This window comes from Paenibacillus cellulosilyticus (assembly GCF_003182255.1).
Lineage (GTDB): Bacteria > Bacillota > Bacilli > Paenibacillales > Paenibacillaceae > Paenibacillus_T > Paenibacillus_T cellulosilyticus.
Genome location: NZ_QGTQ01000002.1, coordinates 1 through 115,343 on the forward strand (window position 1 = coordinate 1; position 115,343 = coordinate 115,343).

Consider the following 115,343-nt stretch of genomic DNA (forward strand, 5'->3'; position numbering starts at 1 on the left):
GTTGCAAACGGAGGGCTTCTTTCGTTCATGATAACTAAATCCTCCCTGCTAGGGAGGACCCCATGGGACTCCCGTCCCCTGGACCCCGGAAGGGGATGGTGGCCAGACTGAGGCGCTGGTGAGATGCTCCGTGCTGTGGGGCCGCGTGCCCCTTTGGGGCATAGCTTCTGTTCGTGCTGGTTAGTGTGTTGGGGACTCAAACAGAAATAAGCGCTGCTGAGCAATGCTGAGCAGCGCTTATTTCTGTTTGAGTTTATTTTCAGAACGATTAAGTGTAGTAAATTCCCTCTTAATTGCATTATGACTATTGATTTTCGTACTAGATTTAGAATTAGGTGTGGTTTTGCATTACTTATTGGTTAACGAAGACAAGATTATAAGGAATAAGTATAGATTTACCACCCTTATTCCTCACATAAGCGCTGATCTTGTCTCGATGTTCTATTTGGAGTCTCCCAGTAGAGGCACCGCGATCTGAATCGAGCTCAGCACGATGGCGGATCGGTCGTCCAGTTCAACGAGCTGTCGGTTTAGTTGTTCCCGATCTTCCGATAGCAGGCTTTCTTGCATCTGTTCGGCCAATGCAGCAAGATCTACGGCACCGATGTTGGACGCTACGCCTTTGAGTGTGTGCACGAGCAATTCTGCCTGCTTGTAATCCGCAGCAGCGATTGATTCTCGAATCTCTTTTACCGTATTCGCGTGGCCTTCGGAGAATCGCAGCAGGATGCCGCGATAGAATGCCCGGTTGTCGCGCAGCCGCTTAATCGCATCTGCAACATGCAGGCCTGGCAGTTGGTCTGGCAGCGACACAATCTCAGCAGCAGCTGCCGCCACCTCAGTCGCTGCTCGGCGATTGTCTTCCTTTATGAATCGTTGGAGCACGGCGTAAAGCTTCGCGGGTTCGAACGGCTTGGTGATGTACGCATTCATCCCCTGCTCCAATACTTTCTCCTTCACGCCTTTCATCGCATCCGCTGTTATCGCGACTATAGGCACATTAGCCAACTCGCTGCGCTCGCGCATCAAGCGCGTTGCCTCGAAGCCATCCATGACAGGCATTTGCAAGTCCATCAGTATAATATCGTATTGACTACGATCAACCATCTCCAGCGCCTCTACACCATTGTAGGCAATATCGACAATTGCACCTAGACTGCTCAGCATCTCTTGACCGATCTGCTGGTTAATATCATTGTCTTCAACGAGCAGAATACGTGCGCCCTGCAGCGATGAAAACTTATCCTGCATCTGTTGCCCACTTGAGCTTGGCTGCTTGTCCAGCACATGCTTGTGGAAGAGACCCAACATTTCATTGTACAGCTGCGACTGACTCATCGGATAATACAGTACCTTCTCGATCGGTGTATATCGAATACGATTAGATATTTGCGGATCATGATAAGCCGTAATAAGGACAATGATTTGCATCGGTGCGGAGCTGTACTGATTAATTCGTTCCGCTAGACGAATCGAGTCATCATGCTGCAGCTTCCAATCTACAATGACGAGATCGAAACTTCCCCCGTAGAACAGCTTCTCTATAACCTCTTGTTCCGTCTCAACCGTCGTCACTTGAAACCGGAACTGCTCCAGCTGGCTGCGCAGCACCCGCTTCATCTCCGGCTCATCGCAGACGAGCAGCACATTTTTGAACCGGAACGAATTATCGCTGGGCAGATTGACGATCAAACGAGACGATCGCTTAAGCTTCATCGTGAACGAGAAGCAGCTGCCGACGCCTGGCTCGCTCTCGACTTGCATCCTGCCGCCCATAAGCTGCACCAGCTCCTTGCTAATGACGAGCCCAAGCCCCGTACCACCGTACTTGCGAGTCGTCGACATGTCCGCCTGCGAGAAATGACGGAACAGCTTCGACTGCTGCTCCTTCGTCATCCCGATGCCGGTATCGCGAATTAAGCAGCGGAGTGTTACCTCCGAATGATGATCCGCATCCGCAAGCCGCTCAATCTCGATAGAAACTTCGCCCTTCTCTGTAAATTTGACGGCATTGTTCAATAGATTGATAAGCACTTGACCCAGACGATGCGGGTCGCCGACTAGCATCTGCGGCACCTCATGATGAATATCGAAATGGATATTAAGCCCCTTCTCGAACGCCTTCACATTGACGACGCTCGATACGTTATGCAGCACCTCGAACAAATCAAAGTCGGTTTGCTCCAGCACGATTTTGTTCGCCTCAATCTTGGAATAGTCCAAAATATCGTTAATGATCATAATGAGATTGTTCGCAGACAGCATCATTTTGTTCGAATAATCCTGCTGCCGCTCGGTTAGTTCCGTCTGTCTGAGCAGATGTCCGAGACCGATGATCGCATTCATCGGCGTCCTTATCTCATGGCTCATATTCGCAAGAAACTCACTCTTCGCCAGATTGGCCGCTTCCGCGGAGTGCTTCGCTTCCTCAAGCAGCGCATTGTTCGCCTCCAGCTCTTGCGTCCGTTCCTCAACAAGCTGCTCCAGATGCTCCTTGTAATGCATAAGCGTCTGCTCCGTCTCATAACGTCTAATTTCATAGGCCATGATCGAGTAAAACAACGGAACGGCAATCGTGTGGAAAATAACGAAGGTTACCGCGTATTCGCCTAGGAACAAGCTCTTCGTAGCCGCTGGCGCTGTGAAGATCGCCCACAGCACCGTCTGGATGCCGATGGCGAAGCCAAGTCCCCATGCAAACCACGTATGCCCATGGCTAATCCGCTCCCTCACCCGATGGGCGATAATACCTAATAAAGTGGTTACTAGAAGCGCTCCAGTCGCGAACATGATCGCTCCGCCAAGCGTCATTCGATAGATGCCAATAACAGCCGTCGTAATTGCGATCGCCCATGGCCCTCCGAATATGCCGGACATGACAACACTAACGAGCCGGACATCCATATGCAAGCCATCTTTGATCTCTAGCGGCATTTGCATAATGAGCAGTCCCATAATACTAAACAGCAGCCCGAAGCTAATATTCTTCCAAGCCATTACGGCGTTCGATAAATACGGATAAATCCATCTGGTCACAACGATCATGACGATAAGAAGCATACTGTATTGACCGAAAAAAAATAACAGATCCGTATTCATGCTCACCAACCCCTACAATGCGACATTTTATGTTTTTAACAACATGTTTCGACAACATTCACACTATTCCTCCTCCGTTGCAAAATAAAAACCTCTGTACGCAAATTCGCGAAACAGAGGCTTTCTCGTCCTTATGTTACTTATATTTAAACATTTCGATCGATTCGTTCAGACGCTCTGCCAGCTGTGACAATTCTTGTGATGCTGCTGCCGTCTCTTCGGCTGCCGCTGCCGCTTCTTCGCTTACGGAAGCTACCGATTCAATCGTCATCAGCACATCCGATGCTTTGGAAGCCTGTACTACGCTCGATTCGGCGATCGCATTCACTTTATCAGACATCTCATTCACCTTCTCGACGATTCCGTCGAACGATTGACGCGTTTCCGCGAACTGAAGCACACCATCGCTGACCGCCTTCACACATTCCGTCGTATTGCTCTGCATGCCATGAATGATCGAAGCAATCTGCTTCGTAGCGCTGCTGCTACGCTCAGCCAGCTTGCGAACCTCGTCCGCTACGACAGCGAAGCCGCGTCCTTGCTCACCGGCTCTCGCTGCCTCGATTGCTGCGTTTAGTGCAAGCAGATTCGTCTGCTCGGCAATTTCATTGATGACTTGAATAATATCGCCAATCTGGTTCGAATCCTTCTCGAGGTTCTCCATCTGCTGATTGACCTGCTGCATCGTTTCGATCGAATCGGTAATCTTGCTCGTACCTTGCTCCGCGATAAGAACAGCTTCGTTGGAATAATCGCGGGCTTGATTCGCATTGAAAGCCACACGTTTGATTGCTTGCTCCAGCTCCTCGAACAGATCAGCCATCGTCCGCGCTTGATCCGCCTGATCAACGCTCCCTCTGGCTACTTCATCCGTGCTCGCGGTAATCTGCTCTGCCGAAGCCGCCACACTGATTGCTGCAGAATTAACTTGACCAATCGTACGAGACAGTGAATCAAGCATCTCGTTCATATGCGATGCGAGTACGCCAAGCTCGTCCTTCGATTTGACATGCAGACGCGGACGGAAGTCACCCTTCGATAGCTGCTGCACAACGTCCGTGATATAAACGATCGGCTTCGCCAGACGCGTTGTGATCAAATAAGTAATCCCAATCGCAGCAAGTGTAACGACTACCGCCGCAAGCAACGTCGTCCACATCATGTTCCGGATCGGCACGGTCAGTTCATTCTTCGGTACGGCCATCTGAATAACGTATCCGTTTTTTGTTGCACGGGAATGACCGATCTTCTCAATACCGCCAAACGTATAGCTGTAGCCGATGTCCTTCTTCCCTTGCTGGATAGCTTTGAATGCATCATACACGGCTGGTACGCCTAGCTCCTCAATATGTTTGCCAACAAGCTCTTGGTTCGGATGAACTTGAACGATACCTTGGTTATCGACCAGTACCGCATAACCCGTATCGCCAATCTTCGCGTCGATGACACTCTTGGCAGCTCTCGAAATCGTGTAGCTCGTTGCATAGAAGCCATACGGCTTGCCATCCTGTATCAACGGAATAACAAATGAAACTACAAGCTTCGATGCGTCATTGACAGCCGGTTTTGGATCAGAGATATACGACTGGCCATCAGCAATGGCAGCCAAAAACGGACGATTCGATAAATCAATCGTTTGGCCATCACTGCCGCGGCTAAACTTGCCAGTAAGATCGAGGGAATAACCGCTCGTTTCAAATTCTGGATTACTCTTCGCAAAGGCCGAAATCAGCGCTTGATGTTTCTCAGCATCCATGCCATAGGATTGTCCAACATTCGCTATGGCTTCAAGCTTCGAAAATTTGGACTGCATCTCTTCATCAACCTGCTCAACAATGAGTGATGTCTGCATGCCTAGTTCCTTCTCGATCTCTTTCTCAAAGTTTTTAGAGTTCGGAATAAACAAGGATAACGACATCGCTACCACAATTGCGATAGCGATGACGAACGTGCTGAGCATCAGCCGTGTCGACAGTTTACGAATATGGATCAACCGGGACCAGCGAGCTTTCCATTTATTTGAATTATTCACGGTACACGCTGCCTTTCACTTTAAATTGAGCTACGGAATCACTTAGATGCTGTGCAAGCTTCGCCAGCGTCTGTGAGGTGGATGCCGTCTCTTCTGTTGAAGCGGCTGTTTCTTCACTTGCCGCAGCAATCGATTCAATCGCACGGAACACTTCATCGGTCTGTGCTGCCTGCTCCTCGCTGGAAGCCGCAATCTCACCGACACGATCGGCCGTGTCGCCGACCATCTCGACGATTTGCTCGAATGTTTCACCGACCCGCTTCGTCTGTGCCACAGCGCGTGTCACCGACTCGACGCTCGCAGCAGTGTTGCTCTGCATACCTTTAATAATCGACGTAATCCGTTTCGTTGCTTCCCCACTCCGCTCTGCAAGCTTGCGCACCTCATCCGCGACAACTGCGAAACCACGTCCTTGCTCACCAGCTCTTGCAGCTTCGATGGCAGCATTCAGCGCGATGAGATTCGTCTGATCCGCGATCTCATCGATCACTTCCGTAATGGCGCCAATCTGCTTCGAGTCATCCTCCAGCTTCTTCATCTGATCGGTTACAGCGGAGATGCCTTGAATGGACGCATTCACAATCTGTCCTCCGCTTCTAGCAATCTTCGCGGACTGCGTGGACATTTCGGCAGCGCCTTCCGCACTGCTGGCCACGGACTGAACAGCGATATTCAGCTCTCTGAACAACTCGGTAATATGCTGCGCGGTCTGTGCCTGCGCATCACTTGTACTCGATACCTCTTCAGTTGACGCCGAAATTTGCTGCGCTGCCGCCGCAACACTATGCGAGGAATGCAAGGCGGACTCGATTAGAGCATTCAAATTCACCAGCATTGTATTCGTAGCAACAGCGAGCTCTGCAGTTTCATCGTTACCTTTGACGATGAGCGGTTCAACGGTCAGATCGCCGTGCGATACTCGTTCAATAGCCCGCGTTACCGCAGTAAGCGGCCTGCTGATCATCAGAACGAGCGAAAAGGCGACAGCGATGCCAGCTACCAGGCTAACAATCGAGAGCCCTGCTATCCACAGGAAGGCTGAATGATACGTATCGTTTGATTGCACGGCTACCTCATCTGCACTGTTATTATTCAAATCCAGCAGGAAGTCGAGGTTTTCTTGCATTTTGTCATAGGAGGCATCTGAGAGCTGAAGCAAATCGCCTGCTCCCGCAGCATTGTGAAAATCGCTAAGCGCCAGCACCTTCTCATTGGCGGACAGAAACTGCTGCCAATGAGTTGTCAACGAGTTAAATGCTTCCTGTTCTTCATCGGATACGATTGTTTCGCTGTATCTATGAAAATCATTTTGCAGCTCGGCTTCAGCCTCGGCAATTTGCTGCTTGTACTGCTGTTTAGCCGGAGCCTCGTCCTCCAGTGCATACATAGCGGTCAAACTTAGCACGTGCTCCGTCAAATAATTAATGTGCTGAATCGTTTGGACACCTGGCAGCCAGATGTCATTTACATTGTCAACCTTGTTCTTAAGCGACTTTAATTGCACGGCAGACAGTGCACTAATCACGACCATCAACGCCAGCAGCATTAAAAATCCAGCCATCATTTTTTTGCCGACTGTCACACGCATTATGTTAGCCCCCGTTAATCAATATCTAGAATTTCATTTAATTGCTCATCCAACTTGCAGCGTGTTTCGCTCAGCAGCCGTTCTGCCTCATCAGCAGCGACCGGATGGCTGAATAGATACCCCTGTGCAAACGGACAACCGCTCTGTCGCAGCGCAGCCAGCTCTTCCAACCGCTCTACACCCTCTGCGACAACATCCAGCCCGATCTGCTTGGACATAGCAAGCACGGACTGTACGATTGCGGTATGTACAGCATTCGTATCGATATGTTTAATGAACGATTGGTCAATCTTGAGCTTGCCGACAGGCAGCTCCTTCAGATACTTGAGCGAGCTGTAGCCCGTGCCAAAATCGTCAATCGACAGATTGACGCCAAGTGATTGCAAATCCATCAGAATCGGAAGCGCAGTATGTATATCCATCATGACGCCCTCGGTTATTTCCAGTTCCAGCCATTGCGGCGCAAGTCCTGTTCGGTGCAGCAGACTGACGAGCGATTCGGTGAACAAGGGGTCATAAAATTGACGCGACGAAATATTCACGCTGATCACGATTGGCGTGAATCCACTGTCCTGCCACTGTTTGTTTTGTCGGCAAGCTTCCTCCAGCACCCATCTGCCAATTGGAACAATCAAGCCTGTCTCTTCGGCTATTGGGATAAACTCGCCAGGCGATACGGTGCCAAGCACCGGATGGAACCATCGGATCAGACTCTCCATTCCGACCAGACGTGCATTCTCAGTTACAACAATCGGCTGATAATAAAGCTTCAGCTGTCCAAATTCCACTGCTTTGCGCAGATGAAGTTCAATCTCCATTCGTCGATGCAGCTGCTCGTTCAAGGTTGGGTTATAGATCTGCGTCTGACGGCCTTGCTGCTTCGCCTCGAACATAGCCATTTCCGATGCTTGCAGCAAATGCTCTGCACGATCCGAATGACTCGGGTATAAGCTGACACCAACGCTGCAGCCGATATAGATGTCTTGCGCATCGAATTGAAACGGCCGATGAAACTGTGCGTGCAGATGGTCGATCGTCTCCTTCATTTCGGAATGCTCCCGATACGAGAACAAATAGACGAAGGTGTCGCCGCCCATTCGAACGGCATGACCATGTTCCGCTCCCAGCTTCTGCAGCCGTCTTGCAATATTCATCAACAGCTGGTCGCCAATATCGTCACCAAGCGACTCATTGACCAGCTTGAAATGATTAAGGCCTATGAACAGCATCGCTGCCGTTCTGCCATTGCTGCCGGCAATCTCAAGTGCCTGCTGGATATATTCCTGAGCATACTCACGATTGGGCAGTCCAGTCAGACCATCATAATGAATAAGACGATTAATTCGCTCTTCCGCTCGACGCTGATTCGTAATATCTACGCTAAGCGCTACCGCCTCAACGACATCGTCATCCTCCCAGAGCGGCTGAATCGTCGTCCGATACACACGTCCATTCCAGCTCGTATCGAACCAATCAATTTCCTCGCCAGCCCACGCTCGTCTATACCGATCTTCATGGCGACGCGCCACATGTGCGGGCATGAAATCAACAAGCTCACGACCAACTACCTGTTCTGCCTTAATGCCGAACAGCTCGCCGACGCAGCTTGTATGTACGAAACCATTCTGTTCTTGCTTGAACTTCAACACCAGTCCGTTATATCGGACGAGCGTCTTCTTGAGCGTATGCTGTGCAGCCTTCAGATCCTTCTCCATCTTCATGCAGGTCAGCATGGCTTCCAACAGTACACGCATAGACGGTTCTTGCGGTCGATTCATAACAATAAGCTTGCATCGCTGCATGAAATCGTTAATGACCCTAGTATCCGCTGTATTCGAGAACAGCAGATCTTTATGAAAATAATCGGCAGCTCCCCATTTCAATGCTTGGAAGGTTAATGCCGAGCCTTCCGTCGCGTAGCTGCTCAGCATCATGACCGGTACAGGGCAGCAGTCCATCAAGTGACGCAGCGCCGTAATCCCATCCATCTGAGGCATTTCCACATCCAGGATGACAAGATCCGGGCGAAGCTCTAGGGCGCGTTCCACACCCTCACGCCCGTTGTTCGCCGTCCCTACTACTTCAAAGTACGGACTTTCTTGGAAAAGATTAACGACCATTCGCCTCATTAAGCTGGAATCGTCCACAATCAATACACGATATGACATCGCAGCATGTTCACCTCAACCGACAATTTCCTTCATTCTGGATTCCGTTCCTGAGAAATCGATCAACTGAGAAATCTCACTCCGTGCTTTGAATAGAAATCTTCCTACCGAGCTGTTCATCTGATGATGAGCCACCGAATAGGTCATCAGCATTTGTTCATCATCATATTGGCAGGTCACGCCACCAGCAGCGATACCGACGCCTGGTCCCTGCTCGATGATACGCCCTGTTCGAACATACGCAAGCGGAATAATAACCGAATATTCGAGACATAACTGCTGATCTTCGTCCATAATTCGAAACAACTCGAGAAATTTTTCCTTCTCCCGCTGCCATAAACTAACGTTGTTATTTAAGAGCACTTCCGTCCAACTTGTTTCATTATTTAAACAGGAAGCGATGAATTCGCTTCTGTAATAGGGAAGTAACTGCACGCCCCTCACCTCCGTACGCATGAATTGAAGTATAAGAGGAAATTGTTAGAAAAGTTCTTATGAATGTATTTGATCTTTATTAATGTGTCATATGGCGTCATATTCCGGTTTAGATATTTAAACAACAAAAAGCCGTCTGCTGCCACATCGATTGCGGCAGCGGAACGGCTATTTACGATTCATCTCTAATAAGGATGGATCCGGTAAGGATTGGATAATCACAGCAATTTCGGCAGAGGCTGTCTCCAGCGCACCGAAATAGGCGGTCGGATTATCAATGACAACAGCTTCAAGCTGGATCGCAGCAACGGCTAGCCGATGGGCGGACATATTCTTAGCCACTCCAATCAACGTATGCACTTCCCTTGCTGCATCCCGATACTCGCCGTTACCGAGCAGATGTGTTAGCCGCTCGGCGAAGTCGGTGTACTCTTTCTTGAACAGATGAAGAATGTGCAGCGCAATCGACACTTTGCCTTCAAGCCGCTTCAGCATTTGGTCGAGATCGACGCCAACGATTGTCTCACGGATCGCCTCATACAATGCCCGCTCTTCTGGACGGCGGCTCACATGACGAATATGCGGAGAGGGCATCCAGTGATTCACACATTTTCTTAACATTTCCGCATCGAGCGGTTTCAGCATAATATCGTTAATGCCAATTTCGTAATAAGACTTATGATCACTCTGCATCGCATTGGCCGTAAGAGCAATGATCGGGATATCTGAATGCTCTGCACTTGCTCTAATTCGTTTCGTTGTCTCATAGCCATTCAGAATCGGCATGTACATATCCATCAGAATGAGATCGAAGCGCTGCTCATTCAATCGTTCGAGCGCCTCAAGACCATGGTTCGCAACCGTTACCTCATAGCCAAACAATCGGAGCAGCTCCACCGCAACCTGCTGATTGATTTCATTATCCTCGACCAACAGGATGCTCGGCTGTGATGCAGCATGATCCTGCTCAGTCGAAACAGCAGCTTCTCTGCTACTACTTTGCAAGGCAATCGTAGATGCGTGTCCGTTGTGAACAACAATGCGCTTCAGCGTCTGATAAAGCTCTAAACGGCTAGTCGGTTTGCTTAGCAGCGCATTTGGCAGTTGACCGCCCATCATCTGCATAATTTCTTCACGTGCATAAGCGGAAGCAAGCGCGATGACGGCGATCCCTTTGCGGTTGCACAACTCCATTAAACGGGTCCATGTATGTTCGCCATACATATCATCCATTTCCATGTCTACAACGATGCAGTCCATATATTCAGACACGCGAGAAGCACGGTCTACAAATTGGTATAGATGATCCCACGTCTGCGAAGTTGTCACCCGACAGCCGAATGACTCCAACGTCCGTGCGATAACATCCCGATGCAATCGATCATCCTCTACGATGTGAACGCGAAAGCGGCCATCAGGAGCTTCCAGCTCCCACGTACGATCCTCGGACTCCGGTATAGGCATATCGATCTCGAACTGGAATCGGCTTCCGATACCAATCTGGCTGCTTGCCCGCAGCTCTCCACCCAGCAGCGAAACAAGCTCCTTCACAATAGGCAGACCTAACCCAGTGCCAGACTGTTTGCCTCCACTATCATACTCTGCTTGCCAGAACGGTTCATACAGCATGCGGAGCTGTTCGCCTGTCATCCCTATGCCGGTATCTTCCACCGTAAAACGGATGCTGATCATCTGCCGTGTCTGCTGAAGCTGCTGGACATACAGATGCACATAGCCTTGTTCGGTAAACTTGATCGCGTTGCTGCATAGATTCATAAGAATTTGCTTCAATCGCAATGGATCACCCAATAACCGAGCGGGAAGGTGCGTATCCGTCTCAACAACAACCTCTACCTGCTTAAAGCCTTTCAGCACAGAAAGAGTGTTCGTCAAATCGTAGACAAGCTCGTCTATGTCAAATTCAACCTGCTCCATGTTCAGCTTGCCGGCCTCGATTTTGGACAAATCGAGAATATCATTGATAATACCAAGCAGCAGATGCGAGGATGACGTGATTTTGTGCATATAATCCTGCTGAATATCGGATAGCTCCGTATGCTTCATAAGCTGGGCCAAGCCAATAATACCGTTAAGCGGCGTACGAATCTCGTGGCTTACCCTTGCGAGGAAGCGGCTCTTCGCCCGACTCTCTTGGTCGGCCTGCTTCAGGTCAGTAATCTCGTGCATGCTGCATATCATATAGCCTTCGACTTCGGAGGTCCCTTGAATATCCGAGAGAATGACATAGTATTCCCGCGTTACCCCGTCTGCCATGATGATGGTCGTCTCGAAGCCTGTCTTACGTCCCGTTGCAGCAATTTCTATCCAGTTCTTGCGCCACTGCGATTCGTTCATCTTCATGCCCAGTTCGAACAATGGACGGCCAACGACTTCTCGCTGATCCTTACGAGCCATGTTGCAAAAATAGCTGTTCGCGAATAAGATACTGCCGCTGCGATCAAGCTCCAGAATAAAATCCTGCGGATTCTCCGCCAGCGACAAATAGCGTTCTTCGCTCTCATGAATTCGCCGCTCGGCTGCCTTCTGCTCTGAGATATCAATAATGGTGCCGATAATGGATGTGACAGCTTCATCCTCTAATATCGGTTGAAGCGTGACCCATAAATCGAATTTTCCAACTCGTGTTTCATAGCCGGTGGACATCCCGCCATTCCAGACGGAATCAATATGACCTCTAAATTTAGCGCCCGATGCGCTTGGAAGAAGCGAGAATACCTTCAATCCCGGTTCATAGTCAGAAATTTCTCCGCCGCCTAATGTTTCAACAAGCCGCGACAGCAGCTTCCCGCTGATCATTTTGTACACGTAATGCGTGTCCTGCTTTATGATTTTAAATGTAATGCCGTTGTGCAGCCGCATCGTATTCGTCAGCTCGTCCCTCGTCTCCTTGAGCTGCTCCTGCACTTCTGTTGCGCGATGCAAGTAACGAATCAAGAAACCGATGAACAGGACACCAAGCCACGCTGTAATCAGGTAAGGAATCGAAGTGTTGAAATTGACCATCTCATCTGTTCGATCAAGCCCCCCAGAAAGAATAAAGATGGCAAGCGTTGATCCCGACATCCACAGCCAACGCCGTTTGAAGCAGCTATACTTGCGTGTGATGATGTAACCGGACGCCCCTATTGTACCTAGCACCAATACAGCTCGCAGCCACGTACTTAAACTCCACATATCAGGAATGGACATCGTAATCAACGAAATAACCCCCGCCGACGCCCCGCCAAAATGAATGGCGACGAGTATCGCGATGGATCGCAGGCTCAGGATAGAACCCTCACTTGTCGTTATTCCGAGCTTATATAGAATAATCCCAGATATTCCCATGTACAAACCAATTAAAATCGCGCTTGCTTTTGACGATATATTTTTAACATAAGGATGAATAAGGAGCTGAATACCAACGAATGTGAATATCGCTAGCAAAGACAGATTCAACAGAAAATGCTCATACATGGCTGATCACCCTTCCTGATACTTACAACAGAAACCTGTACCTTAGTATAAACTTTATACGAAATTGGCGATAGACGGGCATATTTCGACATTATATAATGAATTACATATTAAATTATTAGCAAAGTATTAGCACCCTTAACATTCGTTTCACTAAGGCGGGAGCAACAACCATGACGAAAGTACTTATAATTGAAGATGATAATATCTTCGGTGACATGTTAAGCCTATATTTGACAGAGGAACAGTATGATGTCGTACGTGTAGCAAGTGCGGGAGAAGGCTTGCGGACATTGAAGGACTATACACCTCATGTCATTCTACTAGACCTTATGCTGCCAGACACCGAAGGGATTAACGCCTGCGCTTTGCTAAGAGAGTTTACGACTATTCCAATTATCGTTATCTCTGCCGAGACGAAAGTGTCCGAGCGTATTCAGTCCCTCAGTGAGGGTGCGGATGACTACATGGTCAAGCCATTCAGCATGCAAGAACTGAAAGCTCGTATTGAAGCCGTCCTGCGACGCACAACGGCAATCCAGTCTCAGATCGTTTCACCAACCCCTGCATCTCCAGCCGCAGATGATCGCGTGCTTACGCTCGATTTGGCGCGGAGACTGCTCATTTGCAACGGTACCGAGATTGAGACGACTTACTCCGAATTCGAAATTATGAAGCTTCTTTACAACAATCCGAGCAAAGTGTTCAGTCGCGAAGAGCTAATTAACGCGATCCGCGGAATCGATTCCTACATTAACGAACGTGCCATCGATGTTCATATTACGAACCTTCGCAAGAAGATTGAGAGTAACCCGAAGGAACCGCAATATATTAAAACCGTCTGGGGCGTCGGATATAAGTTCATGAAAAAATAGAGGGGTGCGAGCACCCCTCTATTGTCTTTCATTCACCATCTGCTTCATAACGTCCATACTCAGCTGGTAGACAAGATGCTCATCCATTCGATAAACTCCGTTAATTGCACGCTGCTTCCGGCGAATTTCTTCCGGCGCCTGCTCTATGCGCTGCTCCGTTACAGATACAACCTCTAAGACCTCATCGACCAGTAGTCCTGCAAGACGATCTCCTAGATCGACAACGAGTACTCGTGCTTGTTCATCGGCTGCACCTGCGGTAGAAACGCCGCCACCGGTTAGATAGGCACTCAATTGATACAACGGCATTAGTTGATCACGCAGTTGGATAAGCCCAAGCATATAACGGTCGGATTGCGCTGACCGCTTAATGTCTGGCACACGTACAATTTCATGAATGGATTGTATATCGATGCCATAATGAATTCCGCTGAGCAGGAATGTGATACGCTTCACTTCGTTAATGACGCGAGCCTCTGTACTCCGCGATCGATGGGACGAAGCGTGATGCGATTGAGCCGCCTGGCGGACGATAGCGGCAATATCCAGGATAAGCGCAATGCTGCCGTCGCCCATGATCGTCGAACCCGATAGACATGGTACTTGCCCGATGTATGAGCCCAGTGATTTTACGACGATCTCCTGATTCGCAATGGATCGGTCGAACAGCAGGCAGACACGCTGCTCGCCAATACCGACCGTCACGACGAACAACCGCTTCCCGCTTCCAGATGCTGTCGACGAAACACCCAGCAGCCGATCCATTCGAACGAATGGCAGAAGCTCTCCTCGCACCATACACATTTCGCGTGAATGAATCGTCTTGATGTCGTGCTCGCTCATATGAGAAATTTCAATGACATTCACGATCGGCAGCGCGAACACGAAATCGCCAAGTCCAACGAGCAACGAGCGGATGATTGCCAGCGTAAGCGGAAGCTTGACCGTAAACGTCGTACCAACGCCTTCTGTCGTATCTATATCAATAATTCCGTTCAACTTCTCAATTCTCGTCTTCACGATGTCCATTCCGACACCTCTGCCGGACACATCGGTTACCTGCTCAGCTGTCGACATGCCGGAGTGGAAAATCAGACCGATCGCTTCCTTATCCGTCATTCGCTCCGCTTCGTCTTCCGTGACGAACCGTTTCTGAACCGCGTTGCTGCGAATCGCATTCGCATGAATGCCGCGGCCATTATCGCTTACCCGAATCGTTATTGTGTTTTCTTCATGGCTTGCCCGAATAACGACACGCCCTTTGCGCGGCTTGCCGCTTGCGATTCGGTCCTCAGGAAGCTCCAAGCCGTGATCAACTGCGTTGCGAAGAATATGGATAAGCGGGTCGCTAATTTCCTCGATCAGCGTACGATCGAGTTCCGTTTCCTTGCCTTCGATGACAAGATCAACTTCCTTGCCAACCTGCTGCGCTAAATCCCGTACGAGACGCGGAAACCGGTTGAATAGCTGCTCGATCGGCAGCATACGCGTCTTCATCACACCGTCCTGCAGTTCAGCGACAACCCGGCTAATATGCCCGGTCACATCCTCAAGCAGCGCAAGCTCTCCGTTATCCTGCTGTTCCAATGCACGGAATCGGCTGTTCACATCAATCAGTCGCGTTTGGCCAATGACAAGCTCCCCGACAAGGTTCAGCAGATGCTCTAGACGATTCACATCAACTCGTACCGTCTGTGTGGCTTGGAACTTGCCGTTGTCTCCGCGAGGCCGCTCTGCAGGCTGCTGCGACGTTTCTTCGAATACAGGCAGCGATGACTTGTCGAGCAGCCAATTCAACGTCAACTCGCTGGCTTGAACAGCCTCTACGTCCGCCAACTGTCGTGCGAATTGCGCAAGCGCATCAATCGAATCGCATTCGGATACCATGCATCCGATGAGAAGTGTGCCCTGCTCGATTGAAGGAAGACTCGCCTCATCCGGCGATACAGCCAGCACCTTCGCCGCTTCTCGTAATTGCCCAATCGTAAGCAGCGCCCGCGCAAAAGGCAGCTCCGTATCGTCCTTCAGCTTAATCTCGACCAGATGCACTTTAGCTCCGCTTGCCAGCTCCGAACGGACATCTTCGAGCTGTTCGTCTTGAAAGGCTGTTGGCTGCAATGTTGTGCCAGCTAATAATGTATGCGCAATCGTCTTGCTGTCCTCGTTCGCTAGCGCTGGGACGGCGTTGACGCTGTTCGGCATCTCTGCTTCGAGACTGCTTGGACGGCTGTCGGGCGCATCGTCATCAACAACATCCCCGCATACAAACGCATCCAGCAGCACAACCAAATCTCCGATCGGTTCCTCCTCGTGCACCCCTTGCAAGAAACGCTCGCGTTGACGCTTCAAATAATCGACGCAGCGGAACAATGTATTCATCAATCGTGTATTCGTGTGCAACCGATTGGACCGAAGGCCGTCGAATACCGTCTCGACCTTATGCGTCATGTTCTTTATCTGATTGAAGCCCATAACGGCTGAAGAACCCTTCAGCGTATGGGCAGCTCGGAAGATCGTTTGGAGCGTGACTTGCTGACTGCCATGCTGCTCCATCTCCAGCAGCTGCTCGTCCATGATTTGTACTTGCTCGTCCAGCTCATCGAGGTACACGTTCAGATACGTCGATAACAGCTGATCATTGTGCAGCATAAGCATCCTCCTGCAGCAGCGTTACGACATTGAGCATATTAACCCATTCATTATCTGCCTCATTCAATCCGATGCCCGTAATAAACTCATCCGTACGCTTCGCTTCTTCATAGTGATGAATCTGATTGTAGGTCGTCACGCGGTGGACACGGTCCACGACGAATGCGACAACATCGCTGTCCAGCTGGACGATCACCATCCGCGACAGCTCCGAGTCTTCCGCTCGGAAGCGGCTGCCCGGAGTTACGACAGGTACGATGCTTCCACGCAAATTAATGACACCCAGGATGCTTCGTCTCGCATTCGGAATCGGCAGGCATGGCTGCATCCGAATGATTTCCTGTACGTCTTGAATCGGAATCGCATACCGCTCATCTGCGATTCCAACCTCTATGTATTGCTGCTGCGCACTCATCGTTTCTTCGCTCCTCTAAAGTCCGCTACGAAAATCGTTTCGCTTTCTTGCCAAGCACCGTCGCCAGTTGTTCCCGCTTCATCTCCGCGCAATCACAGCAATAGCCACCTTCGGTCAGCATACTGCTCATACAGACCGACATCAGCTTGCGGACGCTCGAGATATTCATCTTTTTTAAAATATTCGCGACGTGGTTTTTGACCGTTTTCTCGCTTATAAACAATATGTCGGCCAGCTCCCGGTTCGAGTACCCATGAAAAACAATTAAGGAGACGACCTCGATTTCCCGGCTCGTCAGCTGGTACTGCTCATCGAGTTGATCATAATCCTTCACCTTATATCTTCCCCTACACAATTTGTCGACTTTAAATGTAAGGCAATACTATTAATTAAAAATCACAAAAAGTATTAACTGATCATTTTGTTTCCTCACAAATGCTTAAAACAATTGGTACAAGGTGGAGCGTCCGCCGCAACAAACAAAAAACTCGGTCCCCTTCTCACTTGAAGGTACCGAGTTTTTTGGGCAGCACCAGCTTATAGCCGACACCACGGATGGATTCAATTTGAACGGATTGCTGACCAAGCTCCAGCTTCTTGCGAAGCGAGCTGACGTGCACATCGACCGTACGCTGGCCGCCGATATAATCGAAGCCCCATACGATATTCATCAGGTCATCACGCGTGATGACCATGCCTGGGCGTTGAACGAGATAGAGCAGCACTTCGAACTCCTTCGGACGCAGCGGCACCGTCTCTCCATTGAGCACAACCTCGTACTTCTCTGGGTAAATCGACAGGTCGCCAGCTGTAATGACCTTCTCATTCGTTTCCACCGTTGCCTTGCCCTCATCCTGCTGTGTCCGCCGCAGAACAGCAGATACACGTGCAAGCAACTCGGCGACGCCAAACGGCTTCGTAATGTAGTCGTCCGCTCCATGCTTCAGTCCCTGCACGACTTCTTCCTCGGCATTACGCGCCGTCAGAATAATAATCGGCGTCCGAATGCCATGCTGCCTCAGACGCGTCAGAATCTCGAAGCCATTCATTCCCGGAAGCATAATATCAAGAATAATGAGATCAAAGCTGCGCTGCAGTGCAGCCTGCAGCCCTTCGCCACCATGATCGATGACCGTTGTCTCATAGCCTTCCTGCGTCAAGTTATACGACAACAAACGCGCCAACGTCGGTTCATCTTCTATGACCAGCACCTTATGAGACATGGAATCCTCCAACTCGCGTATTATCGACAATGACTTTACGCGAAAGTTACAATTTTACAACTATTTTATCATGGTTTCGTCAATAATGGTCAATACTTTTCTTCCCATCCTTACGGATGAATGACAGGAATTTCGATCATAAACTTCGTTCCGACTCCGACTTCACTGTCTACCGCGATTGTCCCATTATGCAATTCGACGAGATGCTTCACTATCGACAACCCAAGTCCCGTTCCCCCTGAGCTGCGCGAGCGAGCCTTGTCCACCCGATAGAATCGTTCGAATATGCGCGGAAGATCCTTCTTCGGAATGCCGATGCCTGTATCTTTAATAGTAATGCGTATACGTTCATAATCATCGCGCGTTTCATCTGTCAGTGCATACGGCGTAACCGATGCTGGCCATACTGGCTCAACGATGACGGTAACCTTCCCGCCCTCCGGCGTATAGTTGATCCCATTGGACAACAGGTTCATAACAATCTGGCGTAGACGATCCTCGTCCGCTTCCACATAGATGTCGCCTTCTGCAATGAGCTCCAGACGGATCGACTTGCGGGCAGCTTCTGCTTCCAGCAGCTGAACGGTCTTCGCTGCGAACGATTGCAGCTCCACCGGCGAGAACATGAGCGGCACACGCCGCGATTCGATTTTGGATAGTTCTAGTATATCACCAATGAGACGATTCAGCCTCTCACTCTCATCATAGATAATTTGAAGGAACGAACGCGTTGTTTCTTCATCCTTAACCGCACCACCAAGCAGTGTCTCTGCAAAGCCCTTCACCGCTGCTACTGGCGTCTTCAGCTCATGGGATACGTTCGCGACGAACTCGCTGCGCATCCGCTCAAGACGACGGATTGCCGAGACGTCCTGAAGCACGAGCAGTATACCGACGAATTCGTTATCCTGCATAACCGGCACGAGATTCAGCTCCAGAAGTCTTTCTTCCGGGTAGTAGAATGTCATCTCCTCGTGAATGTACGATTGTTTCTCGAACGCCTCTCGAATGAGTGAAGTCAGCTCGTGCTGCTGCCTAGCGTCCGAATAGTGGCGTCCGACAAGCTCGCGCGAGGTGAAGCCGAGGATATCTTCCGCACGGCGGCTGAGCAATACGATATGCCCCGTCACGTCGATCATCACGATTCCGTTGATCATGTTGTCGAGTACACTTTCCAGCTGGCTTTCATTCTGACGGATGCGCTCCATTTGAACCTGAAGGCTCTCGGCCATCGCATTAATCGCATAGCCCAATTCGCCGATCTCGTCCTGCTTCTTAACGGGGACGCGAGCTTTATAATCGAGACGCTGAATGCGCTTCGCAACCTTCGTAATTTGCTCTAACGGCCGCGTCATACCGCTCGCCACGCGATAGCTAATTAAGGCCGCGGCAAGGAAAAGTACCAGCAGCCAGACAATAAGCGCTGTCCAAAGATTGCGGATACTCTGTTCGACATCCTCCAAGCTCATGGATAGACGAATAATGTACGGTCCCTCATCAGCCTGCACTTCCAACGCGACATACAGCATATTCTGATTGGTCGTGTCGCTCATCCGAATGCTGCTGCCAATCTCGCCATTCAGCGCTTCCGCTACTTCCTTGCGTGACTTATGATTGTCCATCGTATGCGGATCATGGTCCGAATCGCCAAGCACGACGCCATCTGTTTGAATGAAGGTGACGCGTGAATCAGCGTTTTTCTTCATATCCGTTGCGATTTGCGTATAGTACTTGAATTTGGGGGACAACTCCACGTCCGCTGTATCCCACTCCATCCCTGCTGCAATAATGCGAATCTCCCGCACCATGCTGTCTTCTAAAGCTTGTATATGATTGCGCTTGAACATCTGAGCCATTAACAGTCCTGAAGCAAGAACGGATAGCCCGATAACCCCAATCATAATAAGTGTTAATCGTGAACGAAAGCTGTTCATCATTGTCAACTCCTGTCGCCTCAAGGCAGCATACGAATTCTATCGTACATGGATGGGCGACCGTTCGCCAGCATCAGGTTTGTTAAGTTTCTGTAAAACGTAGTGATGCAGCGTCGCCATCGGCTGTTGGATGAGAATCGACAGGACGACCGGAACAGCAGACAACGGGTCGAAATACCCCATCGCCAGCACGATTCCTAGCGAGATGTTACGCATGCCGGAAGCATACGACACCGTAACAAGCGTTTCACGATTGCGGAATGGCAGCGCGCCGAAGTAGCCCAGCGCGTAGCAGATTGCGACAAGCAGAATGCTGACAGGCACAAGCCGGATCATGTCATCCTTCAACTGCTCTACATAAGGCTCGATCGCCGCTGCATTGAGCGCGACTACCGCAACGAAACACAGCTTCGAGATTGGAGAAGCAATATGCTGCACCTTGCTCTGAATGCGGCCCTTCGACAGCTCGTACAGCGTAACACCGATAACCGTGGGCGCCACGATAATGAGCACCAGATCACGAATCATACCGCCCGTATCAATATCAACGACTGCACCAAACATCAGCTTAATGCCGGAAGGTACGACGATCGGGCTGATCGCTGAATCAATAACGACGAGCGCGAGCATAAGTGCGACGCTTCCGCCTGACATGCCGACCCACAGCACAGAAGAAACGCCTAACGGAATAATCGCGAATAAGACAAATCCAACGACATAGGGTGAATGTGCACCAAACAGAGCAGCACCGATCCCATATGCGATAAGTGGCGCAGCGATATGCGTTAATACGAACGTCCATCCGATAATGCCGGGACGGCGCAGCACTTGACGAAGCTGGCCTAAGCCGCAGCCGATTGCCATCGTAAGTGTGACATACGCGAATAAGTAAGGCACCGCATCAACCATCGGACGCAGCACCGAGGAGCATAGAAACCCGATAACAAGCGATCCGGGAATCAGCAGGAACATCCATTTCTCAAACCAACGACTAAAAGCCAACCCATTTCATCCCTCTCGCAGCAATTACGTTTCAGTATACTACGATTGGTAGGATGGAAAAAGCCCCGTACAGCCTTGTCAGGCATGCAACGGAGCTTGCTGGATAGGCTCACATTAAGGGGTAATGGCAGGCAACCTCCCTTCCTCCATCGGCAGTCCGCAGCTCCGGCTCCTCCTGCTTGCAGCGCGGCTGGGCAATCGGGCAGCGCGTGTGGAATCGGCAGCCTGACGGCGGATGAGCAGGCGAAGGCACATCGCCCTGCAGCACGATCCGCTCGCGCTTATCCCGTGGATCCGGCTTCGGCACTGCGGATAACAGCGCAGCCGTATACGGATGCAGCGGCTGCTTGAACAGCTCGTCAGCAGGTGATACCTCCACTAACCTGCCTAAATACATAACGCCTACCCGATCCGAAATATGGCGGACCACATGGAGGCCATGTGCGATGAACAGATACGTCAATCCCAGCTCTCGCTGCAATTCCATAAGCAAATTAACGATTTGGGACTGCACCGATACATCTAGTGCAGATACCGCTTCGTCTGCTACGACGAACGACGGTCCCAGCGCAATCGCCCTTGCTATACCGATCCGCTGCCGCTGTCCGCCCGAGAACTCATGCGGATACCGACCTCTTAAGGAAGGATCGAGCCCCACCTTCTCCATTAAGTTAACGACTCGCGCATCGATGTCGCGAGATGATAACTTCGTATGAACACGGAATGGCTCCCCGATAATGTCACGGACGAGAAACCTTGGATTGAGCGATCCGAATGGGTCTTGGAAAATAAGCTGCATCCGTCCCCGCAGCTCACGAAGCTCGCGCGGACGACGCTCGGTGAGGCTGCTTCCTTCGAACCACACCTCTCCTGCTGTCGCTGCTTGCAGCTGCAACATCACTCGGCCAAGCGTTGACTTGCCGCAGCCAGACTCGCCGACCAATCCGAACGTCTCGCCGCGCGCAATGGCCAGCGACACCCGATCTACAGCACGTACGGAGCCGACCACCCGACTGAGCAGACCTTGTTTTATCGGAAAATGCTTCGTCACGCCTCTTGCTTCGATCAATGGGCTTGCTGCACCTGCTGTTCCGCTGCTCATCGAATCCCACCTTCCCCATTGCCCGAATCAAGCACACGGCTGTTATCTTGCATGGCGTACGCCCTGCTCTCCTGGTCGGGACGATTACTGCTGTGCGCGTCTTCGTCATACAACCAGCACGCCGCTTGCTGCTGCGGTCCAACGGCTAACATTGACGGTGCCTCCGCGCTGCATCTCGGCATCGCAAGGGGACAGCGAGGGTGGAATCGGCAGCCCGCAGGAAGGGCATGCAGCGATGGCACATGTCCTCGAATGGTTCGAAGCTCGCTCAGCCGCTCCCCCTCCATGCTTGGAACAGATTGCATGAGCCCCACCGTGTAAGGATGTGCAGGATGATCGAACAATGCTTCAGCTGTTCCGATCTCCACAACAGCTCCGGCATACATGACAGCGATCTGATCCGCCATCCTGGCTGCAACGCCCATATCATGCGTAATGAGCAGCATCGTCATGCCAAGCTCTCGCTGAAGCTGCTGCAGCAGATCGAGCAGCTGCGCTTGCACCGTAACATCGAGCGCCGTCGTCGGCTCGTCCGCAATGAGCAGCTCTGGCTTGCACGCCAGCGCGATCGCTATGACAACACGCTGGCACATGCCGCCAGACAGCTCATGCGGATACTGCTCTGCCCGCGTCTCGGGATCCGGAATGCCTACAAGCCTGAGCATTTCAACCGCCATCTGCTTCGCTTCCGACTTGCGCTTCCGCTGGTGCAGCCGAATACTCTCTGCGATCTGCTCACCAACGGTAAACACCGGATTAAGCGCCGACATCGGCTCTTGGAAGATCATCGCCATCCGATTGCCACGAATGCGAATCATCTGCCGCTGAGATTGATTCGTTAATTCATCGCCAGATAATCGAACGCTTCCTTCGAGAATACGCCCGCCTGCAAATTCAAGCAGCCGCATTATCGCAAGCGAGGTTACGCTCTTACCGCTGCCCGATTCTCCAACGAGGCAAAGCGTCTGCCCTTTGCTAATCGCTAGCGATATTCGATCGATTGCCTTCACAATACCGTGATCCGCTGCGAAGCCGGCGGTAAGCTCTTTTATTTGGAGTAGCGGCTCCATGCTCTCCACCTCCTTCGTGCACCGGCTGCCTGCTTCCTAGGATCAAGCGCATCGCGAATGCCATCCCCAACGAAATTAACGGCAAGCACAACGATTAGAATACACATGCCTGGATAGAGGGCCTGCAGCGGATCAAGGAGCATGAACTCCTGCGCATTGCTGAGCATAAGTCCCCAACTCGTATCCGGCGATTGAATGCCAAGACCGAGATAGGATAGAGCAGACTCACTTAGAATCGCACCGCCAACCATTAAGGTAGCCGTTACGATGATCGGCACCGTCGCATTGCGCAATAAGTGGCGAACGATAATGCCCGTATTCGACACGCCGATTGCCCTTGCCGCTTCCACATACTGCATCTCTCGAAGCTGAAGAAACGTGCCGCGAACTAGCCGAGCAACCCCCATCCAGCTTGTAAAAGCAAGAATAAGAATCATATAGCTAAACTTTGAGCCAAAGATTGCAAGGATAAGAATGTTAAGAAACAGCAGCGGCACCGCGTTCATCACATCGACAAGACGCATAAGGCATGCATCGATCCAGCCGCCGAAATAGCCGGATACAGCCCCTACAAGTGTACCGATCAGAACAGAAACGAAAGCAACAGCAAATCCGACCGTTAACGACACCTGACCGCTGACGAGCAGCCTTGACCATATATCGCGGCCCAACTCATCTGTACCGAGCAGATGGTTGCCAGTTCCCGGCGGTGCATCCGCATTCAGCAAATCAATTCTCGCCGGATCATAAGGTGCAATTGCCCTCGCGAATACGGCTAAACCGATGAAGATGAGCAGCACGACAAGACCGGTCATCGCATACGGATTGCGTCGGAACTTGTTCATCCCCGTCCGCCATAATCCAGGTGGACGCTTCATACGATTGCCGGCGGGCTTCGCACCCGCGTTCGGCGATGAGGCTGTTCCCGTGCCGTGTCTGCTCCAGCCAGGCTCCGCTGCTGCAGCGGTCTGGCTCTCATGCCTTGTTGCTTCACTCATGCGGCCGTCCCTCCTTTGCGTCCTAACTGCACGCGAGGATCGACGAGCGCATAGAGCAAATCGGCGATAAAGTTGCCGATGATGACAAGGACGGCGGTCACAATCGTAATCGCCATAAGCACGGAGTACTCGCGAGCCAGCGCCATCTCGACGAACAGTCGGCCCATGCCCGGCCAGTTGAACACATTTTCCGTAAGAGCCGCACCGCTCACCAAGATGGGCAGATCCAGTCCGATAATTGTAATGATCGGAATAAGCGCATTACGCAATGCATGACGATAAATGACACGACTCTCGCGAACGCCTTTTGCACGAGCGGTACGAATATAATCCTGCTCCAATACCTCCAGCATGCTTGTACGCGCATATTTGACATACCCCGCCAGAAAGCCGAGCGTCAATACGGAAACCGGCAGCACGAGATGGAGCAGCAGATCGCCAATTTGCCCCTCCTTCTCGATGGTCCACATATCCGACAGCGGCAGCCAATCCAGCTTCAATGCGAACAGCTCCTGCAGCAGAATGCCGAACCAGAACGTCGGCATCGCGAATCCGATGTAAGAAATGAAGGAGGCCGACTGGTCAGACCAGCCGTACTCCTTCGTACTGTTATAGATGCCCCACGGAATCGCAATCAGCATCGACAAAAACCAAGCCGTCCCCATTAGCACTATCGTATGTCCGACCGTTGGCCATAAAATGTCGGCGACAGGCAAATGATTTTTGAACGTATAGCCAAGGTCGCCCTGAATCAAATTGCCGAGCCACTTTACATACTGCTCAGGGAGAGGGCGATCCAAGCCGAGATTATGCGCCTGCACCTTCGCTGCTTCCTGCGACAAGCCGGGGGATAAGAAGATCTTGGTCGGTCCTCCCGGTGCCGCATGAATAAGTGCGAAAGTTACGATCGAGATGAGGAACATGACGAACAGGGATTGAATGAAGCGCCTAATCAAATACTCGGTCATATCGCCGCCCTCCCAGCTGTTTGATAAAGCCGACTCACGATCTCTTTACTTCGAGTCAATCCACCAGTTGTTAATATGGAAGAAATATCCGTACGGAAGCGTCGGCTCCGGACGATCGCCCTCCTCGTATTTGACCTTCGGCCCGATCCCTTCCGGCAGGCCATATTGATACATGAACACATAAGGCAGATCGGTTGAAATCTCTTTGCCGACTTCGGCATAAATCTGCTTGCGCTCATTCTGATCAACCGTCGAGTACCCATCTACCCACAGCTGGTCTAGCTTCTCATTCTTATACCAGCCCGAGTTCTGGCCGTTCGGCGGAAAATATTTGGATGAGAAGATCGATTCGCCATCCGGATCGGGGTTGTTAAGCGACCATGACAGCAGGACGGCTTCATATTTGCCAGGCGTCAGATTCTGCTCCACCCATGCGGAGAAATCAATGGCCTTCGGCGTCATTTCAATCCCAACATCCTTCAGGTTCTGTTGCATGACGGCCGCTACCTGCTCGCGTCTGCTGTTGCCGGCGTTGTATTGCAGCTCGAATGCAAACCGGTGACCATCCTTCACGAGAATGCCGTCGCTGCCTGCGACCCAACCGTCTTCTGCAAGCAGCTTCTTCGCCTGTTCAGCATCGTAGCCGTAGTTGACAACTGCATCGCCCGGATCCGCCCATGAGCCCGGCAGGAAAGGCGCATTCATCAGCTTGCCGGTTCCCTTCAGTACGTTGTCGACCATCCCTTGGCGATTGAGCGCGTAGGCGATCGCCTGCCTCGACTTCGGTGTCGAGAATGGAATGAACTTATCCTTGAAGTTATCTGCATTGAAGTTAAAGCCAACGTATTCATACAATGGCCCCGGCTCCAGCACGACATTGATTTCACTCTTCTGCTTAACCGCCTCCACTTGCGTTACTGGAATCGCCTGTGTCAGATCGACATCGCCCTTCAAGAGAGCCTGTACTTCGGTGTTCTGATCGGCGTAGATTTTGAAAATCACCTTCTGGATATGCGGCTTCGGTCCCCAATAACTCGGATCCGCTTCGAATGTGAGGTTCTGATTCTGCTTCCATTCTGTCCACTTCCATGGTCCGTTTGTGACCGTCTTCGTCGGATCCGTGCCATACGCATGCTTGAGCAGCTCCTCTGGCTTCACATCCTTCAGTACATGCGCAGGGACAATCGCGCTTGCGATCACATATTGAAACGGTGCATACACCTGCTTCAGCGTTACGCGAACCGTGTAATCATCGACCTTCTCGATTTTGTCTACTTTGTCGAACTGGCTGATGCCCGGCGATGCGACCTTCGGGTCCCGAATAGCATCGAATGTGAAAACGACATCGTCAGCTGTTACCGGCTGTCCGTCGCTCCACTTTGCCGTTGTTTTCAGCTTGATCGTATAGGTCTTGCCGTCCTCCGAAATTTCCGGCTTCTCGGACGCAAGCGACCACGGCTCTGCCGCTACATTGCCCTCCCGATCTAAGTCATACAAGTTGGCGAACATGAAAAAAGCCGCATCACCTGAAGACGTATCCTGAATAAATAAAGGATTCGCAGAGACGATGTCCGAGAATGAACTGATTGTAAGAGTACCGCCGTCGGTTGGCGTATCTTCTGCAACGGCCGTCCCTGGATCTGTAGATTTGTCGCCTACAGGCTCCGTCTGGGTTGGCGTATCCGTCTTCTCGCCTTCCTTATCGGTTGAATTCGACTTGCTGCAGCCAGCTACCATCACTGCAATCAGCAACACGGACAACGATAACATCCACCACTTTTTCACCGTATCATCCATCCTTCCGATTGGACGACGTCCCCTCGCCGTCTTATTTTTGGGTCCGTTATGTAAATTGGGTTATCTTGTTAAGCCGTATTGTATCATCGAATTTTTCGTTTGAGAACGAATGTATTCTTAATTTTCTGAATATTGAATCTTTTAAACTAGATCGGCTTTTTGAATACGTTACCATTATCCCAACCCCCATATACTTCCATATTCACTTGTAAATCCGCCGATGTTTCGGTAACGTAGAAATTAAATATAAGATCTGTGAGAGGAGCAGTATGGATATGAGCAATAAGCCGCAAACGAATGAATACGCAGCACCCTTCGCCAAATACATCGATTTGGTACCAGCGGGCGACCTCGTGTCGATTCTAGCCGAACAATCAGAGCAGCTTGTCCAGCTGCTGAGTGGCGTTAGCGAAGAACAGTCCCATTTCCGCTATGATGAGGGCAAATGGAGCATTCGCGAGGTCCTCGGTCACGTCATCGACAACGAGCGCGTCTGGACCTATCGTCTCCTGCGCATCGCGCGTGGCGACCAAATGTCCTTCCCAAGCTACAATGAGAATCAATTCATTCAGCATGCCCGCTTCGATGAAATTCCACTGAGCGACTTATTGGACGAGTTCGTCTCCTTGCGCAAATCGGCTATCTATTTGCTCAAAGGACTGCCTGCAGAAGCCTGGGATCGCGCCGGTACGCTGTACGACCACCCGCTCACGACCCGCGCCGCCGCTGCCGTCGTCGCCGGGCACGAGAAGCACCACTGCAATATTATTCGGGAACGTTATTTGCCAAAATTGGGGTAACGCAGCTGTTGACACATTCCCAGCGACAGGAATATAATTGCATCTATCTTCCATATCGCATTATGCCGATGACGAGCATCCAACTCCGAGGCGTTTTCGTCAAGAAGGCTGCGCTGACTGCGCATTCTGTCCTAAGCTAACCGGGCCCGCCCGTTATCGCGGATCAAAGATGGAGAACGATTGCCGTTCTCCGAATTTGGGTGGCACCGCGAGCAAGCGCTCCTCGTCCCAATCATGGGATAAGGAGCGCTTTTTTATTTTCCAAATAATGGGAGGAATGCGCAAATGACGACAAGACTGTACAATTTTAATCCGGGGCCAGCAGCACTGCCGCTAGAGGTTCTCGAGGAAGCGAAGGAATCAACGGTTCAGTATGGCGGGAGAGGCATCTCCATCATGGAAATGTCGCATCGGAGCAAGCCGGTCGAACAGTTAGCTGCGGCATCGGAGCAATTGCTTCTAGAGCTTACTGGGCTGCAGCAAAAGGATTATCGCGTGCTGTTCATGGGCGGCGGAGCGAGTACGCAATTCGCCATGCTGCCATCGAATTTTCTGTCGGAAGGCGCTGTTGCCGACTATATTTTATCCGGCAGCTTCTCGGAGAAAGCACTGCAGGAAGCGCAGTATATCGGTGAAACACGAATTGCTGCAAGCTCTAAGGCAGAGCACTGGCAGCGCACGCCTGATGTGAGAGGCTTGAAGGTTCAAGCGAATACTGCCTATGTGCATATGACGACGAACAATACAATCGAAGGCTCGCGATTCAATGCATTCCCTGAGACAGGTGAAACTCCACTTATCGTAGATATGACGAGCGACCTGCTCAGCCGGGATATCGATTACAACCAGTTCTCGATGATCTATGCTGGAGCGCAGAAAAATATCGGCCCTGCCGGCATCACCGCTGTTATCATTCGCAACGAGATGCTCGATCGCTGCTCCAAGCAAATCCCGCTCATCTGGCGGTACGCCACTTATGCAAGCAACGACTCGCTGTACAATACACCTCCGGTGCATGCTTTGTACCTGACGAATCTTGTCCTTCAGTGGACCAAGCGGCAAGGCGGCGTTCAGCAGCTAGAGGCGATCAACCGCGATAAGGCGGCGCTCATCTATGAAGCGATCGACCGAAGCGGCGGATTCTACGAAGGCATTATCGCAACAACCGACCGTTCGGACATGAACATCACGTGGCGGTTGGCGAGCAAGGAACTCGAGCAGCTGTTCGTGCAGGAATCGGAGCAGCAAGGCTTCGAAGGACTGGCCGGCCACCGCAGCGTCGGCGGCATCCGCGCATCGGCGTACAACGCTGTTCCGCGCACAGCGTGCCAAGCGCTTGTGGAATTTATGGTTGACTTTCAGCGGAGAAAGGGGTAACCCCCTTGTCGATCCCCTCTATAGGTAATGTCCCTGCGGGACGAGCGGCTACAACCCCACCCAAACCCTCCCCTTCAAAGGGGAGGGCCCCAGAGGGCATCTGCCCTCTGGACTCCCTGAAGGACTGGTCTAGATACGACTGGAGTGGGGATGTTATTCTGAACTCGTCTAGATACGTCCGCACGTATGCCTACTGTTCGATGCACCCGAGCTGCTGCGTGCTAGCGCTCGCTCTCGTCCCTGCGGGACACGCTTTACGTTAAGCTCGCTTGCCGGGTCATCCCTTCGGGATTTAAGAACTCTATTGCAACACCATGAAAGTAAATACTCAAAGTAAAATCAGCGGTGCCTCAGGCGCGCTATTGATGCCTATATGCATACAACGTATGCAGACCTGCAATAATGCAGGAATCGCACTGCACACGCGCACATATTGGAATAAGCCTACAAAAGTGCAGGCATTCAGACGAAAATAACTCGACAGCAGCTCTTCAAGACTTAAAACCTGTATCTTTGCAGGTAAAGGCGTTGCAACTTCATCTCGATAAATTAATCATGTATTTTCGCAGCAATTCCCACTATGACCTACTGCGATAAAATGTGGGAATGAATGAACCTAACGGATGCTACAGAGTCTATTATGCTATATAGAGCGAATTTAAATATTTTATGGTTCCCACAGAGGCTAATTCGGCATATCTGCCTTCTTATATTTGAATACCAAACAAGTAAGCTCAACGACAACCGTTACAATTCGGAAACTCGATTATTAAAGCCATTAAGCCCTTTCGCATCCGTAAGCGTTCTGGCCAGCAGTCGCTGTTATCTGTATGACAGAGGCAGCACACTAGATCGCCTCAAGTCGAGCGATTTAGTCGATTGCGCTGCCAAGCGCACAAAAAGCAGGGCAGAAGAAGTTTCTTCTGCCCTGCTGCATTTTAAAAAAGTCCATATAATTGCTTACTTAAACACCGGCGCCTTGAATTGCTCCAGCTTCTCACGCGAGCTTTGCTCAACCTCTGCGTGCAGGCTGTTGCCGTGCGAGTCCATCGTTACGATGGCTGCGAAGCCTTCCGTTTGCAGATGCCACATCGCCTCTGGAATGCCGAACTCCTTGAGGAAGTGAACGTCGTTGACCTTCTTGAAGCATTCTGCATAGTACTGCGCTGCGCCGCCGATTGCGTTCAAGTATACGCCGCCGTGCTCTTGGAGCGCTTTGAGCGTTTTTGCACCCATGCCGCCTTTACCGATCACTGCGCGAATACCGAACTTCTTCATAACGTCGCCTTGATAAGGCTCCTCACGAATACTTGTCGTTGGTCCAGCTGCCTTCACATGCCAGCCGTTGTCGTCCTTCAGCATAACCGGTCCGCAGTGGTAAATAACGCCGCCGTTCAGATCAATCGGCGAATCATTGTCGATCAAGTAGCTGTGCAGGGCGTCGCGTCCGGTATGCATCTCGCCATCGAGGATAACAATATCGCCTACGCGCAGCTCACGAACTTGCTCCTCTGTCAGCGGCATCGTCATACGGAATTCTCTGCGCTCGCTTGCATCAGTTGCTGCAACCTCTTCTACCTCGCCCGCTTCCGAGCCTGCATTCATCGGCAGCTCAGAGCCTTGCGGGTAGATCCATTCCTTCAGCTCGCCAGTTGCCGCATCGAGCAATACGCCTTGACGGCGGAATGCCCAGCAGTTGTACGCAACGGAGACGAAGAAGCTTGCCGGCAGACGGTTCGCTACGCCAACTTTACAGCCAAGCAGCGTAACCGCGCCGCCGAAGCCCATCGTACCGATACCCAGCTTGTTTGCGTTATCCATCACGTATTCTTCGAGTTTGCGCAGATCTTCGTTCGTGTTCGTGTCATCGACACGACGGAACAGCTGCTGCTTCGCCAACTCATAGCCAGTCGTCCGGTCGCCGCCGATGCCAACGCCGATGAAGCCAGCGCTGCAGCCTTGACCTTGCGCTTGATAGATCGCATGCATGATGCACTTACGGATTCCGTCGAGATCGCGGCCCGCTTTGCCGAGTCCTTCAATCTCCATCGGGAGGCTGTACTGAATGTTCTTGTTCTCGCAGCCGCCGCCCTTCAGAATGAGGCGAACATCAACGTCTTCTTTTTCCCATTGTTCAAAATGGATGACCGGCGTACCTGGTCCAAGGTTATCGCCCGTATTCGAGCCCGTGAGCGAATCAACGGAGTTTGTACGAAGCTTGCCGTCTTTCGTTGCGCGAGCAATCGCATTGCGGATCGCCGCTTTCATGACGATCTGGTTCGCACCTACTGGCGTATGCACAACAAACGTCGGCATGCCTGTATCTTGGCAGATCGGGGATACGTTACATTCCGCCATTTCGATATTGGTCGCAATCGTCGATAAGGACAAGCCGGCGCGCGTTGCGCGGTCCTCTGCCTCCTGCGCTGCTTTGATCGCGACGCGAACGTCGGCTGGTAGATTCGTAGACGTCTCGACAATTAGTTTGTACACACTATCTTCAAAATGCTGCATAATCGTATGATTGCTCCTCTCTAGTCGCTTAAACCACTAAGCTTTATAATAGCATAGATGGACAACGACGGGTACGAGCGGATCAGCGAGAAAATTGAAGAAATGAAGGGACTGAGCCAGCATGGAGAGCGATTTTTTTGCGTATATGTACCGATTGAAATATATTGAGCGCTGGAGCCTGATGCGCAACACGACGAAGGAAAGTGTAGCAGAGCATTCGTTCCATGTTGGTCTGCTTGCCCATATGCTATGCGAGATCGGCAACGCCATCTTCGGCAGGTCGCTGAACGCCGACCGTGCAGCAGCTATGGCGCTCTTCCACGATGCAACAGAAGTGTTCACTGGCGACATTCCGACACCGGTCAAACATCATAATCCGAAGATGCTCGCAAGCTTCCGAGAGATCGAGGCGATGGCTGCGGAGCGGCTTCACAGCATGGTGCCGCAGCCGCTGCGCGGCGCTTATGCCTCCCTGCTAGGCATTCATGATGCGGGCAGCCCGCCGTCTGAAGCCGAGCAAGAGCTGCGTGCGATGCTCAAAGCAGCCGACCTGCTGGATGCTTATCTCAAATGTGTATCCGAGGTCGCATCAGGCAACCGGGAGTTCGCCGTCGCTAAGACGGAAATCGAGCAGAAGCTCGCCCAGCTTGCGATGCCGGAGGTCGATTGGTTCCTTGACCGACTGGCGCCAGGGCTTGGCCGAACGCTGGACGAGCTAAGTCGAGATGACGGATAGCGTCCTTTTTTCAAAATATTAAGTTACAAAGACCTTCAACGTTCAAGGCTCCACCAGCCATGCCAGTGGTTTAAACACCGCCAGCAGCAGCTGCGTTGGACCGGGCGTATGCTTTAGGTTTAGAGCGGACATTCCCCATCCAAGCAGCAGGAGACAGATGAAAGCTGCCCGATCTTGAGGTGGCTTTCTCCGCATCTTCGGCCATTCCATGAGCCATATCGCGATAACCGCAATTGTAACGCCGATCCAGAATCCGTATCTCATTACTCCATTACCTCCTCCTTGGGCATTCCGCCAGGCGCAAGAATCAGACCGGAACGAGCGATGTGTGCCGTTATCTCTGTCTCCACTTCCACTTGCGGGAATCGCTGATCCCAATTCTGCTTCTCGCGCTCCCACAGCTTCGGAAATTTGCGATGATAGACGCCAGCGAAATCAAAAATATCAGCGTTGAATTGATGCTGCGCTTGATTCAGACATAACTCGATCCTTTTTCTTACAGCCTCTTCGAAAGCTTTATCCATTTCGACTAGAACGGTTGGCTGAGCAGGGTTATAGGCTGTCTCATTTTGCACCATATCGCCTTCAACATGAGCCTTTACCTTCATCTTCCACTTATCGCCGCTAATCGAGGGCACCAGCTTTATTTTGGCCGTAATCGGCTTAAGGGAGATAAGCCCGTCCGAACTACCCTTCATTCCGAAGGATACCGTATATTCTCCAACTTCATTGTTAATCCACATCATTCCGCGCATGACCTTCTCCGACATTGCTCCGATCATGCGATCGCCCTTCATAATCGCAGTACCGTATATATAAGGAATGGTCTGCTGCGGTTCTGCCGATTTGCTCTTCTGCAAAATGTGAATATACGGGATCGCAAAAGCTTTAGAATCGCTAATGAGCTTGATGCTCAGCTGTTCGAGCGTTAGCTTGAAGCCGATATTCATATCCGATAACTCGCGAAGCACCTCAGCGGAGGATCGTTCAAGCGGCGGAAACAACTCGAGCGTATCCGCTGCCCTGCCATCGCTTACGAAAACATAAGACCGTTCACGCGGCTGCGGATGGCGTGTAAGGAAGTCGACAGATTCTTGCACTCCTTTCTTTGCAACCCCTTGGCCGAATATGAAGATTTTGCACTGGCCCCAGAATAGCTTCCTAGGCAGCCTTCTCTGCAGCTTGGACAGCGCATCTGCGATATTAGAGCCTTGCGCATGCCGTACAGCAGTATCACGACTCGTGCCGCTCCCGCCGCCTCCCCCACCAGTTCCGCCAACACCGCTCTGACTGCGCGGCAGCAGAAACTGGATTGTTGTATCGATCTGGTTATCTTCGCCTACATCGAGTGCCAAAGCCGTCACCAGCGCCAAGTCGTTCAATTCGTTTCGATCCCAGCAACCCGTCAACATGACAATCAATGGAACAAGCAAGGAAGCCCGAATGAGACGTCTGACCATCAACCGTTAACGCCTCCTTGGTTCGTGCCCCTTCGGCCGGTCATCCATGCAATAAGGAGCAGCAGCAATGGAATAACAATCGTAAATAAGGGGGTTTCAAAAACACTGACCTTCTGGATCAAGGTATGGAGAGCTGCGATGTTAGGCAAATCCCATAATCCGAATACGGCTGCCAGAATGGCGATTGGGAATGCAAAAGAACGAAAATCGGATACGCCAAAACATTGGCTGAAGGTAATGACAGTCGCATACAAACAGACGCTTTGCTTCACAAGATTGCCCAAAACCCACATCGCAAGCAGCAGAGCCTCCAGATTTTCAAAAAAACCGCCAACGCTCATGTAGCGAAATGCAACCAGAACGGGGTACATTTTATTACTCGTGTCGGGTCCCAGCAGCATTAAAACCACGAGGTTAATGAGCATCATGCTGATCCCAATCACGCCTAACGCAGCATAACTCGATTGTTTGGCTTTCTTCTGATCCTTCACATAGGGAAGAAAAAAAGTCATAAGAAATAATTCGCTGACCCAGCCTTGAGGAACGGCCGCGGCCTTCAAGACAGGCACCACTCCTTGACTGAGCATCGGCAGCATATACGTCCAATTCAGATCCGGTATCAGCAGCAGCAGGAACAGAAGCGGCAAACTGGAGAGGATCGCGAAAATGACAGCACTCTTCGACAAAACGTTGACACCGCCCCGTACGGCACAAGCCGCCAGTACGAGCAGCGAGCAGCTGACAAACAGCATAGGCGTATCAAATAGAAAGCTGCTCTTGACGAATTCGGCATACTCCCTTGAAATAACGCCCGTAAAATGAAGAAAATAAAAAAAGTACAGCAATCCGACCAGCTTCCCGAATACTTTGCCGACGATCCGTTGACCACTCTCGATAATCGTCAAGCCCGGGAATCGCGCGTGGAGGCTTGTCGCAAGGACGATGGTGATTGCGCCTGGAATCATCGTAAGGATGCTCGACATCCAGAAGTCATAAGGGGCATATAAGGATCCCAGCGCCGGAAGCACTAAGAATCCGGTTGCCATCACAGTAGGATAAAGCATGAAGGATAGCTGTATCGGTAAAATCGTATCTTTGTCCTGCACAAATATCCCCCGCTGTTCATGAATGATCAGCTTTCGCCTTCCTGCCCGGAGCCCGTTGCTTGTTTCACGGGCTGCCGATGTGAGACGGGCTGATCATCGTATAATTGAGGCCGAGTATCAAGGGCCCACCAAGGCGCTCGGATGAGTATATCCTTCATCTCCCTGAACTTAGGCGTTGCAATCGTATGGAGAAACGGCATGCCAAACGATTTAAGCGCGCACAGGTGCAGAACTATGGCGATAATTCCCATCATGATGCCTAGCAGCCCGAACGTACCTGCAAGAATAATAAGAGGAAACCGCAGCATCCGTATGGCAATTCCCGTAATATAGCGAGGAATCATGAACGAAGCTATCCCTGTGATTGCGACGACGATAACCATCGGCGCCGATACAAGTCCAGCTTGGACAGCAGCCTGTCCAATGACGAGCGCACCAACGATGCTGACGGCGGCACCAACCTGCTTCGGCAGTCTCAAGCCTGCTTCCCGCAGCGCCTCGAATGTCACTTCCATCATGAGTGCCTCGATAAGCGCCGGGAACGGAACAGGCTCACGTGCAGTTGCCATGCTGCTCAGCAATGATCCCGGCACCATCTCTTGATGGTAGGTGAGCACGGCTACATAGAGGGATGGCAGGAGAAGCGACATGATCGCAAAGAAGTAACGGAGCCAACGTATGACCGTGCTTACCCAGAATCGTTGATAATAATCTTCTGGCGATTGCAAAAGCGTAAATAAGGAGATCGGAGCGATCAAAGCATAAGGGCTGCCCTCCGTAAGAATCGCCGCCCTTCCTTCCAACAGAGAGGCGCATACGACATCCGGCCTTTCCGTACTGAGCAGTTGAGGAAACGGCGAACGTGGTGTATCCTCGATCATTTCTTCAATGTAGCCGCTCTCGAGAATGCCGTCGATCTCAATTCGGCCCAGTCTGGACCGAACCTCCTGCAGCAGAGAAGCGCTTGCGAGTCCTTCGATATAAGCGATCGTCACCTTGGTCTGCGTATACTCGCCCAGCGTAATCGTTTCTAATTTCATGAGCGGGCTTTTAATGATTCGTCGAAGCAGAGAAGTATTAACGCGAAGCGTTTCAGTGAACCCCTCTCTAGGTCCACGAATCGCCGACTCTGCCGCCGGCTCCTCGATTGAGCGCTGCTCCCATTTGATCAGACCGCAGGCTAATCCAATCGCTTCTTGATCGCGCAGAAGCACGGGCAGCCCGTTCGAAATCGCGCCTATACAATCCCCCAGCGTACTTACGATTCTTTTATCCGATACACCTATTCGTTTCTCCGCCAACTGGGACAGATTAGCTCCTTCCGCATCCTCTGCGTTCATGAGAGGGGCAATCACATATTTGTCGATCCCGTTCGTATCGGACATACCGTCAATATAGATGACCGCAGCCTCCATTTGGCCGCCGATCGCAAACTTGCGTACAATGAAATCCGAACAACTGGTATAGACCGTCTGAAGCCGCTCAAGGTTGACGGTCAACGCAAGATCCAGCGGTTGCTTCTCTTGTTCCGACATTTCTCGGCGGGTCCGCGGAGAGCGAGATGCAGAGACCTTTGAGTAGTAACGCGTTCGCATGCTCCACGCTCCCTTCCCACGTAGGTTTAAGACACAGTCGTTTCCATATCTTAGAATGTTCCGCAGCGCTCTTATTATGCAAAATTTACAAAACCTATCTGCCGCAGCACAAAAAGGCTGAGCCGACGATCTCTCGTCTGCCCAGCCTTGGTTCCCTATAATTTATAACGCAGCATCAAGCGGGAGGTTATTCGGTGTCCGGCTCCACCGGTTCACGCAGCTTCCGCATCGAATCCCGGACTGCCGCGTAGAACGGCCGCCATGCAGGCAGCGCATCTGCTGGCCCAGGCGCATCTTCGAATGTTGTATCCGCAGATGATGGTTCTTCTGATTGAATCGTCGTTAACTTCTGTTCCTGTTCTTGCTCCAGCTGCTTATCCTCTGAACGTTCGATAGGTTTCGCCTCCTGCCTGCAGAGCTTGTATCCGTATCACGACTGACAATTACCGTCCGAACCGATCTTTCCGAAGCGCAAACAGCTCTCGCAGCTCATCGGTTGACATCTCCGTCACCCACTGCTCGCTCTGGCTAACGATCTGATCATTCAGTGTCTGCTTGCGGTCGATCATCTGATCGATTCGCTCTTCAAGCGTACCGAGCGTCACGAACTTGTGCACCTGCACCTTCTTCGTCTGACCGATCCGGAATGCGCGGTCTGTCGCCTGATTCTCAACCGCCGGATTCCACCACCGGTCGAAGTGGAACACATGATTCGCGGCTGTCAGGTTAAGTCCTGTACCGCCCGCCTTCAGCGACAGCACGAATGCGCAGCCCGGCTCCGATGGATCCTTGAACCGTTCGATCATCGCATCACGCTGAGCCTTCGGCACGCCGCCATGCAGGTACGGTACCGGCAGCCCGGTACGCTCCTCCAACAGCCGCTTGAGCATCATCCCCATATCGACGAACTGGGTGAAAATAAGGCAGCGTTCGCCTTCTGCTGCTATCTCCTCGACCATCTCCAGCAGACGAGCTGTCTTGTTCGAACGCTCAGAGTCCCACTCCGAGCCGGTCACACCGTCGTTTAGGAACAGCTGCGGGTGATCGCAAAGCTGCTTCAGCTTCGTCAATGCCGAGAGGATGCGGCCGCGTCGACGCATCGGACCTTCCTTATCCAAATTGTCGAGCAGATCCGAAACGATGTTCTCGTACAGCGCGCCTTGCTCCGCCGTAAGCGAGACGAACATTTTGGCCTCATTCTTATCCGGCAGGGAATCAACGATCATTGGGTCGCTCTTCACCCGCCGCAGCATGAACGGCCGCGTCCAGCGCTGCAACCCGGCGATCGCTTCCGCATCACGCGTTCGTTCGATTGGCGCAATAACATGCTGGCGGAATTCACCCAATCTGCCTAGGTAGCCCGGACTTATGAAATCGAAGATCGACCACAGCTCCGTCAATCGATTCTCCATCGGTGTACCCGTCATCGCAATGCGATGATAGGCATCGAGGCGCCGGATCGAAGCGGACTGCTTCGTGTTTACGTTCTTAATGTTTTGCGCTTCATCCAGACAGAGGACGTTCCAGTCGACCCGACCCAATTCCTCTTCATCAAGCGGCACGAGAGAATACGACGTGATGACCAAATCGGCTCCATTCGCCGCTGCCTCGAAGGCTGCTCCCTTATCTCGCTTCGGACCGTAATGCAGCATCACCTTAAGATCCGGCGCGAACCGTTCAAGCTCCTTCTCCCAGTTGCCGATAACCGATGTTGGACAGACAAGCAGCGAAGGTCCTCCGCGTCCCGTGCCTGCCTCGAACATCTGCTTCACATACAACAGATAGGCGGTGAATTGCACCGTCTTCCCGAGTCCCATATCATCTGCGAGAATAGCGCCAAGCCCGAATCGCCGTAAAAAAGCAAGCCATGACACGCCTTGATGCTGGTAAGGACGGAGCTCGCCATGGAACGATTGCGGAATGTCTACATTCGGCACACCATTCGTCTGCTGCAGCTGCTCCAGCCACTTGGACAGATGGTTATTCAGCTCTACTTCAGCTGCCAGCGAGATGCCGTCATCCTCATCGCCGTCTGTGAGCGGCGACGTTCCACGTAGATGCATCTCCAGCACATCGCGGAGCGTCAGCCCTTTGCGTTTGCCGACCTGCTTCATCCATTTCTTAATCCGATCAACGTCGGCAGGCTCCAGATGCACCCATTCGCCGCCGATGCGCATCAGCCGCCGATTGTCCTCTGCCAGCTTCAGAAACTCCGCTTCGGACAAATCGAGATTGCCAACGGCCAGCTTCCAATCGAACTGAACGAGCTCGTTCAAGCCAAACATCGGCTGTTCCGCAGAACCAACAGACGATTTCATCTTCGCCTTCAAGCGGAACTTGCGGGAACGCACGGTCTCCCACCACGATGGGAGAAGCACCGGACAGCCCGCTTGCAGCAGCTTCAAGCTTGTCGACTCCAAGAAGGTGTATGCTTCATTATCCGATAGCTCGGAACGAAGACTTCCATCCTCCGAATCGATCAGCTCCGGCGCTGTCGTCTGCCACTTGCGGCGCTCGCGATCAAGCCGTTCCTCCAAGAGTGGCAGCCACTCTTCCGGCAGCTGTTCCTCGCCGCTGATCAGCATATAGCCGCCAGCTCCCAAATCCTTGAGCGGAATCCATACGCCGCCGTCTCGATGTTGAATAGCCGGGCGCAGCCGCCAGCCGTGATTCTCGTCAGGTTCGGTCAACTGCAGCGCCGTCCGAAACGGAAACAGATCTTTGCGGATGCCTGCGGCAACAAGCCAATCTTCTTCATCTGCCGCTCCACCAAGCAGCACTGCCGACCCAATGCCGGACAACGTCGAATGCCAAGCTGATGAAACGGCCGAATCCGTTTCAATGACACTGTTGACAGCAGTCGTCAGCCAATCGTCCATTGCACCAGGCTGACCCGCTTCGTCCCATCGCTTCTGCAGCTCATGCAGACGCCCTGCCGCTTCCGGTTCAGAAGCCGGTGCATCCGGCCGCCAAGCTGGACGTTCAGGCGTCCAACGCACACCGTCTGGCACGAACCAGCCATTTTGCAGCGCATCCCACAGCCAGTCAGCCGTATCCTTCAAACGTTGACCATCAGGCGTCCAGCCCAAGTTCAACATGCGAACCGGCTTCGGCAGCGACAAATATTCAACGGCAAGCAGCGGCGGCAGCAAGATCATCGTGCGGCCGAACGCTTCCTTCTTCTCGATCTCTGAGCCATACCAGGAAGGCGCATGCCAAGCGAATAGGAGCCGTTTCAGCCTAACCCCATATCCGTTCGTTTGGCGCTCCTCCATGACATATACGCCCTCACCAGAAGCCCAGCGAGCATCCAGCACGAGCGGTCCTGTCGTATCTAATCCTCTCATGGGCGTATATTTCCTTTCGCCATTTCTTCCTGTAACGCACGCAGCCGATGATACTTATCGTTAAGTGAATCTACATAACGGGCCCATTGCTGGTTCTGCTTCAGCGACTTATACAGCTTCTCCAGCTTCTTCATCAGCTTGACTGCCTGCTTGTAGCCCTGCCGGTTGCGGCCCTGAATGGCATCATCGATTGCCTGGTGAAAAATCGGCAGCAGCGACTGCGGAGCAGACTTCGCGGCCTCGCGCAAATCTTTCGCATCCAGCTCATCAGGAGACATCCCCATCAGCAGCTGCAAATCCGCCCATTCCTCATATCGCCCTTGCTCCATCCAATGATCCGCCAGCGAGCTATAGGAGAATGGCAGCAATGCCATCATCCAATTCGACCATTTCGGATTGCCTGGCTGCGCAAGGTCTGCTTCGCGGCATAGGAACAAGAACGGCACAAGCGCCCGGGAATTGGCCCCCTTCGATCGGCGATCGAAGAAGAACGTCATCCAGATGTCGAAGCTGTCCCAATTCCGTTCCGCGAGACGTGTCTGTGCGTACATTTGCACAAGCGGCTCGATCGGTTCAATCGGAGCAGATGCCAAGCGGGCAACTGCTTCTTCATCCCGTCCCTCGAACATATCCAATGCAGCTAGTGCAACCGCTACAAAATGACTTCCACGCTTCGTTCCATCCTCTGGAGCAGCTTCGGAAGCTTGCTCCTCCAGTCGCAGTCGCTCGTCAGCCCGCCAATTGTCATCGTCAAGCCGTCCCGAAGTTAGGCTCAAATACAGGAAGTCCCAGCGGAACAGCTCATTGTCGGTATCGCTGCCTTGCTTTCGCGCAAAATCAACAACCGTTTCGAACCAATCGAACTGCCGCGGCGTCCATTCCCGCCACTGCTGCTGTTCGGCAGCAAGCGATTCGAATTGTTCAATCCATGGCTCCGCCATCCGCGTGAAGCTCATCTGCTGATAATATTTGCTGAATGGATCAACTAACGAGAACGCCTTCTCCGCTTGCTTAAGCGTGAATAAAATGGCAAGCATCCACTCATAACGCTGAATCGACTTGTTCCAGTCACGCGCAATCCCTTTAAGCCCCTGCAAGACCGACTGCAGCGGATGAAGCGAGTAACGGCATTGCTTCCACGCTTCGCCGTACTGATCTTCCATCTGAGCCGTAATCCGGCGGTAATCTTCCGCGGGCAGATCTGTCCTGCCGGTTGACGCCTGCTTCTCGGGAGCAGCTGCCAGCCCCATCAGACGGCGCCTTGCGTCCTCGGGCGATCGCGTACCCGACTTATCGCACGCAGCAAAATAAACAGCGGCCATATGCTTGCAGTGCTCCGTGTTCGGACAAGTACAGGTGCTGTAGCTAAAATCGCTCACGTCCAGCATGACACTATACATATCCGAGCCGCGAACGGCACCAATCAGCGTATCGCCATCCATCAGCTTAATATGCTGGACACGATCCTTTATATAATAATCCCAGCCTCGCTCTACGACGGCCGGGGGCAGTTGTTCTGCAAGCTCAGACTCCAATGCGAGCAGCAGCAATTGTTCGGTTTGGAATAAGGAGTCCATACACCCACTCCGTTCATCTCACATTCGTTTTATTATATCATATTTGCTGCTTGTTTCGCGTCAAGGATTCAGCCCACCTGGTTAAACCTCCCTCAAGGGAGGATTCAGAGGGGGAACCCCCCTGAGCCCCCCTTCTTTAAAAACTAAAATCCCTAATTCTACCCCCACCTAAAACCACTGACTCTACCCACCTAAATCCTCCCTGCTAGGGAGGACCCCATGGGACTCCCGTCCCCTGGACCCCGGAAGGATAGACGTGGGATGGACAGAAGCGTGAATGTGTTGCTATGTGCTTGGACTCGCGTGACCCTTTGGGTCAAGCTTACTTTGGTGCGTGGCGCGTGGCGCGTGAGGGATAGAGACAGAAATGAAACAAGCGTTGCTGCGCAACGCTTGTTTCTGTTTCGATTACTTATTAATAATGCGGCAGTCGTACGGCGAATACGATAAATCCGTCTTCGTCTGATTTGACCTGGAGTGTACCTTTGTAGGAGGTTACGATCTCTTTGACGATCGGTAAGCCCAGCCCCTGATGGGCACCTTGCTTCGTCGAGAACCCTTGGTCGAACAGCTTTCCTTCCTCCACTATGCGAGCGGCGTTGTCGCATGTATTGCGGATGACGAATTCCAATGTGTTGTCGGCCAGTACGCCTTCCAATCGGATGAAACGGCGTTCCTCCGGATACTTCATCACTTCATCGAATGCGTTATCGATCAGGTTGCCGATGACACGCGTCAGATCAAGCGACTTCATGCCGAAGTCAAGCTTGTCGAGTCCGTGGAAATTGTTCTCGAAGCGCACCTTGCGCTCCTGTGCTTGTGCAAGCTTCGATCGAATGAGTGCCGCAATCGCCGGATTGCCGATGTTGATCATCTCATTGGTGAGCTGAATTTCGCCCGTCAGCTCTTTCATGAAATCTTTCAGCTCCGTCACCTTACCCAGATCGACAAGAGACTGAATGGTTTGTACGTAGTTAAGAAAATCATGCCGCTGCGCCTTCACGGACACGAGCAGCTGGTTGATTTCCTCGACGTAAGTAACCTGCGTTTCCTTAACAACCTCATTGCGCGAACGCCGGAAGTAATGACGCACCAGCAGTACAAGAAGCGCACTCAAAACCGTAATAATTGTAATAATGAAACCAATGTTCAGAAACTGCGAATCCAGCGAGTCCTGTACGAACTTGTAGTCCGATACAATGGTCAGAATATAGCGGTCAAGTGAATTCCCTTCCAAATCAAGTACGCTGGAGCCTTTCGGAATTTGGACAGGAATGTATGTTTTGATCACATGGGTATCGTTCGCAATCGTGTTCACTGTCACAATCCGATTGGATTTGTAAGCCTTCTCTATGTTGCGTACATCGTCCTTCAGTTTATACGTGTATTCACCATAAATAATCGGCGCCTGCGTGATGTGTTCAACCCACTCACCGGCACTGTTCTTCGTTAGAATCGGCTTACCGACCGAGAAAGTATCCGGATTAACGGCCGTAATCTCAAGCAGCGAAGCATTGTCCTCAATCGCTCGTTTGATCAGCCGATTAACGCCTGTCGCATCCTCGTACTGCTTCATCATCTCGTTGCTAATGTACGGGTCAAGCATATAGTTCGTAGAGCCATCATAGTAATAGCCCCACTTATATATTTTGTCCACGTCCGTAGTGGCACTCTCGTATGGTCCAGTCCAGAAGTGGTTGAGCACCTGCCCCCATTTGACCGATACTGGCTTCAGGGCAAACAGCTGCTGAAAAGCCTGGTACCATGGGTCCCATGTTTTCGAACCGGCACCTAGCTCCTTAGGATCCGACGATTTATCAATGACGATGTCGTCTCTTGCCTCATCGGGGCGGAATAGCGAGATGTGGTTGACGTCCAGCTTCGTCGCAAGCTCCGTCAGCTGCTCGTTTGTTACTTTATCGATGTCAGGATCGAGCGCATATTGAGCTGCAATCGAAACCGCGCGCAGCTCGCGTCCAATTTGATTTTGGAATACTTCGCCGCCAAGCCGCGATTGTTCAATCGACAACTGAATCTGCTTCGCAACCGCAAGCATTTCATGCCTCATGCTGTTCTCGAGCGACCGTTTCGCCGTGAAATAGTAGATCGTGTTGTTAACCCCAATTAGGAGTAGTAGTCCAAGGATTGCAAGTAACCATTTCCTGCGCCGCATCATTCGTCCGTTGCCCCTCTTTATGAAGAAATTAGCCGATCAAGCGGCTCAAATAACTGAGCAACGCCCAACGCCGCTCCTCTCTTCTTTTGTAACGCGGAAGCATCCGGTACAGCTTAGTCGATTCCTCGAGAGCGCGCTTCGCTTCAGCTTTCCGGCCCATCAGGTTGTTCAGCTTTGCCAAACGGTAATATCCTTCACAAGAAGAGGTATGAATTTGTTGGAAAGCCTCGATATCCTCAAGCGCTTTCGATGTATCCCGCGTGCTGTTCATCGCAGCAAGACGCAAGTACGGTTGACCGTATTTGACCCGCGGGTTGATCGCGAGCGCTCGGCGGATGGCCGCCTCTCCTGCTTCAAGTTCATCCGTTCGGAGAAGACAAGTACCCAGACCGTCCCAATATTCTGCCGATTGCTCGACCGACTCTCTGTCCTGCAGCGGCTCCAATAGCTCTTTTGCCGGCCTAAAGCTCTTCTTCTCGATCAACAGCTTCGCAAGCTCAAGCTTAGAGGACAGGTCGTTCGGATTTAGGTCAAGCTGATGGCGCAGCTTGCGAATTCGTCCCATACGTCGCAGCGGCTTCAACAGGCTGGGTGACAAGCCAATGAAACGGCGATCGATAATGTACAGGATGACGACAAGCGCGATAAACGCCAAGAAGGGATTACCGAATATCGACCACAATAGTCCGAACAGTAAAAACTTCCCGAACATGTTACGCCTCCCGATTAGTTCTAACTGCTGCTTTTTCTCTCATCATACCACAGGAGAAGACGCTTACGGGAGATAAACAATAAATAAGAGGAATCCTGTCGAAGGATTCCTCTTCCAATAAGGGCTATTCGAATTGCACCATCGCTTTCACGACGCCAGCTTCCGGCGGCAGCCACGATTCGAAACGATCAACTAATTCATCGAATCGGCAGCGATGTGTAATATATCCGGTCGGCTCTACTGCACCACTTCTAACCGCATCAACGACAGCCGCAAAATCTTCCATCGTCGCATTTCGGCTGCCAAGCAGCGTTAACTCCTTCTTGTGGAAGTCCGGATCGTGGAACGAAATGTCTGCTTTCACCAATCCTACGTATACGACGGAACCGCCATGCGATGCATACTGGAACGCGCCCTCCATCGAGCGTACGCTGCCCGTAGCATCGAAGACGACATCAGCCAGATCGCCATTCGTTAACGACTCAAGCTTCTCTAGCGGCGCATTAAGCGCATTAATCGTTTCATCTACTCCGGCCCAGCTGCTGCAGAACGCAAGCTTCTCGTCTTGAATATCCATCGCAATGACGCGTGCACCACGAGACTTCGCGAACGCCATAACGCCAAGGCCAATGGGTCCCCCGCCAATGACAACCGCCGTATCCCCCTGCTGGAGACCAGAACGACGTACGGCATGCGCACCAATCGCAAGCGGTTCGAGTGCCGCCGCTTGATCGAGCGACAGGTCGTTGACGACGAGCAGCTGCTTCGCCGGAACTACGAACCACTCCCGCATGCCGCCATCCGCATGCACGCCAAGCACGGAGATCGACGTACAGCAATTCGACTTGCCTTTACGGCACGCTGCACATTCCCCGCAAGCGACATAAGGAATGAGTGCCGCCTGATCACCAACCTCGATCCCGTCAACTCCTGCTCCCAGCGCCTCGACAATACCGGACAGTTCATGTCCGAGAATACGAGGATAGACGAAGAACGGCTGGTTGCCGCGATAGGCGTGCATATCCGTCCCACAAATCCCGACCCGCGCAACGCGCAGCAGTACTTCACCGGCCCCCGGCACCGGTTTCGTCGTTTCTGTCTGAATGAGCCGATTGGGCTCTTGGCATACAATTGTTTTCATCGCACTAATCACCTTTCCAGCTACATGCATCAGTTGCATCGTTCCTATTTATACAATAACGCCGTCTACATTCGGACTCAGCGCTATGCTGTCACTTATCGCTGCTCGTCTTCCCACTGTTCCAAAATAGCTGTTACGGCGGATGCTACATCCATACCCGCAATCGTGCGAATATCTTGTCCCCACCAATCCGTACGTGACAGCGCTTGTTCAACTGCTGCGCTGCTTGCTCCACTGTTCCATGCCGCAGCCATTGCTTCCAGTACCGCTGCATCATCACGTACAGTCAATGACTGGCCATCAAATGCTGTGCTCGTATAACTGCCGTCCTCCTGCCGTTCAACACGATAGAGCCGGATCAATGCCGCCAAGCCGCGAATGAGCCCCTCAGGGAGTGCATCGTTATTGTCAATATACGCGATCAACGTTGGAAGCAGACGAGCCTTAAACTTGCTCACGCTGTTCATGGCGATATCGAGCAGCCGATGGCGGATGAACGGATTCAAGTACCGATCATACACGTCATTGGCGTAAGCGGTCAGTGATTCCTTTTCAATAGGTACCGACGGAATGATTTCACTCGCAACCGTTGAACGTACCCACTGGCCAAGTGATGGATGTTCCATCAACCCACGCACATGCTCAGCGCCTGACAACAGGCCGATCGGCGTCATCAACGTATGTGCACCATTCAGAATGCGCACCTTGCGCAGCTGGTATGGCTTCAGATCATCCGTCCAGACGACGTTAAGTCCTGCCTGCACGAATGGAAGCACACGCTCAAGCTCCGGCTCCGCTTCGATCGCCCAGAAGTGGTAAGGCTCAGCAGCATTCAGCATCGCATCGCGATATTGCAGCTTCTCGAATATCGCTTCCGCATCATCCGCCGGGTAACCTGTTACAATGCGGTCCACGAGCGAATTCAAAAAACGGTTATGCGCAGTAACCCATTGCTGGAACGAATCGGACAAGCCCCAATCTTGCGCATGTTTCAGCACACATTCCAGCAGCGTATCGCCATTGCGTTCCAGCAATTCGCAAGGAAGCATAATCAGGCCGCGGCTAGCCTCTCCGCCAAACGTCTCGAATCGGCGGTACAGCAGCATCGTCAGCTTCGCTGGGAATGACTCGACTGGTTGCTGCGGCGTCCAAGGCACCTCGATATAACGCAATCCCGCCTCAGTTGTGTTCGATATAACGACCTGCAGTTCCGGTTCATCAGCGAGCGCCATAAAGCGATCCCATTGTGCATACGGATCGATAATCGCATTGAATACGGCGATAACTTCGGTCTCTTCAACCGGCTCTCCGTTCTTCAGCCCCCGGATCAGCTGCGTATATAAGCCATCCTGCTCCTTCAGCTCTGCCAGCTTCTTCGCACCCGATGGTCTTGGCTGCGTTACAGCAACTCCACCTTGGAACAAGCCCTGCGTCCGGCATTGCTGAATCATCCAATCTGCGAACCCTCTCAAGAAGTTGCCTTCCCCGATTTGCAGCACGCGGACAGGCTCGGCTTTTACAGCCGTAAGCCGCTGCTGTGATGCGTCATCTGCGGTCAAGCGGGACAAGCGGTCCAACGTTTCACGCACATTCCGTCTCCCCTTCATTTCTTTTTTGTTATTTCTATTGTATCATCATGATCAGACGTAAAAGTATGGTTTCGGTGCGAAAACATGCTCAATTTTGATCATTGAATCTACTAGAAGGAGCGACCAGCCTATGAAGCCGTTGCGCAAATCGTTCGACGCGACCGGCCTATTCCCGTTCGCCCTCAACTACCGCGATACGAAGACACCGCAATTCGAGCTGCCTGATCATGTGCATGATTGGCATGAGCTTGTCTACGTACACAGCGGCAGAGGAACCTTTTTTATTCAGCATACCGTTTATGAAATGAAGGCCGGCGACTTGTTCGTCATCCCTTCGAACACGATTCATCGTGCCATGCCGGACAGCGAAGAGCCCGTCACCTCGACAGCCATCTTCTTCAGCTCGACCTTCATCAAATCACCAGCATTCGATGAGCATTGGCAGCCGGATCAGCTGTTCCAATCGGACAACTACCTGTACGAACTTGCCGAAGATGACCGTGCACAATTCGAGCATTCCCTTAGCAGCATGAAGCAGGAGCTTGAACGCCAACAAGACGGATTCCGCACTGCGATCTGGCTGAAGCTGCTGTCGGTGCTGCACCATACGTGCCGCTCGCAAGCCATTAACCGCAGCAAGGCACTTCGATCATCGGGCGGGCCGGATTGGCTTGATACGATACTGGCTTATGTAGAAGCCGAGCAAAGCAAGAATGGCGGCGATAAGCTGTCCTTATCCACGCTGGCGAAGATTGCGAATGTGAGCGCCGCGCATTTCAGCCGCGTTTTCCGCCAGAAGACCGGGATGAACGTCACGGATTATTTGACCACGAGACGGATCATCAAAGCGAAGCAGCTGCTTGCCACTACCGATGACAAAGTCAGCTGGATCGCGACCGTATGCGGGTTTGACAGCTTAACCTATTTCCACAGGAGCTTCAAGAAATATGTAGGGATGTCGCCAGCGAAATATCGCTCGTCGCACACCGCAGGATAAGCGTTTCTAAACGTATAAAAAACTGATAATCGTCCACGAAATTTGCTTCGTATATATGTGAAGTTATTAATGAATATGTTATGATGAAATTATCGTTTGCCGCTCGCGCATCACGCAATTTAGGTCCATTATTGAGAGCGCTTCATATTGTGTCATTGCTAGTATTTGGTTTATATTGTAACTGTAGTGTTCTTCCAATTGTAATCCAAAAGCGTTTCCCCTAATTGACGATTTTATTCAAAATAGGAGAGTCCTACTCATGAAAATCGATACAACCCCGCACTCGCTGCCGATATATGAAGCTCTTGCAAGCAATGTTCGATTGCAAGTCATTAACCTGCTCGCACAGCAGGATATGAACATTAAAGAGCTTGCGCAAGCACTCGGTCTCAGCAGTGCCATTATGACGATGCACGTGAAGAAGCTGGAGAAAGCCGGCATCATCCAAGCGACGATGATCCCGAGCAAAGGCGGCATTAAGAAAGTATGCTCGCTTGTTGCAGAAGCGATCACGATCGACTTCCCGCGCAAGGGCGAATGGTCGCCAAGCCGCTCCTACCATCAGACGATCGTATCGGTCGGCCATTACACCGACTTCCAGATCGAACCGACTTGCGGCCTTGCAACGACGGAGAAAGTTATTGGCGAATTCGACGAACCTCGCTGCTTCCTCGATGCCGAGCGCTTCAATGCGAAGATTCTGTGGTTTGGCTGCGGATTCATCGAGTACAAGGTACCGAACTATTTGCTGAAGAACGAGACGCCGGAGGAGCTCGAAATTTCGATGGAGATCTCGTCCGAAGCGCCGTTCACGAACCAGAACTGGCCTTCCGATATTACGTTCCACCTCAATGGCGTAGAAGTCGGCACTTGGACAAGCCCCGGCGATTTCGGCGGCAAACGAGGGAAGTATACACCTGACTGGTGGTGGGATGAAGTTAACCAGTACGGTCTGCTCAAGGTGATTAAAGTAACCGAACAAGGCACGTTCATCGACGGCAACCAGATCTCGAACGTTACGATCAAGTCGCTTAACATTCGCGAGAAGCAGTGGAACTTCCGTATCAGCGTCAAAGAAGACTCCCCGCATGTCGGTGGCGTCACGCTGTTCGGCTCCGGCTTCGGTAACTACAATCAGGATCTCGTCTTCAAGCTGTATTATCAGCAGCAGGAAGAGCCGCAGACAGCGGAATAAGAAACGATCGCAATTCTACACCCCTATCGAACAGAAAAGCCTCGTCGTCTACAGCCGTAGACGATGAGGCTTTTTGACATTAGCAAGAATCAGGATTAAAAAACGGCAGCCTAGGACATCATGATTTCGTCCAAGACTGCCGCTCTATCATTCACTGCTATGACGAGTTTCTTCCATTATAATGTAATCAAAAATCCAAATGATGGCATTGCCTTGCCTTGTTTCTCGATCGCTATCGCCTATTCCTTCGTCCGTTTGCCCCATATGGCAATCCCTCGATCATCAAGTCCTGTGAACACGACGGTTGGAACCGACCGTTCCCAATCCCAGGCCGTCAGTACACGAGCGACTGCCGTGCGTGACTCACCGTTCTTATCCTGCCAATTAATCGACAGTGTCGCTGACTGTTCGTCCAGCTGCCATTGACCATTGTCAAACGCAGAGCCGCTGATTGTCCCGTTCGGTTGTATGCTTATCTTCTCTGACTCTACTGCCGTATCAGCCTCTGGCAGATGAACGATCGTTTCCCACTCACCAACCATAAGCTCAGCAGGGATCGGCTGTTCCTTCTCACCCGCATAACGCTCCGGCGATACGACTGGCCAGCCATCAGGCGTCCAAGTTATACGGCGAACATGCAAGTACGGCCAATGCGGATTCGACTTCCCTCTCGCATGGTGAACCATGTACCAGTCTTCACCTTCACGCAGCACAGAGTTATGACCTGGCATGACCCAGCCTTCGCCTTCGCTGAATTCGTATCCGCCCATCAGCTTCGTGCCAACGTCGGATTGTGGCATATAATGAATGTCGTCCAGTCTTCTGCCGTTGAAATCAACGTAAGGTCCGTCGATGAAATCCGAACGGCCAACGCGTACGTTATAGTTGCGGAACAACGAGTCATAAGAAACGAACAAATAATATTGGCGGAACCCTTCGTGATACATGATGTACGGACCTTCTACTGCCCCTTCTCTCGTTGCCTTATCACGTGCAGCAATTCGCTTGCCGAACCCCGGCTCAGCCGGCAAACCCGTCTCTGCATGAAGCCGCGTAATATGGATGCCATCAAAGAATGAACCATAGAGCAGCCACTGGCTGCCCATCGCATCAACCGTAATTTGTGCATCAATCGCATTTGGACCCGGTTCACCAGACTTCGTTCGGATCGCAACACCATGATCCTCCCATGGTCCTTCAGGCGATTTAGCCGTCATTAAACCGATGAGCGAGCCATTCGTACCAAAGCTCGAAGCAGAGTAATACATCCGATACGTGTCACCGTGCTTGAATACGTCAGGAGCCCATAAGTTCGTTGCACCGGTCTCTTCCTTCGCATGCTCTGGAATGCCAGGAAGTGCCCGTCCAACCCATTCCCAGGCGATCAGATCCTTCGACTTTCGTACCATAACGCCCGGCGTCAACTTCGCCTTCGTCTGCACATCCGTGGAATATACATAATAAGTGCCATCATCATCTCGGAAAATACCGGGATCATGCACGTTCATCGTCTGCCACGCTTGTTCATTGTGGATGGCAGCCTCATCATACATCGGATACGTCACTGGTGCTGCAGGGAATACAGGTGTCGGTACGTCTTTCTTATGTGCCTGTTCCGTCATCGTCAGTTACAACTCCTCGCTATTGATAGATGTGCATGCTCTATGCAAAAAGCCATCCCTCGCACACTGCATACAGGTGGAGGGATGGACAGATTGCTTACAATTAACCTTTGACTGCCGAAATCGCAACCGATTCGATAATTTGCTTCTGGAATACGAGGAACACAATCAGCATCGGCAGAAGCGAGATGACGGAAGCCGCCATGATAAGCGGGTAGTCCGTCTGAATCGCATACATGGCATTGAAGTTGCCGATTACGAGCTGCAACGTGTAATTCTCTTCCGATGTCAAGTAGATCGTTGGTGCAAGGTAGTCATTCCATACGCCCATGAACCAAAGGATCAATTGCGCTGCTACAGCCGGTTTGATGAGCGGGAATACGATTTTGGCATAAATGCCGAAGTACGAGGAACCATCGATCTTAGCTGCCTCGATAATCGCATTCGGTACACTCGTCAGGTATTGACGGAGGAAGAAGATCATGAATACGTTGCCGAACAGACCAGGTACAATCAGCGGAAGGAGCGTGTCGTTCCAGCCGATATTCGAGAACATAATAAACTGCGGAATCATAACTGCCGGGTAAGGAATCATGATCGATGAGAGCAGCATCAAGAAAATTTTATTCTTATGCGGAACTTGCAGCTTCGCCAAGGCGAATGCCGCCAAGCTCGACGTGAACGTACCGATCAACGTAACCGAAACAGCTACGATAACGCTGTTCTTAATACCGCTAAGCAGCGGGCCAGCCGTCCAAATTTCAGAATATTTAGCGGTCAGCCACTCTTCCGGAATCCATACAGGTGGAAGTGCGAATACTTCCATCTTCGTCTTGAATGATGTCGTGACCATCCACAGCAAGGGGGCGATCATGAACACTGCGCCGATGCAGAGCAGAATGAATATGATTATATTTGCAGTACTCCATTTTTTAGAAGACAAAACCATTCTTCGCCACTCCTTCCTTAGTCGAGGTCACCCGACGACTTTTCATTAAACTTAAATTGTACAAGCGTTACAATGAAGATAAACAGCGCGAGCAATACAGCCATTGCGGACGAGTAACCCAATTGGAAGTTACCGAACGCCTTCTGCCACATGTAGAATACGGCGGAAGCGGATGAGTACTCTGGACCGCCTGTCGACGTCATAATGTTGATCTCCGTAAAGATCTGCGAACCACCGATAATGCTCGTAACAACGATGAAGAACGTTACTGGTTTCACCATTGGCCATGTAATCGCGCGGAACGTTTGGAAACCGTTTGCACCGTCCAGTTCAGCCGCTTCATAGTAGCTGCGGGAGACGCTTTGCAGCGCTGCCAAGTACAGAAGCATCGAATAGCCGAGGCCTTTCCAGATTGCCATAATCATAATAGCTGGCTTAACTGTATGTTTATTAGCCAACCAGTTTGGACCTTTAATGCCGAACAGATCGAGGAACTGGTTTACTAAACCATAGTCACCGTTGTAGGCCCACTGCCACAGAATTGAAATGGCCGCCAAAGAAGAGATAACTGGAACATAATAAATGACACGGAATGCTGTCGTACCTGGAATACCTCTGTTCAAACCCATCGCCAGCAGAAGCGCCAGCACAAGACCAATCGGAATACCAATCATCATGAAGAACGTATTGAACATTGCTTTGTGGAACAATTCATCCGTGAATAAGTCCTTGTAGTTATCCAAGCCTATGAAATTCATTTGGCCGAGTCCGTCCCAGTCTGTAAAAGAGCCGTAGATCGAGTACAGCATCGGATACATGGTAAACAACAACATCCCGATAACCGGTGGCGCTAAAAACAAGTAACCGTAAATCATTTCTTTGCGATATAGTTTCGATTTGGTTGGCATGGCTCTCACCCCTGGATATCCGGAATCAAAATGATGCTAACTGCAGCATCGTAACAGCAGCTAGCATCATTTCTCCCGGCATTAATCTTTGCTGTTGACAGACTTACTTATTACTTTTTCGATTTTTGCTCTTGTTCGATTGCTTTATCAAGCAGTTTTTGCATCTTAGGTTGTTCGGATTTCACGTAGTCTGCAGCTGTAACTTTGCCGTCAAGAACGGGTTGGATATCCGTGAAGAACAGGTTGTACCATTCAGCGTTGTACGTTTGCGTACCTGGGATTGGACGACCGTATTCGTTAACAACTTGCAGGAACTCTTCTTTGTTAGCTGGCTTCGTGGAAGTGTCTGCTGCCCACGTTTGAGCCATGTCGATCAAGTTCGGAATTTGAACTTTTGCACTTACGAGCTGCTCCATGCCTTCTTTGGAAGCCGTCAGGTACATAACGAGCTCAGCTGCTTCGGATTGGTTCTTGGAATCAGCGGATACACCGATACCGAGGGAACCAAGCCACGTAGCTGGTTCGCCTGTCGAACCTGCTGGCATAGGAATCAGGTCATATTCGAATGGAAGGCTTTCGTACGTGCTCATATCCCAAGGACCTACTGGGAAGAACGCCATTTCGCCTTTCATCCAGCGTTGGTACGTATCAAGCGTTTGCGCTTCTTGAACCGAAGGCGTGATTTTGTATACGTTCTGCATGTCAGCAAAGTACTGAAGCGCTTCTGCGAATTTCGGATCGTCGATCGTAACTTTCGTTTTCGTCGAGTCGAGCCAGTCAGCACCGTTACTCCATACGAACGATTGCAGCATCCAGTTAACGTTGAAGCCCGTACCGAATTGGTCAACTTTTCCGTCGCCATCCGTGTCCTTCGTCAGCTGTTGGTTAACTTTGATGAACTCGTCCCATGTGTAAGGCTTGTCTTTATCAGGAAGCGCGATGCCTTCTTTTTCGAACATCGTTTTATTGTAGCCGAGTGCGAAAGGACCAACGTCTTTAGGAAGACCGTAGATGTCGCCTTGACCCGTTACACTGCCGTCATAACGATAGAAGTTAACGCCGTATGGCCAGATATTATTAATATCAATCGAGGAGTTCTCAACGTATTGCGTGATATTAGCCAGAACGCCGCTGTTAACGTAAGCGCGGAGATCGCCTGGATCATAGTAGAATACGTCTGGTACGGAGTGACCAGCGATTGCTGCTTTCAGCTTCGTCGCATATTGGTCAGCCGTCGTCGTTATGATTTTGACCTTCACACCTGGATGGTCAGTTTCGAATTGTTTAATGACTGCCGTATAAGCTTTTTGCTCGTCTGGACCGCCGCGGAACATAAACGTCAGGTTTTTCGTTTCGCCGGAACTCGTGCTTGCGTTCGTGCCGCTGTCTGCCGAGTCGGATTTCGTTTCTTCTTTGCTGCTGCTGCCGCAGCCCGCGAGGACACCAGCAAATACGATGATCAGGGCCAAGATGGAAATAAGATACTTATTCTTTGCCATAGGATATTCCCTCCTGATGATGTTATAATGCTACTACACATCTGAAACCGCATTCATTTCTCTGCTAAAACAATTTCTAGATCCCCTTGCAATTACCCTCAGCGACGCTTACTTGAGAGTCCTGACGCCACCCCCGATTAATGATGGACAAGTTCCCAATCGACTGACCGTGCTTACGACGATCGAGCGATCAGCAAATCCATTAATCATTAATAAATTTGTTACAGCAATCATAATTCAAAGCGTTTTCAAAGTCAATATACCTTGGCTAAACTTTTTTGTTAATAACAAAATTATTAATACTACTCACCAATTGTTCATTTTTCATAGGGCGAATTCGTGTTTATAATAACCATATCTGGTTTGGAATATGCCCATCTGTTAGGAGTGAGATTTGGTTGAACGATCAATGGCGTTTCATCGCTTCAAGCATGCCGCAGTGGCTGGAAGACTGCAGACCCTACGCCCATAATGGCTCACCTGCAGCCTACATCCCGGAGCTTGCCAAAGCGCCCAAAGAGGCGCTGGGCATTACGCTCCTCGCCGCGGATGGCAGTATGATCAATGGCGGCGACAGCAGCTTTATGTTTACGATGCAAAGTATTTCTAAAGTATTCACTCTACTATTAGCCTTGATCGACAACGGCGAAGAAGCCGTATTCGCCAAGGTCGGCATGGAGCCGACCGGCGACGACTTCAATTCCATGTTGAAGCTGGAGCTCGTTGAACCTGGCATCCCATTCAATCCTCTTATTAATGCCGGCGCAATTGCAGTCACGTCCCTCATTCGTGGCAGCAGTCCGGCAGAAACGACCGAGCGTATCCTTGCTTTCATGCGCCTCATGGCGGGCGATGACAGCATCGGCTATAACGAGACGGTCAGCAGCTCTGAAGCAGCTACCGCTTACCGCAATCGCTCTCTCGCCTACTTCTTAAAGGATAACAATGTACTCGAGGCTCATACGGACGTCGAGCAAGTGCTCAGCGTTTATTTCAATCATTGTGCGATCGAGGTCAACTGCCGCCATCTCGCTAGGATGGGACTTATACTTGCCAACGGCGGATTCGACCCGCTCGCCAATCGTCAATTGCTGCCGCGCCGCTATGTACAGATTGCCAAGACGTTCATGCTCACCTGCGGGATGTACAATGCATCTGGCGAATTCGCGATTAAGGCAGGCATACCGGCGAAGAGCGGCGTAGCTGGCGGTATACTAGCTGTTGTCCCTGGCCAATACGGCATTGGCGTTGTTGGCCCGGCCTTAGATCAACGCGGTAACAGCATTGCAGGCGTAAGACTGCTCGAGACCATGTCGGTCGAGTGTGACTGGAGCATTTTCTAAATTATTGTAGAAAGACACAAAAACACGCCTATCTACCATCAAATGGTTAATAGGCGTGTTATTTATGGTTTGGTTATCTTTTTAATATTATCATTAACGTTAAATGCGATGAAAAATCCACTATCGATGCCTCTCGACGATGCCCGACTTCCCTACAGCTGATAGAACCTCGCCGCATTTCCCCCGAATAACGCCTCTCGCTCATCTGTTCCATACGCTTCAGGCAAGGCTGACTCCAGCACTTCCATACATTGATCGTACGTTGCAGCGAGCAGACAAACCGGCCAATCACTGCCGAACATAATCCGTTTCGAGCCAAAGCATTCGATCGCATGCTGAACATAAGGTGCAAACTGCTTTTGCTCCCACTGGCTGTGATCCGCCTCCGTCACCATGCCAGACAGCTTGCAATAAACATTCGGGTAGCTCGCAATGATTCTTAGCTGCTCCTTCCAAGGCTCCAGCTCACCTGCTGCAATCTGCGGTTTACCGATATGATCGATTACCGCATGCAGATGAGGCACCTTCTCCAGCAGTCGGACAACGGCGTCCAACTGAGAAGCGCGCATAAGAAGGTCAAGCGGCTGCTTTTGCTCAGCGAAGTACGTCAGCGCCTCGATATACGAAGGAGTCAGCACTTCATTCGGATCCGCCATTTCTTGAATCATCACTCGGAAGCCAACAAACTTAGGATTACGCTTGAACCGTTCGTAGACGTCTTTGTAATTCGGTGATTTCAAATCAAGCCATCCAACAACCCCAGCGATGCTCAGGTTTGCCTCTGCCAATGACAGCAGGAAATCCGTCTCCTCATGCTTCGGCTCTGCTTGTACAACGATAGAAGCCTCGATTCCATGCTTATTAAGACTAAGTTTCAAGTCATTCGGCAGGTAGCTTCGATACAGAATTGTCCCTTCCTCCAGCCAACCTAAGTTTCCACGCTCAATATTCCAATAATGCTGATGAGCATCAATCCTCAACGCTTACACGCATCCTTCCACAGAGAGAGGTATGATTTCATTCGACAAAAAAAGCCGGGCGGCACAAAGCCGTCCAGCCTTTTTTTGCCTTGTTACGCTATTGTAGCAAATGGTACACTTTCGACAAAGTGCTGATTAGATGCGTTACATACCCAATTGTGACATTTACCGTTTGTTGCGCTTGCGGAATTCCTGTGGTGTATACCCTTCCTGCTTCTTGAACAGCTTGGAGAAGTAGGAGAAGTTACGATAACCGGTAATCTCCGCTACGTCGCTTACTTTCAAGTCCGATTCGCTGAGCAGCCGCTTCGCCTGCGTCATCCGTTGATCCATGATGTAGTCCGACAAGGACAGACCTGTCTCCTTCTTAAACAATCTCGATAAATAGGCCGGATTAAAATGAAGGAATGCCGCAATGTCTTCTCTAGTCAGGTCTTGTGACATATGGGACTGTACATACTGCTCGATCAACTCAACGACGGAAGGCTCACGGTTGCGATGCTTCTCATGCGCGCTCATCGAAGCATCGATCATTCGTTTCGTCCATGCTCTAAGCTGCGATAACGATTTCGTAGCTTGCAGCATGTCGTCATGACGATTCAACGACTCCAGGGCATGATCTACCGAAATCCCGTTCTTGTGGAAAGTCTGATAAATCATGGAAACAAAATGGTAGTAAAACGCTTTCAGGTTTTCTTTCGAAAACGATTTTTGATTTTCGTATAAGCGGAATAGCTCGTCGAGTCGACGCTGCAGTTCCTCTTTTTTGCCTGATTCAAACAAAACCGCAAGCTCGGACGGCCAAATCACCGTCAGCATGCTCGCTTGATCCTCATAATTGCCGCCTTCTACGAAGATCGAATCGGACCTCGACACGTTCCGCCGCTCCATATCAAGCAGCTCCGCACAGCTGGCCGCAATACCCGTTATCGGACCTGGCGAGCCGATGTAGCAGGACACATGCGAGTAGAAGTACTGGTTGCAATCCGCAATAAAACGCCGGCATCGCCACTCCAGTTCCTTCATGTCGTTCGCGATTCGCTTGGCGGCATAAATAATGATGAAGATCGCGCCGCTGCGACATTTGACGACCGTGCCCATCCAATCGCGAAGCACCGTCTCCCGCGCCGAATTCATCATTGCATACTCCAGAATGTTCTCGTCACGGCTGCCGAAGCTCTGCTTCCAGCGGTCCACACTAACTAATAACGGAATAAAGACGTCATTGGCTGAAAATTCTGGATGTATCATCGACAGGTAGCTCGTGTGCAGTTCTGACACGGACACATTCGCTGTCTCGCCTGCCGGCTCAATCAGGTCGGTCCAGAATCGATCCACCAGCACATGCTTTTGGGATTTGAGCAAATTCTCGTACCGTTCCGCCTTCGAATGGAGGGACAGCTTCCTACGCGTATCCTCCAGCTTACGCAGCGCCTTCATGACCGTTTCCTTCAGCCTATCATGTGCAATTGGCTTCAGCAGGTAGTCGAAGCAGCCAATCTGCAGCGCCGTCTGCGCATAATCGAATTTGTCATGGCCGGTTAGAAAAATCGTCTCTGTCGTTATCCCCCGCTTCTTCATCCAATCTAACAGCTCTAGTCCGTTCTCTCCTGGCATCTCGATGTCGCAAATCATCACGTCTACGGCGTGTTCTCCCAGCCGCTCTCTTGCCTCCTCTGCGTCAGACGCAGAAAAAACTTCTGTGATTTGTAATGAACGCCAATCAATGGTATCCACAACACTCTTCAGTGCGAACGCTTCATCATCGACGACCAGAAGCCGATACACCATCGATACCCCCTTCCCATCAAGGATGCGAATAAGGAGACTTCTGTCAGATCTAACATTGCAGGCACAATCTCAGTCTATCAAATTTACATGATGCCTACAATATAGTAGCTGGCCAGTTTTGGAAGCGCTCGCATCCTGATTGGCCGGATGTCTGCTGCGAAACACGAGCAGCAGACATCCGGCTCGATTCTCGGTGTGAATTACGGCTCAATTCCCCATACGAGCGTTCCATTTTGATAGAGTGTTACTTTGTTCCAATCTGCATAGGCCGACTTCGTACCATCGAAGGAATAGTCATTGCTTTCATCAAAATTCGTCCAGTCGGACTTCGCGATACGAACTTGGATATCACCTGTTTGACCGCCTGCTGCGATCGATCCAGCTGCTGAGCTAAACGACAATTCAAAGTACGTATCCGCCGTCGTCTTCGCTGGGCTGATCGTGCCAAACACACCGCTTACTGCGCTCGTACCCACTTGCGCATAGTCCACCCAGTAGCTAAGCGATGCGCTCGATGAATCCTTCGTTAGGTAATAACGCAGCTTCAGGTTGCTCAGGCTCACTGCCGTTGTACCTGTGTTCTTAATGTTAAACGATGCGTAGATTTGGTTATCACTCGCATTGGCGTTGGTCAGCTTGTATTGAACAACGAGGCTGTTAGTCGTTGTCGTGCTGCCAGCTGGCGTTGCGCTTGCAGCCGACGAGTTCGCCGATTCGCCTGCGCTGTTCACTGCGCTGACAACATAGTAGTACGTCGTGCCGTTTGTCAGCCCCGTATTCGTGTATGTCGTTCCCGTTACGCCTGCAGCGATCGTCGTGAATGTACCGCCGCTCACTGTCGAACGCTTCACGTTGTAGCTCGTCGCGCCTGTTGATGCTGTCCAAGACAGCGTCACTTGCGCATTGCTTGCCGCTGCCGTCAGACCTGTTGGCGCAGACGGTACGGTCACTGTCGCTGCCGGCGTTGCACTTACTTGCGAGGAGTTCGCTGATTCGCCTGCGCTATTAACAGCTGTTACAACATAATAGTAGGAGGTTCCGTTGGTTAAGCCTGTATTCGTATAGGTCGTGCCTGTAACACCTGTTGCTATAGTCGTGTACGTACCGCCGCTCGTTGCAGCGCGCTTCACATTGTAGCTCGATGCCCCTGCAGAAGCCGTCCACGTCAACGTCACTTGAGCATTGCCTGCAGTTGCACTAAGGCTTGCTGGTGCAGAAGGAACGGATACTGTGTTCAGCGGCTTGATAATGCGATCAAGCATCGCCTGCTTCGGCGCATTCCACGTCTGCCAGTCATCGAGCAGCAAACCGCCTGTGTCGCCGCTGTTCGGATTAAGGCACCAGTACGTCCAGTACAGATCGTTGTCTTTAATGTAATCGACTAGTTTATTTTGCCAGATCCCCTCCGCGCTCGTCGTATCGACGCCACGGCCGCCGAATTCACCCATCAGAATCGGAGCAATGTTGTTCTTGCTAATGTAACCCCAATACGAATCCCACAGCGCAGGCATATTGTTCGGGAAGCTCGGATCGGAGAACCAAGTCTGGCTGGCTACACCTGGACCGTAGTCATGCGGCGAGTAGACCACGCGGTTCGCCACATTCAGGCGCACTGGGTAGTTCTGAACACCCCGCAAGTTACCGCCCCACCAGTAGCTGCCGCTATCCCCCTGTACATTGGACGAGATGCCTTCTACGAGAATAAGCCAGTTTGGATTGGCAGCCAGAATCGCATTGCCCGCACGCTCTGCTGCAAGGCGCCAGTCTGTTGCAAGATCGCCTGTTCCCCATGAAGCCGTACCATGCGGCTCATTGTGAAGGTCGGCACCGATAACCGTTGGGTTATTCGCATAATGCTCTGCCAGCATGACCCAGTCGCTGATCCAGCGCGCTTCCGAATATTGCGCTGTATACCACAGCTCGGATTGGCCGCCGGAGTCTGGACGATGGCGGTCGAGAATGATTTGGATGCCGCGCTCGCCTGCCTCCTGGACGACACGGTCCATGAGCTGCAACGGCGTCAGACCAATCAGGTCAGGGTTTGTTGTCGCGTTAATGCTGACAGGCATGCTGCCTGCGTCGAACATTTGGGTTGAATAAGGCAGACGGATCAGATTGTAGCCGTGTGCTTTAATCTGATCCATGAAGCTATCGAGCGAATAAGACCACAGTCCATGCGGCGAATAGTTCGCCGTCTCGAAACCGAACCAGTTCAGCCCGTTAAAAATCGCTGGATTACCCGCTTCGTCCAAAATCCGGCTGCCAGAAGTGTGGTAATAACCAAGTGCAGCCGCTTCTGTCTTGCGTGCGCCAATCGTCGCAAACATGGAGCAGATCATCGCTGCGGTCAGCAGCATAAGGCCCCATTTTCTCATCGTGGCAGTAGCCATTACAGCATCTCTCCTCTTCTTCTTCGCGAATAGAATCATTTCGGAGCGCCCCGAAGAGCGCTCCGATTAATCCTTCCTTATTGAGACGATTGCTCAGTGAAGCTGCAAGCTTTACGGTTCAATCCCCCACACAAGCGTGCCGCTGTTGTACAGCGTTACTTTGTTCCAGTCCGCGAACGACGATTTCGTTCCATCGAACGAGTAATCGTTGCTTTCCGAGAAATTCGTCCAATCAGACTTCGCGATACGGACTTGGATATCGCCTGTTTGACCGCCTGCGGCAATGGAGCCAGCCGCCGAGCTGAACGACAGCTCCAGGTACGTGTCTGCCGTCGTCTTCGCTGGGCTGATCGCGGTGAACACGCCGCTTACTGCGCTCGTGCCCACTTGCGCGTAGTCGACCCAGTAGTTGAGCGATGCGCTCGTCGTATCTTTGGTCAGGTAGTAACGCAGCTTCAGGTTGCTCAAGCTTACTGCTGTTGTACCCGTGTTCTTAATGTTAAACGTTGCGTAGATTTGGTTGTCAGTCGCATTGGCGTTGCTCAGCTTGTATTGAACAACGAGACTGCTAGTCGTCGCACTGCCTACTGGCGCCGCGCTTGCTTGCGTCGAATTCGACGACTCGCCTGCGCTGTTCACTGCGCTGACAACATAATAATATGTCGTGCCGTTCGTTAGGCCTGTATCCGTGTACGTTGTGCCCGTTACTCCTGTTGCTGCCGTCGTGTACGTGCCGCCGCTCGTCGACGAACGCTTCACATTGTAGCTTGCTACACCGCTTGATGCCGTCCATGACAGCGTCACTTGGGCGTTGCCTGCCGTTGCCGTCAAACCCGTTGGTGCTGCCGGAACGGTAACGGATGCAACTGGCGTTGCGCTTGCTTGCGAAGAATTCGCAGATTCACCAACACTGTTCACAGCGCTAACGACGTAGTAGTACGTCGTACCGTTCGTAAGGCCTGTGTTCGTGTGCGTCGTGCCCGTCACGCCTGTTGCTACTGTCGTGTAGGTGCCGCCGCTTGTCGTTGCACGTTTCACGTTGTAGCTCGTTGCACCCGTTGATGCCGTCCATGACAACATCGCTTGTGCATTGCCTGCTGCTGCCGTCAGTCCCGTAGGTGCAGATGGAGCCGTTGCAGTCGTAGTACCCGGCGTGAGCACGATATGGTAAGCAGACAGCGCCGGAATCGAATACGTGAATTGGTTGCCGCTAATATTCGAGACTGTGCCGATTTGCTTCAATGTCGTGCCAGTGCCATCGAAGCCGTAGATCGTTGCAGACGTATAAGCCTGACTACCCGCGATTTGGATAGTTGCGTTCTGCGCATCATCGAAGCTTTTGTTCAGCACGACCATGTGCAGCTCGTTATTGGTTGCATCCTTAACGGATGCATAAACCGAGCTGTTCGCAACGTCCGACGTGTCGGCTTTGACATGGACGCTGCCGAACTTCGAACCATTGCCATCATAGTTGCGATACAGCTTGAACGCGGAGTTGACGTAGTCGGCGTTCGTCTCCAGCTTCCAGAACGTTGCGAAGTATACGCCCAGCTTGCCGAAGATACCAAGTGCGTCCGCCTGCGCGATACCGCCGGAGATGTCTCCCTCGCCGCCGTAGCTGTACTCGGTAATGCCTAATTTAGTACCCGGATAATACGTATTAATTGAAGATTGCAGCTTCGGAATGATCGGGAGATATGATGAGAAGTAATCATTAATCCAGCTCGTTTCATGGTACGTCGAATCCCAGAGCGAGCGCGGCGCTTGAACGCGCGCCTTCTGCGTATCGAGGGAGCCCGTTCCGTTGAACGTAATGCGTGTGCCGCCGCCCGTCGCTTCGGGATACCAGTGAACGTCGAGTACGTCGAGCAGACGCTTGCCTGCCGTCGTGCTTGCCTGATTCATTTTGTCGAGATAATAGTCGAGGTACCAGCTGTAATTGCCTTTGAGCGAAGCCCAGTCCGGTGCGTCCTGGAGCGCATAATAGCCATAGAAGCCGTAGGATGCCGGTCCGAAAATTTCAGCCGCAGGGTCGACGGCTTTGACTGCTTTCGAGAGTGCGACCGAGCGGTCTACCAGCTCTTGTGCCCCAACTGCAGCAGCGTGAATGCGCGGATGAGTAGAAGACCACAAATCCGCCTCGTTATCAAGCGAATACCCCTTAATGCCGGTAGATGTAGCAGCAGAGCCATACTTGTTCACGAGGAAGTTCACTTCTTCATCCATATAGACATTACTGTCGTTAACGTCTGGCGTCAGCGAGAATGCGCTGCCCTTCGTATTGACGACCGAACGCCAACGCGATGACGGAGCTGCCTCGCTTTCCGATACCGCACCATTCTTATCTGCAGCTGCATAACCTGCCATCTGAAGCGTCACGAGCGAATAGCTGTTGTTCGCAACAGAGATGTCATGGAACTTGGTGACCGCAGCACCCGGCTGGTCGCAGCCACTCACGGTCGAAGCGCACATATAATCATCACTGGAGTGCAGCCAGTCACTTCCTGCGTTCGATGCGTTGTTCTCCCAGTTGTAGCCGGTCATCCGGTTGCCGCCCAAGCGGCGTGCCGTATAATCAGCCGTATTCGAGAAATCTTGGTTCGTACCGTAAATATAAGGGCTAATATTCGTTCTTTCCGCTGTTGGATCAACGGTAATGGTTACGTTAGTGGTGGCTGCAGAAGCAGTCTGCGACGAAGGAACAATAGAAGGAAACAGCATCGCCGCACTCGCAACAGCAGCGATCCATTTCGCCTTCTTCTTATTTGTCAAATCATTCACCCCTCTTCTCACAAATAAGGAGAGGTCTGCGGCGCTTAGCCGCAGCACCTCTCGGTTCGGTGTTGCCTTCTTGTTACCTATACACCTTACGGCTCAATACCCCATACAAGGGAACCGCTGTTATACAGCGTTACTTTGTTCCAGTCCGCGAACGACGACTTCGTTCCATCGTACGAGTAGTCATCGCTTTCCGAGAAATTCGTCCAGTCGGACTTCGCGATACGAACTTGGATATCACCTGTTTGACCGCCTGCTGCGATTGAACCTGCTGCCGAGCTGAACGACAGTTCCAGATACGTGTCAGCCGTCGTTTTCGCTGGGCTGATCGTGCTGAACACGCCGCTTACTGCGCTCGTGCCCACTTGTGCATAATCGACCCAGTAGTTCACCGATGCGCTCGTCGTATCTTTCGTGAAGTAGTAACGCAGCTTCAGGTTGCTCAAGCTCACTGCTGTTGCACCTGTATTCTTAATGTTGAACGTTGCATAGATTTGGTTGTCGGTCGCATTGGCATTGCTCACCTTGTATTGGACAACAAGGCTGCTAGTCGTCGTGCTTCCAGCTGGCGTTGCGCTTACTGCCGACGAGTTCGCCGATTCACCTGCGCTGTTCACTGCGCTGACGACATAATAGTACGTCGTGCCGTTCGTCAGGCCTGTATCCGTGTACGTCGTACCCGTTACACCCGTCGCAACCGTAGTGAATGTGCCGCCGCTTGTCGTTGCACGTTTAACGTTGTAGCTTGTTGCGCCTGTCGATGCCGTCCATGCCAACACCACTTGTGCGTTGCCAGCCGTTGCCGTCAGACCCGTTGGTGCTGCTGGTACCGTTACCGGTGCCACTGGCGTTGCACTTGCTTGCGAGGAGTTCGAAGATTCTCCAACGCTGTTCACAGCGCTTACGACGTAGTAGTACGTCGTACCGTTCGTCAGTCCCGTGTTCGTGTAAGTCGTGCCTGTAACGCCCGTTGCTACTGTCGTGTACGTTCCGCCGCTCGTTGTTGCACGTTTCACGTTATAGCTTGTTGCGCCTGTCGATGCCGTCCATGCCAACACCACTTGTGCGTTGCCAGCCGTTGCCGTCAGACCCGTTGGTGCCGCTGGAACGGTTGCAGATGCGACAGGCGTCGCACTTGCTTGCGAGGAGTTCGAAGATTCTCCAACGCTGTTCACAGCGCTTACGACGTAGTAGTACGTCGTACCGTTCGTCAGTCCCGTGTTCGTGTAAGTCGTGCCTGTAACGCCCGTTGCTACTGTCGTGTACGTTCCGCCGCTCGTTGTTGCACGTTTCACGTTGTAGCTCGTTGCGCCGCTCGATGCCGACCACGACAGTGTTACTTGTGCATTGCCTGCCGTTGCCGTCAGGCTGGCTGGTGCTGCTGGCGCAGTGCTCGTCGTCGAAGTAGGAATAGCTGGGTATGCATTCGTTACCAGCTCTACGAATTGCGCATGGAACCAATGGCCCGATACTGGAGCGTTAGCCAGCGCGCCCGTTGGCTTGCCGCTTGCACCTGTGTACGTCGGGTCGCACATTCTGTCGAAGCCCTTGCCTTCATCGTTCGCGATCGCCGTGCTCGATCCGTCAGATTCTCCTGGCGGTTTCACCCATACGAGTGCATCAATATGCGATGATGCATAACCTGCTGGTGCTACAGTAGGCGCTTCGCCCATACCTGCGCCCGATTGGTTACACCAGTTGCCGCGGTGGTAGCGACGATCGATACGACCGGAGTCTGCATAATCGCTTACCGTCGAACCAGACGCAACGGTCGGACGGTTCGCTCCGCCCCAGCCGTTACGGGACGTATCGACGAGGAAGCCAATCGTAGTTGGCCAGCCTTTGGCAACGAATCCGGAATAAAGCGCTGCCGTGAAATCTACTTCATCGAAATACGGATTCCATTCATAATAAGATGCCGATTTCAGCGGGCTGCCGCCGATTTGAAGATCTGGATTCGGCAGATTGGGCTCTTCAAGCGGCGTCGTATTCGCCGTGTTCGTAATGAAGCCGTCAACGCTTGCTTTGCCAGCTGTCGTGCCGTCTACAACCGTCGTGAACAGGTCGATCGCAGGACCGCGGTTCGAATCCCATCCGAGCCAGCCGGAGTGGCCGATGTCCATATACGTGTATACATTCGAAATGGAATGCAGTTTATTCAGTGCATAACGCGTAGCATCCACATAAATGCCGGAGGAGTTTGCTGCTGCGCAGTTCGGATCGCTCAGGTTCGTAACGAGGTTCGGAAGCGAGTCCGGCTCGATGATCGTGACGATGCGGATGCCTTCATATTTGGATTTGGAGAGGACGTTGTAAATCGCATCGATGTATTGCGTTTTATACGTTGCAAGACCATCTGCCGTCAGCGGCAGCTCGCCGTTGGATGCGAGTGCGTGGCAGTCGCGGCCTGGCAAATCATAAATGACGAATTCAACAGCGATTGGCGTGCTGCCTTGTTTAGCCGCGAGCACATTATCCATCGTTTGTTCGAGGCTGAGGCGTCCGCCGTTAGCGTCACCGCCCTGGATAGCCGCGATTCGGTCGAGCCAGATTGCTGTCGGATACGTTTTGACCGTCTCCATCTTAGCCTTCAGTACAGGGTCTGTTACTTGTGCAATCGAAGTATCTATTAGAGCCGCATAATCTGGGTTGATATACTGTGTCGCCCCTACATAAGGATTGTCAACGTGCGCCTCAGCTGCGTTTGTTGCTGCGCCGAAAGTTACGAATACGTTGAAGACGACTGCACACATGAGAAGCATCTTTGCAGTACGTTTCGTAATTGCTTTGAACAAGTCGTGTCACTCCTTCTTAGATATGATTTAGATTAGGGGAAGGAGCCCGATGGTTCGGGTTCCTTCCTAGATGCCTGTAAGCCGTTCTTTACGGCTCAATCCCCCATACGAGGGAACCGCTGTTGTACAGCGTTACTTTGTTCCAGTCCGCGAACGACGATTTCGTTCCATCGAACGAGTAGTCATCACTTTCCGAGAAATTCGTCCAGTCGGACTTCGCAATACGAACTTGGATGTCGCCTGTTTGACCGCCTGCTGCGATCGAACCTGCTGCCGAGCTGAACGACAGCTCCAGATACGTATCCGCCGTCGTTTTCGCCGGGCTGATCGTGCCGAACACGCCGCTTACTGCGCTCGTGCCCACTTGCGCGTAGTCCACCCAGTAGTTAAGCGATGCGCTCGTCGTATCCTTCGTCAGGTAGTAACGCAGCTTCAGGTTGCTCAGGCTCACCGCTGTTGTACCTGTATTCTTAATGTTAAACGTTGCGTAGATTTGGTTGTCGGTCGCATTGGCATTGCTCAGCTTGTATTGAACAACGAGACTGCTAGTCGTTGTACTGCCAGCTGGCGTTGCGCTTACTGCCGACGAGTTCGCCGATTCGCCTGCGCTGTTCACTGCGCTGACGACATAATAGTACGTCGTGCCGTTCGTCAGGCCTGTATCTGTGTATGTCGTACCCGTTACACCCGTCGCTACCGTAGTGAATGTGCCGCCGCTTGTCGTTGAACGTTTCACGTTGTAGCTTGTTGCGCCTGTCGATGCCGTCCACGACAGCGCCACTTGGGCGTTGCCCGCCGTTGCCGTCAGACCCGTTGGTGCCGCTGGTACCGTTACTGGTGCCACTGGCGTTGCGCTCGCTTGCGTCGAGTTCGCCGACTCGCCAACACTGTTCACAGCACTGACAACGTAGTAATACGTCGTGCCGTTCGTCAGGCCCGTGTTCGTGTACGTCGTGCCTGCAACACCAGTTGCAATCGTCGTGTATGGACCGCCGCTTGTCGTCGCGCGCTTCACGTTATAGCTCGTTGCGCCCGTTGACGCTGTCCACGTCAATACCGCCTGTGCATTGCCTGCCGTTGCCACAACGCCTGTCGGTGCTGCTGGTGCAGTCGCTGCTGCTGCCGGCGTTGCACTTGCTTGCGTGGAGTTCGCGGATTCGCCAACACTGTTCACTGCACTGACAACGTAGTAGTACGTCGTGCCATTCGTCAGGCCCGTGTTCGTGTACGTCGTACCCGTCACACCCGTTGCTACCGTCGTGTACGTGCCGCCGCTTGTCGTTGCACGTTTCACGTTATAGCTCGTTGCGCCGCTCGAGGCCGTCCAAGACAGCGTCACTTGCGCATCGCCTGCTGCAGCAGCCAATGCCGTTGGCGCTGCCGGTGCCGTCGTTACAGTCGAGCTGTTGATCAAGCGATCATATTCTGCGTATGCTGTCGCAACGTCAACCTGCGCCCAGAAGCGGTGGTACGTGAACGTCGGCGTGCCACTTTCCCATTTCTTCGTCGTTGTATTGTAGGAAGTGTTGTACAAGTTCGAGAGATACGACCACATTGGATCCTGCGTGATCTTCGGACGTTGGTCGACATAGCTGATGTAGACGCCATTGCCGCCTTTAGATGCATCGGAAGCAATACCGTTCGTTCCTGGCAGCGAAGCGCCTTGACCGTTCGTTCCTGACCACGTCGAAGGAATGTATGTTTCTTTCGTGAAGTAGCGGTAGTAGTCACCGCGCTGCTCCGATTTCACGATACCTTTGCCATCGTTGTAGCTCCAGATCGTGTCAAGCAGCGTTTTCGCCGTCGTTTTTGCTTGATCGCCGAGCGTCGTGTAAGCGCCCGTGTCAGCCTTCGTTGCCGCTGCGTAGAACGACAGTGCTTTGATGTAGCTGCCGAGTACGCCTACGTCTTGGCTTGGATCTTTCGTAACCGTTTTGTACGTTGGGTTGCCCGTGTACGTGGAATAACCATTCCACGTGTCAGGCTGACCGGACCATTCGAGCGTACCTGGGATGTAGAATTCGCCCGGTGCCGAAGTCGTTGCGATCGCAGGGTTTGCGCCGCCGAGAACTTGCTGACCAGCCGCGTTCAGGTAGTAGCCGTTAGCATCCGTATTTGGCTTCTGGTTGACGAACGTATAGTCGAGGGCGTAATCCACCCATCTGTCCATAATGCGTTTCGCCATTTGGTAGTTCGTGCTCGTCTTGTCACCGCTCGCTGCGAGGATGTAGTACATCTCAGCGACACGTTCGATCGGCCATGCTTGGAAGCCGAACCATTGGTTCGAATCTGGGTCATGATACACTGGCGCTTGTTGGTACGCCATGCCGTAGAATGTGCTGACGCCCGATGGATAAGAGGAGTAGTCGCCGTTCCAGCTGTTCGTTGCGCCGCCGCCGATTGCACCTTCACTGGATTGCAGCCAAGTATAGAACTCGAGCTGACGCGCAAGCGAAGTGTTCCAGTCCGATTGTGCCGTAGGCGATGACGGAATCAGGCCGCCTGCCGTCGTCGACAATGCATATGCTGCTACTGGGTTCTGGTAAGCTTGGTGCGCATGGCTTGAGCCGATCCGCCAAGCCCAGTTGCCGCTGCCGTTGTCGCCAAGGCCGCCGCCCCATGCCGTATACCATGCCATCAGGTACATGCTGGAATCTTTCCCCGTCCCTGCAGTCGGGCTGCCTGTCGAGGAGCTGCCGATTTTCTCGAAATATTTGTCATACATGTCATAGCGGAGATAGTCGCCCATCTTCTTCGCCTTGTCGAGGTACGTCTGATTGCTGTAGCCGAGCTGCTTCGCCCAGTACATAACCTGAATAACACGGCCATCCGCGTCGGAGGCGTTCGTGTAGCGCCATTGTTTCGATGGCGCTGCGCTTTCCTTCGTAAACAAGGACATGAAGCCTTCGCCCGTCTTACCGAACGCTTGGTTATCTTGCGATGGGTGCGTGACCGCTTCGAATACCGACTCCTGCTCGCCGCGTTGGAACGTGTTCACGTACGTTGACGTGTGGGATGGGTTCAACAAGTTGCCGTATCCATACCAGTTATCAACGTCGATCAACCAGTGCATCAGGTAGGTTTGGTTGTTGCCATATGTGGATTTGAGCTCGGCGTCCAGAGGGTCTTTGCCTGGCGTTTTGCTATTGCCGAGCGTAACGGGGTATTGATCTGGGAAAGGTTTCTCTGGCGCGTAGGTTGCTGGGCTGCTCGGACTGTAGTAGCTCATCGTAGGCTGCTCTTCTTTGCCGTCGCCCTCATTGACCGGGATAATGTATTTCTCCATGTTATCCCAAGCCTTCTCCAGATGCGTCCAGTCACCTGTGTAGTAGCCATACAGCGTTTCCAGCCACAGCCAGTAGCTGTACGCCTCAGACGTACTCATGTGGCCATAGTCTGGCGCTTCGCTGAGCAGCGTCTCAATCGCATGATAAGGGATGCCCTCGGCGGAGAAATATCCATTCGTCGTGCTGGTCAGCTGGTTATACAGCTGGAGGAATCGTTGTCCCTCAACGGTCGTTGCCGCCGCTTCCGCTTTCTTCGGTGCAACGTTCAAAGTGCCGACGCCTGTCGAGAGCGACAGTGCCGCACCAAGAACGATTGCCAATCCCTTGCGGGTGGCCGATCTTAACATTGCTAATTTCCTCCTTCTAATGAATAAATATATCGCACGGGTTAAGCGCCTCTCTGAAGATGCCTAACCCGTCTGCGAACGATAAAAGCATGAATCCAACAAGCTTCTTGCTTATGGCTCAATGCCCCAAGCGAGCGATCCACTTTGATAGAGCGTGACTTTGTTCCAGTCCGCGATCGAAGATTTCGTACCGTCAAACGAGTAGTCATTGCTCTCATCGAGATTCGTCCAGTCGGACTTTGCGATACGGATTTGAATGTCACCCGTTTGACCGCCTGGCGCGATAGAACCTGCTGCGCTGCTAAACGACAGCTCCAGATACGTGTCTGCCGTCGTCTTCGCTGGGCTGACTGAACCGAACGCGCCGCTGACTGCGCTTGTGCCTACTTGCGCGTAATCGACCCAGTAGTTCAGCGATGCGCTCGTCGTATCTTTCGTCAGGTAGTAACGCAGCAGCTTCAGGCTGCTCAGGCTTATTGCTGATGTACCTGTATTTTTAATGTTGAACGTTGCGTAGATTTGGTTGTCATTCGCGTTGGAGTTGCTCAGCTTATATTGCACAACAAGGCTGCTCGTTGGCGTCGTTCCGCCGCCTGTCGGTGTCGCGCTTGCAGTCGCCGAATTCGCCGACTCGCCTGCACTGTTAACAGCGCTTACAACGTAGTAGTACGTCGTGCCGTTCGTCAGTGCCGTGTCCGTATAGGAGGTACCCGTGACACCTGTCGCGATCGTTGTGAACGCACCGCCGCTAATCGCTGACCGCTTCACGTTGTAGCTCGTCGCGCCACTTGATGCCGTCCAGCCTAGGACCGCCTGCGCATCTCCTGCTGTCGCCGTAAGCGATGCAGGGGCTGCCGGTATCGTCACTGGCGCTGCCGCTGGTGTCACACTCGCTTGCGCCGAGTTCGCAGACTCCCCAGCGCTGTTAACAGCGCTTACAACGTAGTAGTACGTCGTGCCATTCGTCAGGCCCGTGTTCGTATAGGACGTGCCTGTGACGCCCGTCGCTGCCGTCGTGTACGGACCGCCGCTTGTTGCTGCCCGCTTCACGTTATAGCTCGTCGCACCAACGGATGCTGTCCAGCTAAGGACCGCTTGTGCGCTGCCCGCCGTCGCAGTGAGCGATGTCGGCGCCGGTGGAACCGTTACCGGTGCAGCCGTCGGCTCTTGGCCAAACACCTTCACGCCTGCGTCATAGACCGGCATGAGCGACGTCTTCGCCGTCGTCTGCGTAACAAGACCGGCATAGGAATAATCGTTCGTCGGATCCCAAGCACCCTGCGGCGCCGTAATCCGGAACTGTACTTCCTTTTTGTAATAAGGCTGACCGCCTGGATAAATCTTCGTCCCTGAGAAATCCACGTCCACATAATAAATGTGATTCGCGGCGTCATAAGGAAGCACTTGGGATACCGTCGCGCCTTGGTTATAGTTCGTGATGACGCTTAGGTCAGCTGCGGTATAGCCCGCGTTATACACCTCGCTCAGGTTCACAAAATACTTGAACGAGAGCTTATCGCCCATCCGTGCCGGCCAGCCGGAACGGTTGTTGAGCAATGCTTTGATCTCGGTAAAATTCGTTCCCGCTTGGTTGATCGCCGCTTCGACGAACATCTCGTCGCTTCTCGTCTCTGCCACCGGGAAATTCGCAAGCGGCTGTTGACCCGCACCATAGAGCAAATTCATCTTCGCGAGCGATGCAGTGAAACCAGCGTTGTAGTCGGTCGCCACTTCGTTGCTGACGTAATCGGATACCGAATCCGTGTAGGCATCCGAAGCATTCGGGCCGCCTACCAGTGCACCATACAGCACATGTCGATGAGTGGTCGGATCGAGCATGCTGTCGGCCCAAGAACTGTGCGACGTCCGATGATGCGGATGCTCCGGCGCATTAGTGCCATAGCCAACTACATAGCTGCGATTCGAAGGATTATCGCCAAGCGCGTAATTAATTTGTTTTGTTGCAAAATCAACATACCTTGCCTTCTTCGCCGCATCCGTTACGAAGTCTGAGTAGACGAATGCGAGGAATGCGGCGTTAGACGCGTAACGCAGCGAGCCCCACGAATCCAGCCACGCAAGACCGCCTGGCGTATACGTAACCCGCTCACCGCCTGTGCCAACCGTCCAATAATCTAGATTTTTCTCAGCCTGTGTGACATATGTCGCAGCTTCTGACCGTCCCAGCTGAGATAATGTACGTGCAAGCAGTACCGTTGAGCCGTATGAAACGTCGTCCCAGCTCATCGTCCACTTGTAGCCCAATTGACCGGCTTGATCTCTTCCCCAGCCATTGGTCGCTTGCAGTGCTTTATCCAGATACGTCTGATCATTCGTAGCCAGATAGAGCCAAATACCGCCCCATGTCAGCTCGTCATAATAGCCGCTCCATGAGTTGTAGAACTGCTGCGCATCCGTGATGCAATCCGAATATTTGCCGCGATACGTGTCAGCGAAGCTATACAGCTGCTTCGCATGCGTCAGCAGCTGAGCTGAATATGCTGAATCCGTGCTGGCGAATACGATGGAAGATGCCGCAAGCGCCGCCGCTGTCTCACCTGCCAGGTCGGAGCCTGGGCATGCCGCGGTAATTTTGTACGACTTGCGTTCCATCTGCATCACTTCAGCCGGACCCCACCATTGGTGGTCAACCCCGCCTGTGCCGACTTGGCCATACAGCTCATTGGGCGCCGTATGTGCCTTGATGAAGTAGTCGTCGACCCAGCGCAGGTTGTCGAGAATCGCATTCAATTGTCCCGACTGTGCGTAGCCATCACGGTACTCGTATACCGACCATGCAAGCATGGCTGCCGAGTACGCCATTGGCAGTCCGAACTTCACGTGATCACCAGCGTCATACCATCCGCCCGTCAGGTCTACGCCATTGTCGGCGCCGTCCGTTAGGCCGGAATCACCCCGCCACTCTACTCGGTTATTGGAGGGCAGCTTGCCCGATCGCTGCGCCTCATAGAAGTAAACCGCTTTCTGCAACGCTTCGGCATAATTGTAGTTGCCTGCTGCGCTCGCATGTTGTATCGATCCACCTAGCGGTGAACCAACTAGCAATAGACATGCCGTTAGCGTGTACGCAAGAAGCTTTCCAGCCCATTTCCGCGTACGTCTCATTAACGTTTTCCTCTCCTTTGCTGGCTTCAATTTGCAAGTATCTGGATGTCGCTTACCTTCCTCCTTTCTTCGACGAGTTCGCAGCCGTTATTGGCGGTACTATCAATTTATAGCATCGATACTAGTCGGACTAGCAAATATCATGACTTCTTAGCTGTCACTTTGATGACCTTCCCCCTTCACAAAATGACAACAAACATGGAGAACCCCATCGTTTCTTGAAAAATAAAAAAGTGCCGAGCGCGCGCTGCACGCCCAGCACCTTATTTTTAAAACCCGCAAACTGGTATTGACCGCTTAGAACTTCGCACCAATATCGGTACCCGATGGCGTACCTGCGCCTATCAGATCACTGCCCGTCGCAAGCTTCAAGAAGTTGCCTACGACCGGCGCGCCATTCGCCGCACGCGAGATGCTTGCCGTCAGGCTGACGAAATCAGCGGAGCTGGCCACGAGTCCCTTGGCATTCGTCGATGCGCTGTTCTTCCACCATACGTTCGTGCTGGACACGTCTGTGCCGCTTGTTTTGTCGCTCGAGGCGCCTTGGAAGCTCAGGTTGTTCGTGAATATATGCGTGCCAGCATCAAATGCAAAGTTGCTGCCGCCGTTGCTGTACGACGTATTGTTCGTCATCGTAATGGAGCCTGGATTGCTGTTATACGTGAATCCATGCTTCTTATTGCTGAACGCGATGCTGTTGATGACGATATGGTTAACGGCGATACTCTCGCCTCCGAGCTTAAACCCGTTGCCGTCGCTGTCCGTTGTGCTCGTGCCATCGGACGTCTGTCCGTTATGATGCGCAATGCTATTCTTAATCGTAACCGCACCGATTGCACCTGTTTCCGTCTTCGTGTACAAATCCCACCCGTCGTCGACGTTGTATGCCGAGATGCAGCCATCAAACACATTGCCAGGTCCAACTGTCAGCTTCGCTGCGAAGCCGTCAGCATCTTCCCCGTTATCTGGGTCATAGTTGTCGTGCGAGTATGAGTTGATGATTTCGTTGTACTTCGGCCAGTCTGCGTAGGCGGCCGATGAGGCGTAACGTCCAAGCTGCAGACCCGTATCGCGGTTATGGTCCGTCTCGACGTTCTCGATCCGGTTGTAGTTGCCGCCAACGTAGATGCCGTTGTCGCCCGCTCCTGTCACGCGAACGTCCTTCACGAGCCAGTAATGGCCGAACACTTGCAGACCACGCTGCGAAGAATCGAAGGATTCACCGGAGAAATCAAGTATCGGCTTCTCGCTGTTGTAGGCTGCAATTTGTTTACGGGAGCTAGTCGAGGAACCGCTGTTATCGCGCTCAATCGTGAGCGGCGAGGAGTAGCTGTACGTGCCCCCGCGAAGGTAGATCGTCTTGCCTGCGGCAATCTTCGTCAACGCCGATGCCAGCGTCGTTGGTTGGCTGAGCGTACCTGGGTTGCTTGCCACGCCATCCGGCGCTACGATCAGATCACCCGTTGCAGGCGTCGTTGTGCCTGTGTCCGTTCCTGTACCTGGATCTGTCGTAGACGAGCTGGACAAGTCCGAGACGACGATGTCGTCGTACTTCGTTGCCGTCTTGAAGGCGACAAGCCCGACAGCACCGCTCGTCAGAGACGAATCGGTGGCCGATAGTTGGAGGACGCCGTTGACGTACATTTTGAGCGAGCTGCCATCCATCTCAAGCTTGATCGTATACCACGTACCAGCGGAAAGCGCATACGACTTGGTTGCCAGCGTCGTACTGGATCCGCTTACTTTTTTGCGCAGCTCAAGTGTTCCGCCGTTGCTGTTATCGAACGATGCCGCATAATAGTTGTTGCCGTCCGTATAGCGTCCCGCCAAATAAATCCGGTTGGAGCCATTGAAGCTGTCGACCTTGATTCGCGACTGAACACTGTAGTTCGTCCATGATGCGCTGCCGCCGGACGTCCGTCCTTCTGAGCTTGACGATTGGTAGTACACATAGTTGCCGCTGTCTTGTACAACCGACCACGTTCCCGTCGTTGCGGTCCAGCCATTCGCGTTGCCGTCATCGAAGTTGTCCGTGAACAAATCAGCCGCTTGTACCGATCCTCCCGACCACATGCCTACCGCCATGACTGCCGCCAGCAGTCCTCCACTTATTCGCTTATTCATGCGCTTCGTCATTATTACGCCTCCTATTGGTTTACAAAATGCTTGTTCGCTCGCAACCCGCTTACGATTGGAATAGGATAAAGCAGATATCGTTCTCGTCATGACGGATGTCATGCCTCCTGAATGCCGACCGTACGAATCGATCTTATTTGCGTGATCTAAAGCGTTGTTCTCACCTCCTGTGGGCTCGAGTTGAGCGCTGTGCTGTCGGCCCCCCTGCCGACACCTGTATCATAGCGGCACGGCTGTGCATTACTGCAATAATCATGTGCTCACATTCGCAGCAGGGCGAGTGACGGCAAGGGTTTGCCTCGCTGTTTAATGCTGCTTATTATCTTGATCTCAGGTTAGAAACAAGAGCCCATTTTGCCCGGTACATCGCACCATCCGTTCGTCTAGTTCATAAGATAAGTTGACTGTATCCCTTAACCTTGTTAAACCATACAAACCCGAGCAAGGAGGGGTGACACTTGAAGGGCAGCGACCACAAGAGCAAATTTTTGTTGACACATCGTGAACGTGAGGTATTCGAGCTGTTGGTACAGGATAAGACGACAAGAGATATTGCTCAGCAACTGTTTATCAGCGAGAAAACCGTGCGTAATCATATTTCCAACGTAATGCAGAAATTGAACGTCAAAGGTCGTTCACAAGCAGTTGTCGAGCTGATCAAGCTTGGGGAGCTACAGATCTAATCAGCGTTGATCGTATAGATCCAGATTCGTTATGGAATCGGCCTTCATATTGGTGTTTCCGGTTAGGAGACATGAATGTGGAGGTTTTTTTGATTTTGGTGGGGGTATTTCGAACTGTTGGTACAGGATAAGACGATATGAGATATTGCTCAGCAACTGTTTATCAGCGATAAAACCGTGCGTAATCATATTTCCAACGTAATGCAGAAATTGAACGTCGATGGTCGTTCACAAGCAAAACAAAACAAGCGATGCTTATCGAATAAGCGCCGCTTGTTTATGGATAAGAGGCCATCTTTCAGTGAGACGCCCTTGTTATTTCATTCAGAAACCGATACCCCGCCAGAAACCCTGCCATATAACCGGCGTCACATGCTTCGAGCTCCAGGTAGCCAATCTCGGATCGCAAATTGAACAATCTCGCTTTCACTTCATCCGATACATGGTCCTGCAGCGAATCGAAGAGCTTATCTACTTTACCGGATTGGTTATGAAATAATTCATATTCGATACCCGAATGTTCAACCTCGTATTTCAGCTGCGTAGCGGCGATTTGTCGTAAGACGAGCCGCATCCCTTCTTCATAAACGCCTGCCATCCGCTCCAATTGTTCGCTTTTGATAGGGACACCATGTCGGTCCGCAACCTGTGCAGCCTCTAATAGGGAAACCATGCCTCGATGAATACCACTCATGACTAGCCCTCCTTGATCGTCTATCATCCTCTTCTTAAAGAGGTTGTTCCAAAAGTCCATCTTTGATCACGAAGCAGCACAAGAAGCGTAATCGGCATCGAATCTTGAATGGAGCAGAGACTTCCGGTTCTCACGTAGCACATCACTACGCTCCGATCCTCATTCCTTGCTCTCATACAACCTTCTTGGTGCTGAAATCCGAACTTTTTGAACACGCACTTAAAGTCTATTAATCTATATTCTTGAAAATAGAAAACTAGAACAAAAGAAATCCCCGCACAGCGAATCCTGTCGGACCCACTGCGCGGGGATTAATCGTTCTAGCCGTCCAAGCGCATCACTGTGCTGGACCTTATGGAACTGGTACTTCCTCTACTGGCTGCAGCGCTTGAACTTCATCAGCCGTCAATGCACGATCGTACACTTGAAGCTCATCGATCTTGCCTTTGAACGGTGCATCCCAGTAGTTAACGCCAAGCGCGAATAACCCATTATCCGTCGTGAATATGTTAGGGAAGTTCGTACCCGTAACTTTGGCTACGCCATCCACATATATAACAACTGTGCCATTGTTGACCGTGAACGTGATTGTGACCCATTGATTGAGTGGGATTTGCTCACCGATCTGGGCGTCATTATAGTACGGAGAATTTGCGATATTCTTATTCGCCCACAGCTGCGTTGGCTGTGCGTCGCCAGTACCTCTTGGAATAAGGCTGATCCACTCCGTACCAGATAGTGCACCAAAGAACGCTGTCGTGTACTGCGATTCTTGTGTCAGGTAGAGCGACATCGAAACCGAATACGAGTTTCCGGAAATCAACCCATTAGGGAGACGAATGCCGGAAGTGCCGTTAAATACCGCTGCTTGACTCGAGCTCGTTACACCGGTGTCAAATGTAATATTCCCACCTGTGTTATCGATGCGATTACCCGTAACCGTGCCTGTCGAGCTGCTGAACGAATCATTCAAATTACCTTCAAACTTATACTGCGCAATTGCACCGTCTGTAACCGTGACCGTGTAGGACGCCGTCTTCTCGCTGCCATCTGTTGTCTTAGCTGTAATCGTCGTCGAACCTACTTGCAGTGCAGTAACTGCACCCGTACTGTCAACGATTGCAACATCCGAATTGGAAGAGCTCCAGTCCAATACTTTATTCTCTACAAATTTCGGTTCGAAATTGATCGTAGGCGTAAACGTGCTGCCTACGGACATGCGTTTCTCCGTAACCCCGAATGTGATCGAGTCGATCTTCACCGTATCATCGTACACCATGTCTCTTACTTCGTTCGGAGACAATACGCCTTCATAGATGCGCAGATCATCGATCATCCCTTTGAATGGCGTATCCCACCAGTTAATGCCCAGCGTGAAGGTGCCATCCGCATTTGAGAACAGATCCGGGAAGTTAGAAGCTGTAAATGTCTTCACGCCATTGACGTAAATAATGACCGCTCCGTCTTCCACCGATACGGCGATATGGCTCCACTCGCCTGTTGGAATCGTCGTGCCGGTAATGCCGTCGAACCATTGATCGTTCGTCGCGCTAAGATCACGTGCCCACAGCATCGTTCCGCCGTTCCAGCCTTTTGGCTGCATGCTGATCCAGCTGTCCCCGTCTGTTGCACCGAAGAAGGCCGTCGTATACTGTGTCAATACATCTGGTTTCATCCAGAACGAGAACGAATATTTGTTGCTGTGAATGAGGCCGCTTGGCAGCATAACACCAGAAGCGCCGTCAAATACAGCAGCATTGCCTTTGTAGCCTGCAGCGAATGTAATGTTGCCGCCTGCTGCACCAATCAGGTTGCCTGCAACAGTTCCCGCAGCGAACGTTCCCGTGCTGTCGTCTAGATTGCCATCAAACGTATAGTTAGCTGTCATCGTTGCTTTAATCTTCGGTGGTACAGTCACTGTGAACGTCTTGGTTGCTGTCGTCGAACCCTTCGTTACCGTTGCAGTCAACTCAACAGCACCTGATGGCTCATCCCATTCCGGACGCGTTACTGCACCAGTCTCCGACACGATGCTAGCATTGGACGTCTGCCATGTAATCGTCGTATGACGTGTACCTTCAGTCGGAAGGCTCAAGTCGGATACAACATTGGTCGTATCGCCAAGATCGATGCCATTCACGACATCGCTAACAACCTGCTGCTCGGTCTCGTCCTGCAGTTTGCTGCCCCAAATCGTAATGCCTTCGCCGGACATCGCCGTGAACGTCATAACGCCTCGTTGCGATGTGCCGTCCCACTCGCGTACGAATACGCCTTTGTAAGTTGCACCGCCGACAGTAATCGTCGCTTCATTGTCGCCAGACAGGCTCCACGTACCTTGCTCATCACCAGTGACCGTATGATTAGCATTCAATTGAACGAATGTCGAAGTCGTCAAGTCCTTCGTTGTTGTCTTGCCATGATTAATAAACTTGTATTCGCCAACGATATCCTGCTCTACTACTTGATCCAGCTTCTCGCCCGAATAACGATAAGGCGATACGATCGGCCAGTTGTCCTCGTTCAAGAACATTTGATGGACGCGAACTTCGTGACCTTCACCTTGGTTCGGGAAGCGCGAGTGGAAGATCAAGAAGTATTGTCCCGTTTCCTCGTCAATATAAACGGAGTTGTGGCCCGGCGATAGGTAGCCGATGCCATCGCCCGTTCCAGGGTCGCCTGGCAGACGCTCGAACTCGTAGTTACCGATCATTTTGTTACCATAATCATCGTTATTCGCACTCGAATTCGGAAGTACTGCGCTTTGCCCTTTCGCATCAAGGAAAGGACCCGTCGGCGAAGTCGAGCGGAACATCCGCATGTTGTAGCCGCCATCCGAAGCCAAACCGCCATACGTAACATTCAGGAAGTAGTAGCCCGTATTCTCGTCATACACAACGAACGGACCTTCACCAGATTTACCGTAGCCGCCAGCAACTTTCGTACCGAAATAACGGTCAATCATACGGCCGTCTTCCGTCGTGCCGTCTGCACCTGGATAGATCGCTTCGCCTGTTGCCTTATCGATCTCCAGTGCGAAGATACCGCCGGACCATGAGCCGTATACCATCCACAGCTTGCCGTCCGTGTCATAATACAACGCCGGATCAATCGCGTTCGGATACTGGCTGTTCTTGTACGAGCCGTCTGTATTGAACCAGCCGTTATTCTCGCCTTGGAGCGTACCGCCGTCAATCAGATTCTGGATGTTCGTGTTCTGCCAGTTCTTATTAACCGTGCTGTTCGCATCTGTCGCATCGTTCTGCGTGAAGCCGGAGTACATAATCGTGTCTACGTACGTATAAGGACCCTCGATATTCTGCGATACGGCGTAACCGATCGCCGAACGGATATACGTCGCAGATGTACAGTAGTACATGACGTAAGCACCTGTCGTGCCATCTCCATTGTCATAGTCCTTATTGTAGAACACATATGGCGCCCAAACGGAGAAGCCGCCTTTGCTGTCGGCATCGTTCTCGCCTGCCCATGCGAAGGAGCCATGCAGGTTCTCTGACAAATTACCGAAGAGGACGTTTTCCGGTGTCGTGTAGCCGTTCGTGAAGCGCGTCCAGTTCATCAGGTCGCTCGATTTAGCCGCCTCAATGTGTGAGCCAAATACGTAGAACTCGCCCGTATCCTTATCGACTGCGATCGATGGGTCATGTACGGATACGTTCGTGAACGAAGGCTTCGTTACCGTAACCGTAACCGAATCCGATAGCGTGGAATTCGACTTCGATTGTGCTTGAATGACTGCAGTACCGGGAGCTACTGCCGTAACTTTACCCTGCGAATCAACCGTCGCTACCTCTTTGTTGCTCGATGACCATTGAAGGCTCTTGTCTGCGGCATTAGCAGGCGACACCGTAGCGGTAAGGCTCTTCACATCACCCACCAGCAAGCCAAAATCTTCTCGCTGATCAAGCGCGACCTGCGTTACCGCTACTGGCAGCGTTACAGAACCACTCGAGCCAGATCCAGAACTTCCAGTCCCACCCGTGCTGCCTGTATTACCCGTTTCACCTGTGCTGCCTGTACCGTTCTGGAACACCAGCTTTGCAGCCGACTTCGGATCAGATGCGTTTACCTTGCCGCTGCCCTTCACTTGAATGCTGCCATCAACCTTGATGACAACCTCTTTCACTTCGCCCTTCTCATCGATGTTCAGGACGGCTTGTTGCTGGAGATTCAAGTTATTAATAATACCTGCAAGCAATTGAAGCTCTGGTGTCGTGAGTGCACGAACGTCTACATTATCGAAGTTGCCTTCGAGCTGAACCGTTGCTCCTGCAGACATCGATTCGTCGAGAATAACCGACGAGAAGCCTTTGCCGTCCGCATCATTCTCCTCAACCAGCTTCGCACCGGAGATCACGAAAGTTTGCTCAACCGTCGTATCGCCTTTGGTCACAACGCGAATCTGACCATTCTTCTTATCGATAATAATCGACTTGATCGTCGAGTCGTTCAGCTTGATGCTGTTGACGCCGCCGCCGTTAATATGTACTTGTCCTTTAACGGTAACGCGGTTAAGGTCAACGTCCCCTTCGCCAACGCCTGCCGTCAGAAACAGGTCTCCTTCGATTACCGTATCTTCCAGCACAACACCTGGTTTGCTGATGACCATATTACGCGTAGTTAAATCCGAATACGTTCCGGCTGCATTCACAATCTCGCCGGACAGGTTATTCATCATGCGAATAGCCTCTGCGCGTGTAATCGACTTATCGCCGCCGAACGTACCGTCTGGGTAACCGTTTACATATCCGTCATTGACTAATGTCTCTACCGCTTCTTTGCTCCACGCCGGCAGCGATGCAACATCGCTCAGTGACGTCGCTGCATTCGATGCAGCAAGCTCGAAGCCTCTGTACAGCATAACGGCTGCTTCTTTGCGGCTGATTGGCGCATTCGGATGAACGGAGCCATCGCTATATCCCTGGATAATGCCTGCAGCGACCGCCTTCTGGAATGCCGCATACGAATAATCCGTTGATTTCAGATCCGAGAACGATAAGGAAGCCTTATCTACAAAATTAAACACACGATCAAGCAATACAACGAACTCTGCCCGCGTAATCGCTTGGTTAGGCTTAAACGTGCCATCGGCATAGCCGGTCAGCAAATGCTTATTGAACCACGTTGCGAAATCCCCTTCAGCCCAGTGGCCTGCAACATCTGAACCTTGAACAGCGCTGCTATTGCCTGCGGCACTTGTATTGTCAGCTGCATTCACTGCACTGATATCGCTGGCAAAAGCGCCAGACGGTACGATCATCGACGCCATCAGCAGCATGGCAATCTTACGTTTCATCGATTGTTTCACGATTGGTTAATACCTCCTATTAGGTGGCTTCTTGAAGTGTGTGACATTACGGTTATTCTGCATGCGCCATTCTAGTGTGCTGCACGCACCACCTCCTGGTAATAATAACGCTTACAAAACTATGCCAAGCTGAACATTCTGAGATACTTCCTGTAATAAGGTGTTTCTAAATCGTTCAAAAGGTAAGAAGGCAAGAAAAAATGAAGGCGCATACAAACTGAGGATATTAACAATATTATTACTTAATTAAGCAATATTCAAGTCATTTTTATTAATAAATATATTAATCTAAAAACGTAGTACTTTGTCATCCTATGTGGAATAAGCACGCCTCAAAAAAGAGCCTCAGCGCGTCATGCGCTAAGGCTCTTCATCATCCATATATCCCCATAACAGTTGGGTTTTTAGAACGGGAATTTACGTTCTTCCTTTTGCACCGAAATCCATTTCGACGTTGTAAATTCCTCAAATCCGATCTCGCCGTGGTAGCGTCCGATGCCAGAAGCTTTCTCTCCACCGAACGGTGCATTCATATCCATATTAATCGTCGTATCGTTCACATGCGTCATCCCGCTCTCGATCGCAGAAGCAAACGACATTGCGCGATCCAGATCTGTTGAGAACACAGCGCTCGACAAGCCATACTCGGTATCATTGGCAATTGCCAACGCTTCTTCTTCCGTCTCGAACGGAATAATGGTCGCAATGGGTCCAAAAATCTCGGTGCTCGCAAGCTTCGACTTCGGATCAACGTCCGCGAAGATGAACGGCGTTACAACGTTGCCGATGCGCTTGCCTTCAAGCACAAGACGCGCACCCTCTAGCTTTGCTGCTTCGGCGATGCCGAGCACCTTCTGGACTTGGCGTTCATTAATGAGCGGCCCGATAACCACCTTCGGATCAGCTGGGTTGCCGAATGCCACCTGCTTCGAACGCTCCGTGAAACGTTCTACGAAGGCATCGTAGTGCTTGCGATGTACCAGGAAACGATTTGTACAAATACACACTTGGCCGGCATTCATATATTTGCTGAATACAGCCGCGTTAACCGCTTGGTCCAGATCAGCGTCTTCCAGCACAACGAACGGGTTGTTGCCGCCCAGCTCCAGCGACGTACGCTTCAGGTTCTTGCCGCACAGCTCGCCGATATGGCGGCCGACGCCTGTCGAGCCTGTAAACGAGATGATGCGCGGCACTGGATGCTCGATCATGTAATCGCCCACCTCTGCGATATCGTAACCAACCACGTTTACGATGCCCTTCGGCAAGCCTGCCTGCTCAAAAATCTCAGCGACAATCGGACCGCCCGACATGAACGTTTGCGTATCCGGCTTAATCACGATTGCATCACCGGCTGCGACAGCAGGCGCAACAACACGCATCGCCATGTACAGCGGGAAGTTGAATGCGTTGATTACGCCGATAACGCCTAGCGGATAGCGGTACACATGATTTTCTTTGCCAGGCAGTTGAGCTTGGAATACTTGCGGCTGGAACATCAGATCGACATATTCGATTGCCGACATGATCGAACCTGCGGCAGCCATGAACTCGGACATCGTCTTCACGAACGATGCGCCCGTTTCTTTGACCATGAGCGCAACAATCTCGTCTTTGCGGCTCATCAGAATTTGTGCGGCACGACCGAGTACTGCCTTACGTTCATCAGCCGAAGACTTCGCCCATTCCTTCTGTGCGGTCTTCGCTGCGTTGTACGCTTCATCAATATCGTCACGGTTCGCCAGCTTGATCTGGCAGATCACTTCGTTATCGAATGGGTTGATGTTATCAAATACTTGCTCGCTCGAACCGTCGCGCCATACGCCGTTGATGTACTGCTTGTTGTAGTTATCAGACATAAGGAGTGCCTCCGATCTTATCGCTTTATCATTAGAATTTCGTAATAACCGTCACGCCGAAGCCTGCATAGTTCGTCATATCGTCGAACGCTTCGTTGATTTGTTCCAGTGCGATTTGCTTCGTTACGAGCTCGCCCGGCTTCAGCTTGCCTTGCTCCACCATGTTCAGCATGTTGCGATACTCTGGAATTGGCATCGATACCGAACCAACCAGTTGGAGCTCGTTCATCGTAATCAGGTTAACCGGCACTGGCGTCATGCCGCCGTTCGGATTGGAGCTGATGCCGAGCTGTACGTGACGACCGCGCTTCGTCAGACTGAGCAGCGAGTTGATAACCGTATCTTGGATGCCAAGTGCGTCGATCGAGATGTTCGCGCCGCCCTTCGTCAGCTCTTTGATCGCTTGCGGTGCGTTCACGTTCTTGCTGTTGATCGTTGCGACTGCACCGAATTTTTTCGCAAAATCAAGCTTGTCGTCCGCGATATCCACTGCGATGACGTTCGCGCCTGCAGCCGATGCGATCTGGATCGCGGACAGGCCAACGCCGCCGGAACCGTATACGGCTACCCATTCGCCTGGACGAACCGCACCACGGGATACTACGCCATGGAATGCCGTCATGAATCGGCAGCCCATTGCGCTTGCCGTCAGGAAGTCGATGCTGTCCGGCAGGTGAAGCAGGTTCAAGTCAGCATTCGGAATGTGAATGTACTGCGCGAAGCCGCCTTCGAAGCTAAAGCCAACCATCTTCATGTTATCGCATACGTTGTGGTGGCCAGCTTGGCAGTGCGGGCATGTGCCGTCGCCTTGGCTGAAAGGCACGATAACGCGGTCGCCTTTCTTGAAATTGCGAATGTTCGAGCCAACCTCTTGTACGATACCGCTCATCTCGTGGCCGAGAATATGCGGAAGCTCCTTCATTGCGTTCTTCATATGGCCCGTCCAACCGTGCCAGTCGCTGCGGCATACGCCTGTTGCTTCTAATTTAAGAATAACGCCGTCTGGTGTAAGCGTCGGATCTGCGACCTCTCGTACAACCAACGGTTCATTAAACGCTTCCAATACTGCAGCTTTCATATAAGAGTCATCTCCGTGTGAATGTTTTATGAACTTCGTCCTTAATTATAGGCACGGGGATTACTGATGTATAATACATAATAAACTATGGTATGATAGCCTCTAGTCTATGAGTAAGGAGAAATGAGTGTAATGGAGCTGCTTCAGCTAAAATACTTCCAAACCGTCGCAAGGTTGGAGCATATTACGAAGGCAGCGGAGGAGCTCAAGATTGCGCAGCCTTCGCTGAGCAAAACGATTACAAGATTAGAGAGTCAGCTCGGCGCCCCTCTCTTCGACCGGCAGGGCCGCAACATCCGGCTCAATCCATTCGGCAAAGCGTTTCTTGTACGAGTTGATCGGATTTTCCGCGAGTTGGACGAAGGCGTTCGAGAAGTACGCGACATGGCTGGACTTAACCGGGGAAGTATTACGTTGTCCGCCTCTATCGTCAGCATGCTTCCTGATCTAATAGGAGAATTTTTAGCGCTGTATCCTAATGTGCATTTGCGCCAGGTGCTAGAACCATCGACGGTTATCAAGCGCATGCTGGAGGATGGCGAAATCGACCTGTGCATAACAGCAGAACCGATAGAGGGCCCAGACATGGAATGCCTGCCGCTTCGAACAGAGGAAATTTTCGTCGTCGTCCATGATCAGCATCCACTTGCAGGCAAATCGTCCGTATCGATCTACGATCTCAAAGACGAGGTGTTTATTGGGCTGCAGCAGGGCTTCTGGTTCCGTACGATGATTGATAATTTGTGCAGACAGGCTGGCTTCGTGCCCAATATGAAAATCGAGGTCAACGAATCCGATGCGCTTGTTCTGCTTCTTCGCAGACATCTCGGCATTCTATTCGTCCCTGAGACGGCTTGGCGCAAGCGGGCAGAGTTTATGCCCCATCGTCTCCGAATAACCGATCATCCGAATTTTGTCGTGACGACGGGCTTGGTATGGTCCAAGAAACATTATCTATCGATTGCCGCGCAGAGGTTCCGAGAATTTATTATAGATTTCTATAATAATGAACAAGGCAATTCGCTGAATAATCATTAAAACCATTATATCTGTCTCGGTAATCTATGGATTATCGGGGCAGATTTTTCATTTTCAAGAAACGTTCAGGTTCGTTTTATGATGCTTAAAGGTTTATTTAAGACTCGATTAAGGTTCGGCCTTCATGATTAAGACACAAACAAATCCCGCACATAAACAAAAAAACAACTGCCACATAGACGGGCTGAGGAGGAAATTAATCATGATAAATGATAACAATAATAATAATAATAACAATAGCAATAACGAATGGATCGAAACGCAGCAATCCGAGGACGGTACGTACATTGCAACATTTGGTAGAGGTGCTAGATCAAGATCATCGCAACCTGCTTCTACTCCTACTAGAACAAGCCCAGCTAGACGGTCGATTCTCCCGTTCGCCGCAGCTTTCCTAGCAGGTGTCGTCACAATTGGCGGTTTCATGTACGCCGCTGACCAAAGCAACTGGTTCGGGAGCAAGACAGTAGCTGTCGTTCAGACTTCAGCATCGACATCTTCGACTGCTGGACAAGGCGCAGGCATTACAACCGCTTCTGCATCGGTATCGAACGCTGTTGAGACGGGTAACATCTCGTCGATCTACAGTGCAGCAAGCCCTGCCGTTGTTAAAGTCGAAACATTCGTCGAGCAGCAGCAGCAGAGCCTGCCGACGAGAGGCGGTATTTGGTTCGAGCCAGGCACACGCGGCGGCAGCGGCTATGCGCCTGATGGCTCGCAGAGCGGACAAAGCAGTCAAAACGGACAGAGCAGCCAAGACACGCAGAGCGGCAGCCTTGAAGCGCTTGGTACAGGAACGGGCTTTATCGTCGATGGATCGGGCTATATTATGACGAACCAGCATGTTATTGCCGACGCAGACGAGATTCAAGTAACGCTGGAGGGTGAAGAAACGCCATATACAGCAACGGTAGTTGGAACGCGTGAGGACCTCGATATCGCGATTCTGAAAATCGAGAAAACGGACGGCGGCAGCTTCCCTACCGTCTCGTTCGGTGACTCGAATGCTGCAAACATCGGCGATATGGTAGTTGCCATCGGCAACCCATATGGCTTTGATCAAACGCTGACGGTTGGTGTACTCAGCGCGAAAGAACGTCCAATCCAAATTCAAGACGGCGACACGGTTCGCAACTATGAGCACCTGCTGCAAACGGACGCTTCGATCAACCCTGGTAACTCGGGTGGTCCACTCCTGAACGCAAACGGCGAAGTTATCGGCATGAACACGGCTGGCGAAACAGACGCACAAGGTATTGGCTTTGCTATTCCATCCTCCACGATGCAAGAGGTGTACAATGAGCTTGTCACCTCGAAGAGCAGCGTGAATATGTAATGAACGCTGCTGCGATTGGGCACACTGTCGATAATGACATCCAGTGCTGACAATCGCGGAACGTATTGAAAATATCCCCGCTGCGATCGATGCAGCGGGGATATTTTTGCATAAAAGAAGATGGCCGATGATTATCGGTGAGTGTCGACCTTCACAGGGAAGATACGGTCAACCATGGCATTGAATTCAGCGACGAATCCTTGGATCGGATGGCCAGCCTTCACATCGTCCCAGTAGCCATTCATCCGGTCGACGAAGTCTGGGTTAGCCGAAATGTACACATGCTCGACGCCAGGTGACAGTCGTTTGACCTCAGCAGCAATGCTGTTCTTCACCTGATCCGTAAGCTCCATATCCGCGCTGGCTGCAGCACCACCGCTGCGTGCGTGATACAAACCGCCGTCATTGTACATATTGTTATTCGAATAAGGGCGATAGTTGTTTGTGCTGTACGTTCCATAATTCGGTGAACCCGTCGTACCACCGTTGCCCATCATATTGGGTACGCTGTTCATGCCGCTCGCGCCTTTGTAGGCGTGCTTCTTGTTGCTTAGTCCCATTACCCGATAACCCAGACGACCTGTACGGTCGATATCGGTATTGTTCATGATCTTGCCATCGAATGCAGCGCTTGGCGAAGGCGTGGAAGGAAGCGGCTTGCTGCCATATCCATTGCTGTTCAGGCCAAGGCTTTTACTTTGCAGCGTACTCGAACCGCCAGGGCTGACGCCATCATGGAGAGTTACCGCAACATATGCATTGTGGTTCGTCAGCATCACTTTGGCGCTCTTGACGATTTTTTTCGCTGCGAGACTGTCTGCGATGTTTTGGCTCATTTCCAAGCGGTAGTTATCATGGATGCCAACAATGTTGTTGCTGTGCTGACGCTGGATATTGACGCGGTTGATCTCATTCATCTGATCGTTCGTGAACTGTTTGCTAATAATCGGGTTCCCCATCATATCGTAACGGACGCTTTGCTGCTGGATTGGATGACGGTTACCCAGATCACCTTGATTCGCCGCACATCCCGCCAGCATGGTACCAAGCGCGATAGAGGCGGCAATTATCTTGAACTTCTGCTGCATCGTACTCCTCCATTCCGATATTCGAAATAAGAAACAGCTTTTCTTTCGCCTTTATCGTGTGTCGCAAGCGGTACCTATATGCTAGTAGCCGTTTGGAGAAATGGGGACTTTGTGCTTTGCGCACCGAATAGGTAACGAGTTATTGTGCAAAATACAAAAACATGACCAGTTGCCTGTTGGCATGCTATCGAGCGTGGACTTCCGCTTACTCTGGTTCAATTTGCCTGCAGCTCTAACGATCGCCGCAGTGCTTAATCCGCCCCAAATACAACCTATTATTTTCTAACGGTTGCAGCAGCGCTTACTAAAGCTAATTGATGATCGAAACCATACAATCGGCTCTACTAGCCTCTCTGGCAACCGTTAGGTTAGTCAGATACGTGGTTTATAACGAAATAGCCGCTGTGATAACCGTTAGGCGTTAATCTTGGATTCTAGGCCTGTCGTACAAATTGGTACGACTTTTTTTATTTTACCCACTTGACTGGTAGGAATTATTGGATTATTATCAACTCAAGATATTTCAATGCTCATTAATTTAGCGTTGAAGCAATTTCATATCGCCGATTGGATAACCAAAGGCCCCAACGATTCCCGTGCTACGACTACGGGTTTATGTTGCGGCCTTTTTTTTGGTACGACCGAACAAACTGGGTACCAAGGAAAGGAGCGCATAGTGAGCATCGAGAGGTTTCAGCTAGAGGAAATTGATTGGTTATTCCGGCGGATGGTCCGGAAATTCATCAAGGAACGCGACAAAGTTACAGTCGAGGGCATTACGCTCCCCGGTATTCTCATCCTGCAAAAGGTTATGCGAGACGGGGAACAAAAGCTGGGCGATCTCGCTGAGGAGCTTGATCTGACATCCGGCGCAATTACGGCGCTGTGCGACAAGCTGGAGAAGAAAGGCTTCGCCTTACGGCGTCGACTGGAGACTGATCGCCGGACAGTTATGCTCGACATCACAAGCGAAGGACGCAGCATGCTCATTCGCAATCGCGATGTCGGACAGAACAGCATTTCGCTTCTATTCGGCAGTTTCTCGCAGCAAGAACTGGATGCGCAGAAAGCAGCCTTCACCCAGATCACCAGCAATTTGGAGGGCTACGCCGACAACATTATGAATCTCGTAAAGCAAAACGCAGAACAGCCAAGCAGCAATAAGCCGGCACGCGAAGTACCGACGAAGAGCAATTTCTTAAGCTATTAATCTATCATTCAAAGCGAATGCTTCCGATGCGAGTTATTTGCTTACAGGCAGATTACTCGGGAAGCAGCGCAAATAACTTTTAGGAGCGATTACTATGGGACACCCTACTATTTATCCGACGGGCGCTACCGTCTACCTGCCAGAGAAAGCTTGGAGCGGCTACACGATTTTCCAGGCTGCACAAGTTGGCGCACTGCTGATTGACATGAACGGCAAAGAGGTTCATCTGTGGAAAGGACTCCGCGGCTTCCCGAACAAAATCCTGCCAGGCGGCTACGTGACCGGCAGCACGAAGGAACGCGATCCGAAATACGGCTTCCAGGACGAAGCGAACCTTGTCCAAGTGGATTTCAACGGCAATATCGTCTGGAAATTCGACCGTTACGAGCATATCAGTGACCCCGGCTATGAGCCGGAATGGATGGCGCGTGCCCACCACGACTATCAGCGCGAAGGCAATCCGGTAGGCTACTATGCACCAGGTCAAGAGCCGCAAACGAACGGCGGCAAGACACTCATTCTGGCGCATCGCAATGTACGCAAGCCGGAAATCTCCGATAAGCTGCTGCTCGATGACACCATCATCGAAGTCGATTGGGAAGGCAATATCATCTGGGAATGGGCAGTCAGCGACCACTTCGAGGAGCTGGGCTTCGACGAAGCAGCGAAAAACGTGTTGTTCCGTGACCCGAACGGTCGCCACTTCGGCAACGACACCGGCGGTGACTGGATGCATATCAACTCCGCCTCGTGGGTTGGCCCGAATAAATTCTATGACGCTGGCGATGAGCGCTTCCATCCGGACAACATCATCTGGGATGCACGTGAATCGAACATTATCGGCATCACGGACCGCCGTACAGGCAAAATCGTCTGGCAGCTCGGCCCTGACTACTCCAAGCCTGAAGTGAAGCATCTCGGCTGGATTATCGGCCAGCATCATGCACACATCATTCCACGCGGTCTGCCGGGCGAAGGCAATCTGCTCGTATTCGATAACGGCGGCTGGGGCGGCTACGGCCTGCCAAACCCTGCATCGCCATACGGTCAGAAGAACGCAGTGCGCGACCACTCCCGTATTCTCGAGATCAACCCAGTAACGCTGGAGATCGAATGGCAGTATACGCCGACGGAAGCTGGCTTCATGCAGCCGCTTGACTCGTACCGGTTCTACAGCCCTTATATCAGCTCGGCACAACGCCTGCCGAACGGCAACACGCTTATTACAGAAGGGGCAGACGGCCGCATCTTCGAAGTGACTCGCGAGCATGAGCTCGTGTGGGAATATATCTCTCCTTATAAAAATAAAATCACCGCCAACATGGTCTATCGCGCCTATCGCGTGCCTTACGAGTGGGTTCCGCAGCTCGAGAAGCCGCAGGAGCAGGCGATCGTTCCGATCGACGTCGCTGATTATCGCGTGCCTGGCTCCGCGCCAAGAGGCGCAGCTTCCGTTGTCGAAATCGATGGAACGCGTTCCTTCGATGAGGGTGCCTTCTGCGTAGCGAGCACGGATGAAACATCGGGCTCCAGCCAAGGTTCGCAAGAATAATAGATTCAAGCAAATACGCGTTCCCGCCCGTCCATCGTGACGGGTGGGGTTACGCTACATTTTACAGGGGGGACCCTACGATGAAATTAACGAGAAAACGTTCCACATACAGCCTGCTTCTTATTACGGTAATGATTGCTGCCCTGCTCAGCGCATGCGGCAAGGATGAGGCGAAATCGACAAGCGCAGCCGACTCCAATGACACTTCTGCTCAATCGTCGGATGCGAATTCCGATCCGATCTCGATCAAAATCGCAGATATTATCTCCAATCCGGTGTTCCGCATCGCGAAGACGCAAGGCTTCTTCGACAAATATGGCATTGACGCACAAATCGTCACGTTCGCAACACCCGCAGAGGGCATTAACTCCCTCTTCATCAAGCAAGCCGATGTCGCATTTGGCGCAGACTTCCCTGTTCTGAACGCAGTAAGCAAAGGCGACTACTCGGTCATCGCAGCAACCGGTACGAATACGGATATCGCAGCAGCGCAATGGAAGCTATTCGTCGGTCCCGACATCCAATCGGCTGCCGATCTGAAGGGCAAGAAGCTCAGCACATTACGAGGCACGTTCCTGCCTTATCTATGGGATGAATATTTGAAAGAAAACGGCGTTGCAGCTGCGGATACGAAGCAGATCGGCCAAGGCGGCTACGACGAGGCATATGTGGCGTTGAAGAAAGGTGAAATCGATGCGACTTGGGTCGTCGGCTCAGCGATGGTCGAGAAGTTCACTGCGATTGAAGGCGTACATGAGCTTACGGATATGTCGAAGACGAGTGTTCGAATTGGCGGCGGCATTATCGCGCCAAACAGCTTAGTCAAGGAGCATCCGACGGCGGTAGCGAACTTCCTCCGTGCAATTGACGAAGCTACGAAATTCATCACAGACAATCCAGAGAAAACAGCTGACATTTTGTTCGAAGAAGTGAAGCAGCCGAAGGAATCGACGCTCCGCGACCTGCCAACGAACAATTGGGAAATCGGCTTCAAGCAGGAGTCGTTCGACAGCTTGTCCAGCCAGAAGAAATATATGATCGAAGCAGGCATTATTAAAGACGACTTCGACCTTGCGAGCAAAATCAGCTTAGATCCAATCAAGCAAGCCGCGCCAGATCGCGTGACCTACGGTAAATAAGCGTATGCCAAATTGCTAAGTGTGCTTTCGATGCAAGCAATTTACTTACAGGCAGTAGTTCGAAGAAGATAGCAAATTGCTTTTAGGAGGAACATCTCATGTCTGCTAACGCCAGCGCTAATGCGCATACAGCTTCCAACACGATCACGATCGAGCGGTTGAACAAAAGCTATGCTGACCTTAAGCCCGGCAGCATCCACTACATTATTAAAGACATTGACCTTGTCATTAAAGGCGGCGAATTCTTCGTCCTTCTCGGACCAAGCGGCTGCGGCAAGTCGACGTTGCTGAACATCATCGCAGGCTTCGTGTCCAAATCCGGCGGCAACCTCCGCGTCGGTGACGAAGAGATCAGTAAGCCAGGCCGGGAGCGCGCTGTCGTATTCCAGCAGGCGGACTCCTCCCTATTCCCTTGGCTGACCGTACGCCAGAACGTTGAATTCGGACTCAAAATGAAAAAGATGCCGAAGGAGCAGCGGCGTGCAATCTCCGACAAGTTCATTCGTCTCGTTGGCCTGTTCGGCCACGAGAACAAGTTCCCACGCGAGCTGTCCGGCGGGATGAAGCAGCGCGTGCAGCTGGCTCGCGTGCTCGCTAACGATCCATCCATCCTGCTCATGGATGAGCCGTTCGGCGCGCTCGACGCAATGACACGCCGCACGATGCAGAAGGAGCTCAGCCATATTTGGCAGGAGACGAACAAAACGGTTATTTTCGTCACGCACGATATTCAGGAAGCGCTTCTGCTCGGCGGACGAATTGCTGTTATGTCACATGGGCCGAACGCCCATATTTCCGACATTTATGATGTTCCGATGGGATACCCTCGCGATGCTTCACTGCCGGAGTTCCAAGCGCTGCACCGGACGATCCAATCCCACTTCGACGCTGAGCTGGAAGGAACGATGTATCCATGAAACCAACAAGCATCCTACACCGCAAATGGTTCACCGTCCCGCTCCTCTGGGTATTCGCGATTGTTGCGTGGCAGATCGGCGCGTGGATCTACGGTCCGGAGATTATCCCGGGTCCGGTTGCAACATGGAAAGGGGCGCAGGAGCTGCTCGAAGACGGCTCGCTCGTCAAATATATCGGCGTCAGCTTCTATCGCGTATTCCTCGGCTGGGCGCTTGGCAGTCTGCTCGCCATTCCGATCGGTCTCATTATCGGCAGAGTAACTGCGATCCGCGTGTTCGCAGAGCCATTCCTGAACTTCATTCGCTTCATTCCGCCGATTGCGTTCATCACGCTGTTCCTCGTCTGGTTCGGTATCGGTGAGCAATCGAAGATCGCGCTCATCATGTACGCGACGCTGTTCATCGTTATGATGAACACGTTGACTGGCGTATTGTCGGTTGAAGAGGACAAAATCCGTTCCGCCCGCAGCATGGGCGCATCGGAATGGCAGATTCTCGTCCATGTTGTCATTCCAGCGACGACACCATATATTTTCACCGGTATCCGATTAGCGATGGGTACGTCCTACATGGCCATTATCGGTGCCGAGATGATCGCCGCGAACGAAGGCGTCGGCTTCCTCATCTGGAATTCCCGCTTGTTCTTCCGCACCGACTGGATCTTCGTCGGCCTCATCAGCCTTGGCTTGATGGGTTTCCTGACCGACCGACTGGTTGGATGGATCGGACGCAAGACGCTGTACCGGTACGGCGTCATCAGTTCAGCGCCGGTTAGGCGATAATGAGGTAGAAGCCCTGCCAAGTGATTTGGCAGGGTTATTTTGTCACAGGGCATTCAACTCGATCTCGAAGCCTAAATCCTCAATCATCTGGTGATCTGTCGTGATCTCCTGCCCCGCCGTCGTTAGGTAGTCGCCGACGAAGATGGAGTTGGCTGCGTATAACGCCAGCGGCTGCAGCGTGCGAAGGTTCACTTCCCGTCCTCCCGCTACGCGAATTTCTTTGGACGGGCAGATCAGCCGGAACAACGCCAGCACCTTCAACGCCTTCATGGCTGGCGTGCGTCCCGCGTTCTCAAGTGGCGTACCTGGAATCGCATTGAGAAAGTTTATTGGAATCGAGTCCGCATCAAGCGCTCGAAGCGCCAAGGCCATCTCGACAATTTCTTCGTTCGTCTCGCCCATCCCAATAATGACGCCTGAGCAAGGCGACATGCCGCTCCGCTTGACCTGCTCCACCGTATCCACGCGTTGATCGTATGTATGCGTTGTCGTGATGGACGAGTAGTTGGATTTGCTCGTGTTCAGATTATGATTGTATCGATGAACACCCGCGTCCGCGAGGCGCTTAGCCTGATCGCCCTTCAGAATGCCAAGGCATGCACAAATCTTCAGCGGCATCGTTGCACGAATTTCCTCAACGGCGGACACCACCTGATCGAGCTCTCTTGGTGTTGGACCTCGGCCCGAAGCGACGATGCAATACGTCCCGGCCTTGCGAGCCATCGCTTCGCGCGCCCCGGCCAGCAGTGTCTCTCGATCCAGCAGCGAATACTTCTGCACGGGCGCAGTCGACACGATCGATTGCGAGCAATAGCCGCAGTCCTCCGGGCAGAGCCCGCTCTTCGCGTTAATGATCATGTTCAGCTTCACTTTGGTGCCGTAATAATGCCTCCTCACTTGAAAAGCCGCCTGCAGCAGCGGAAGCATCTGATCGTGATGCGCATCAAGGACGGTCAGCCCTTCTTCTAATGATAGACACTCCCCGCGAAGCGCCTTGTCCGCAAGCGACTGCCAATCCATTATGTTGTTTATCGCTTGGATGATCATCATCTCCTATGAATTCGGTTGAATTATATGTTAACCGTAAATTTCGTAATATTGGTTAACATATAGCTGCGACTAGTTTATCAGACCGCCTCAAGAGACGTAAAGACAATTTTTAGGACACAACAAAAAAGCCCGAATGCCTTATGAAGGCGATTCGAGCCAATCCCAGTCAACCGTTGACCTACTTCAATTCCTCAAGTACGCCTCCCAATCGTAATCATCGATTTCTCAAACTTGCCGGTGTCCAAATTACGCTCAAACGCACACAGCGGTTGTTCATCAATAAATGCCAACAAGGAGTTGTCAAAGTTCAGCGCCACTCCAAGCGAAATGCACTGGAATTTCGAAGAGTCCTCATTGTCTCCTTCGGGCTCGTAGCCGCTAAACAGCGTCCAACTACCGACCGTCATTTACTTGCTATAACATACATGTTATAACATATATATTAGAGGGGGCTTTCGATGAAGCTGGATAATCATATTGGTTTTCTTCTGACGAAGACGCTTCGCCAATTGAATTGTGTGTTTAACAGTGAGTTCAGCCACTACGGCATCACAAGCGAACAATGGTCCTTGCTCAAGCGACTGACCGAACAGGAAGGCAGCAGCATCAAGGATCTTGCCCAAGCAGTCGAGAAGGATCAAGCGAACGTGACAAGAATTGTCGACGTGTTGGAGAAACGGGGACTCGTCAAACGGAGCGCCAATCCGGATGATAAACGATCGACTTTGATCTATTTTACGAATGAAGGAAAAGAGCTTACCGCAAGCCTGGCCCCTACCGATGAGAAGGTGCATCAGATCGCGGTCGATGGTCTGACTGAACAGGAAATTGCGCAATTCTCCCAGGTTCTTGCGAAGATCCATCAGAATGCGCATCAATATTTGAACATAGCGAAAAATAAAGAGAGCAACTAGCTTAATTCTCATACGGACAATGGAATGCCCGCAGCTAGAGCGTCGTAGAGAGGGAAATTACAATGAACGACAAAGTTGTCATGCCGATCTGGATGTTTGGTGTGTTTATCGTCATTATGAACACCACCATGTTTAACGTATCGATTCCGAGCATCATTCAAGATCTTAACATTACCGCAGACCTCGGGTCGTGGATTATCTCCAGCTACTCGATCGGGTACGCCTTATCGACGGTCATCTACAGCCGGTTATCCGACAGCATTCCGCTGCGGAAGCTGCTGCTGGTCGGATTGACCATTCTTGGCTTGTCCTCGGTCATCGGCGTCTTCGCACACAACTTCAGCATGCTGCTGACGGTGCGGATCCTGCAATCCGCAGGCGCGGGAACGATGGCCGGTCTCGGACTCGTCATGGCAAGCCGCTACATCCCGTACAATCGTCGGGGCAGAGCGATTGCGATGATCTCAACAGGCAGCGCGATGGCATTCGGATTTGGTCCGATCATTGGCGGCGTGATTGGCGAATATATCGGCTATAACGGATTGTTCGCAGTGACTTGTCTCATTCTGCTCGTCCTTCCTGTGCTGATGAAGCTGCTTCCGAAGGAAGAGCCAAAGCCGGGTCATTTCGATGTGATTGGTGCTGCTTTGACGATTGTGAATGCCGCTTCCCTGCTGATCGCCGTCATGCAGCGTTCCTTGTACTGGTTCGTCGGCAGCATCCTTTCGATTGTGCTCCATGCTTGGTACATGAAGAAGGTGAAGAAGGAAACGTTCATCAACCCGAAGCTTTTTGCCAAAAAAGATTACCGCAAGCTGACTGCGATCGGCTTCTGCATCCTGGTACTTAATCTGGGCAATCTGTTCCTCATGCCGCTCGCGCTTGCCAATCTGTCGCATGAGTCTACCTTAACGATCGGGCTTACGATTGCGCCTGGCGCTATCCTGTCCGCACTGTTAGGCCGCTTCGTCGGCCGCTGGATTGATCGATATGGCAATATTCGCTTCCTGCTTATGGGGCATGTAATATTAGCCATCGTATTGGCCGTATTCTCGTTTGCTGTAGAGGTATCGCCGATGGTCATTTTGTGCGGGTACTTGTTGTTCTCGCCGTCATTCTCCGCGACGTTGTCTTCCTTGAACAATGAAACATCCAACATCCTGCCGAAGCAGTTGATCGGTTCGGGGATGGGATTGATGCAGCTCATTCAATTTTTCGGCGGCTCCATCTCGGTTGCGGTATGCGGGTTGATCCTTACGACGCAGAAGAGCATTCCGCTCGGTTTAGCTTATGAGCATGTGTATCGTGTATTGCTTGTCGTATGTCTGCTTTCTATGACGGTGGCCGTATGGTACAAGCTGTCTGCGAGCAAAGCAGACAATCTCGCGCAAGCGACTGCTTAACCTACAAAAACCTGCCAAGGCTTCAATACGACTGCTTCGGCTGATGCGAAGCATCGAACAGGACAAGGTAAACACACTTATTCGTACCTGGAATTCAAAACAAGGCATACCGCCATCGGCGGTATGCCTTGTTCTCTTCTCGATCTCCTAACGCTCAGCCCGTCTTGCTCCCGCCTACACAACCGCCTGCCACAAGCCTCCGCCCGGAAGCGGGCAGCCGCGCTGCTTCAGCTTGGCGACCACGGGGATGATACAGCCGCAAGCTTGACAGGTGACGCCGCTCACCAGCTTCGGACAAGCGGCGCATGCCGCGATCCGCTGCTCATAGATCTCATCCGAGACGACCAGCTCCGGCGACGAGAACATCGGACTCGCCAACAGCCGCTGAATTTGAGCATCGGTCACCTTGTACTCCTCGCGGCAGCCCTTGCAGCCTGCGTCTCCCGTCGTTCGGTTCATCGCGGCCCGTTACGCAAGCGCGAGCGTCGTGACCGACATTGCCGGAAGCGAGACCGTCAGCACGCCGTCCTTAATCGAGAACTCCGTGAAGGCTATAGGCTTCACGTTGTCTGGCTTCGCAAACGTATTGTGCGCATCAATCTTGTCCGCTGTAATCGTCGTGCCCGTTACCGAAAGCGATTCGCTCGCCAGACCGCGAAGATCGATCGATACTTCGGCGGATGCCAGGTGGTTCAGATGGCACAGACTGATATGGATCTTGCCCGCGCCGTCCTTCGACGCCGTCGACGTGACAGCCGGAATCTCGCCTTGGCCTTCGAAGCTGTAGGCGCCGCCGTCCAGCGTCAGATCAATCCGCTCCGCATCTTGGTGCACCTTGTACATGTCGAACACATGATACGTCGGCGTCAGAATCATTTGGTCACCCTCGGTCAGAATGACCGCCTGCAGCACGTTGATCGTCTGTGCGATGTTCGCCATTCGGACCCGTTCGTTATGCTTGTGGAAAATATTGAAATTAATGCCCGCCACGAGCGCATCGCGCAGCGTATTCTGCTGGTAGAGGAAGCCCGGCACCGTGCCCGGCTCGACATCGTACCACGTTCCCCACTCGTCGACGATAAGACCAATCCGTTTGGACGGGTCAAATTGGTCCATAATGGCGCTGTGGCGCGTGATGAGCTCGTCCATGAACAGCGTTTTGCGCAGCGTCTCGAACCATTCCGCCTCGGTGAAGCCGGTCGCAGCTCCTTTGTTCTCCCATAAGCCCGGCACCGTATAGTAGTGAACCGTAATGGAATCCATGAAGCGATGCGCCTCGCGCATGAGCACTTCCATCCAGTTGTAATCGTCCCCATTAGGACCGCAAGCGATCCGGTGGATCTGGTTGCCGTCATAGTTCCGTACGTAGGTCTGGTATTGGCGATACAGATCCGCGTAATACTCCGGACGCATATTGCCGCCGCAGCCCCAGTTCTCGTTGCCGACGCCGAAGTATTTCACCTTCCATGCCTCAGCATGACCGTTCGCCGTACGAAGCGCCGACATCGGCGATTCGCCTTGGAACGTCAGGTACTCGACCCACTCGGACATTTCTTGAACCGTACCGCTGCCCACGTTGCCATTGATATATGGCTCGCATTCCAGTTGACGGCACAGCTCCATGAATTCATGCGTGCCAAAATGGTTGTTCTCGACCACGCCGCCCCAGTGCGTGTTGATCATCCGTTTGCGCGACTCGCGCGGGCCGATGCCGTCCATCCAGTGATACTCGTCGGCGAAGCAGCCGCCCGGCCAGCGAAGAACCGGAATCTTGATCTGCCTCAGTGCGTTCACGACATCGTTCCGGATACCGTTCGTGTTCGGAATCGCGGAATCTTCTCCTACCCAAATGCCTTCGTAAATGCATCTGCCGAGATGCTCGGAGAAATGGCCGTAAATATTGCGATCAATCGTTCCTCTGCCGATGTCGGCATTCAATATACCTTTCAGCGTCATGCTGTATACACTTCCTCTACTTAATTCGTATACGATCGATTAAGAACGCGCAACCTCCAGCACATTCCAATACGATTGCTTCGGCTGATGAGCCGTGTCGAACAGGAATGGCCAGTTCTTGCGGTCTCTGACCGGGAATCCATCGAGCCACGTATAATCATCGGCCGCTCCCCAGAACGTAACGGACGCTATATGCTCGCTATAATCTTTGAACACTTGGAAAAATTGCTTGTAGCGCTCAGCCTGCAGAGCCAGCATCTCTTCCGTTGGCGCAACTACGTCGGTACGGCGGTCATCGTGTCGGAAGACCGAGACGTCAAGCTCCGTAATATGCAGCTTTACGCCGAGACTTGCATATCGCTCGATCGCCTCGCGGATCTCATCGATATTCGGATGGTACAAGCTCCAGTGCGCCTGCAGACCGATGCCATGAATCGGCACGCCTTGATCGAGCAGCGACTTCACGAGCGTATAGATCTTTTCCCGCTTCGACGGGTCCGACTCATTGTAATCGTTATAGAACAACAGCGCGTTCGGATCGGCCGCGTGCGCATACTCGAACGCTTTCGCAATGAAATCCTCGCCAATGATATCGAGCCACTTGGACGGACGGAGCAGCTCCTCACCGCTGTCGGATACCGCTTCATTAACGACATCCCATGCGTAGATCTCGCCTTTATATCGCGATACAACCGTTTCGATGTGAGCTTTCAGACGGGCGAGCAGCGTATCGCGGTCCACCGTGCTTCCGTCCTCATTCGTGAACATCCATGGCGACGTTTGATTGTGCCATACGAGCGTATGACCTCTGACGCCCATACCGTTCGACTTCGCGAACGCCATCAATTGATCGGCAGCATCGAACGTATACTCATGCTCAGATGGATGCACACGCTCGAACTTCATCTCGTTCTCCGCCGTAACGCTATTGAAGTGATAGGCTAGCAGCTCGCGCTGCAGCTTGATGGTCCGCGGATTGACAGCCGCTCCGATTAAGAAGTGTTGCTGGAATGCCTCATGCAGCTTCGTATTCATCGTTATGCCTCCCTAGAGTTCTTGAACATGAATGACCTGCAAATCGTCTAGCTAACAGTCTAACGCCGCTAAAGACCCGCAACAACCCGACGAATCATGGTTTGATCCCCTACGATTTATAGATGAATGGGAGGGTTGACGACGACGCGAATTCAAACCGCCACAGCGATTGGTCATTTTTCTAAATAATAGCGATGTCATTTCATCTTTTTTGCAAGCAATCGCAGATCAACCTCTGCTCCGCAGGCTCATTCCTGCTCAACTCTCTATTGGAATCTCATGATAAAGCTCTATCAGCGTACCGGCCGGATCGCGGAAGTTCGCGCAGCGAATGCCGTAAGGCGTTGAAGTAGGAGTTAGCAGAAACTTCACCTTCGACTGCAATCGCTCATAGGATTGATCCACATCAGCGACTCGAAAGACGAGAACAACCCTATCGTTGAACGGATCTCCCTCCGAGTAAGCGCTTCCGATTGACTTCGCCATGTCCTGCCGATCATAGAGTGCCAGCGTTGTGCTGCCCGCCTTGAAGTGGCATACGTATCATTTTCCGTACCCCAAATCGCCTCGAACCCCATCACATCGCGGTAAAAAATGAAGCAATCTCTAAAACAATCCACCAGCAAACGTGTATGCGTCAATTCCATATCGAATCCTCCTTGGCCACTGCCCTAATCTTCTCCACAAAATTCCACATAAGTATATCGAATCCTTCTATCCTGCATCACCCGCCAAAATACAGCTTTATTCCCTGGGAAATGATATCATCTGCGATTATTTGCAAAGGGCCGAATAACCGAAGAAGCAGAGTGGTATGAGAATCACAGGCTGTTTATCCTTTATTGAAATAACAGAAAGCAGGGAACGAGCTGTTCCCTGCCCTGCTTGAAATACAAATCTAACCAGCGCGTCAGTCGGTTTCGCTCAACGAATAGCTCTGACCGGCCTTCACTTGTAACGTCCGGATATCTGCACCGACACCACGTACTCGACAGATTCCGTCGTGTGCCGCTCTGATGCTGGCAGACTTCATCCTGCCATCCTCCCACGCCATATCAACAGTGTATCCGCCGCGGGCTCGCAGGCCGCGAACATGTCCGGAAGGCCAAGCTGCAGGCAATGCCGGCAGCAGATGAACGATTCCGCCATGACTTTGAAGCAGCGCTTCCGCAATACCAGCGGTGCCGCCGAAGTTACCGTCGATTTGGAATGGAGGATGATTATCGAACAGGTTAGGCAAGGTCGAGTGAGCCAGCAAGGCCAGCACATTCTCATGAACTTTGCCACCATCCTGCAGACGGGCCCAGAAATTGATGATCCAAGCTCGGCTCCAGCCGGTATGCCCTCCTCCATTTGCAAGCCTGCGCTCCAACGTTACTCTCGCGGCTGCGGCGAGCTCTGGCGTTTCTTCCACGTTAAACTGTTCGCCAGGATATAAGCCGAATAGGTGGGAGATATGCCGATGGCCGGGCTCGATCTCTTCATAATCCTCCATCCATTCTTGAATCTGTCCATATCGGCCGATGGCCGGCTGCGGAATTCGATTCAATGCTCCCTTCAGCTCTGACTGGAATTGCGAATCCGTCCCCAATAAATCCGCACTCTCGATGCAAGCCGAGAATAGAGCATGAATAATCTGAAAGTCCATAGAGGCTCCTACGCACAATACGCCGGACTCTCCGTTAGGAAGCCTATACGTGTTCTCCGGCGACACCGAAGGACATGTCACGAGCTGTCCATTCGGCGCTTCAATCAAATAATCCAACAGGAAGATGGCAGCGTCTCGCATGGTCGGATAGGCCTTCTCGAGAAACCCTTTATCGCCGCTGTAAGCATAATGCTCCCACAAGTGCAGACACAGCCACGCAGCGCCCATCGGCCAGAACGAAGCCGGCATATAGATATCCTGCGGAGCCGTATCCGCCCAAACATCGGTGTTGTGATGGGCTGTGAATCCCCGGCAGCCATACATGACCTGGGCCGTAACGCGTCCTGGCTCTCGCATGCGTTCAATAAGTTCGAACAACGGGAGATGGCATTCGGCCAGATTACAATTCTCAGCCAGCCAATAATTCATCTCGGCGTTGATATTGATTGTATATTTGCTATCCCATGGCGGAAGGAAGCTGTCGTTCCATATGCCTTGAAGGTTCGCGGGCAGCGAGCCCGGTCTGCTGCAAGCGATAAGCAGATAGCGGCCATAATGGAAGTAAAGCGACACCAGGCCAGGGTCATCTTCTCCCTGCTGTACACGCTTCAGCCGTTCATCCGCAGGCAGCTCGTCCACCATGCTCGGCGAACCGTTTGATAGAATCAGCTCCACTCTATCGAACAGAGAGCGGTAATCCGCCACGTGTCGTTCCAGCAGCTCTGCATAGCTTCTCTGCGCAGCCGCATCCAACTGCCGCTTGCACAGTGCTTCGGGATCGTCAGAGCGGAACGTCGTTCCTCCCGCAATCAATAGCGTCACCTGATCAGCCTTATCCACGATCAGCTGCTCTCCGATCGTCCTACTGCTTCCGCCCTCTGCAGATGCTTTCAATACGCCGCGGAATTGACCGCCGCCTTCGCCTCCGCTGACGCCGCGCATGACCAGGCCATCCTGTCCCCAAGCTTCAATACGCTCCACGTAGCGATAATTCCCTCTATTGAAGCGCGCTTTGCAAGAAAGGCTGCCCGGCCGGTCAGCGGATAGACGAACAACTAGCACCTGATCCGGATAGCTGGAGAAATACTCGCGCGTGTAACGAATCTCATTGCAAACATAACTTACGGTGACGACTCCGCGATGAAGGTCCAGCTCACGTCTGTACTGCTGAACCTCTGCATCGTGGCCGCTGAAATAAAGATCCAAATCGCCGAGCGGCAAATAGTGACGCTGTGCTTCCGGCAATCCTTGCAAGGCCATTGCCGTCAGCTCCTGCGCCTCCGCTAACCTTCCTCCCATTAGTAATTCTCGAATTCTCGGAAGATTAGGCAAAGCATCCGGGTTATTCCGATCCCGTGGCCCCCCGTACCAAACGGAATCTTCATTCAGCTGAATTTTCTCGTGTCCGATTCTACCAAATACCATGCCGCCTAGACGCCCGTTGCCAATCGGAAGCGCCTCATTCCAATTCGCTGCATGCTGCTTATACCAGAGCTTCTTGCTTGGTTTATTGTCTACGGAAGCATGAGCCATTCCCTTCACATCTCCAATCTCGTAAGGTAAGCGCGCTAGATTTCATTGTCCCCAGATAGAGCTGCCGATCATAGTCTTCGACGTCAAACCTACTTGTTGCAAACGTTCTAAATATGCTTCTCTCAAATTGTAAGAGTTACACAAGGAGAAAACCACCTTGTAAGTTGTAGTTATCTAGTAGAATCGGCATTCGTAATGAATAGACGATTCTCTACATCGCCGTGATCGGAGCCTAAGAAAAAAAAAGCAAGAAGGGGCTGTCTAAAGCCTCCAACTTGCCTGCTTGGGCATTTCGTTAATGCCTATCTACGATCTCTACTCCTTCACGCTGCCGAGCTGCATGCCATGCACGAAATACTTCTGCAGGAACGGATACACGATGAGGATCGGCACGGATGCAACGATCGTAATAGCCGCTCGAATCGACATCGGGGTGACCATGTTGTGAACAGCGCCCGGATTGCTGCTATTTGCCACGGACGGGTTGCTGTTCGAGAGCGATGCAGAAGACAGCAGCTTCATAAGCTCATACTGCAGCGTGCTCAAGCTTTGCTTGGAGGACGCGTAGATGAACGTATCGAACCAAGAATTCCACTGCCCGACGGCGACGAACAGCGCCACGGTAGCGAGAACCGGCTGACAGAGCGGCAGAATAATCGAGAAGAATGTCCGGAAATCTCCCGCCCCGTCCACTCTGGCCGATTCGATCAGCCCTTCCGGCAGCGTCTGCATATAGGTTCGAATGACAATCATATTGAATGCGCTGATCAACCCAGGAATGACATAAACCCAGAAGCTGTTCAGAAGATGCAGATCCTTCATCAGGAAATAGCTTGGGATCAGTCCCGCATTGAAATACATCGTCAACACGATGAGGAGCGTAACCGGCTTGCGGAATACATACTCCCTGCGGCTGACCGCATAAGACAGCATGGAAGTCAGAAATAAACTGAGCACGGTAGCGATAACCGTTCTAGCCACCGATACCCAGAAGGCGTGATAGAGCGTTCCGCCCGCGAATACCGCCTTGTAATTCTGATCCGTCCATATGCGAGGCCATAGATAGATGCCTCCGCGGACCGTATCGTTGCCGGCGTTAAACGATACGGCCAGCGTATTCAGAAAAGGATAAAGCGTAACGACCGCAAGCGCGATCATGATGACGGCGTTGAACGTGTTGAAGACAACCGGTTCCAGCCGAAGCGTTCTCGTTCTCATCGGTTTGTCCCCCTCAAATCAATCGATCTTCGCCAAAGCGTTTGGCTATCGTGTTGGCTGCGAAGATCAGCGTAATGCTGACAACTGTCTTAAAGATGCCGGCGGCGGTTGCAAGCGAATAGTTGCCGATCTGCAAGCCGTATTTCAGTACGAAAATGTCAATCGTCTGCGACCAGTCAACGACGACGCCGTTGCCGAGCAGGTACTGCACTTCAAAGCCAGCGTCCATAATCCAACCGAGGTTCATGATCAGCAAAATAATGACGATCGACCGGATTCCCGGCAAGGTGATGTGAAGCATTTTCTTATATCGGTTCGCCCCGTCGATCTCCGCCGCTTCGTAAAGCGATGGGTCGATGGACGTGATAGCCGCTAAGTAAATAATCGCATTCCAACCCACTTCCTTCCATACGTGGGATGCGCCTACGATTCCCCAGAAGTAGTGCGGTTTGCTGAGCCACATGATCGGTTCGTGAATGAACCCCAGCTTCATGAGCACCACGTTAATGATGCCGCCGTCTACGGACAGCGCGTTCGCAACGATGCCTGTTACGATAATCCACGACAGAAAGTGCGGAAGGTAAGAGATGGTCTGTATCGAACGTTTGTACAGCTTATTCTTGATTTCATTGAGCAGGATGGCAAATACGATCGCCGTGACAAAGCCGGACACCATATTGATGAGGCTCATTCCGATCGTGTTGCGCAGTACCAACAGAAACGTATCGTCTTTGAATAGGAATTTGAAATGTTTGAAGCCAACCCATTCCTGCTGGGAGAAAGGTGTCCCAGGCCGCCATTTCTGAAACGCCATCGTCCAGCCCCAAATGGGGTAGTAAGCAAACAATAATACATATAACAGTATGGGCAGCGACATCAGCATCAGCTGCTTCTGGCCGCGCATCCGCTTGAATAGGGACGATTTTGGTGCGGCAGTCATCGCAGCAGCCGTCTTGGATGTTATGGCTTTCGGGGCGCTCGCCATCGTTCTCTCCTCCTGTCTCTTTTCCGGCAAGGACAGAAAACATCAGTTACGGAAAGCATCGGCGGTTTGCCAATGCTTTCCGCAACCTATCGTTTCCTTCGTTATTTGGTGGTCCAGTTCTGGATCCGCCATTGAATTTGCTCATTAATCCGGTCTTCGTACGCTTTCACGTTGATCTTGCTGTAAGCATTGACGTACTCATCCCAGACGGAGTCAAATTTGTCCGAGCTGGACATGATCGCCTTCGGCAAATACTTCAGCGTAGCGTCCGTCATTTGCTTGTTAGCTACCGACGCATCGGAGCCGTCGACCAAGTCGATCTGCCATGCCGGATAATAAACCGGGTTCTCCGGAGCCGGGGTGAAGAATTCCGTCCAAGTCTTATGCTTGTAAGCGTCGAGAATCTCTCTATCTTCAGGCTTAAGATTAGCGTAGAACTCCTCCGGCTGGCTGCCCGCATCCGTCGCATTGCCGTCGCTGTACGTGCCCTCCATCTTCGGTAAGTAACCCAAGAGCGCCTCGGCTTTGTTGGCAAGCTTCCAGGTCGTATCTTCCTGCTGCTTGCGCTGTTCCGGCGTGCGGGAGAACTTGCCGCTGGCATCCTTCTGGTAGTCGACGCCTTCTTCGCCCCATTGCAGCGTCTTCTGCCAGTCTTCGGTCATGATGTCGTTGAGGAACTTGATGATACGCTCTGGATCCTTCGCGTCTTTGCTGATGCCGAAGCCGTTGTTCAAGTTGATGACGCCGCGATCGTAGTAGTGGTCCGTGACGCCGTCGTATGTCAGCGGGAAGGCTACGTACGTATCAGCGATCTTGTTCTGAGTGACCAGCTCATTCTCGCCCTGCTGGAAGTTCCAGTGCTGGTCGAACATGCCGAGTACGCGGCCCGTAGCGATCTTCGCCAAGTATTGGTCATAGTTCTGTACGAAGGCTTCTTTGTCCATCAAGCCTTGGTTATAGATATCGTTGAGCTTCTTATAATAAGTCTTGGACATGTCCGCAGTCGCGAATACGGTAGCGACTCCGTTATCCACCACGACGCCGCCGTCGTTCGCGTGACCGCTCAGGTGCTCCGGCGCGTTGGTCAGCGGGAACGTGCGCCAATCATACGCGAGAGTCGTGAAGCCGATCGTTGGCTGGCCATCTTCCGTCGTGGGATGCTTCGCCTCATAGTCGCTGATAAGCTTGAAGTATTCGTCCAGCGTCTTCGGCGTCGGAAAGCCCGCTTCCTTGAGTACTTTCTTCTGAATCCAGAAGGCTGGGCCTTGATAAACGTTGCTATGCGTCTCTCCGGTGTAGGCGCCATAGTTCGGAAGCCAATAAATATGGCCGTCGCTGGAATCCTTCATCCGGTTCCAGTACGCCGCATAATGCTCTTTCAAGTTCGGCGCGTACTTCTCGATCAGATCTTCCAGCGGAATGACCGCTTTCGCCGTTACAAGCTTCGGATCGGCAGTGATGAGGTCCGGATATTCCCCGCCCGCGATCATAACGCCCAGCTTCTGCTGCAGGTCGCCGACCAGGAATTCCATATTCAGCGTCACGCCAAGCTCGTCCTTAATCTTCTTGTAAATCCGGTTATCTGCCGCCGGCGCCTGATTCGGCGAACCGATGAACGCCGAAATCGTAATCGGTTTCAAATCATCCGTTGCGGGTGCGGTTGACGTATCGCTGTTGTTTGAAGAGCTAGATGCCTCATTCGTCGCAGGTTCCTTGCTGTCGGAAGAATTGTTATCGCTGCTGCCGCCGCTGCAGCCAGCGAGCGCGAGACTAAGCGCAAGCCCGAGCGACAACGAACCCCACAGTTTCTTTCTGGTGACAACCCCCATGTATTACTCCTCCTCATGAATACATTTCGCATTTCTGTTTCCATTATGAGACAATGTATGCGCTTGCAACATAATCAGATTTAAGTTCTATCCCCCATCGTTTATGGGGTTTACGACCAATAGGCATCCATGTCGAGCGTTCACTTCTGGAATTGAAGCCTGTAATCAGAGGGCTTCATGCCAAGTCGTTTCTCGAACTGCTTCAAAAAATGCTGATAACCGCAATAGCCGAGCTCTTCGGCAATCGTCCACATGGCGCCTTCCGTCTCTCTGAGCAGCCGTGCCGCTTCTTCAATTCGAAGATCGTGAATGAATTCGAGAATGCCTTTGCCGTATTTGCGCGAGAACGACTGACCTAAGTAGACAGGATTGATATAGAAACGTTCCGAGAGCTCTTTAATCGTGAAGGTTGTCTTGAAATGATGACGCAAGAAATCGGATACTTTGGCAATCGTTCCGCTGTTCTGTTTGGCCCGCAAATCGAAAACAATGGACTGGCAATTCAAGCAGAACGAGGTTAAGGCTGTAGTCAATTGCTGTCGATTGCCGATAAGCTCTCCCGCCGTCAGCAAGCCCGTTTGTTTGAGCAGTTCATCATGATCGCCGCCCAGCGTCCTGCACACCGAAACACATTGCAAAACAACCTGCGTTACAAAGATGCCAACCAACTCGGGCAGCGTCATTCTCTCCTCAAAATTGCAGAATGCTTCCCGAATCGCGCCAGTAAGATCATCCGCGCTGCCGTTCTCCATTACATCAACAATGACGTCCGCCATCTTCAGCACCCCAGGATCGAAGGACAGCGTTTTACCTCTGATGTCCTCATAATGAACGATGGCAGTATCTCCGAAGAAAAGAAAACGTTCAGCCTCGACTGCAGAGCTGTAGCACTTGGACAAATCGTCCAGACTGTCGACGATGCACCCTACCGCCATTTCAATTCGTCCAGAGGTTGCGTTCTGCATAGCTGAAAGGAGCTGCTCTGCGAATGACCGGGTTACAATATCCTCAGACTTATTCAAGCCAACTACGATGCCGAATGAATCTCGAAAGCTATCGATCAGATAACAACGGTTTGTCCTTCCGGCCAGCCCTAGAGCTGCTTCGCGCGCACCTCTTGCACTCTCCGCATCCGTGCCTACATGGATATAGGTCCAATACGCATCACGAACGGTTAATTGTGCAAGTCTCCGTACTGCCGCCTGCTTCTCGTCCTCCTCTCCGCCGAAGAGCAGCGCCGACAGCCCCTGCCTGATCGTATAACGATCTGCACTTTCGCGAATGAACACGCGCCGTTCCCGTTCGCGCAGTTCTTTGTGCATCCGCTCCAGCATTTCATCGATCTCAGGTCCGACGACGGGCTTGGTCAAATACTCTTTTACACCTAAACGCATCGCTCGTTTCGCATAATCAAAATCGTCATATCCGCTAGTGATAACAAACAAAGTGGTGTGATTCCCTAAACGCCGCGTCTCCTCAATCAGTTCAAACCCATTCAATATCGGCATGCGAATGTCGGTAATAACCAGATCAGGAGGCTGATGGCGAATATGCTCGATCGCTTCTTCGCCGTTAAGACACATCCTATCAACTTGAAACCCCCGCTTCTCCCAATTGGCCAGCAGCTCCATTCCTTCAAGAGCGAGGGGCTCATCGTCAGCCAACACCACCTTATACATGCTCATGCCTCCTTCTTCCATTCGTCTGCCTTTAGTTGAGAAAGCGGGATATGAAAGCCGGCTTCCGTGCCTTTGTCCGGATCGCTGTTGATGTGAAACCTGACAATCCCTTTGTAGAACAGCTCCAACCGACGATAAACATTGCGAATGCCAATGTGGTCGTCCGTTCGCGTATCGGACCGCATATTGTTCATGATCTGCTGAAGCCTGCCTTTCTCCATGCCGACGCCGTTATCGACGACGTTCACCGCCAGGTCCCTCTCATTCAATCTCGCCGTCACCAAGATCGTCCGATTGTCCTTCCTGGCCTGTAGCCCGTGCTTGCATGCATTCTCGACAAGCGGCTGAATGCTCATTCGCGGAATGCGCAGAGAAAGCGCTTGAGGATCAATATCAAACGTGTAATTGAACAAATGGCCGAAGCGGAATTTCTCAATCTGCAAGTACATGGACGTCAATTCCAGTTCTTCCCGAAGCGGCACGAGGTCGTCCACCCGACTAAGCAGCTGCCGCATGAGCAGCGACAAGTTCTTAATGATTTCCGTTACATCGGAATACCCCTTCTTCGTACAGACGACCAGCAGCGCATTCAACGTATTAAACAGAAAATGGGGATTCACCTGACTTTGCAGCATGGAGAGCTCGGTGCGCACCCGCTCCAGCTCCAGGCTTTTCTGCCTGATCTCCAATTTGTAGACATCGTTGATGAGCGAGGTGATTTTGGAGATCATGACGTTGAACGTACGGATCAAACCGCCGATTTCGTCTCGTCCCTCCTTGATGTCGATCAAGTCGAACCGCTCGTTCCGAACCTTCTCCATGTGCCTGGACAGCTTCTTCACTCGGTAGTGATAGGAGAGCAGAATGATAAATATGAGCAGAGAAGGAGCAACCGTACTGATGACCGCGAGCCATATGATGAAGCGCTGCGAATCATTCAATAATTGATCGATGCGCCTTGTATCCGCTATTCCGACCAGCTTCCAGCCTTTCACGTAGCTGTATTCACCGATTGCACGTTCCATCGCATATCCGGACCTTACGTCTATGGAGGAGAGCGGGGGATTGTGCGTGATCGGCGCATCCGGCTCTGCGATGCCGGCGCTTGCGGCCACGACCTGATTCTGGTCATCGACAAGCCGAAGCTGCAAGCTGTCAAGCTCGCGATTAAGGATGTTGTCCATCTTGTCGATGTTCAAGTCGATTCGCAAATATTTGGCGTAGCTCGAATATTGGGCGTAGTTGTTCATTTTGCTGACAATGCTAATGCGCTTGCCGGGGTAAAGTCCTCCTGACTCGTAATAAGCCATGACCAGAATGTTCCCGTTCGATTGAATTAACCGATCCAGCCATGGAAGATTATTGGAAGTCTTGGAGAATACGTGATAGCTCGTTCCGTTCTGTATCGATTCGTTGTTGGTAAATATGCTGACTTCCATAATTTTTGGGGATACGTAGCGCGTCAATCGATCTCTCAATAAGTCGTTGTATTCGCTATAGTAGTCGATTGGCGAATCGTATGTGCGATCAAGCGCTTCATAGAGCGAGTCATCGCCTGCGAGGGAGCGACTCAGCGCGACGCCTTCGTCGATCATGCCGAGCAGCTCGCCGGAAGCTCGATCAATGGACTTACGCAGATTATCCTGCTCCCGAATCTGAATATCCGCCGAATTCCGCTGATAGAAGAAGGTATTGATTGTCATGATCGGGAGAAGAACGCAAAGCAAATAAATGAGAAGAAACTTGTATTTGAGGGGGATGTCGTTAACGATATGAAGAACCGCCGATCGGATTCGCATCAAGCTCCCCCTTGCCGTTTGTTTTTGTAGGAGGAAGGCAGCTCACCTGTGACCGCTTTAAATTTATCCGAGAAATAATCCGAATCTTGGTAACCAAGAGCCGCAGCGATATCGGAAACAAGCATATCGGTCCGACGCAGCAGTTTGCGGGCTTCTTCGATCCTAAGGTGGAGGATATAATCGTGAAAGCTGTATCCGGTCTCCCGCTTGAACTGCTGACCGAAATAGGCTGCGCTCAAATGAAAGCGGTCCGCCAGCTCTTGGAGACGAATTTTCTCGCGAAAGTGGAGCTTCAGATAATCAACCGCTTTCGATATCGGAGTTCCGGAGGTTTGAGTCGGTACTTCCTTCACCAATAACCGGTCGGCCGCCTGTACGCATACACGCTTAAGCGAATCACCCGTACATACGTGATTAGCACTATCGCTTCGCAGCAGTTGACGCAGCCATTCGGCTGCATCCCCCGAGCTGTCTTCCGACTCTGCGTATCGACGAAGCAGTTCGCCACGGATATGTTGAATGGTCGTGTTCAACCAGTGCTCCTCGGCCCCGATTCTATCGAAACAAAGAACCAATTCATTCACCGTGCGAACAATGCATGCCCGATCGTTCGATTCGATGGCCTGAAGGAGCGCCCCTACGTAGGTCAGTAGGTCATCTAAGCGCCACTCTCTGGCGGTCTCGCGTTCCCGGTACGCATATATGCCCGCCTGGTTCGTAATGGATGCACGACTGCGGAGCTCCATCGTCTGTCGATATAAGTCACGCACACCGGCAGGTCCGTAAGTGCTTCCGCTGCAGTACAGCGCCAGCTTTGGAGTCGGCCATCCAAGCCTAATGCCTGTTTCTCTCAACCGAGCTTCCAGCCTCTTATCGTCTAAATCGTCATCGCATACAAGCAATCCGGTTCGGCCCGGCGTCTCCGCGAAGAGCCAAGCCTGCCCGCTGCCATCGAAGCAATATTCAGCGAATGTGCGCAGCTGATCTTGAAGCGGGATGCCCCCTGTCTCAGCTTCTCCATTTCCGTCTAGGTTCCCTATCGACTCAACCATCATTAAGCGGCAGCGCGTTCGTTCGTTCGCGCCGAGCAGCCGTGCAGCAGCATTGACAGCATGAGGTTCCCTAGCATGAATCAAGTCGACAATGGCGGCGGCGATGGCGGCAGCTTGATCCTTGATGGCTGACGCCTCCGCTATCCGCCGTTCTTCCAAAGGACCTGCAAGCTCACGCAGCAGATTATGAATTTCGTCTGTGACGAGCGGCTTCAACAAGTAATGTTCCACCTGGTATCGGAGCGCCTGCTGCGCGTAACCGAATTCAGAATAACCGCTGACGATAACGGTTATGGCGGTGTGCCCCAGTTCTTCCTTCATCGTGCGAATCAGCTGTAGTCCATCGACAACCGGCATTCGGATGTCGGTCACAACCAGATCCGGATCACAGGCTCGAATCAAGTCAAGCGCATCCTCTCCATTGGTTGACGTGCCGCACAATTCATATCCGTAGGCTTCCCAGTCCACCATGGCTTCCCAGCCTTCCAGCATGAACGGTTCGTCATCCACAACCAAGACCTTATACATGAGCTCACCCCTTCTACACCTATTAGAAATCGACAATTCAGGATCGACGGTCATGCCGGAATGGTGAGTACATCCATATATCGACAATCAGCCTTTCACTGCTCCATCTGTGACTCCAGCGATAAACTGACGGTTAAAAGCCAGGAAGATCAGGAAGAGCGGCAAGGTAGATAGAACCGAACCGGTCATCACGATGGACTTATCTTGGAAGTAGGATGATGTATCCAAGCGCAGCAAGGCTAGCTGCACAGTCAGCGAGTCGCTGGATTTAAGCACGATGGATGGCCAGAGATAGTCGTTCCAGGCGCCCATGAACGTCAAAATGCCAAGCGTCGCAAACGCCGGAGCGATGGTAGGGACAACGATGCGCCAATAGAGCCGCCAGTTGCTGCAACCGTCAATGCGTCCGGCCTCCAGCATTTCTCCTGGAATAGCCGAATCGATGTACTGCCGCATGAAGAACACGCCAAACGCACTTACCATTCCGGGAACGACAACTGCCTTGAGGTCGTTGATCCAATGAAGCTTCGACATGATGATGTACTGCGGGATAATCCCAAGCTGCATCGGAATCATCAGCGAACCAACAACGCACAGAAGCATCAGACTCTTGCCGCGGAATTCCAGCTTAGCGAATGCAAAGCCCGCCAAGGAGCTAAATAGCAGCATAGACAGCGTGATGATCAGGGTAATGACGGCTGTATTGCCAACCGTCCGGATAAACTCGACATTCTCGTTATTGAAGATTTTGTCCAAATTCATCGAGAGCTTGTCGCCGTAGAAAATCGCAGGCGGTATTGCTGAAATCTCTCCTGCCGTTCGAGTGGAAATAACGGTCATCCAATAAAACGGGAACAGGGAGAAAACCGTGAAGATCAACAGAATCAAGTATACGAAGCACCGTCCGATCGGTTGTCTCATCGTAAGCCTCCTTTACCCGCGAAGCCTTCTGACGAGAAGGGAATTCAGCATGGCGAATAAAATAATGATGAGCAGCAGCAGATTGGCAATCGCGGACGAATAACCGAACGAGTGATCCGTGAATGCGGATTTATACAGATACATGACAATCGTAAGCACTTGGTTATGCGAGCCGCCGCTCGCTGCAGCTAAACCGCCCGACAGGTCGCTCAGGAAGGCGAAGGGCTCGGTGTACAGCTGCAAGCCACCTGTCGTGCCGATGATCGTAGAGAACAAAATCGTCGGCGTCAGCAGCGGAACCGTAATCCGGAAAAACTGCTGTCTGCGACTGGCTCCATCGATTGTAGCTGATTCGTACAGGTCTGCCGGAATGCTCTGAAGACCGGCAAGTTGAATGACCATATGGAAGCCCAGATAGCGCCAGATGACAAGAAGCGCAACGGCAACCTGTGTAGCCCAAGAAGTGGCTGCCCAGTCGATCGGAGACGCGCCAAGCTTGGTCAAGAAGTAATTAATGAGACCGTACTTAACGCCGAACACGTTCGCAAAGATCAAGCTTACCGCAACTAACGAGGTAATATTGGGCAGGAAGATGAAGAATCGGAAGATTGCCTTGCCCTTCAGAAATGCCTGGTTGAGCATTACCGCGAGCAATACGGCCAGGAAAATCTGAAGGGGAGTCGATTCGAACCAGATGATGAAAGTATTGCCTACCGCCTTCCAGAACATCGGATCGTCCAGAAGAACCAAGCGGTAATTGCGCAAGCCGACGTACTCTTTGCTGCCAAGCATATTCCATTTGAAAAGCGAAATATAAATCGTATAGAGCAGCGGGTATAGGCCGAATACGGCAAACAAAATAAAAAACGGCGAGGTAAATAGGTAACCGGTAATCGTATCTCCTCTGTTCCGCCGATAACGTGCTCCCATGGCCTTCTCTTGACTCATGCTCACTCCTCCTTTAAACAAAGCGGCAGGCCGCAACCGAAAGGTTCGCGACCTGCCTGTCTTGATCCTATCAACCTATCGAGACGCTTAGGTCTGCGTTATGTTCTCTCCGATTATCGGTTCAGCGTGGATTTGATTTGCTTGACCAAATCCGTCCATGTCTGCTCCGGATCCGCCCCATTCTCTACGTTAGGCAGCACTTGCTGAGCGGTCGTAGTGAAATCGCTCCAAGTATGGATAGCGTCCATCAGCGTAACTTTATTGGCTGCCTTCGAATAAATTTCGCCGACCGGCGCATTGTTGAAGAATTCGTCCTTCTTGCCTGTGAACGCCTCGTCGGAATATACACTCGGCGTCGACGGGAAGTTACCGTTCGTCTTGTATACCGACAGCTGCTGCTCCGGAGCCAAGATCCACTTCATGAACGCATAAGCAGCTTCGGCATGCTTGCTCTGCTTCGGAATGACGAGGAACGAGCCGCCCCAGTTCGCCGAACCGCCCGGCATCATCGCAATGTCCCACTTACCCGCTGCATCCGGCGCGTTCTGCTTGACTACGCCGAGCATCCACGGCGGCGCGAACATGGTTGCGAAGTCTCCGTTCACTAGACCGACCTTCCAATCGTTCGAGAAGTCCGGCTGCTTGGCGCTGAGACCTTCTTGCGCTAGCTTCACGGAATAGTCCCAAGCTTCCTTCACTGCAGGGTTCGTGTCGATCGTCAGATTGCCGTCCTTGTCGAAGATCGTATACTCGCCGGCTTGCTGAATCTTCGGCAGGAATGCGCCGAAGTACGAATCCGGTACGAGCGGTTTGCCCGTCTTGTCTTTGATTGTCTTCCCGACCTTGTAGAAATCGTCCCACGTTGCGGTGAGCTTCGATACCGAATCCCTGTCGGTCGGCAATCCGGCCTTCTCGAACAGATCGGTCCGATACATCATCGCCATCGGTCCCGAATCGGTCGGGATGCCGAAGATGAAGCTGCCGTCGGCGTTCGTCCCCTGCTTCCAGCGGGAATCAAGATAGTCGCCCTGCAGC

General features: G+C 51.9%; 78 protein-coding genes and 2 pseudogenes (1 of these 80 running past the window's edge). 18 read left to right on the forward strand and 62 right to left on the reverse strand.

The window, feature by feature from the left end:
* Nucleotides 1–441 precede the first annotated feature (441 nt).
* The 6 genes from DFQ01_RS02875 to DFQ01_RS02900 form a co-directional block, all read right to left on the reverse strand.
* Nucleotides 442–3,099 carry a response regulator gene (locus DFQ01_RS02875; protein ID WP_110042392.1) on the reverse strand — a complete coding sequence of 886 codons (2,658 nt, stop codon included), beginning with the start codon at nucleotides 3,097–3,099 and terminating at the stop codon, nucleotides 442–444.
* 136 nt (nucleotides 3,100–3,235) lie between these two features.
* Nucleotides 3,236–5,131, reverse strand: coding sequence for a methyl-accepting chemotaxis protein (locus DFQ01_RS02880; RefSeq protein WP_110042393.1), 1,896 nt, complete (start codon nucleotides 5,129–5,131; stop codon nucleotides 3,236–3,238).
* Nucleotides 5,124–6,719, reverse strand: a complete 1,596-nt coding sequence (locus tag DFQ01_RS02885) for a methyl-accepting chemotaxis protein (RefSeq protein ID WP_110042394.1) — start codon at nucleotides 6,717–6,719, stop codon at nucleotides 5,124–5,126. Before DFQ01_RS02885 ends, DFQ01_RS02880 begins: the two co-directional genes overlap by 8 nt.
* A gap of 14 nt (nucleotides 6,720–6,733) precedes the next feature.
* Complete coding sequence (locus DFQ01_RS02890; protein WP_110042395.1) at nucleotides 6,734–8,887, reverse strand: EAL domain-containing protein; 2,154 nt, start codon at nucleotides 8,885–8,887, stop codon at nucleotides 6,734–6,736.
* Between the two features lie 15 nt (nucleotides 8,888–8,902).
* Nucleotides 8,903–9,322 (reverse strand): hypothetical protein, encoded by a 420-nt coding sequence (locus DFQ01_RS02895; RefSeq protein WP_110042396.1) that lies wholly within the window; start codon nucleotides 9,320–9,322, stop codon nucleotides 8,903–8,905.
* A gap of 168 nt (nucleotides 9,323–9,490) precedes the next feature.
* Entirely contained in the window at nucleotides 9,491–12,799 is a 3,309-nt protein-coding gene (locus tag DFQ01_RS02900; protein WP_110042397.1) for a response regulator, read from the reverse strand.
* Between the two features lie 173 nt (nucleotides 12,800–12,972).
* Between DFQ01_RS02900 and DFQ01_RS02905 the strand changes: the two genes are divergently transcribed.
* Nucleotides 12,973–13,674: a response regulator transcription factor gene (locus tag DFQ01_RS02905; RefSeq protein WP_110042398.1), complete on the forward strand. Its 702-nt coding sequence runs from the start codon at nucleotides 12,973–12,975 to the stop codon at nucleotides 13,672–13,674.
* 18 nt (nucleotides 13,675–13,692) lie between these two features.
* On the opposite strand, the gene DFQ01_RS02910 is transcribed toward DFQ01_RS02905, so the two are convergent.
* From DFQ01_RS02910 to DFQ01_RS02960, 11 genes are all read right to left on the reverse strand, one after another.
* Nucleotides 13,693–16,323, reverse strand: a complete 2,631-nt coding sequence (locus DFQ01_RS02910) for a chemotaxis protein CheW (protein ID WP_174812577.1) — start codon at nucleotides 16,321–16,323, stop codon at nucleotides 13,693–13,695.
* Nucleotides 16,310–16,738 (reverse strand): chemotaxis protein CheW, encoded by a 429-nt coding sequence (locus tag DFQ01_RS02915; protein WP_110042400.1) that lies wholly within the window; start codon nucleotides 16,736–16,738, stop codon nucleotides 16,310–16,312. Before DFQ01_RS02915 ends, DFQ01_RS02910 begins: the two co-directional genes overlap by 14 nt.
* Before the next feature lie 25 nt (nucleotides 16,739–16,763).
* A complete protein-coding gene (locus tag DFQ01_RS31845; RefSeq protein WP_281271967.1) occupies nucleotides 16,764–17,072 on the reverse strand; it encodes a helix-turn-helix domain-containing protein in 309 nt (102 codons plus the stop codon).
* A gap of 166 nt (nucleotides 17,073–17,238) precedes the next feature.
* On the reverse strand, nucleotides 17,239–17,961 hold the full coding sequence (locus DFQ01_RS02925; protein ID WP_110042402.1) for a response regulator transcription factor: 723 nt from the start codon (nucleotides 17,959–17,961) through the stop codon (nucleotides 17,239–17,241).
* Between the two features lie 110 nt (nucleotides 17,962–18,071).
* Complete coding sequence (pnpS, locus tag DFQ01_RS02930; RefSeq protein ID WP_110042403.1) at nucleotides 18,072–19,895, reverse strand: two-component system histidine kinase PnpS; 1,824 nt, start codon at nucleotides 19,893–19,895, stop codon at nucleotides 18,072–18,074.
* A 39-nt stretch (nucleotides 19,896–19,934) separates the two neighbouring features.
* Nucleotides 19,935–20,897: a bile acid:sodium symporter family protein gene (locus DFQ01_RS02935; protein WP_342769975.1), complete on the reverse strand. Its 963-nt coding sequence runs from the start codon at nucleotides 20,895–20,897 to the stop codon at nucleotides 19,935–19,937.
* A gap of 109 nt (nucleotides 20,898–21,006) precedes the next feature.
* A complete protein-coding gene (locus DFQ01_RS02940) occupies nucleotides 21,007–21,999 on the reverse strand; it encodes an ABC transporter ATP-binding protein (RefSeq protein WP_110042404.1) in 993 nt (330 codons plus the stop codon).
* The gene (locus DFQ01_RS02945) at nucleotides 21,996–23,069 is read right to left on the reverse strand and encodes an ABC transporter ATP-binding protein (RefSeq protein ID WP_110042405.1); all 1,074 of its coding nucleotides are present in this window, start codon (nucleotides 23,067–23,069) and stop codon (nucleotides 21,996–21,998) included. The genes DFQ01_RS02940 and DFQ01_RS02945 overlap by 4 nt, the downstream gene beginning before the upstream one ends.
* Complete coding sequence (locus DFQ01_RS02950) at nucleotides 23,048–23,947, reverse strand: ABC transporter permease (protein ID WP_110042780.1); 900 nt, start codon at nucleotides 23,945–23,947, stop codon at nucleotides 23,048–23,050. The genes DFQ01_RS02945 and DFQ01_RS02950 overlap by 22 nt, the downstream gene beginning before the upstream one ends.
* Nucleotides 23,948–24,063: 116 nt before the next feature.
* Nucleotides 24,064–25,035 (reverse strand): ABC transporter permease, encoded by a 972-nt coding sequence (locus DFQ01_RS02955; protein WP_110042406.1) that lies wholly within the window; start codon nucleotides 25,033–25,035, stop codon nucleotides 24,064–24,066.
* Between the two features lie 45 nt (nucleotides 25,036–25,080).
* Complete coding sequence (locus DFQ01_RS02960; protein WP_174812576.1) at nucleotides 25,081–26,832, reverse strand: peptide-binding protein; 1,752 nt, start codon at nucleotides 26,830–26,832, stop codon at nucleotides 25,081–25,083.
* A gap of 275 nt (nucleotides 26,833–27,107) precedes the next feature.
* Here DFQ01_RS02960 and DFQ01_RS02965 point away from each other — a divergent pair, with 275 nt between their 5' ends.
* Together DFQ01_RS02965 and serC are read left to right on the forward strand one after the other, a co-directional pair.
* On the forward strand, nucleotides 27,108–27,632 hold the full coding sequence (locus DFQ01_RS02965; protein ID WP_245946494.1) for a DinB family protein: 525 nt from the start codon (nucleotides 27,108–27,110) through the stop codon (nucleotides 27,630–27,632).
* A 285-nt stretch (nucleotides 27,633–27,917) separates the two neighbouring features.
* Nucleotides 27,918–29,009, forward strand: coding sequence for a 3-phosphoserine/phosphohydroxythreonine transaminase (gene serC, locus DFQ01_RS02970; protein ID WP_110042408.1), 1,092 nt, complete (start codon nucleotides 27,918–27,920; stop codon nucleotides 29,007–29,009).
* 960 nt (nucleotides 29,010–29,969) lie between these two features.
* Here serC and DFQ01_RS02975 read toward each other — a convergent pair.
* Nucleotides 29,970–31,523: a FumA C-terminus/TtdB family hydratase beta subunit gene (locus DFQ01_RS02975; RefSeq protein WP_110042409.1), complete on the reverse strand. Its 1,554-nt coding sequence runs from the start codon at nucleotides 31,521–31,523 to the stop codon at nucleotides 29,970–29,972.
* A gap of 121 nt (nucleotides 31,524–31,644) precedes the next feature.
* Between DFQ01_RS02975 and yfbR the strand changes: the two genes are divergently transcribed.
* Entirely contained in the window at nucleotides 31,645–32,259 is a 615-nt protein-coding gene (yfbR, locus tag DFQ01_RS02980; protein ID WP_110042410.1) for a 5'-deoxynucleotidase, read from the forward strand.
* A 42-nt stretch (nucleotides 32,260–32,301) separates the two neighbouring features.
* Here the strand turns inward: yfbR and DFQ01_RS02985 are convergent, their stop codons facing one another.
* The 10 genes from DFQ01_RS02985 to DFQ01_RS03030 all read right to left on the reverse strand — a co-directional run bounded on the left by DFQ01_RS02985 (nucleotide 32,302) and on the right by DFQ01_RS03030 (nucleotide 46,962).
* A complete protein-coding gene (locus tag DFQ01_RS02985) occupies nucleotides 32,302–32,523 on the reverse strand; it encodes a hypothetical protein (RefSeq protein WP_110042411.1) in 222 nt (73 codons plus the stop codon).
* The gene (locus tag DFQ01_RS02990; RefSeq protein WP_110042412.1) at nucleotides 32,523–33,719 is read right to left on the reverse strand and encodes a Ger(x)C family spore germination protein; all 1,197 of its coding nucleotides are present in this window, start codon (nucleotides 33,717–33,719) and stop codon (nucleotides 32,523–32,525) included. The genes DFQ01_RS02985 and DFQ01_RS02990 overlap by 1 nt, the downstream gene beginning before the upstream one ends.
* Nucleotides 33,719–34,825, reverse strand: coding sequence for a GerAB/ArcD/ProY family transporter (locus tag DFQ01_RS02995; protein ID WP_110042413.1), 1,107 nt, complete (start codon nucleotides 34,823–34,825; stop codon nucleotides 33,719–33,721). Before DFQ01_RS02995 ends, DFQ01_RS02990 begins: the two co-directional genes overlap by 1 nt.
* A 26-nt stretch (nucleotides 34,826–34,851) precedes the next feature.
* Nucleotides 34,852–36,360: a spore germination protein gene (locus tag DFQ01_RS03000; RefSeq protein WP_110042782.1), complete on the reverse strand. Its 1,509-nt coding sequence runs from the start codon at nucleotides 36,358–36,360 to the stop codon at nucleotides 34,852–34,854.
* A 503-nt stretch (nucleotides 36,361–36,863) separates the two neighbouring features.
* Nucleotides 36,864–39,767 carry a DEAD/DEAH box helicase gene (locus DFQ01_RS03005; protein ID WP_110042414.1) on the reverse strand — a complete coding sequence of 968 codons (2,904 nt, stop codon included), beginning with the start codon at nucleotides 39,765–39,767 and terminating at the stop codon, nucleotides 36,864–36,866.
* Entirely contained in the window at nucleotides 39,764–41,344 is a 1,581-nt protein-coding gene (locus DFQ01_RS03010) for an SWIM zinc finger family protein (RefSeq protein WP_110042415.1), read from the reverse strand. The genes DFQ01_RS03005 and DFQ01_RS03010 overlap by 4 nt, the downstream gene beginning before the upstream one ends.
* 415 nt (nucleotides 41,345–41,759) lie before the next feature.
* Nucleotides 41,760–43,520 (reverse strand): sensor histidine kinase, encoded by a 1,761-nt coding sequence (locus DFQ01_RS03015; protein WP_110042416.1) that lies wholly within the window; start codon nucleotides 43,518–43,520, stop codon nucleotides 41,760–41,762.
* Between the two features lie 28 nt (nucleotides 43,521–43,548).
* The gene (locus DFQ01_RS03020) at nucleotides 43,549–44,232 is read right to left on the reverse strand and encodes a tetratricopeptide repeat protein (protein WP_110042417.1); all 684 of its coding nucleotides are present in this window, start codon (nucleotides 44,230–44,232) and stop codon (nucleotides 43,549–43,551) included.
* A gap of 124 nt (nucleotides 44,233–44,356) precedes the next feature.
* Nucleotides 44,357–45,373, reverse strand: coding sequence for a zinc-binding alcohol dehydrogenase family protein (locus tag DFQ01_RS03025; protein ID WP_110042418.1), 1,017 nt, complete (start codon nucleotides 45,371–45,373; stop codon nucleotides 44,357–44,359).
* A 95-nt stretch (nucleotides 45,374–45,468) separates the two neighbouring features.
* Nucleotides 45,469–46,962, reverse strand: a complete 1,494-nt coding sequence (locus DFQ01_RS03030; RefSeq protein WP_174812574.1) for a tagaturonate reductase — start codon at nucleotides 46,960–46,962, stop codon at nucleotides 45,469–45,471.
* A 130-nt stretch (nucleotides 46,963–47,092) separates the two neighbouring features.
* On the opposite strand from DFQ01_RS03030, the gene DFQ01_RS03035 reads away from it, so the two are divergent.
* On the forward strand, nucleotides 47,093–47,959 hold the full coding sequence (locus DFQ01_RS03035) for an AraC family transcriptional regulator (protein ID WP_110042420.1): 867 nt from the start codon (nucleotides 47,093–47,095) through the stop codon (nucleotides 47,957–47,959).
* Nucleotides 47,960–48,218: 259 nt separating this feature from the next.
* Entirely contained in the window at nucleotides 48,219–49,154 is a 936-nt protein-coding gene (locus DFQ01_RS03040; protein ID WP_110042421.1) for an ArsR/SmtB family transcription factor, read from the forward strand.
* A 239-nt stretch (nucleotides 49,155–49,393) separates the two neighbouring features.
* Here DFQ01_RS03040 and DFQ01_RS03045 read toward each other — a convergent pair whose 3' ends face one another.
* The 4 genes from DFQ01_RS03045 to DFQ01_RS03060 form a co-directional block, all read right to left on the reverse strand.
* The gene (locus DFQ01_RS03045; RefSeq protein WP_110042422.1) at nucleotides 49,394–50,776 is read right to left on the reverse strand and encodes an arabinan endo-1,5-alpha-L-arabinosidase; all 1,383 of its coding nucleotides are present in this window, start codon (nucleotides 50,774–50,776) and stop codon (nucleotides 49,394–49,396) included.
* Between the two features lie 103 nt (nucleotides 50,777–50,879).
* Nucleotides 50,880–51,725, reverse strand: coding sequence for a carbohydrate ABC transporter permease (locus tag DFQ01_RS03050; protein ID WP_110042423.1), 846 nt, complete (start codon nucleotides 51,723–51,725; stop codon nucleotides 50,880–50,882).
* Between the two features lie 17 nt (nucleotides 51,726–51,742).
* Complete coding sequence (locus DFQ01_RS03055) at nucleotides 51,743–52,633, reverse strand: carbohydrate ABC transporter permease (RefSeq protein WP_110042424.1); 891 nt, start codon at nucleotides 52,631–52,633, stop codon at nucleotides 51,743–51,745.
* 110 nt (nucleotides 52,634–52,743) lie between these two features.
* Nucleotides 52,744–54,132, reverse strand: coding sequence for an ABC transporter substrate-binding protein (locus DFQ01_RS03060; RefSeq protein ID WP_110042425.1), 1,389 nt, complete (start codon nucleotides 54,130–54,132; stop codon nucleotides 52,744–52,746).
* A 398-nt stretch (nucleotides 54,133–54,530) separates the two neighbouring features.
* Here DFQ01_RS03060 and glsA point away from each other — a divergent pair, with 398 nt between their 5' ends.
* The gene (gene glsA, locus DFQ01_RS03065; protein WP_245946495.1) at nucleotides 54,531–55,475 is read left to right on the forward strand and encodes a glutaminase A; all 945 of its coding nucleotides are present in this window, start codon (nucleotides 54,531–54,533) and stop codon (nucleotides 55,473–55,475) included.
* Between the two features lie 152 nt (nucleotides 55,476–55,627).
* Here the strand turns inward: glsA and DFQ01_RS03070 are convergent, their stop codons facing one another.
* The 8 genes from DFQ01_RS03070 to DFQ01_RS03105 all read right to left on the reverse strand — a co-directional run bounded on the left by DFQ01_RS03070 (nucleotide 55,628) and on the right by DFQ01_RS03105 (nucleotide 75,207).
* Nucleotides 55,628–56,455 carry an amidohydrolase family protein gene (locus tag DFQ01_RS03070; RefSeq protein ID WP_110042426.1) on the reverse strand — a complete coding sequence of 276 codons (828 nt, stop codon included), beginning with the start codon at nucleotides 56,453–56,455 and terminating at the stop codon, nucleotides 55,628–55,630.
* 165 nt (nucleotides 56,456–56,620) lie between these two features.
* Nucleotides 56,621–58,246 carry a response regulator transcription factor gene (locus DFQ01_RS03075; protein ID WP_110042427.1) on the reverse strand — a complete coding sequence of 542 codons (1,626 nt, stop codon included), beginning with the start codon at nucleotides 58,244–58,246 and terminating at the stop codon, nucleotides 56,621–56,623.
* Nucleotides 58,247–58,446: 200 nt separating this feature from the next.
* Nucleotides 58,447–60,636, reverse strand: a complete 2,190-nt coding sequence (locus DFQ01_RS03080; RefSeq protein WP_110042428.1) for a cellulase family glycosylhydrolase — start codon at nucleotides 60,634–60,636, stop codon at nucleotides 58,447–58,449.
* Between the two features lie 111 nt (nucleotides 60,637–60,747).
* Complete coding sequence (locus tag DFQ01_RS03085) at nucleotides 60,748–63,357, reverse strand: glycoside hydrolase family 44 protein (RefSeq protein ID WP_425452356.1); 2,610 nt, start codon at nucleotides 63,355–63,357, stop codon at nucleotides 60,748–60,750.
* A 146-nt stretch (nucleotides 63,358–63,503) separates the two neighbouring features.
* A complete protein-coding gene (locus DFQ01_RS03090; RefSeq protein WP_110042785.1) occupies nucleotides 63,504–66,176 on the reverse strand; it encodes a glycoside hydrolase family 6 protein in 2,673 nt (890 codons plus the stop codon).
* Between the two features lie 121 nt (nucleotides 66,177–66,297).
* Nucleotides 66,298–69,843, reverse strand: coding sequence for a glycoside hydrolase family 48 protein (locus tag DFQ01_RS03095; RefSeq protein WP_110042429.1), 3,546 nt, complete (start codon nucleotides 69,841–69,843; stop codon nucleotides 66,298–66,300).
* A 111-nt stretch (nucleotides 69,844–69,954) separates the two neighbouring features.
* Entirely contained in the window at nucleotides 69,955–72,969 is a 3,015-nt protein-coding gene (locus DFQ01_RS03100) for a glycoside hydrolase family 9 protein (protein ID WP_110042430.1), read from the reverse strand.
* Between the two features lie 297 nt (nucleotides 72,970–73,266).
* The gene (locus DFQ01_RS03105; RefSeq protein ID WP_342769976.1) at nucleotides 73,267–75,207 is read right to left on the reverse strand and encodes a 3-keto-alpha-glucoside-1,2-lyase-like domain-containing protein; all 1,941 of its coding nucleotides are present in this window, start codon (nucleotides 75,205–75,207) and stop codon (nucleotides 73,267–73,269) included.
* A gap of 356 nt (nucleotides 75,208–75,563) precedes the next feature.
* Between DFQ01_RS03105 and DFQ01_RS03110 the strand changes: the two genes are divergently transcribed.
* Both DFQ01_RS03110 and DFQ01_RS03115 read left to right on the forward strand, forming a co-directional pair.
* The gene (locus DFQ01_RS03110; protein ID WP_006040330.1) at nucleotides 75,564–75,788 is read left to right on the forward strand and encodes a helix-turn-helix domain-containing protein; all 225 of its coding nucleotides are present in this window, start codon (nucleotides 75,564–75,566) and stop codon (nucleotides 75,786–75,788) included.
* A 114-nt stretch (nucleotides 75,789–75,902) separates the two neighbouring features.
* Nucleotides 75,903–76,025: pseudogene (locus tag DFQ01_RS03115) on the forward strand (LuxR C-terminal-related transcriptional regulator); the annotation flags it as partial.
* A gap of 61 nt (nucleotides 76,026–76,086) precedes the next feature.
* Here DFQ01_RS03115 and DFQ01_RS30795 read toward each other — a convergent pair.
* The 4 genes from DFQ01_RS30795 to DFQ01_RS03130 all read right to left on the reverse strand — a co-directional run bounded on the left by DFQ01_RS30795 (nucleotide 76,087) and on the right by DFQ01_RS03130 (nucleotide 84,748).
* Nucleotides 76,087–76,482 carry a hypothetical protein gene (locus tag DFQ01_RS30795; protein WP_146216829.1) on the reverse strand — a complete coding sequence of 132 codons (396 nt, stop codon included), beginning with the start codon at nucleotides 76,480–76,482 and terminating at the stop codon, nucleotides 76,087–76,089.
* A gap of 352 nt (nucleotides 76,483–76,834) precedes the next feature.
* Complete coding sequence (locus tag DFQ01_RS03120) at nucleotides 76,835–81,811, reverse strand: LamG-like jellyroll fold domain-containing protein (RefSeq protein WP_110042431.1); 4,977 nt, start codon at nucleotides 81,809–81,811, stop codon at nucleotides 76,835–76,837.
* Nucleotides 81,812–82,215: 404 nt separating this feature from the next.
* On the reverse strand, nucleotides 82,216–83,670 hold the full coding sequence (locus DFQ01_RS03125) for an aldehyde dehydrogenase family protein (RefSeq protein WP_110042432.1): 1,455 nt from the start codon (nucleotides 83,668–83,670) through the stop codon (nucleotides 82,216–82,218).
* 31 nt (nucleotides 83,671–83,701) lie between these two features.
* The gene (locus DFQ01_RS03130; protein ID WP_110042433.1) at nucleotides 83,702–84,748 is read right to left on the reverse strand and encodes a zinc-dependent alcohol dehydrogenase family protein; all 1,047 of its coding nucleotides are present in this window, start codon (nucleotides 84,746–84,748) and stop codon (nucleotides 83,702–83,704) included.
* A gap of 132 nt (nucleotides 84,749–84,880) precedes the next feature.
* Between DFQ01_RS03130 and DFQ01_RS03135 the strand changes: the two genes are divergently transcribed.
* Both DFQ01_RS03135 and DFQ01_RS03140 read left to right on the forward strand, forming a co-directional pair.
* On the forward strand, nucleotides 84,881–85,786 hold the full coding sequence (locus DFQ01_RS03135; protein WP_110042434.1) for a LysR family transcriptional regulator: 906 nt from the start codon (nucleotides 84,881–84,883) through the stop codon (nucleotides 85,784–85,786).
* A gap of 202 nt (nucleotides 85,787–85,988) precedes the next feature.
* Nucleotides 85,989–87,122, forward strand: coding sequence for a S1C family serine protease (locus tag DFQ01_RS03140; RefSeq protein ID WP_110042435.1), 1,134 nt, complete (start codon nucleotides 85,989–85,991; stop codon nucleotides 87,120–87,122).
* A gap of 131 nt (nucleotides 87,123–87,253) precedes the next feature.
* Here DFQ01_RS03140 and DFQ01_RS03145 read toward each other — a convergent pair whose 3' ends face one another.
* Complete coding sequence (locus tag DFQ01_RS03145) at nucleotides 87,254–88,210, reverse strand: YhcN/YlaJ family sporulation lipoprotein (protein WP_110042436.1); 957 nt, start codon at nucleotides 88,208–88,210, stop codon at nucleotides 87,254–87,256.
* A gap of 676 nt (nucleotides 88,211–88,886) precedes the next feature.
* Between DFQ01_RS03145 and DFQ01_RS03150 the strand changes: the two genes are divergently transcribed.
* From DFQ01_RS03150 to DFQ01_RS03170, 5 genes are all read left to right on the forward strand, one after another.
* Nucleotides 88,887–89,420, forward strand: coding sequence for a MarR family winged helix-turn-helix transcriptional regulator (locus DFQ01_RS03150; protein WP_342769977.1), 534 nt, complete (start codon nucleotides 88,887–88,889; stop codon nucleotides 89,418–89,420).
* Between the two features lie 94 nt (nucleotides 89,421–89,514).
* Nucleotides 89,515–90,972, forward strand: a complete 1,458-nt coding sequence (locus DFQ01_RS03155; RefSeq protein ID WP_110042437.1) for an aryl-sulfate sulfotransferase — start codon at nucleotides 89,515–89,517, stop codon at nucleotides 90,970–90,972.
* 80 nt (nucleotides 90,973–91,052) lie between these two features.
* On the forward strand, nucleotides 91,053–92,111 hold the full coding sequence (locus DFQ01_RS03160; protein WP_110042438.1) for an ABC transporter substrate-binding protein: 1,059 nt from the start codon (nucleotides 91,053–91,055) through the stop codon (nucleotides 92,109–92,111).
* A 98-nt stretch (nucleotides 92,112–92,209) separates the two neighbouring features.
* Nucleotides 92,210–93,028 carry an ABC transporter ATP-binding protein gene (locus tag DFQ01_RS03165; RefSeq protein WP_110042439.1) on the forward strand — a complete coding sequence of 273 codons (819 nt, stop codon included), beginning with the start codon at nucleotides 92,210–92,212 and terminating at the stop codon, nucleotides 93,026–93,028.
* Complete coding sequence (locus DFQ01_RS03170) at nucleotides 93,025–93,810, forward strand: ABC transporter permease (protein WP_110042440.1); 786 nt, start codon at nucleotides 93,025–93,027, stop codon at nucleotides 93,808–93,810. Before DFQ01_RS03165 ends, DFQ01_RS03170 begins: the two co-directional genes overlap by 4 nt.
* A gap of 42 nt (nucleotides 93,811–93,852) precedes the next feature.
* Here DFQ01_RS03170 and bioB read toward each other — a convergent pair whose 3' ends face one another.
* Together bioB and DFQ01_RS32065 are read right to left on the reverse strand one after the other, a co-directional pair.
* Complete coding sequence (gene bioB, locus DFQ01_RS03175; protein WP_110042788.1) at nucleotides 93,853–94,830, reverse strand: biotin synthase BioB; 978 nt, start codon at nucleotides 94,828–94,830, stop codon at nucleotides 93,853–93,855.
* Nucleotides 94,831–95,051: 221 nt separating this feature from the next.
* The gene (locus tag DFQ01_RS32065; protein WP_110042441.1) at nucleotides 95,052–95,267 is read right to left on the reverse strand and encodes an immunity protein Imm33 domain-containing protein; all 216 of its coding nucleotides are present in this window, start codon (nucleotides 95,265–95,267) and stop codon (nucleotides 95,052–95,054) included.
* A 51-nt stretch (nucleotides 95,268–95,318) separates the two neighbouring features.
* Here DFQ01_RS32065 and DFQ01_RS03185 point away from each other — a divergent pair, with 51 nt between their 5' ends.
* On the forward strand, nucleotides 95,319–95,774 hold the full coding sequence (locus DFQ01_RS03185; RefSeq protein WP_110042442.1) for a MarR family winged helix-turn-helix transcriptional regulator: 456 nt from the start codon (nucleotides 95,319–95,321) through the stop codon (nucleotides 95,772–95,774).
* Between the two features lie 62 nt (nucleotides 95,775–95,836).
* Nucleotides 95,837–97,177 carry an MFS transporter gene (locus DFQ01_RS03190; protein ID WP_110042443.1) on the forward strand — a complete coding sequence of 447 codons (1,341 nt, stop codon included), beginning with the start codon at nucleotides 95,837–95,839 and terminating at the stop codon, nucleotides 97,175–97,177.
* A gap of 174 nt (nucleotides 97,178–97,351) precedes the next feature.
* Here the strand turns inward: DFQ01_RS03190 and DFQ01_RS03195 are convergent, their stop codons facing one another.
* From DFQ01_RS03195 to DFQ01_RS03260, 15 genes and pseudogenes are all read right to left on the reverse strand, one after another.
* Nucleotides 97,352–97,636, reverse strand: coding sequence for a DUF6171 family protein (locus tag DFQ01_RS03195; protein WP_110042444.1), 285 nt, complete (start codon nucleotides 97,634–97,636; stop codon nucleotides 97,352–97,354).
* Nucleotides 97,637–97,645: 9 nt separating this feature from the next.
* Nucleotides 97,646–99,133 (reverse strand): alpha-N-arabinofuranosidase, encoded by a 1,488-nt coding sequence (locus DFQ01_RS03200; RefSeq protein WP_110042445.1) that lies wholly within the window; start codon nucleotides 99,131–99,133, stop codon nucleotides 97,646–97,648.
* Between the two features lie 39 nt (nucleotides 99,134–99,172).
* Complete coding sequence (locus DFQ01_RS03205; RefSeq protein WP_110042446.1) at nucleotides 99,173–100,168, reverse strand: endo-1,4-beta-xylanase; 996 nt, start codon at nucleotides 100,166–100,168, stop codon at nucleotides 99,173–99,175.
* Between the two features lie 258 nt (nucleotides 100,169–100,426).
* Nucleotides 100,427–100,654 carry a VOC family protein gene (locus tag DFQ01_RS31485; protein WP_245946497.1) on the reverse strand — a complete coding sequence of 76 codons (228 nt, stop codon included), beginning with the start codon at nucleotides 100,652–100,654 and terminating at the stop codon, nucleotides 100,427–100,429.
* A gap of 424 nt (nucleotides 100,655–101,078) precedes the next feature.
* Nucleotides 101,079–103,349, reverse strand: coding sequence for a glycoside hydrolase family 95 protein (locus DFQ01_RS03215; RefSeq protein ID WP_110042447.1), 2,271 nt, complete (start codon nucleotides 103,347–103,349; stop codon nucleotides 101,079–101,081).
* A 315-nt stretch (nucleotides 103,350–103,664) separates the two neighbouring features.
* A complete protein-coding gene (locus DFQ01_RS03220) occupies nucleotides 103,665–104,567 on the reverse strand; it encodes a carbohydrate ABC transporter permease (RefSeq protein WP_110042448.1) in 903 nt (300 codons plus the stop codon).
* A 13-nt stretch (nucleotides 104,568–104,580) separates the two neighbouring features.
* Nucleotides 104,581–105,507: an ABC transporter permease gene (locus tag DFQ01_RS03225; RefSeq protein WP_245946535.1), complete on the reverse strand. Its 927-nt coding sequence runs from the start codon at nucleotides 105,505–105,507 to the stop codon at nucleotides 104,581–104,583.
* A gap of 146 nt (nucleotides 105,508–105,653) precedes the next feature.
* The gene (locus DFQ01_RS03230; RefSeq protein ID WP_110042450.1) at nucleotides 105,654–107,381 is read right to left on the reverse strand and encodes an ABC transporter substrate-binding protein; all 1,728 of its coding nucleotides are present in this window, start codon (nucleotides 107,379–107,381) and stop codon (nucleotides 105,654–105,656) included.
* Nucleotides 107,382–107,521: 140 nt separating this feature from the next.
* The gene (locus tag DFQ01_RS03235; protein WP_110042451.1) at nucleotides 107,522–109,060 is read right to left on the reverse strand and encodes a response regulator transcription factor; all 1,539 of its coding nucleotides are present in this window, start codon (nucleotides 109,058–109,060) and stop codon (nucleotides 107,522–107,524) included.
* Between the two features lie 2 nt (nucleotides 109,061–109,062).
* Nucleotides 109,063–110,859, reverse strand: a complete 1,797-nt coding sequence (locus tag DFQ01_RS03240) for a sensor histidine kinase (protein ID WP_110042452.1) — start codon at nucleotides 110,857–110,859, stop codon at nucleotides 109,063–109,065.
* Entirely contained in the window at nucleotides 110,859–111,443 is a 585-nt protein-coding gene (locus DFQ01_RS32070; RefSeq protein ID WP_425452357.1) for a helix-turn-helix transcriptional regulator, read from the reverse strand. Before DFQ01_RS32070 ends, DFQ01_RS03240 begins: the two co-directional genes overlap by 1 nt.
* A gap of 657 nt (nucleotides 111,444–112,100) precedes the next feature.
* Nucleotides 112,101–112,493 (reverse strand): annotated as a pseudogene (locus tag DFQ01_RS32075) (response regulator); the annotation flags it as partial.
* A 33-nt stretch (nucleotides 112,494–112,526) separates the two neighbouring features.
* On the reverse strand, nucleotides 112,527–113,360 hold the full coding sequence (locus tag DFQ01_RS03250) for a carbohydrate ABC transporter permease (RefSeq protein WP_110042454.1): 834 nt from the start codon (nucleotides 113,358–113,360) through the stop codon (nucleotides 112,527–112,529).
* Nucleotides 113,361–113,372: 12 nt separating this feature from the next.
* Nucleotides 113,373–114,308, reverse strand: coding sequence for a carbohydrate ABC transporter permease (locus DFQ01_RS03255; protein WP_245946498.1), 936 nt, complete (start codon nucleotides 114,306–114,308; stop codon nucleotides 113,373–113,375).
* A gap of 113 nt (nucleotides 114,309–114,421) precedes the next feature.
* Nucleotides 114,422–115,343 carry the 3' portion of an ABC transporter substrate-binding protein gene (locus DFQ01_RS03260; protein WP_174812572.1) on the reverse strand. 362 nt of this gene lie beyond the right edge of the window, so only the last 922 of its 1,284 coding nucleotides appear in the window; its start codon lies off the right edge, out of view — the gene reads right to left on this strand; the stop codon is at nucleotides 114,422–114,424.

Coding starts and splice junctions, on each gene's coding strand:
- DFQ01_RS02875 (WP_110042392.1), bottom strand. CDS start 3,099: ATGAATACGGATCTGTTATTTTTTTTCGGTCAATACAGTATGCTTCTT.
- DFQ01_RS02885 (WP_110042394.1), bottom strand. CDS start 6,719: ATGCGTGTGACAGTCGGCAAAAAAATGATGGCTGGATTTTTAATGCTG.
- DFQ01_RS02890 (WP_110042395.1), bottom strand. CDS start 8,887: ATGTCATATCGTGTATTGATTGTGGACGATTCCAGCTTAATGAGGCGA.
- DFQ01_RS02900 (WP_110042397.1), bottom strand. CDS start 12,799: ATGTATGAGCATTTTCTGTTGAATCTGTCTTTGCTAGCGATATTCACA.
- DFQ01_RS02905 (WP_110042398.1), top strand. CDS start 12,973: ATGACGAAAGTACTTATAATTGAAGATGATAATATCTTCGGTGACATG.
- DFQ01_RS02910 (WP_174812577.1), bottom strand. CDS start 16,323: ATGCTGCACAATGATCAGCTGTTATCGACGTATCTGAACGTGTACCTC.
- DFQ01_RS02915 (WP_110042400.1), bottom strand. CDS start 16,738: ATGAGTGCGCAGCAGCAATACATAGAGGTTGGAATCGCAGATGAGCGG.
- DFQ01_RS02925 (WP_110042402.1), bottom strand. CDS start 17,961: ATGTCTCATAAGGTGCTGGTCATAGAAGATGAACCGACGTTGGCGCGT.
- pnpS (WP_110042403.1), bottom strand. CDS start 19,895: ATGAACAGCTTTCGTTCACGATTAACACTTATTATGATTGGGGTTATC.
- DFQ01_RS02940 (WP_110042404.1), bottom strand. CDS start 21,999: ATGAGCAGCGGAACAGCAGGTGCAGCAAGCCCATTGATCGAAGCAAGA.
- DFQ01_RS02945 (WP_110042405.1), bottom strand. CDS start 23,069: ATGGAGCCGCTACTCCAAATAAAAGAGCTTACCGCCGGCTTCGCAGCG.
- DFQ01_RS02950 (WP_110042780.1), bottom strand. CDS start 23,947: ATGAAGCGTCCACCTGGATTATGGCGGACGGGGATGAACAAGTTCCGA.
- DFQ01_RS02955 (WP_110042406.1), bottom strand. CDS start 25,035: ATGACCGAGTATTTGATTAGGCGCTTCATTCAATCCCTGTTCGTCATG.
- DFQ01_RS02960 (WP_174812576.1), bottom strand. CDS start 26,832: ATGGATGATACGGTGAAAAAGTGGTGGATGTTATCGTTGTCCGTGTTG.
- DFQ01_RS02965 (WP_245946494.1), top strand. CDS start 27,108: ATGAGCAATAAGCCGCAAACGAATGAATACGCAGCACCCTTCGCCAAA.
- serC (WP_110042408.1), top strand. CDS start 27,918: ATGACGACAAGACTGTACAATTTTAATCCGGGGCCAGCAGCACTGCCG.
- DFQ01_RS02975 (WP_110042409.1), bottom strand. CDS start 31,523: ATGCAGCATTTTGAAGATAGTGTGTACAAACTAATTGTCGAGACGTCT.
- yfbR (WP_110042410.1), top strand. CDS start 31,645: ATGGAGAGCGATTTTTTTGCGTATATGTACCGATTGAAATATATTGAG.
- DFQ01_RS02985 (WP_110042411.1), bottom strand. CDS start 32,523: ATGAGATACGGATTCTGGATCGGCGTTACAATTGCGGTTATCGCGATA.
- DFQ01_RS02990 (WP_110042412.1), bottom strand. CDS start 33,719: ATGGTCAGACGTCTCATTCGGGCTTCCTTGCTTGTTCCATTGATTGTC.
- DFQ01_RS03000 (WP_110042782.1), bottom strand. CDS start 36,360: ATGTCGGAACAAGAGAAGCAACCGCTGGATCTTGCGTTGACCGTCAAC.
- DFQ01_RS03005 (WP_110042414.1), bottom strand. CDS start 39,767: ATGAGAGGATTAGATACGACAGGACCGCTCGTGCTGGATGCTCGCTGG.
- DFQ01_RS03010 (WP_110042415.1), bottom strand. CDS start 41,344: ATGGACTCCTTATTCCAAACCGAACAATTGCTGCTGCTCGCATTGGAG.
- DFQ01_RS03015 (WP_110042416.1), bottom strand. CDS start 43,520: ATGATGCGGCGCAGGAAATGGTTACTTGCAATCCTTGGACTACTACTC.
- DFQ01_RS03020 (WP_110042417.1), bottom strand. CDS start 44,232: ATGTTCGGGAAGTTTTTACTGTTCGGACTATTGTGGTCGATATTCGGT.
- DFQ01_RS03025 (WP_110042418.1), bottom strand. CDS start 45,373: ATGAAAACAATTGTATGCCAAGAGCCCAATCGGCTCATTCAGACAGAA.
- DFQ01_RS03035 (WP_110042420.1), top strand. CDS start 47,093: ATGAAGCCGTTGCGCAAATCGTTCGACGCGACCGGCCTATTCCCGTTC.
- DFQ01_RS03040 (WP_110042421.1), top strand. CDS start 48,219: ATGAAAATCGATACAACCCCGCACTCGCTGCCGATATATGAAGCTCTT.
- DFQ01_RS03045 (WP_110042422.1), bottom strand. CDS start 50,776: ATGACGGAACAGGCACATAAGAAAGACGTACCGACACCTGTATTCCCT.
- DFQ01_RS03050 (WP_110042423.1), bottom strand. CDS start 51,725: ATGGTTTTGTCTTCTAAAAAATGGAGTACTGCAAATATAATCATATTC.
- DFQ01_RS03055 (WP_110042424.1), bottom strand. CDS start 52,633: ATGCCAACCAAATCGAAACTATATCGCAAAGAAATGATTTACGGTTAC.
- DFQ01_RS03060 (WP_110042425.1), bottom strand. CDS start 54,132: ATGGCAAAGAATAAGTATCTTATTTCCATCTTGGCCCTGATCATCGTA.
- DFQ01_RS03075 (WP_110042427.1), bottom strand. CDS start 58,246: ATGGTGTATCGGCTTCTGGTCGTCGATGATGAAGCGTTCGCACTGAAG.
- DFQ01_RS03080 (WP_110042428.1), bottom strand. CDS start 60,636: ATGGCTACTGCCACGATGAGAAAATGGGGCCTTATGCTGCTGACCGCA.
- DFQ01_RS03085 (WP_425452356.1), bottom strand. CDS start 63,357: ATGCTGTTTCCTTCTATTGTTCCTTCGTCGCAGACTGCTTCTGCAGCC.
- DFQ01_RS03090 (WP_110042785.1), bottom strand. CDS start 66,176: ATGCTTCTCATGTGTGCAGTCGTCTTCAACGTATTCGTAACTTTCGGC.
- DFQ01_RS03095 (WP_110042429.1), bottom strand. CDS start 69,843: ATGTTAAGATCGGCCACCCGCAAGGGATTGGCAATCGTTCTTGGTGCG.
- DFQ01_RS03100 (WP_110042430.1), bottom strand. CDS start 72,969: ATGAGACGTACGCGGAAATGGGCTGGAAAGCTTCTTGCGTACACGCTA.
- DFQ01_RS03105 (WP_342769976.1), bottom strand. CDS start 75,207: ATGACATCCGTCATGACGAGAACGATATCTGCTTTATCCTATTCCAAT.
- DFQ01_RS30795 (WP_146216829.1), bottom strand. CDS start 76,482: ATGAGTGGTATTCATCGAGGCATGGTTTCCCTATTAGAGGCTGCACAG.
- DFQ01_RS03125 (WP_110042432.1), bottom strand. CDS start 83,670: ATGTCTGATAACTACAACAAGCAGTACATCAACGGCGTATGGCGCGAC.
- DFQ01_RS03130 (WP_110042433.1), bottom strand. CDS start 84,748: ATGAAAGCTGCAGTATTGGAAGCGTTTAATGAACCGTTGGTTGTACGA.
- DFQ01_RS03135 (WP_110042434.1), top strand. CDS start 84,881: ATGGAGCTGCTTCAGCTAAAATACTTCCAAACCGTCGCAAGGTTGGAG.
- DFQ01_RS03140 (WP_110042435.1), top strand. CDS start 85,989: ATGATAAATGATAACAATAATAATAATAATAACAATAGCAATAACGAA.
- DFQ01_RS03145 (WP_110042436.1), bottom strand. CDS start 88,210: ATGCAGCAGAAGTTCAAGATAATTGCCGCCTCTATCGCGCTTGGTACC.
- DFQ01_RS03155 (WP_110042437.1), top strand. CDS start 89,515: ATGGGACACCCTACTATTTATCCGACGGGCGCTACCGTCTACCTGCCA.
- DFQ01_RS03160 (WP_110042438.1), top strand. CDS start 91,053: ATGAAATTAACGAGAAAACGTTCCACATACAGCCTGCTTCTTATTACG.
- DFQ01_RS03165 (WP_110042439.1), top strand. CDS start 92,210: ATGTCTGCTAACGCCAGCGCTAATGCGCATACAGCTTCCAACACGATC.
- DFQ01_RS03170 (WP_110042440.1), top strand. CDS start 93,025: ATGAAACCAACAAGCATCCTACACCGCAAATGGTTCACCGTCCCGCTC.
- bioB (WP_110042788.1), bottom strand. CDS start 94,830: ATGGATTGGCAGTCGCTTGCGGACAAGGCGCTTCGCGGGGAGTGTCTA.
- DFQ01_RS32065 (WP_110042441.1), bottom strand. CDS start 95,267: ATGACGGTCGGTAGTTGGACGCTGTTTAGCGGCTACGAGCCCGAAGGA.
- DFQ01_RS03185 (WP_110042442.1), top strand. CDS start 95,319: ATGAAGCTGGATAATCATATTGGTTTTCTTCTGACGAAGACGCTTCGC.
- DFQ01_RS03190 (WP_110042443.1), top strand. CDS start 95,837: ATGAACGACAAAGTTGTCATGCCGATCTGGATGTTTGGTGTGTTTATC.
- DFQ01_RS03195 (WP_110042444.1), bottom strand. CDS start 97,636: ATGAACCGAACGACGGGAGACGCAGGCTGCAAGGGCTGCCGCGAGGAG.
- DFQ01_RS03200 (WP_110042445.1), bottom strand. CDS start 99,133: ATGACGCTGAAAGGTATATTGAATGCCGACATCGGCAGAGGAACGATT.
- DFQ01_RS03205 (WP_110042446.1), bottom strand. CDS start 100,168: ATGAATACGAAGCTGCATGAGGCATTCCAGCAACACTTCTTAATCGGA.
- DFQ01_RS31485 (WP_245946497.1), bottom strand. CDS start 100,654: ATGGCGAAGTCAATCGGAAGCGCTTACTCGGAGGGAGATCCGTTCAAC.
- DFQ01_RS03215 (WP_110042447.1), bottom strand. CDS start 103,349: ATGGCTCATGCTTCCGTAGACAATAAACCAAGCAAGAAGCTCTGGTAT.
- DFQ01_RS03220 (WP_110042448.1), bottom strand. CDS start 104,567: ATGAGAACGAGAACGCTTCGGCTGGAACCGGTTGTCTTCAACACGTTC.
- DFQ01_RS03225 (WP_245946535.1), bottom strand. CDS start 105,507: ATGACTGCCGCACCAAAATCGTCCCTATTCAAGCGGATGCGCGGCCAG.
- DFQ01_RS03230 (WP_110042450.1), bottom strand. CDS start 107,381: ATGGGGGTTGTCACCAGAAAGAAACTGTGGGGTTCGTTGTCGCTCGGG.
- DFQ01_RS03235 (WP_110042451.1), bottom strand. CDS start 109,060: ATGTATAAGGTGGTGTTGGCTGACGATGAGCCCCTCGCTCTTGAAGGA.
- DFQ01_RS03240 (WP_110042452.1), bottom strand. CDS start 110,859: ATGCGAATCCGATCGGCGGTTCTTCATATCGTTAACGACATCCCCCTC.
- DFQ01_RS03250 (WP_110042454.1), bottom strand. CDS start 113,360: ATGAGACAACCGATCGGACGGTGCTTCGTATACTTGATTCTGTTGATC.
- DFQ01_RS03255 (WP_245946498.1), bottom strand. CDS start 114,308: ATGAGTCAAGAGAAGGCCATGGGAGCACGTTATCGGCGGAACAGAGGA.